This window comes from Streptomyces rhizoryzae (genome assembly GCF_023155275.1).
In the GTDB taxonomy this organism is placed as follows: domain Bacteria; phylum Actinomycetota; class Actinomycetes; order Streptomycetales; family Streptomycetaceae; genus Streptomyces; species Streptomyces rhizoryzae.
Window position 1 is genome coordinate 169168 of sequence record NZ_JALMUV010000003.1, and the last position, 110077, is coordinate 279244.

Consider the following 110077-nt stretch of genomic DNA (forward strand, 5'->3'; position numbering starts at 1 on the left):
AGGCAGGCACCCCGAAGGCCACCGCACCGGCCGGACGCGGCACCCGGCGGCGGACCGCCGCGCCACCGGAGGAGTCCGCCGACCGGCTGACCGGCTTCCTCCGGCAACCGCCCGCCCCGGACCGCCTGGACGAGGCCGAACTCCTGGGCTGGTCGGTGGAGATCGTGCGTGCCGCCCGCCGCAACGGCTACCTCGCGTCCACCGCCGACGCCATCGCGGTGTTCGAGACCTCGATCCTGCTGGCCGGTATGCGCGACCGGGCCCGGCCGACGCCGTACGACTTCCAGGACGCGGCCGTGACCTGCATCGAGAAGGACACCGTGCCGGGCCGGCGCGATGTGCGCCGCCTCGTGGAGATCATGATGGGCGGTGACCGCGTCGGCCGGGTCGGCTACGACGCGCTGCCGCCCCTGGCCCGCGACGTCCACGACCGGCTCGCCCCGCTCCACCTCGACCTCCAGCGGCGCGGGGTGCAGCGGGCCCTGCTCGACATCGCCGGCCGGCCGGAACTGGCGGACTGCTCCGACGTCCTGTGGATCCTGCGCCGGCTGCTGCCCGGCGGCGCCGCCCGCCCCATCATGGGCGAACGGCGGCTCGGCGAACGCGCCATCCAGGAATCCTGGGACCTGGCACTCGGCACCCATCAGCGCGCCCTGATCGAACTGGGCTACGAGGGCGTCAGCATCGAGCAGGTCCTCGAACAGCGCCTGCGCCGCACGGCGTACGACCCGCGGGCCACCGCGGCGACCGTCCTGGAAGCCGTCGAGGACGCCACCCTCCACCTGCGCAGCCGCCGCCTCGCCGACGAACTCGGCGCCCACGCCCTCCAGGTGCTGGCCACCGAACGCAGCGTGGACGGCGCCCCGGAGGTCCTGCGCCGGGTCCGCCGGCTGCTGGCCCACTACCGCACCAGCGAACCGGTCCTGCCCCCGTGGATCGCCTCCTTCGTCAAGACCGGCTACGCCCACTACTGCACCCTGCTGCCGACCGCGTTCACCGAGGAGGACGCCACCGTGCGCCAGGTGGCCGCCATGCTGGGCTTCCTGTTCAGCATGGAGGGCCTGGCACTGTCCCTGGGGTGCGACCGCACCCAGCTGGAGCTGGCGGTCGCCCAGTGCCATCCCGACGACCCGGCCAAGACCGCACTGCTGTGGGCGGCCCGGACCCAGCTCGGCGGCCTGACCCGCACCGAGCTGCGGGCCCGGTGCGCCGCCCTGCTGGACAACCCCCTGGTGGTGCCCGCCTACCCCCGCTACCTCAGCGGCTTCCTGCACGCCCTGGAGCCCGTCCCGGGCCTGACCGACTTCGTCGTCGAAGCGGTCTCGCACGCCTTCGCACGGCTCCCCGACCCGGTGCTGCTGCCCTGGCTGCCCACCCTGATCAGCACCCTCCGCTCGGACGGCGCCGACCTCGCCCCGCTGCTCATCCGCGAGGCCGGCCGCCTCTTCCCGGGCCGCCTCCCCGCACTCGACACCTGGACGCCCCCCTGGCGCACCCCGCCCGCGGACCCGGCCGCACCGGCCCCCGCGCCACCCGGGAACGCCCCGCGCGGCACACCCCTCCTGGCCGCCCATCCGGCCACCTGCGACGCCCTGGCCGGTCTGCTGGGCTACGAGGGCACCTGGCAGGACCCCGCGGACCCGCCCGGCCCGCCGGGCGCCGCCGCCCTGATCGCCCGCCACCCGGCGACGGCCCGGGCCGCAGCCGCCCTGCTGACCGTCTCCTGACGCTCCCCCTGCCCCCCACCACCCCTTGCCCGCACCACCCCACACCACGAGCGCGCCCCGCGCGACACGAGAGGAAAACCATGCCCCTGGGATGGAAAGTCGTCTTCGACGCCGCAGACCCGCACCGCCAGGCACTGTTCTGGGCCGAGGCACTGGAGTACGTGATCGAGGACAACAGCGCGCTGATCCGGCGCCTGCTGTCGGCCGGGGCGATCGAGGCGGACCTGTGCCTGGAGTTCCAGGGGCGGCTGTTCTGGCGGGACGCCGCGGCCGTCCGGCACCCCGACGACCCCGTCGACCCGGTCAGCGGTGCGGGCCTGGGCAGACGCCTGCTCTTCAACCGCGTACCGGAGGCCAAGACCGGCAAGAACCGGCTGCACCTCGACCTCCACACCGCGCCCGGAACCCGCGCGGCGACCGTCGCCCGCTTGCAGGCCCACGGCGCCACACTGCTCCGCCACGTCAAGGAGCAGGGCGGGGAATGGTCGGTCCTCGCCGATCCGGAGGGCAACGAGTTCGACGTCGCCTGAGCCCCCGCCGCGAGCCGTCCGCCCCGGCGTTTGACTCTCACACTCGTGTGAGGCTTTAGCGTCCCTGCGAGCCCGGCCGCCCGGCCGGGCACCCACCCGTACCGAAGGGGCCACCTCCCATGCCCGCACGCCCGCTCGACGGCAAGATCGCACTGGTTACCGGCGGCAGCCGCGGCATCGGCCGCGCCATCGCCGAACGCCTCGGCCGCGACGGCGCCACCGTCGCCCTCACCTACACCCGGGACGAAGCGGCGGCCGGCGAGGTGGTGGCGAGGATCCGCGAGGGCGGCGGCCGGGCGGTGGCGTTCGCCGCCCCGCTCGGCCACCGCGGCGACGCCGCCGCCCTGTGGTCGGCCTTCGACGAACGGATCGCGGACCAGGCACCCGGCACCGCGCCGGCCGTCGACATCCTCGTCAACAACGTCGGCATCGCGATGACCGCGGACCTCACCGCACTGACCGAGGACGACTTCGACCAGGTCTTCGCGGTCAACGTCCGGGCCCCGTTCTTCATCGTCAAGGAAGGGCTGGAGCGTCTGCGCGACGGCGGCCGCATCATCAACATCTCCAGCGGCGCCGGCCGCCTCGCCATGCCCCAGGCCATCGCCTACGGCGCCACCAAGGGCGCCCTCGACAACTTCACCCGCAACCTCGCCCAGGCACTGGGCGCCCGGGGCATCACCGCCAACGCGGTGGCCCCCGGCATCGTCGACACCGACGTCAACGCCGACTGGCTGCGCGGCGATCCCGCGGCCGAGGCCGACGCCGCCGCCCGCGCCGCCCTGGGCCGGGTCGGCCGGCCGGACGACATCGCCGACATCGTCGCCTTCCTCGCCTCGCACGACGCCCGCTGGATCACCGGCAAGGTGATCGACGCGACCGGCGGCGTCCGGCTGTGAGGCGACCGCGCCGCCCCGCCTACGATGAAACGGTGCGCCCACCGGAACCGTACTGGAACACCAACGTCGCCCGGCACAACGGCATCCTGCGTGCCGTCCCCGAGGGGTGCGGCGAGGCCCTGGACGTCGGCTGCGGCGACGGACTGCTGGCCCGCAAGCTCGCCCGGCGCGCCCGGCACGTCACAGGCATCGACAGCTCGCCCGGGATGATCGCCCGCGCCCGCGAGCAGTCCGGCGGCGACCCGGCCCTCACCTTCCTCGAAGGCGACTTCCTCACCGCCGAACTCCCGCACCACGCCTACGACTTCATCTGTTCGGTGACCGCCGTCCACCACATGGACTTCGCCGCGGCGCTCACGCGGATGCGCGAGGTGCTGCGGCCGGGCGGGACCCTGGTGGTGGTCGGACTGGCCCGGGAGGCCGGCCCGGGGGAGTGGGCGGCGCTGATCGCGGCTGCCCCGATCGTGCGCGTCACGAAGATCCTGCGCCGGGCCCGCACCCCCGAAGGGATGCCGGTCGCCGCACCGCGGATGAGCTACCGACAGGTCCGCACCGCGGCGCGCGACCTGCTCCCCGGCGTCCGCTACCGCCGGCACGTGCTCCGCCGCTACGCGCTGACCTGGCACAAGCCCGCCGGCCCAGGCACCGCCCTTGCCCGGTGAGTTGACCTCACCTTACGCTGCGCGGGTGACCCGGCCCCCGCAGCCGCGTGCTGCCGCTTCCCGAGACAGACTGCTGCGCGCCGCCGCCGAGGAACTGGCCGGGAGCGCCACCCTGGAGGTCGCCGCCGTGGCCCGCCGGGCCGGCGTGAGCACCGGGCTTCCCTACCGCTACTTCGGTTCCCGCAGCGGTCTGCTCATCGCGGTCGTCGAGGCGTTCTACCAGCGGCTCTCCGAAGCCTGCGCCCGGCGCGACTACGCAGGGGCGACCTGCGCCGAACGCGAGCGCCAACGCGTGCGCGACTGGGTGGACTTCCTGTACGCCGAACCGCTCGCCCCGATGATCCTCGGCGGCCTGGCCGGGGACGGGGAGGTGGCCGCGTTCCACACCCGGCAGCTGGCCGCCCTGGTCGAGAGCTGCGCCCGCGCCGTGACCCGGGCGCAGCGCGCCGGGGAACTCCCGGCCGACCGCGACCCCGAACTTCTCGCCGCGGCCACCCTCGGCGGTATCACCGCTTCGGTCTCGGCCGCCCTCACCCGCACCCCCCGCCCGCCGGCGTCCGACGTCACCGCCCAGCTGTGGGCGTTCGTCAGCGGCGCGGCGGGCCTGCCCGGCGCCACCGCCTGACGGGAGCGCGCCGCCGCCCCCGGTCCGGTTTCGCGTCAGTCACCGCGCCAGATGTTGTCGAAGGCGGCCTGCTCGATCGCGCGCCGCTGCCGCAGCGCCGCCAACCGCGTCAGCGCGTCGTGGGTGGCGGCGAGCACGGTGTCCACGGCGTCGTCGTCGACGCCCGGGGAATCGGCGGTCCCGGCGCGGTCCGCGCCACCGAGCCCCAGGGCCGCCCCGAGGGACACCAGCACGGGCTCCTCGGCGGCCCAGCGGTCCGCCGCCTGGCGGCGGTCCGGGGAGTCGGCCAGCACGGGGTGGCCGGCCCGGAACGGCCTGCCGCGGTGCCGCGGCCGGCCGATCAGCCCCTCCGCCTCCAGCGCCGCCAGATACGCCGCTGCCAGACCGTCTCCCCTCCGCCACAGCCAGTCGTCGACCGACTCGTACGGCGCGGTGCGGACGAGGGACGCGGCGGCCCGGTCCAGCAGGGGATCGGGGGTGGTGGGGCGGTAGCCGGGCACGATGCGGTCGCCGTCCAGCGCGATGGCCCCGGCCGCGAGGAGGTCGGTCAGCTCGGCCCCGGCGAGGGCGAGCGACAGATTGCCCTGCTCCACGGCGTGGCCGGGGGCCACGTCCATGGCGGTGATCATCAGGTCCCGTGCGGTGGTCATGGCAGTCGGTCGACCTCCCTCCGCTCGGGGCCGGTTTGCCCCACGGCTCCCGTAGTCCAGCAGACCAGCTCCACCCCGATCCCGCGCGCCGAAGCGCCCCGGCGGACGGCCGACCGCGCGCCGGCCCGCTCACCGCCCACCGGGCCAGGCCGGACCGGGAGCTTTGTAGGCGCTCGGCGGGCGGCCCAGCAGCTTCTTGAACGCGGTGGTGAACGCGGCGGGGCTGTCGTATCCCAGCAGCACCGCGACGCGGGTGACCGGCGCACCCGCGGCCAGGTGCTGGAGGGAGTGCAGGATGCAGGCGCGGTGCCGCCACTGCGCGAAGCCCATGCCGGTGCCGCGGTGGAACAGGCGGTTCAGGGTGCGCTCGCTGACGTTGAGCGCCGCACACCAACGGGCGGGCGGGTCATGGACGTCCGGTTCCCGCAGGAACGCCTCGCACAGCGGGCGCAACCGCGGATCGGCGGGCAGCGGCACATCGAGGGGGAGCGGGGCCAGGCTCGCCAGCTCGTGCAGGAGCAGATGGGCGACGGCCGCGTCGCGGCTGTGCTCGCGGTAGCGGGGATCGATGTCCACGGCTTCCAGGATCAGCGCCCGCAGCAGGTCCGAGACCCCGACCACCCGGCAGCGGTCCGGGAACCACGGCACCGCGGCCGGCTCGATGTACAGGCTGCGCGTACTGACCCCCAGCATGGTGACCTGGTGCCTGGTCCCGGGCGGGATCAGCACCGCGCGGGCGGTGGGCACGGTCCAGGTGCCGTCCGCCGTCTCGACCCGCATGATGCCGGTGGCCGCGTAGAGGACCTGGGCCCGCCGGTGTTCGTGCCAGACGAGGAGGTAGGGGTCGGGGTAGTCGGTGCCGATGGCCAGCAGGGCCCGGTCCAGGCCGTCCACCTCCGCGACAGGAGTGTTGCGCACCGGACCAGGCTACGCAGCCGGCCACCGGCTGTCCGCTGCGCGCAAGAAGGTGGCACAGCACCGAATGCCTGCCACCCCCACCGGTACCTAGCGTGAAGGGCGTGCTGACCTCGTTCCTCGTCCTCCTGCTGTTCGGTGTCCTGACCGGCGTCACGACCGTGCTCTTCGGTTTCGGCGGCGGCTTCCTCACCGTCCCGGTCGTCTACGGCTTCCTGTCCGCCACCGCGCCGCCCGGCGTGGACGCCATGCACACCGCGGTGGCGACGTCCACCGCGGTCATGCTGGTGAACGCGGTGGTCGCGGCCTTCGCCCAGTGGCGCCAGGGCCGCCTGCACCGGCCCTACGTCTGGCCGCTGGCCGGGTACATCCTGCTCGGCGCCGTGGCCGGAGCCTGCGCGGCCACCTGGATCGGCGGCACGGCGCTGCGGGTCCTGTTCGCCGGCTACCTCCTGGTGACGATCGCCGACAGCCTGCTGCGGAAGGGCTTCCTGTCGGTCCGGCGGGACGCGGCGCCCGAGCCCCTCGGGCGGGGGACGACGACCTTCGGCGGACTGGGCATCGGCGCGGTCGCCGCGTGCCTGGGGGTGGGCGGCAGCGTCATGACCGTTCCGCTGCTGCGGCGCAGGGGCCTGCCGATGGCCAACGCCACCGCCATGGCCAATCCGCTCAGCGTGCCGGTGGCCGTGGCCGGGACCCTGGTCTACGCGCTCGCGCCCGGTGTCCCGGACGCGGCGGGCCACCTCGGCTATGTCGACCTCACCGCCTGCGCCGCCCTGCTCACCGGCTCGCTGCCCACCATCGCCCTGGCCAGAAGGGTGTCCGGACGCGTCCCCGACCGCCTCTACTCCTCCGCCTACCTCGCCCTGCTGATCCTCGTCCTGGCCGCGATGACCGTGACGGGTGCCTGACGGCTGCGACGAGGGGACGGGCCGCCAAGAGGCCGTTTCGCCAAGGCGGTTCGCGCGGGTGGCCCGACAGGGAGGCATGGCATGCTGCTGCGCCGCCGCGCGGCCGTGACCGGCCGGCCCGCGGCGGTCGCCCGCTGCCCGCTGCGTCGCCGCGTTCGCCGTGTTTCGCGGTGTTCGCTGCGTTCGCTGCGGTCAGAAGATGAAGACCGTGCCCAGCAGAATGATGAGGAAGAGCACGACGGCGAGGATGACGATGTAGCGGAGCTTGCCCTCGGGGCTCTCCTGACGTGCGGCGGGCGGAGGTCCGGGCGGGTACTTGCGGTGGGAACGGGGGTCTGCCACGGTTCCCCCTCGCGGGTCGCGGATCAGCTGCCGGACCCATTTTCCCGCGTCCCGCGGAGCGCGTCACCTTCTCGCCGCGTGCCCGGTCAGCGGCCGGGTCAGCCGGGGAAGCGGCCGGTGCTGCGGAGCTGCCGTCGGCGTTCGGCGTAGGCGAGGTCGTCGCGCCACAGGCGGGCGGCGGCGGCGCGCATCAGGGGGCGCAGGACCGGGGCGGCGCGGCGGGTGACGGCGAAGCCGGGGCGGTCGGAGGTCGCCAGCACGGCCTCGGTGACCAGGGTGCGGGGGCGGCCGGCCGGGTCCGGGGACAGCGGGGTGGCGTGCGTCTCGACCACCGAGCCCCGGCCCTCCCCGTGGGTGATGCGCATGACCACGGTGCGCGGCCCGGGGGCCGTGAAGACCGCCCGCACGGGGACGACGAGGCGACCGGCGACCTTGAAGGAGACGTCCACCGTGAAGCCCCCGCCGTGGGCCGCCGTGCCGCCGCGGCCGGGGGCGCCGACGACGGTCAGGTCCACGAAGGAGTACGGGTGGAACCACGCCCCGTGCCACGGGTCGAGGCGATTGGCCACGATGTCCTCGGGCTCGCACCGGCCGGTGGCCGTGTGGACGGCGCAGAGGGCGCGGGGCAGCGGCGGGCGCGCGGTGAGCGGGGGGCGGTCGGTGGGTTCCTCCCGGCCGAGGCCGTCCAGGCGTACCCAGAGCAGGACGCCGTCGTCGTGGACGGGATACGGCGACCAGCCGGCGCAGGGCGCCCCGTCGAGCGCCAGGCCGTGCCAGCGGCAGATCAGCGCACCGCGGTGGACCGCGCCGTCCTTCAGCGGCGCGCCCAGGTGGGGGCAGACGCCCGGACCGGCGGCCGGCCGGCCGTTCGCGGTGCGCCAGACGACGACCTCCCGGGAGCCGACCGTGCGGCCGAGGGCCCGGCCGGGCGGCAGGTCCCGGGACGGGGCGAGGACGTACCAGTTGCCGGACGGGCGGGCCAGGGCCTGTTGCAGCGCGTCGGCGATCAGCCCCGGCGCGGCGGCGCGCCAGGTCGCCGGCTGTTCCGGCCAGGCCGGCGGCCGGCGCCGCAGGCGCAGCAGGGGACCGGTACGCGGGCGGGAGCGCCGGCGGCTCATCGGGCCTCCTGGGTGACGGGGGTGCCGTTCGGCGCCGGCGGGACCGGGGCGCCGGTCGCGGCCGGGATGCGGGCCGGGGCGGGGCGGCGACGGGCGCGTACCCGTGCGGCGGCGGCCCTGGCGAGCCCGTCCGCGGCGAGCGCGGCGCGCTGCCGGCGGGGCACCGCGGCGCGCCGGTGCAGCGCGGCGTAACCGTCGGCGGCGACCGCGTCCAGGATGCCCGCGTACAGGACCAGGGCGGTGCGGATGCAGGGGCGGGAGACGGGGTCGAGCAGCGCGATGCCCGGGGCGGCCTCCCGGTAGACGCCGCGGATCAGGTCCTCGGCGGTGCGCAGCGCGGCGGTGATCCGCCGGTCCGGGCGGCCGGTGCGGCGGCTCCGGAGCAGCAGCGCGCGGTCGACACCGTGCGCGGCGAGCAGATCCGCGGGCAGGTAGACCCGGCCGCGGTCCAGGTCCTCCCCGACATCCCGCAGGAAGTTGGTGAGCTGGAAGGCGACCCCGAGCGCCGCCGCGTACGGCGCCGCCTGCTCCCGGGGCACGACGGTGCCCAGGACCGGGAGCATCTGCAGCCCGATGACGGCGGCCGAGCCGTGCATGTAGCGGCGCAGGTCGGCATAGGTGGCGTAATCGGTCACGTCGAGGTCGGTGCGCATCGCCGCCATGAAGTCGGTGAAGTGCCGGTGGTCGATGCGGTAGCGGGCGGCGGTGTCGGCCAGGGCATGGACGACCGGCTCGTCGCTGCGCCCGGTGCGCAGGCCGTCCGACAGGCGCCGTTCCAGCCCGGCCAGCCGGCGGCGGCGCTGCTCCCGGCCCGCCGGCGTCCCGAGGTCGTCCACGATGTCGTCCGCCCAGCGGGCGAAGCCGTACAGGGCGTGCACGGCCGGCCGGCGCTCCGCGGGCAGCAGCCGGGTCGCCAGGAAGTACGTCTTGCCGTGCCGGGAGTTGAGCCGCCGGCAGTGGGCGTACGCGGCGCGCAGCGTGGGGTCGGTCAGGCCCGCCGCGTCCAGCTCCCGCGCGGTCATGACCGGGGGAGGGCGGTACGGGAGCCCAGGACCGGGGTGCTCGCCCGGTGCGCCGGGCCCGGCGGGCGGCCCCCGGTGACGCGGGCCGCGGCCAGCTTGCCGGACAGCAGGACGGTGGGGATGCCGACACCGGGAGTCGTCCCGCATCCCGCGAGGACGGCGTTGCGGACCCCGCTGACGAGGTTCCGCGGCCGGAACGGGCCGGTCTGCGCGAGGGTGTGGGCCAGGGAGAACGGGGTGCCCGCGGGGTGCCCCCGTGCCTCCCAGTCAGCCGGTGTCACCAGGCACTCCTCCTCGATGGCCGCGCCGAGTCCGGCCAGCCCCCGGCGCTCCAGCTCCGCCAGCAGCCGGTCCCGGTAGCGCGGTCCCAACGCGGCCCAGTCATGGGCCCCGGGCCCGAGGCGGGTGTGGGGGCAGGGCGCCAGGACGTAGTGGAGGTGGCGGCCGGCGGGGGCCAGCGACGGGTCGGTGGCGGTGGGGCGCGAGATCAGCAGCGAGGGATCGCTCATCAGGGCGCCGGTGACGGTCAGCTCGCGGAAGGTGCGCCGCCAGGAATGCCCGAACGAGAGGGTGTGGTGGGCCAGTTGGGGCCAGGTGCGGTCGGTGCCCGCGTGCAGGACGACGGCCGACGGCGCGTGGCGCAGCGGAACGGGGCGGCGCGGCCGGCGGCCCAGCAGCCGGTGCGCGACCGGGAGGTCGGGGGTCAGCACCACCGCGTCGCAGGGGATCCGGGCGTCCCGGGTGCGGACCGCGGTGATCCGGTCGCCGGTCCGCTCCAGGCCGGCCACCGCCTGGCCGTAGTGGAACTCCGCCCCGGCGGCCGCGGCCGCGTCGGCCATCGCCCGCGGCACCGCGTGCATACCGCCCCGCGGGAAGTACACCCCGGCGACGGTGTCCATGTAGGCGATGACCGCGTAGGCCGCCAGCGCGCGGGCCGGCGGCACGCCGACGTACAGCGACTGGAAGGTGAAGATCCGGCGCAGCCGCTCGTCGCGCAGGAAGCGGCCGATCCGGGCGTCCAGGCGCCCGAACCCGCCGAGCGCCGCCAGCCGCACCAGGTCCGGGTGGAGCAGCTGGCACGGCGAGTCGAAGTTGGTGTCGATGAAGCGCCGCATCTGCACCGCGTGGAGCCGGGTGAGCCAGGCACGCAGCCGGCGGTACCCCTCCGCCTCGCGGGGCCCGGCGAACCGCGTGATCTCCGCCGCCATCGCCGCCCCGTCGGTGTGCACGTCCAGCCGCGAACCGTCGGCGAACAGCGCCCGGTAGGCCGGGGCCAGCGGGACCAGCCGGAGCCGGTCGGCCATCCGCTCCCCGACCGCGGCGAACGCCTCCTCGACCAGGCCGGGCATGGTCAGCACGGTCGGCCCGGTGTCCATGAGGTAGCCGCCGCGGGCCAGCTGCCCGGCCCGGCCGCCCGGCCCCGGATCCCGTTCGACCACGGTGACCCGCCGCCCGGCCCCCAGCAGGTGCAGCGCCGCGGCGAGACCGCTCAGCCCCGCGCCCACCACCACGACATGGTCGGTCGGCCCGTCCACAGTGCGCATCGTCGTGCCCCTTCGCCTGGTGCGGCGGGCGCCGCCGCGGTGGCCGCGGGACCGGCCGGGCGCACCGCACGTCCCGCCCAGGGGACCACTTCGGCGCGGGCCCGGGGCGGCAGCACGGCGGGCAGCCACACGTTCGGCGGTGCGACCGGCCGCCGGACGGCCGTCCCCGGCGCGGCCTGCCACCGCTCCGGCGGCCGCCGGGCCATGCTGGTGCCCGGTCGCGGAGGCGCGGCGCCCCGCACGGTGCCCGCCGCGGCCCGAGGAGGTACGGTGCTCGACGCGCGGATCGCCGTCATCGGGGCCGGGGCCGCCGGCCTCTCCCTCGTCCGGCGCCTGGCCGCGGCCGGTGACGGGCCGTCAGTGGTGCTGCTCGACGCCCCGCCCGGCCCGCTACGCCCGCCCGAACGGACCTGGTGCTTCTGGGAGGAGACCGGCGGCGAGTTCGACTCCGCGCTGACCGCCTCCTGGTCCCGGCTGCGCGTGCGGTCCCGGGACGGCCGGGCCACCGTCGGCCGGCCCGCTCCGCTGCGGTACAAGATGCTCCGCTCCCCGGACTTCTCCGCGCTGGTGGCCGCCGAACTGGACCGGGCACCCAGCGTGCGGCGGCTGTCGGCCACGGTCACCGCGGTCCACGACACCCCCGCGGGGGCGCGGGTCCACGCCCGCGCCGCCGACGGCACCCCGCTCCGCCTGCGGGCCCGCTGGGTCTTCGACTCCCGGCCGCTCCCCACCGCCCCGCCCGCCCGGACCACGCTGCTCCAGCACTTCCGCGGCTGGTTCGTGCACACCGAAGACCCGGTCTTCGACCCGGCGACCGTCGACCTGATGGACTTCCGCGTCCCGCAGCCGCCCCGCGGCCTCGCCTTCGGCTACGTCCTCCCGCTCGGCCCGCGCCAGGCACTCGTCGAGTACACCCAGTTCTCGCCCGCGGTCCTCTCCCCGCAGGCGTATGACGACGCGCTGCACCACTACACGCACCGCATCCTGGAGCTGGGGCCCTTCACCCGCACCGGCGGCGAAACCGGAGTGATCCCCATGACCGACGCGCCCCTGCACCGCCAGGCAGGCCACTCGGTGTTCCGCATCGGAACGGCCGGCGGCGCCACCCGGCCCGCCACCGGCTACACCTTCGCCGCCATCCAGCGGCAGACCCGGGCCATCGCCGCCGCCTGCGCCGCCGGCCGGCGCCCCGCGCCGCCCCCGTGCCACTCCCGGCGGGCCCGGACCATGGACGCCCTCCTGCTGCGAGCCCTCGCCACCCGCCGGATCGACGGCCCGGCCTTCTTCGCCGGCCTCTTCCACCACACGCCCACCGCACGCCTGCTGCGCTTCCTCGACGGCCGCACCCACCCGGCCGAAGACCTCGCCATCGGCCTGCGCACCCCCGTCCTGCCCATGCTGCGCACCGCCGCCGAACTGCCGCTGCTGCGCCGCCGCACACCCCCGGAGCCGCCGCGATGAACCACCGCCGGCACCCCCGGGCCGCACACCGGGGCCGGGACCGCGCCGCGGAGGTCATCGCGCCGCCGCCCGGCACCGCCCGCGTGACCGGCCCCCCGCCCACCGCCGCCGTCATCGGCGGCGGCATCGCCGGCCTGGCCGCGGCCACCGCACTCGCCGAACGCGGCGTGCGGGTCACCCTCTACGAACGCGCACCCCACCTCGGCGGCCGCGCCGGCGCGTTCCCCACTGGCCTCCGCGACGGCGCCACCGCCACCGTCACCCGCGGATTCCACGCCTTCTTCCGCCAGTACTACAACCTCCGCGGACTGCTGCGCCGGGCCGACCCCGCACTCGGCGCGCTCGTCCCCCTGCCCGACTACCCCCTGCGCCACAGCAACGGTCTGCACGACAGCTTCCGCCGCGTCCCCCGCACACCCCCCTGGAGCGCCCTCGGCTTCGCCGCCACCAGCCCCACCTTCCGCCCCCGCGACCTGCTGCGGATGCGCCCCCTGGCGGCCGTGCCCCTCTTCGACGTCCACGTCCCGGGCATCTACGAGGCGTTGGACGACACCACCGCCCACGACTACCTCACCGCACTCCGCTTCCCCGCCGCCGCCCGCCACCTGGCCTTCGAGGTCTTCTCCCGCAGCTTCTTCGCCGACCCCCGCGAACTGTCCGCCGCCGAAATGGCCATGATGTTCCACATCTACTTCCTCGGCTCCAGCGAAGGGCTGCTCTTCGACGTCCCCGGTGAACCCTTCACCCAGGCACTCTGGGAGCCGCTCGCCCGGTACCTCCGGCGGCACGGCGCCACCCTCCGCACGGCCGCCACCGTCACCGGCGTGGCCCGGCGCCCCGAGGGCGGCTTCACGGTCTCCACCACCCTCGGCACGCACCCCCACGACGCCGCCGTGCTCGCCCTCGACACCGCCGGCCTGCGCGACCTCGTCGCCCGCTCCCCGCAGTTGGGCGACGCTGCCTGGCGCGCCGGTATCGCCCGCCTCCGCACCGCCCCGCCGTTCCTCGTCAGCCGCCTGTGGCTGGACCGGCCGGTGGCCGCCGACCGGCCCGGATTCCTCGGCACCAGCGGTTTCGGCGCCCTGGACAACGTCAGCGTCCTGGAACGCTGGGAAGGCCAGTCGGCGCGCTGGGCGGCCCGCACCGGCGGTTCGGTGCTCGAACTGCACGCCTACGCGGTGGACCCGGCCCGCGACCGCGCCGCGACCCAGTCCCACCTCATCGGCCAGCTGCACCGCGTCTACCCGGAGACCGCCGGCGCCGCGATCCTCGACGCCGTCCACCAGTGGCACGACGACTGCCCGCTCTTCGCGGCCGGAACCTACGCCGGCCGCCCCACGGTGCGGACCCCCGACCCCGGCCTGGTCCTGGCCGGCGACCTGGTCCGCACCGAGCTGCCGGTGGCCCTCATGGAACGCGCCGCGACCAGCGGCTTCCTGGCCGCCAACGCCCTGCTGCACCGCTGGGGCGTGCGCGGCCAGACGCTGTGGACCGTCCCCCGCCACGGCCGCTCACCCACCCTGCGCGCCCTCGCCCGCACCACCGCCAAGCTCACCGCCAGGCACCCCTGACGCACCGGCGGAAGCCACCCCGTTCGCGGCCGTGCCGGGGGCCGTGCCCGTCGGCAGCCGGTGCCGGGCGTGGACGGCCCCCGCCGCGGTGAGGAGGGCGACGGTCTCCGCGTACGGGCCGGTGACGGCCCGGTCGAGGGGCGTGCGCCCGGTGCCCCGGTCCTCCCGGAGGTTCGGATCGGCCCCGTGCACCAGCAGTTCCCGCACCGCTTCCGCGTGCCCCCCACACGCGGCCCCGCACAGCGGCGTGCCGTCCGTACCGTGTCCGCTCTCGGTATCCGGCGAGGCCCCGGCGGCGAGGAGCAGGCGGACGATCCCGGCCGCGCCGTGCACGGATGCCGCGTACAGCGGCGTGGTGCCCTCCGCATTCGGCCACTGCGGATCGGCGCCCGCCCGCAGCAGAGCCTGCACCCGGCCGGTGTCCTCCAACAGTGCCGCCAGGACGAGGTGCCCGGCGAGCTTCTTGCGCCGCCTCCGGTTCATGCCTGCGGAGGCCGGCGACCGGCCGCCCGGCCGTGCCGGTCATATCCGCGGGCACCCCGCACCGGGCGGAGGGCGGCCACGGGCTCAGTGGATGATGCGCACGGCGGTGACGACGAGGACGGTCGAGCTGACGTAGTAGACGACGAACGCGCCGCCGACGGTGACCTCGCGGTAGTCGCGACCCGAGCGCTTGACCGAGGTGGAACCGTGGCCGTACGGGTCGTCACCGAGTGTCTTGGCCATGGCCTGCTCGAACGCCGTGCGGACCTGCGGCATCATCGCCTTCCGCGCGGCCTCGGCCGGGTCGGCGTACTGGATCCGGTACCGGCTCACGCCGCCCCCGGGTGCCGCGCGTCGCCGTCCTGCGGAACGCAACCGGTGAAGTCGCCGTCCCGCAGCCGGGCCACGATCGCCTCGTCCTCGTTCGCGGCAGCGGCCGGCAACGCCCAGCGCGCCAGCACCCGATGGAGGTCCTGGGCCGGTGTCCGGCGGACCTCCGCGTCGAAGGCGGCGCGGTCCCGCTCGGGGAGCGCGGCGCGGATGCCGTCCATCGTGGCCGGGACCTCGACCAGTTCCCCGTCGATCACGGTCGTCCACGTCGTCGTCGCGCACTCGAACTCGCCCATGGCGAACCTCCTCCACTACGGCCCTCACGCTACACCGCCCGCACCCCGCCCGGCCGGGTCCCCGCGAGCCCGTCAGCGCGGTGGCCGACGCCGCCGATTCCCCGGTGCTCAGCCGGCCCCGCCCGCCTCCGCCGCCGTGCCCTGCCCGGCGCCCTCCGCCGCCCGCACCTTCTCCACGACCGTGTCCTCCGGTTCCACCGGCCGTCCGTCCGCCGCATGGAGCTGCACCCGGCGCAACGGGCGGCCGGTGCGGCGGTCCAGCAGGCGGGAGTGGTCCTCCCCGGGGGTGAAGCACTGCTCCTCGCCCCACTGCCGCAGGGCGACGATCACCGGGAACAGTGCCCGGCCCTTGTCCGTGAGGAGGTACTCGCGGCGGGAGCCGCCGTCCGGTGCGGGCGCGCTGCGCAGCACCCCGGCCTCCTCCAGCGCCCGCAACCGCGCCGCCAGGATGTTCTTGGCGATGCCGAGGCTGCGCTGGAACTCGCCGAAGCGGCGGCTGCCGTCGAAGGCGTCCCGCACGATCAGCAGCGACCACCAGTCGCCGATGGCGTTCACCGACCGGGCGACGGGACAGGGGTCGGCATCGAAACGCGTGCGGGCGACCATCCGCGGCTCCTCTTCTCCAACTCCCCGGCTCTTCCGGGCTGGTTGCAACATGCTACCGCGCACCGCTACCGTCCCGTTCGGTAGCAAGGTGCAACCGAATGAAGGGGAGGTGTGCCGTATGGCGATCCAGTGCTCCGGCGAGGTCGGTGGACGGGAGGGAGCCGGCGGGAGCGGAGGGCGCGCGGGGACCGGCGGGCACGAGGGGCGGGCATCGGCATCGGCATCGGTGTCGGGGCCGGGGCCGGACGCCGCTGCGTCGCCACCCGCCCGGCTCATCCCCCTGCTCGCCCTCGCCTGCGGCAGCTCCGTCGCCACCGTCTACTTCGCCCAGCCGCTGCTGGTCACCCTCGGCGAGCGGTTCGCGCTCGGCCCGGGACTGCTCGGCGCGATCGTCACCGTCACCCAACTCGGCTACGCAGCAGGTCTGTTGCTGCTCGTACCGCTCGGCGACCTGCTCAACCACCGGCGGCTGATCACCGCTCAGCTCGGCCTCCTCGCCCTCGCACTGCTGGCCGCGGGGCTGGCGCCGGGCGTGGTGGCGCTGTGCGGCGCGCTCGCCGTGGTCGGCCTGCTCGCCGTCGTCGCCCAGACCATGGTCGCGGCCGCCGCCGCCCTGACCCCGCCCGCCCGCCGCGGTCGCGCCGTCGGAACCGTCACCGGCGGCATCATCACCGGAATCCTGCTGGCCCGCGCCGCCGCCGGCGTCCTCGCCGACCTCGCCGGCTGGCGGGCGGTCTACCTGACCGCCGCGGGCGTCCTCGCCGTCCTCGCCGTGCTGCTGCGCCGCGTCCTGCCCTCGGGCGCGCCGTCCACCGGCGCGGGCACGGCATCGTACGGGCGGTCCTACGGACGCCTGGTGGCCTCGACCGTCACCCTGTTCGCCCGCCATCCGCTGCTGCGGATCCGCGGCGCGCTCGCCCTGCTGGTGTTCGCGGCCTTCAGCACGCTGTGGAGCGGTATGGCGCAGCCCCTGAGCAGCCCGCCGTGGTCGCTGTCGCACACCGCGATCGGCGCGTTCGGGCTCGCGGGGGCGGCCGGCGCCGTCGCCGCCGGTGTGGCCGGACGGTGGAACGACCGGGGGTTCGCCCAGCGCACGACCGGCACCGGCCTCGCCCTGCTGGCACTCTCCTGGCTCCCGCTCGCCCTGACCGGGCAGTCGCTGGGGGCACTGGCCGCCGGTGCCGTCCTGCTGGACTTCGCCGTCCAGGCCGTCCACGTCACCAACCAGACCCTGATCCACGCCGTCCGCCCCGACGCGGGCAGCCGGATCATCGGCGGCTACATGGTCTTCTACTCGGCCGGCAGCAGCCTCGGCGCCTTCGGTTCCTCCCTCGCCTACGCCGCGGCGGGCTGGCCCGCCGTCACGGCCCTCGGCGCGGCCTTCAGCCTCGCCGCCCTGCTCCTGTGGGCCGCCACCCGACGCGTGGGGCTCCCCGCCGCCGGCCCGGAGCGCAGGAACTGAGCGGAGCCGGCGGGGCCGCGCCCGCCGGCCCGCGCGCCGCACCGCCGCCGGAGTGCGATGCCCCCGTGCGGCCCGTGCGGTGGCTCCGCACGGGCCGCCTCCCGGGCCTGTTGCCTGTGGTGGCGTCGCTCCCTTCGCCGGTGTGTCCGGACGGAGTCCCGTCAGGCGTCGTGCCTCATGACCGACCCCCAGCAGCAGCTCCGGAAGGCCCTGGCCGCCTTGGACGCCGCGTTCGCCCCTCGCCGAGTCGCCGATCACCGTGGGTGGTTGCACCTTCTGCTACGGCGAGTCCGACCTCGAAGCGCTGGCCGGCCCGGTCCGCGAGGTGCCGGAGGACCTCACCCGTCGCCCACGAGGTTCCCGGTCACTGGGAGGACTCGCGGCCACCGCCGGCACCCTGGCTCCCTGGTTGGCGATCTGGGCGGAAACCCGCACCGAGGCGGCGGACCGGCACCTGTGCGATGCGGTCGACGACTGGCTGATCGAGCACGAACTCGCCGTTCTCCACTTCGGCTTCTGCGACGAGGTGCACGCCGCCCCCGAACTGCTGCCCTGGCTCCTGGCGTTGGACCAGGGCCGGCTGACCGCCGATCAGCTGACCAAGATCGAGTACCTCGCACACGGGTGAGGCCGGAGACCGTACCGCAGGGGGGGCGGCGGTGCCGCCCTGTCGCGTGGTCACGCCGTGGCCGGCCGGCGCGCGGGCTCGCGGGTGGCCGTGGGGTGCGCCGTTGCCCGGGGGCTCGGCGGGCCGAACCACCGGTGGGCCGCGGTGCGCAGCGCGGCCAGTTCGTCCGGGCCCGGATGCGGCGAGTCCGAGGCCCACGCCACGTAGCAGTCGGGACGGAGGAGCAGGACGGCGGGCGTGGGCGCGGCGGACGGCGCGGGGGTGGAGGACCGGGCGGGCGTGAGCGACCGGGGGTGCGCGGTGACGATGTCGAGGCGGTCGTGCCGGTCTGCCAGGGCCCGGGCGGCCGCGGCGCCGTCGGTCAGGTCGAGGAGCAGCGGGCGCGCCGTCCTGGTGAGTTCGGCCAGGCGCACCGTGCCGGTGGCCGTGCGCAGCGTCAGGTCCGGGGCGAAGCGGCCGGTCAGCGGGTGGGCATCGGAAACGCCCATGTCGTAGCGGACGTCGCTGCCTGCGACGAGGTCGGCCAGGTGCTGGACGGTGTCCCGCCGGCCGAGGAGTTCGGTGAAGAGCCGGCGCAGCGCGGTGACGTCGCTGCCCGGGGCCAGCAGAGCCGATTGCGCCTGGGCGTTCATGACCATGCGGGTGGCGGCCTGCCGGCGTTCGGTGTCGTAGCTGTCGAGCAGGCCGGCCGGGGCGGTGCCGCGTATCTCGGCAGCGAGCTTCCAGCCGAGGTTGACGGCGTCCTGGAGACCGAGGTTGAGCCCCGGGCCGCCGCCGGAGGCGTAGACGTGCGCGGCATCGCCGACGAGGAACACCCGGCCGTCCCGGAACCGTTCGGCCACCCGGGTGTTGCCGCCGATCAGCCGGCGCAGCACGTGCGGGCCGTCGCCGGTGGGCGGGCCGACCGGCAGTTCGGCGTCGAGTACGCGGCGGATGCTGGCCCGCAGCTCGTCCAGGCTCATCGGCCCGTCGGGCTGCGGTTGGTCCCACTCCAGGGTGTTGATCAGGGGAGGGTGGCCGGGCAGCGGTGCGTAGGTGAACCCTCCCCGGTCGGTGCGGTGCGGCGCGAACGGCAGGACGGTGCCGTAGCCGGGGACGTCCAGGGCACCGGTGGCGGGATCCACCCAGCCCTCGGGGAGGGTGACGTGGGCCGTGCGGGTGGTCGTCCGGTCGTAGCTGATGCCCGGGAAGCCGATCCCGGACAGCTTGCGGGTGGCGCTGTGCCCGCCGTCCGCGCCGACGACGTACCGTGCCTGCATCCGGTACGTACCGTTCGCGTGGTGCGAGACGTCGAGGGTGACGGTGTCCTCGTCCTGGGACAGACCCACGAGTTCGTGGCCGCGTCTGAGGTCCACGCCGAGTTCGGTGGCGCGCTCGGTCAGGACCTCCACGATGCGGTGCTGGGGCACGGGCAGGGCGTACACCGGACTGTCCGCCAGCAGGCCGAGATCCAGGCTCATCGCGGCGAACATGAAGTACGCGGAGTTCGGGACGGGCGGCTCGGAACTGCCGCTGAGCCGCTCGTGGAGTCCGCGGTGGTCGGCCATCCGCACCACCTGCCCGAGCAGGCCGTTGGCTTTGGGTTCCGCGGACGGCTCCGGCAGGCGCTCCAGGACGGTCGGCCGGAGCCCGGCCAGGCTCAGTTCGCAGGCGAGCATCAGTCCGTTCGGACCGCCTCCGGCGATGACGACATCGGTGATCACAGGCATGTTCTCCTCCGTGCGTGGTGGGTGAAGTCCCGTGCGGAACAGGGGAGTTCGGGGCATGCGGACGGCAGGCGCCGCGCGGCCCGGGGGAAGCTCGTGCGGCGGCCTGCGCGGGCCCGGTCGGGCACGGGCCTCCGGCCTGCCGGGCTACGGGGTGGGCAGGCCCTGGGTGAGCTGCGCGAACACCTCGGTCAGGACCGGTCCGAGGGGCGCGGGTGAGTCCGCGCGCAGGCAGTGCTCGACGGCGACCGCGCTGCCGGCGCTGACGACCGCGGCGACCAGCTGGGGGTAGAGGTCGTGCGCCTCGTCGGTGCCGGTGCGGGCGGCGACGGCCTTGGCCAGTTCGTCCTGGGCGGCCGCGTTGGCCTTGACGACCTCGCCCTGGAGCGCCGGTTCGGCCAGCATCAGCCTAAGCCCGTCCCGCCAGCGCTGATCGTGCGCGGGCCCCCCGTCCGCCGCGTCCGCCGGTGCGAACTGGGTGTGCACGGCGCGGGCGAGGGAGTCCCACAGCGGCTCGTCGGCGGGGCGGGCGCGCAGCTCGTCCGCGATCCGCAGCATCCGTTCCAGGTGGCCGGCGGCGATGGCCTCCGCCTTGCCGGAGAAGTAGTTGCGGAAGGTGCGGACGGACACGTTCGCCGCCGCCGCGATGTCTTCGACCGTCACGTTGTCCCAGCCGTGCTGGACGCACAGGCGGATCGTGGCCTGGCTGAGCGCGACCCGCGTCGCCCTCTTCTTGCGTTCGCGCAGCCCGGTACGGGCGTCGTCTTCCTGCGGCATGCGACCACCTTAGAAAAACTTGCCGCTCCGGCAACTTTTCCTTTTCGGCAAGATTTTCTGCGGCGGAGTTCCCGGGTCGTTTCCCGTGGTGGGGTGCGTCGTTGAACGAGCTGGATCGTCCGGAGCAGACGGGCTTCGGGCAGCAAGAGAACGAGAAGGAGCGCGACTGTGCGCCGAGTGAGTGCCTTGGTGGTGGCGGCCGCCGCCATCGGGGGTGTGCTGACGGGGGCGGCTGCCGCCCACGCCGCGGACAAGCCCCCGTTCCCGTACGCCGACTGCATCCACGCCGCCGTGAAGCAGCGGGGAGAGACCCCGAAGCACGCCCGGTGGCACTGCAACCTGCTGGTGCAGAAGGGCTGGGTGAAGAAGCCGGGGACCTGACGTCCCCGGTCTTTTGTCAGGCGTGTCCGAGGCCCCTCGTCCCGCTCGGCAGGTGCACGACTCCCCAGGCGCTGTCGTGGCGTCAGGGGTGTGCGCCCGGGGGGCGGGTTGCCTCGGGCACGCCTTGGGCGTGGGGGGACGGCGACCGGACCGGAGGGGGTGGCCCGCAGGGCTGCCGGGCTGCCGGGCCGCCGGGCCGCCGGACGGAATACTTCCGGGGCCGGCGTGGCTCGGCTGACCATGAGTGAGATCCTTGTGACCGGAGCGACCGGCAACGTCGGCCGGGCAGTGGTGGGGGAACTGGTCGCGGCAGGCGCCGATGTGCGGGCCCTGGTGCGGCGTCCCGAAGCGGCCGGACTGCCGGGCGAGGTCCAGGTCTTCGGCGGTGACCTGTCCCGGCCGGAGTCGTTGGAGCGGGCCCTTGCGGGCAGCGATACGGTCTTCCTGGTGTGGCCCTTTCTGGCGACGGAGGGGGCGCCCGCCGTGGTGGAGGCGATAGCGCGCCAGGCCCGCCGGGTCGTCTACCTCTCGTCCTCGGGAGTGGACGAGCGCGCCGAGCGGCAGACCGACCCCATCAACCAACTCCATGCCGAGATGGAGCGCCTGCTCGCCGGGTCCGGGGTGGCATGGACGGTGCTGCGGGCGAACACCCTCGCCTCCAACGCGCGCGGCTGGGCGGAGCAGATCCGCACCACGGACGCCGTCCGCGGGCCCGACATCGCCGCCACGGCGGTGGTCCACGAGCGCGATGTCGCCGCCGTGGCGCGCCGCGTGCTGACCGAGGACGGGCACGCGGGCGCCACGTACGTGCTGACGGGCCCTGAGGTGCTGAGCCGGGCGGACCAGGTGCGGGCGATCGGCGAGGCGATCGGGCGGCCGGTCCGCTTCGAGAGCGTCCCGGTGCAGGTCGCCCGGCAGCGGATGCTGGCCGACGGGCGGCCGCCCGCCCTGGTCGAAGCCCTGTTGGCCAGTGCCGAAAGCCGGCCTGCCTCGCATGTGATCACGTCCACCGTGGCGGCGCTCACGGGGGCGCCGGCCCGCACGTTCCACGCCTGGGCCGAGGAGCACGCCGGGATATTCCGCTGAGCGGCGGGCGGTCCGGGTGGCGGGTGCGGCTGCTCGGGGGCGCCGCCTCCCCGCCGCCGACGGCCGACCCGTCCTGGCAGGCCCGTCCGGCCCCGCTCGCGGGGCCCGGCCGCCCGCGCCCACGGAGCGGCCCGGGGCGCCGGCGCTACGCGTGGAAGGTGGTGGTCGCCTCCAGCGCGGCGCGTTCGGTGGTGACCCGGTTCACCGGCGCGGCGGCGTCCGCGTAGCCGAACGAGACGCCGACCAGCAACTGCCCGTCCGGCACGCCCAGTTCCTCGCGCACCGTGTCGGCATAGAAGCTGAGCAGGCCCTGCGGGCAGCTGTCCACGCCGTACGCGGTCATGGCCAGGAGGAGGGTCTGTAGATAGGCGCCGGCGTCGGCGGCCAGCCGGGCATCGGCGGGGCCGGCGACGAAGAGGAACGCGACATGGGGTGCGCCGTAGAACCGCAGGCTCTCGGCGTCGTAGGCCGTGCGGGCCGCATGGTCGTCGCGGCCGATGCCCAGCGCGCCGTAGAGCTGGCTGCCGAAGGCGGCGCGCCGCTCCCGCTGCACCGCGGAGTACATGCCGTCGTCGTACGGGAAGTCGACGGAGGTGCGCTGCGCGGCGTGCGCTGCCTGGAGGGCGGCTGCCAGGCGGTCGCGGGCCGCGCCGCCGGCGACCTCCACCCGCCACGGCTGGGTGTTGGAGTTGGACGGTGCGGCGCCGGCCAGCGAGAAGATCGCCCGCAGGGTGTCCGGCGGCACGGCATCGGGCCGGAAGGCCCGCACGGCGCGCCGGCCGCGGATCAGTTTCTCGGCACATCCACTCAGTTCGGTCCGGTCGGACCCGGTCATGACGCACTCCTCACGGGCGAGGGAAGTAAACGGGAGAAGTAAACGGGATCGTTTACTTCCCTCGACTGTAGCCGACCGCCCCGCCGGAAGTAAACGCGGGCGTATACTCGCCTCATGGATGCGGTATCTCGGACGACGCCGGAGCGAGCGCGGGGCCGCGGGCAGGGGGCGGCGCGGGAACGCATCCTGGCCGCGGCTGCCCGGCTGTTCGCGCACCAGGGGATCAACGCGACCGGTATGGAGCAGATCGCCGAGGCGGCGCCGGTCTCCAAGCGCACGCTCTACGCCCACTTCCGGACGAAGGGCGACCTGGTGCTGGCGCACCTTCAGGCGCTCGCGTCGTCCGGTGACACGCTGGAGGGCGTGCTGACCCGCGAGGACCTCGGCCCGCGGGAGCGGATCCTCGGGCTGTTCGACCCGCCCGCCGCCGGCGCGCCGGGCACCGCGTCGGTGCGCGGGTGTCCGTTCATCGACGCGGCGGCGGAGTTCCCGGATCCGGAGAGCCCGATCCACCGCTACGCGCGCGAGCAGAAGCTGCGGATGGTCCGGCTGGTCACCGAACTGCTGGAGGAGCTGGGGTGCCCCCGGCCCGCCGCCCTCGCCGAGCAGGTGGTGACCCTCGCGGACGGGGTGGCCAGCCGCGCCATGGTCCTGAACCAGGCGGACTACGGCCGGCATGCCCGGGCCGCGGCGGAGGTCCTGCTCGGCCAGGCGCTGGACGGGGCGGGCTGACGGATCGGCCACCGGCGCGGAACGCGGCGCATGCCGTCCGTGCCGCGCCGGCCGGGGCGGATGTCCGGGGCGCTCAGCCTGCCGCGTCGTCGGTGCGGAGGAACGCCGGTGGCGTGTCCCTCCACTCCGGTACGTTCAGCGCGTTGAGCGCCGCGACGATCCGCTTCTCTGCCGGCTCCTCGCGGAGCCAGAGGTGTACTTCGATCAGTTGGCTGCCGAACGCCGCCAGGCGTTCGTGAGAGGTGGCCAAGGAAGGGTCCCGTGGGCCCGGCGCCTCCATGCCCTCGGCGGCCTCCTTGCCGGGTGCACTGCGACGCCGGGCACGATCCCGTCAAGGGGACGGATGCCTGTCAACCGGGTGTGTGGGGCATCAAGGCGGGGACGTGGAGGGGCAGTTCGCGTGCGGGGGCCGGGCGAGCCGGTGCGGGCCGGCGCTCCAGCCGAGGAGGCTGCGCAGGCCGGGCGATCACTCGGCCCTGTGCCGCGGGGATGAGCCTGGCGTGGCAGGCTGCCGCCCCTGCGCCCTCCGGGAAGCAAGCCCGGTGCTCTGCCGCTGAGCTGCACGCCGATGGGACGCGAGCGCAGAGGTCCGCCCGCGCCCGGACGGCCGGCTTTCACCGGGCGGCGCCCACCCCGCCTCGATGACCGTGCCCGGGACACGCCGGGGCTCCCGGCGGGCGCCTCTGCCTTTCGGCAGAGGGCCGGATCCCCCGTGGGGCGCACGGCCCGGCGGCGCCCGGGCGCCGATACTGGGCCCTGTGTCGCGCGTCAGCTTCTTCCCTCGTCCCCTCCGTGGCCGCCGCTCGGGCCGGTACCGTCCGCCCGCGGATACGTGGTGGGGGAGGGCCGGGCGCACGGCGGTGGAGACGGCCGCGGCGGGCCTGGCGGCCGTGGGGGTGTTCCTGGCGGTCATGCGCCTGGGGCGCCTGCCGCACCCGGCGTTCCAGCTCCTGGCACTGCTCGTCGGCGCGGCGCTGTTCCCCCTGCGCCGCCGGCTCCCCGAGGCGGTGCTCCTGGCGCTGGCGGTGCTGACGGGCCTCGCGCCGGGCGTCGGGCCGATCACGGCCGTGACCGCGTACACGGTGGCCCGCCGCACGGTGCGGACCCGCCGCCTGATGCGGCTGCTCCTTGCGGCCGGTGCGCTCGTCCTGGCGTCCGCGGCGGCGGCCGCGCCCTGGCTCGGGCCCGGTTCCGTGCCCTACGGGCTGGCGCTGGGCCTGGCCCTCGCGCCGACCGCCGTGATCGTCCCCGGCCTGGTCGGCACCGCGAACGGACAGCAGGGCCGCCTGGTGCGGGCGCTGCGCGAGCGCGGTGCCGCCGCGGAACGGGCCCGCCGGTTCGCCGACAGCGAGGCGCGCATCCACGAGCGGTCCCGCATCGCCGCGGAGATGCACGACCTGGTGGGCCACCGGCTCAGCCTCATCTCCCTGCACTCGGGCGGACTGGAACTGGCGCTGGAGCGAGCCGCCCCCGAACTGCGCGAGGAGGCGGTCCTGGTCCGGCGGGCCACCCGCGACGCGATGCGCGAACTGCGGCAGGCGCTCGGGGTGCTCGGACCGCTCGGCCGCGACACCGGCCCGGACGCGCTCACGGACGCCACCGGCACCCGCGCCGACATCGAGGCGCTGGTCGCGCAGTCCCGCGACGGAGGGATCGCGGTCCGACTGGAATGGACCGGCCCGGACCTCGACACCCGCCCGGCGGGCGTCCGCCGCGCCGTGCACCGGGTGGTCCGGGAGGCCCTGACCAATGTGCACCGGTACGCGGCAGCGGCGCACGTCACGGTCCGCATCGGGCACGACGAGGACCGGGTGCGGGTCACCGTGCGGAACGGCGCACCGCCGGGGGCGGGGACGGCTCCGGCGGGGGCCGGGGGTCGGCAACGCCCGTTCCAGGGGCCCGGGTCCGGGCCGGGGCCCGGGCAGGGACACGGTCCGGGGGCTGCGGAGGCTGCGGAACGGGCTCCCGCGGGCGAACCGTCGGCCGCCGGCGGCCCGGCGGCCTCCCGCGGTCCTTCCGGTCCCGCTGCGGCGTGGGACTCCGCGGCGGGACCGGGCAGCGGCCGCGGTCTGACCGGCCTGCGGGAGCGGGTGGAGCTGCTCGGCGGGACGTTCGAGGCGGGCGGGCTGCCGACCGGTGGCTTCCAGGTGGTCGCGGAGGTGCCGGCCGAGCCCGGTGAGGCCCGCGCACCGAAGCCGCCCGCCGGCCCGCCGGCCGCGTTCGGCACCGCGGGCGGCGACGTGCCGGCCGCCTGGGAGACCCCGCCCGGCGGGGCGGAGCCGGCTCTGCGCGGGCGCCGGGCCGTCGAGGCCCTGCCGCTCGCCTTCGGACTGGTGGCGCTGTGCGTCCTGATGGTCCTGGGGACCGCCTTCGTCTACGCGACCCGGCCGCACCAGGAAGCCGGACCGCCACCGCTCCCGCACCTCGGCATGACCTACCAGGAGGTGGCGGCGACCGGCGTCCTGGACAACGCGGCGGTACGGGCCGCGGCCACCGGCCACGAACCGCCGCGGCCCGCCGGTGCGGCCGGGTGCCTGTACCCGTTCAACGGCGGCACCGAGAGCCGCCCCGGCAGCCTCACCATCACCCGCTACTGCTTCGACGCCGCGCAGCGCCTGATCACCATCGACCGCTTCACCGTCCCGTCGGTCCGGGACGCCGCACCCTGGGAGACACCGTGACCGCACCCGCCCCGCCGATCCGGGTCCTGCTCGCCGACGACGAAGCGATGATCCGGCACGGTGTCCGCCTGATCCTCCGGCACGCCGACGGCATCGAGGTGGTGGCCGAGGCCGCGGACGGCCGCCAGGCCGTCGAACTGGCCGCCGCCCACCGCCCCGACGTCGCCCTGGTGGACATCCGGATGCCGGTGTGCGACGGCCTGGCCGCGATCGCCCCGCTGCTCGCCCTCGATCCCGCCCCGCGCGTGGTGATGCTGACGACGTTCGGCGACGAGGCCAACGTCATCCGGGCGCTGCGGGAAGGCGCCGCGGGCTTCCTCCTGAAGGACGAGGGGCCGCAGGAGCTGATCAGCGCGGTGCGCGCGGCCGCCGCCGGCGACGCCGTGCTCTCACCGGGCGTCACCGGGACGGTGATCGGCCGCATGCTGAGCGGCGGCGAGCCGGCCGCCGGCGGCCCCGCGCGCACGGACGAGCGGATCGCCCGGCTCACCACCCGGGAACGGGAGGTCCTGGCGATGCTCGGCGAGGGACTGTCCAACCAGCGGATCGCCGAACGGCTCGGCATCGGGATCGGCACGGTGAAGACCCATGTGCGCGCGGTCCTGGACAAGACCGGTTCGGCGAGCCGCGTCCAGGCGGCGCTCCTCGCCCACCGGACCGGCCTGGCCTCCTGAGTCTGCCGCCGGTGAGCCGGCCTTCCCGCGGGGTCCGGTCGTGCCGCCGGCCGCTTCCTGCCGGCCGGGGCCCGGCCGGCCGGGCTCTGCCTTCGGAGAGAGGCGGACGGTGGCGGCACTGCCTTTGGGAAGAGCTCAACTCAGGCCCTCAGGCTGACATGTACGCAGGTCAGGGCGGTGACGATGGAGGGGTCCTCCCGGCCCCCGGCTCCTCGCCGGGGCCGGCCGCCTGACCTGGAGTACCCATGCCGCCCACCCCGCCCGCGCCGCAGCCGTCCCCGTCCCTCCGCTCCTCCCGCTCCTCCCGCCTGCCCGGTGCCACCGGCGTCGCTGGTGCCTCCGGTGCCGAACCGGCCGCCCGGGCGGCCGGCCTGACCAAGGTGTACGGAACGGGGGACCACCAGGTCACCGCCCTCGACGAGGTGACCGTCGAGTTCGCCCGCGGCCGGTTCACCGCCGTGATGGGCCCCTCCGGGTCCGGCAAGTCCACCCTGATGCACTGCATGGCCGGGCTGGACCCGGTGACCTCGGGTTCGGTGCGGATCGGCGGCGTCGAGCTGGCGTCCCTGAACGAGCGTGCCCTGACCCGGCTGCGGCGCGACAAGGTCGGGTTCGTGTTCCAGGGCTTCAACCTGCTGCCGACCCTCACCGCCGCGGAGAACATCGTGCTGCCGCTGCGGCTCGCCGGGCGGAAGCCGGAGGCGGCCTGGCTGGCGGCGGTGACCGGCACCGTCGGCCTGGCCGACCGGCTCGGCCACCGGCCCGCGGAGCTGTCCGGCGGGCAGCAGCAGCGGGTCGCGGTGGCCCGTGCCCTGCTCTCCCGCCCGGAGATCGTCTTCGCCGACGAGCCGACCGGCAACCTCGACTCACGGACCGGCGCCGAGGTCCTCGGCTTCCTGCGCGACTCGGTACGCGAGCTGGGCCAGACGGTGGTGATGGTCACCCACGACCCGGTGGCCGCCGCCCACGCCGACCGGGTGGTGTTCCTCGCCGACGGCCGCGTCGTGGACGAACTGCACGAGCCGGCCGCCGACGCGGTCCTGGCCCGGATGCTCCGCTTCGAGTCCCGCGGCGGCGGACACCGCTGAACCGCAGCCGGTCCGGCCGCCCGCCCCTCCCCACCGCTCCCCGAACACCCCGCCCACCCCGGCCACCGCGTCCTCCCGCCCCTTCCCGAACCCGAAAGGTCCCCATGCTCAGAACTGCCCTGCGCAACGTCCTGGCGCACAAGGCCCGCCTGCTGCTGACCGTTCTCGCGGTCTGCCTGGGGGTCGCGTTCGTCAGCGGCACCCTGGTCTTCACCGACTCCTCCGCCGCGGCCTACCGCGCCGCCGCCTCCAAGAACTACGCGGACACCGCGGTCACCGTCCTCCCCGAGGACCCCCCGCCGGGGGCCGCCGCCGACCGGTCCGCACCCGCCCTCGACGACGCGCTCGCCCGGAGACTGGCCGCGGTGCCCGGCGTCACCGCCGTCCGCCCGTCGGCCGACGGCTCGGCCACCCTGAACGCGGCGGACGGCACCCCGCTACGGGCCGGCCAGGCGTGGGCGAACCTGGCCGCCGCCTACGTACCCGGCAAGGACGCCAAGGACCCCCGCTACCCGCTGGCCGAGGGCCGCGCCCCGCGGAACGGCACCGAACTCGCCGTGGACAGCGGCACCGCCACCGCCGGCGGCTTCCGCATCGGCGACCTCGTCACGCTGGCCACCGACGGCCCGGTCATGACCAAACGGCTCGTCGGCATCGTCACCACCCAGGACCCCCGGGTGACCGCCGGCGGCACCCTGGCGCTGTTCGACAGGGCGACCGCCCAGAAGCTGTTCGCGTCCCCGGGCCACTACACCGGCATCGACCTGGCCGCCGCGCCCGGCACCGACCCCTCGGCGCTCGCCGACCGGGTCGCCACCGTCCTCCCGGCCGGCCGGGCCGAGGCCGTCACCGGCGCCGCGCAGGCCGCCCAGCAGACCGTGCTGGTGGACACCCTGACCCGCGGCTACGCGAAACTGCCGCTGATCTTCGCCGGGGTCTCACTGTTCATCGGCTCGTTCCTCATCGTCAACACCTTCACCATGCTGGTGACCCGGCGGACCCGGGAGATCGCGCTGCTGCGGGCGATCGGCGCGGGACGCCGCCAGGTCGTCAACTCCGTCCTGCTGGAGGCGCTGCTGGTCGGCCTCGCCGCCTCGGCGGCCGGCTTCGTGCTCGGCCTCGGCATCGCCGCCGTCCTGCCCGACGTCCTGAGCACCGCCGCGGACCCGCTGCCGCGCGGCCCCCTGGTCATCGGCCCGCGCCCGGTCCTGGCGGCGCTCGGCGTGGGGGTGGGCGTCACCGTGCTCGCGGCGTGGCTGCCGTCCCGCCGGGCGGCGAAGGTCGCGCCCCTGGAGGCCCTGCGCGCGGCCGAGCAGCCGCCGTCCGCCACCCGGACCCGGATCCGCGGCGCGGCGGGGCTGGTCCTGCTCGTCCTCGGCGCCGGCCTGCTGGTCTCGCTCACCGGCGTCAAGGACGCGTCGGTCGCCAACCTCCAGCGTGCGATGGCCGGTTGCGGCATCCTCGTCCTCGCCCTGCTCGTGCTGGCGCCGCTGCTCGCCGCCCCGGTGATCCGGCTGACCGGGCGCCTGACCGACCGCTTCGGGATCACCGGCCGGCTCGCCGGCCAGAACGCGCTGCGCGACCCGCGGCGCACCGCGGCCACCGCCTCGGCCCTGATGATCAGCACGGCCCTGGTCGCCGGGCTCGCGGTCCTCGGCAACTCCACCGGGCAGGCCCTCGACCGCCAGGCGGCGGCCGGTCTCGGCGCCGACTACGTGATCAGCACCCGCACCCCCACGACCGGTGTCGACCCGGCCGCCGTCCGCGCGGTGGCCGGCACCCCGGGCGTCCGCACCGCGACCGCCGTCGCGGACTCCACCCTCGTCGCCGGCGGCCACGTCCGGCAGATCTCCGGCGTCGATGCCGCCACGGTGAACGACGTCATCACGCTCGACTTCGTCAGCGGCTCCGCGACCGGCCTCGGACCGGGCCGGATCGCCGTCTCCCGCACCCTCGCCCGCGAACAGGGCCTGCGCACCGGCAGCCGCCTCGCCGCCCGGATGGGCAGCGACCAGGCCCTCCGGCAGTACACCGTCGTGGGCGTCTACCAGGACAACCCCGTCGCCCACGACGCGCTGGGCGCCCGTACGGAGGTCCAGCGCCACGCCTACGCACCCGGCTCCGTCCAGCGCGTCCTCGTCCGCACCGTCAGCGGCACGGCCTCGCCCGTCACCGAGGCCCGACTCCGCACCGCCGTGGGCCGCAACCCGCTGCTGACGGTGCAGGACCGCCAGGCACTCGTCCACGAGGCCGCCGGCACCCTGGGCAACCTGCTGACGCTGATGTACGGGCTGTTCGCCCTCGGCGCCGTGATCGCCGCGCTCGGCATCGCCAACACCCTGGCCATGTCGGTCTCCGAACGCACACGGGAGATCGGCGTACTGCGCGCCCTCGGCATGGACCGGTCCGGCGTCCGGCGCATGGTCCGCCTGGAGGCGGTGACGGTGGCCGCGTTCGGCACGCTGCTCGGCCTGGCCGGCGGGCTGTTCGGTGCCTGGGAGGTCGGGGCGCTGGCCAACGGCGCGATCGCCCAGTACACCATGGTGCCGCCCTGGGGCACGCTGCTGCTCCTCTGCCTGGTCTCACCGGCCATCGGCGCCCTGGCGGCCGCCCTCCCGGCCCACCGCGCCGCCGCCCTGAGCCCCCTGAAGGCCGTCGCGGAGTCGTGAGGGGGTGGGGGCGTGGGTGGTCGGGGCCCCCGGGATACCGGCCCCTGCCACCGCGCCCCCACCTCCTCCGGCCGCCGTCCCGGCCCGTGTCAGCCGAGGAGGAGCGGGAGCCGCCCGGCGAGAGCGCCCCGTGCGCCCTGCTCCGACCGCCGTGCGCAACGCCGTCCAGGAGCGGGGGAAATGGTCCACCGCGGCACGGTAGTGCCGGACCGGAACGGCGAACAAGTCGACGAGGGCGGCGAGTTGCGGCGCAAGGCCGGTCGGCCGGGCGGGGGCTTCCGGCATCGGGCCGGCTGCTGGCCGCGCGGGCCGGGAAGACGTCCGCCAACCGGTATGCCAGGGCCACTAGAGTCCCGCTCATGTCACTGTCGAAGCGAGAACGAGAGCTGTTCCTGGCCGAACCCCACGTCGGTGCCCTGTCGGTGGTCGAACGACCGGACCGCGCACCGCTGACGGTCCCCATCTGGTACCACTACACCCCGGGCGGCGAGCTGTGGGTGCGGACGGGGCCCGATTCCCGGAAGGCGCGGGCGATCCGCTCCGCCGGACGGTTCACCATGATGGTGCAGCGCACCGATCCGACGGTGCGCTACGTATCGGTCGAGGGCCCGGTGACCAGGACGGAGCCGGACAGCCCGGAGCGTTCCCGGGAGATCGCCGCCCGGTACCTCCCGGAGGACAAGGTCGCCGGCTTCGTCGAGTACGACCGGACCCACCTGGGTGAGCACGTCCTGTTCCACATGCGGCCGGAGAACTGGCTCTCCCTCGACATGGGCGCCTTCTGACCGCGCAGACGGCCGATCGCCCCCGCTGACGCGTCATCGTCGGGGCGTCTTCCCCGCCCGGGTGCCGTCCGCCTCCTCCGGCTCCTCCGTCTCCTCCGGCTCCTCCGGCTCCTGCGCCTCCTCTGACTCCTGCGTCTCCTCGTCCAGGCGTACGTGCTGGCCGCTGCCCGCTGCCCGCTGCCCGCTGCCCGCTGCCCGCCGTCCGCGTTCCGGTGGAGCGGGGGCAGCCGCGGCTCGTACGTCTGGGCGAAGGGTCGCTCGACGGTGAGTTCGCTCTGCTTCCTGCTTGGTGGGGCGGGATCCTGGGAGGGGGGAGCCGGTGACCGGTGTCTGGCCGGCCGGTGCCGTGGGAGTGGGCGTGGGGGGCGACGGGAATGACCCGAGATGCGGGGCGCCGTGGCGGCGTGGACGAGCAGGCCGTGCTGCTGGTGGCCGGGTTGGCCGATCTGGCGGTGAGCACGCTGGGTTCGGCGGTGGGGACGGTGCGCCAGCTGCTGCGCCGGGCCGATGCCGCGGAACTGGCCGCGGAGGCCGAACAGGACCTGCGGGCCCGCGGCCGCCTGGCACTGGACCGGTACACCGCGGTACCCCCTGCCCACCTGGAGGTTCTCGCCAGGCACGCGCGCTCCCGGCAGGCCGCCGATGACGTCTGAGCGCTGGGACCCGGCCGCGTTCAAGACCCGCGTCGACGCGGTGCTGTCCGCGTTCGTCACACGGGAGGCCGAGGAGTTCGCGGCGATCGACCCGGCACTGGGCCCGGTCGCCGAACAGCTGGAAGCGGCGGTCGCGGACGGCAAGCGGCTGCGGGCGGCGTTCTGCTACTGGGGCTGGCGCGCGGCCCGGCAGCCGGACAGCGACGCGCTGCTCCGGGCGGCGGCCGCGCTCGAACTGGTCCACGCCGCCGCGGTCGTGCACGACGACCTCATCGACGACAGCCCCCTGCGGCACGGCCGGCCCACCGCCCAGCTCGCCCTGCGCGGAGCCGTGCGCCGCCGCCCGCGCGCCGCGGCCTCCGCCAGGTCGCTGGCGATGCTGGTGGGGGACCTGCTGATGGCACTGGCCGGGCAGCTGTTCGTCACCAGCGGTCTGCCCGGCGGGTATCTGGGCCGGGCGCGCCCGCTGTGGTCGGTGATGGCACGGGAGCTGATCGCGGGGGAGTGCCTGGAGATCCTCCGTACCGGAGGCGCTCCGGACACCGCGGAGTCGCTGAAGGTGATCCGGTACAAGACCGCCAAGTACACTGTGGAACAGCCCCTGTTGATCGGCGGCGCCCTGGCGGGCGCCGGTGAGCGGCTGCGCGCGGGCTACTCGGCGTACGGGCTGCCGCTGGGCGAGGCGTTCCAGCTGCGGGACGACCTGCTCGGCCTGTTCGGCGATCCGGCCCGCACCGGCAAGGACACCGCCGACGACGTACGCGGCCGCCGGCCCACGGCCCTGTGGGCGGAGACGTGGCGGATGGCGGGCGAGGAGGACCGGGAGCGCCTTCGAGAGCTGCTGGGCCGGCGCACACCGGACGGGCTGGACGCGGTCCGCGAGGTGATGCGGCGGCTGCGGGCCCCCGACCGTATCGAGGCCATGATCGCGGCCCGGGTGGAGGAAGCCCTGACCGCCCTGCACGCACTGGACGTGCCCGCGCACGCCGCCGCGGCCCTGACCGCGTTGGCGCAGGCGGCGGCCCTCCGCCAGGCATGACGGGCCGTGCACCGGCCACCCGACCCGCGACGCCCGCCCCCGCGAGCCCGCAACCTCCCCACCACGGAGCCTCCATGACGCACACCGACCCCTCGACGGACGCCCACCCGCACGCCACCTCCGCGGGGCGGCACGAGCCCCTGCGCCAGGCCGGGGACGAACTGGCCGATGCCACCGTCGCCGCGCTCTTCGACCGCGGGGAGGTGGGCACGTTCAACACCCTGATGCGCTACGTCTCCACCGCAGGCGCGCCGCTTCCGGACGGACTGCCCGACGTGGCCCGCGACTACCTGGAGGCCACCGCCGCCCCGCCCGCCTGGGTGGACTGGGCGGAGATGGAGAAGGCCCGCCTGTTCTTCCTCGACAACAACGTGCACATCTCCACGGCCCTGTCGTTCGCCGCCATGCCCGCCTGCTACGTCGTGCCCCATGTCGCGAAGCTGCTGTCGACCACGCACGGACTGAACTACCCGTCCAAACGGATGGCGGAGACCGGCCAGTTCACGGTCTACCTGATGCAGCCGGACGCCTTCGAGGCCGGCGGCCGCTTCGTCCCCGCCGCCCAGAAGGTCCGGCTCCTGCACGCCGCCGTCCGGCACCACCTCACCCGCGAGGACCGGTGGGACACCGCGGCCTTCGGCACGCCGATCTGCCAGGAGGACATGATCGGCGGGCAGATGTTCTTCTCCCTGCTGGTCCTGGACAGCCTGCACCGCCTCGGCATCCACATGTCGGCGGAGGGCGCGGAAGCGTACTACTACGCCTGGCGCGTGGTCGGCGCCATGCTCGGCGTCAACCAGGACGCGGTGCCCCGGTCCCTGGAGGAGGCCCGCCGCTTCCTGGACGGGTACCTGATCCGGTACATGGGCCCCTCGGCGGAAGGCGCGCACCTGACGCGGCAGCTCATCGACCTCTACGAGGAGGTCGTACCGGGCACCTTCTTCGACCCGATCGTCTCCGCACTCATCCGTTACCTCGTCGGCGACACCTGCGCCGACTGGCTCCAGGTGCCCCGGACCTCCTGGGACAGCGTCGTCAAGGCCGTACCGCACCTGCTCGGCGTGCTGGAAACCGTCGAGGACCGCTCACCGCTGGGTGCCTGGGCGCTGGACCGCCTCGGCCACCTCACCACCCTCTTCGAAATCTCCTCCCTCACCCGCGGACGCGTGATGCACTACGCGATCCCCGAAGAGCTGAAGAAGGACTTCGGGGTCTCCGCGGCGCGCCGCACCCAGCGATGGAACCCGCCGGCCCCGACCGTTCCGTAGCCTTCAACTCCGGTGCATGGCAGCCACGTTGTCCGGGATCCGGACAGCAAGCACCCCTCATGTGTCCCTCCTGCACCCCTCGGGCACGCCCGGCCAGGCGCTGTGGCAGGGTGGCGCCCATGAAGGGAAGACGGGGGATGTCCAAGAAGGCCGGGGCGGGCGTACTCCTGCTGGGGGTGGCGGCCGCGGTGGTGGCCGGGGTGCACGACGAGCGCCGGGCGCAGGCCAGGGAAGAGGGGCGGGCATGGGCCGCGTCGTACTACCCGAAGGCGCGTGCCGAGATCGCCGCCGAGGAGCGGCGGCGCCGCGTGCAGGAGCAGACGGCCTGGCGGGAGCGGCACAGGCAGGCCGGTTGCGGCGCGCAGCCGCAGAGCCGGTGGTGCCTGCCGGCCGACCACGTACCCCGTCTGGTCGTCCGCGCCTACGCCCTGACCGCGTGCGACGGGATGGCCGAGCGGAAGCACCCGGGGTGGTACGCGGCGGACTGGCGGCGGGGGTGCGAGGAGCGCAGGGGCAACGCGCGCCGGTAGGGGGCGGGTTGGGGTTGCCGAGGGGCCGGCGGCCGGGCGCCCGGCGGAGCGTGCCGCAGGGGGCGTGGGTCCCCCCCCCCCCCCGCGGCACGGGCTCCGCCGTCGGCACAGGCTGCGCCGTCGGCGCCGGGTGCTAGCTCAGCGTCCTCAGCGCCGCCGCGTCGTACGGCTTGAGCTCGTCGAAGCGGCCCCCCAGGACCTTCGCCGCCCACTCCGGGTCCTGGAGCAGGGCCCGGCCGACGGCGACCAGGTCGAACTCGTCGCGCTCCAGGCGGTCGAGGAGGTTGTCGATGCTCCGGACCGGGGACCCCTCGCCCTTGAACGCGCTGAGGAAGTCCCCGTCGAGGCCGACCGAGCCGACGGTGATGGCGGGCTTGCCGGTGAGCTTCTTCGTCCAGCCCGCGAGGTTGAGGTCCGAGTCGTCGAACTCCGGGAGCCAGTAGCGCCGGGTGGAGGCGTGGAAGGCGTCGACGCCGGCCTCGGCGAGCGGGGTCAGGATCGCCGCCAGTTCGTCCGGGGTCTCGGCGAGCCTGGCGTCGTAGACCTCCTGCTTCCACTGCGAGTAGCGGAAGATCACCGGGAAGCCGGGGGAGACGGCAGCGCGGACCGCGGCCACGATCTCGGCCGCGAACGTGGTGCGGGCCACGGGATCGCCCCCGTAGGCGTCGGTGCGCCGGTTCGTCCCCGCCCACAGGAACTGGTCGATGAGGTAGCCGTGCGCGCCGTGCAGTTCGACGCCGTCGAAGCCGATGCGTTCGGCGTCCGCGGCGGCAGTGGCGAAGGCGGCGATGACGTCGTCCAGGTCGCGCCGGGTCATCGCCTTGCCGGTGCCCTCGGTGCCGTCCACGCGGATGCCGGACGGGCCGACGGCCGGGGCGTCGGGGAAGGGCGGTTCGCCCTGCTTGCGGACCATGCCGATGTGCCACAGCTGCGGCACGATCGTGCCGCCCGCCGCGTGCACGGCCTCGGCGACCTTCGCCCACCCCGCCAGCTGCTCCGCGCCGTGGAACCGCGGCACCCGGTCGTGCTGCCCGGCCGAGTCGTGGCCGACGTAGGTCCCCTCGGTGACGATCAGGCCCACGCCCGCGCCGGCGCGCCGGGCGTAGTACGACCGCACGTCGTCCCCGGGCACGCCGCCCGGGGAGAACATCCGGGTCATGGGCGCCATCACGATGCGGTTCGGGACGGTCAGGCCGTTCAGCTCGACGGGCCGGGAAAGGATCTCGGCCGCGCGGGAGGCGGCGGACGCGGCGACGGACACGGGGGGCTCCTCGTGGGTACCAGGGGGCGGTGCGTGCGCACCGGATGTGTGTACGCGCCAACCGTTCCGCCCGCCGCGGCATTCCTCCCGCCCGGCGCCCCGCGTTGTGATCCCGGACACGTACGGGGAGGGCGTGGCGCGGCCCGTCAGGTGACCCGCCCGGGGGAGACCGCGCGGGCCACGTCGGCGCGTGCGGCTGCCCGCTGGGCCGCGGCCGCCCGCTCGGTGGCCTCGCGCACGTGTCGCCGCCGGCACCGGCCGGTCAAGTGCGCCCGCCGAGCCGCGGGCGCACGGCACCCGCGGACCCACCGCACCGGGTGGGAACGTTTCGGCACAGCCGCGCCGTGCGGTGCCGTAACGTCCTCCTGTCAGGGCGACGTTACGGCACCAGCGGAGCGGATCATCACTACCGACAAGGTCACCCAGGACCAGCCCGAGGAAGCGGCAACGACAGCGGCGCCGGCCGACGGACGGCGCACGCCGAAGCAGCGCCGCCTGGTGGCACTGCTCGCGGCGGCGGTCCTCGCCTACGGGCTGGACCTCGGCAGCAAACTTCTGGTCGTCTCCCGGTTGGAAGGCCGGGAGCCCGTCGGCATCCTGGGCCGGACGCTGACGTTCCAGGTGATCCGCAACTCGGGTGCCGCCTTCAGCATGGGCGAGGCGTTCACCGCCGTCTTCACGGCCATCGCGGTCGCGGTCGTCGTGGTCATCGTGCGGGTGGCGCGCAAGCTCCGCAGCCTCCCGTGGGCCCTCGCGCTCGGCCTGCTGCTGGGCGGCGCGCTCGGCAACCTCACCGACCGGCTCTTCCGGTCGCCCGGCGTCTTCCGCGGCCACGTCGTCGACTTCATCTCCGTCGAGCACTTCGCGGTGTTCAACCTCGCCGACTCCGCCATCGTCTGCGGCGGCATCCTGGCGGTGCTGCTGTCCTTCCTGGGCCGCGCCCTGGACGGCACGTCCCCGAAGGACCCGGGCTAGAGCAGGCTGAGTGCCTGCATCGCCTCGTGTTCGATGCGCGAGAGCTCCTGGAGGAGGGAGCCGGCCCGTGCGAGGTTCTCCGCGTCGCCGGATTCCCCTGCCGCCGCGATGAGGGCGGCCACCTGCGTCCAGAGGGTGGCGGCCTCGGTGTACAGGCGGTGGCCGGTGCGCAGGTGGCTGCCGCCGATCAGCTCGGCGCACTCGGCGAGGAAGTCCCGGTAGAGATTGCGGAACAGGGCGCCGCCGGTGCCGGCCCGCTCCATGAGGGCGGCGGCCCGTGGCAGGTCCTCCCGCGGATTGCCGCTGCGCCGCAGCCACTTCGGCACCTGCGTGGCGGTCTTCTCGATACCCCGGTGGCCCAGGTTCGCGATGGGCGGGCGCAAGAAGGCGTCGGCGCAGGACGTGATCGCGGGGACGATCCGCTCCTGCGGCGGCCTCATGCCACGGGGCACGGTGACGGTGAACGAGCGGTGCCTGGCGGTCATGGGGCCGCGCTCGGCCCTGGCCCTGGCCAGGCTGGCCCGACTGGTGGTGACGGCGCCGCCCTGCTGGTCGGTGTCCACCAGGTAGGCGTCCTGTTCGTCGTAGCCGTACATGGCCACGACGTGGCCGCCGAAGTGCACCTTGGTGCTGAAGTACTCCAGGTGGTAGCTGTCGAGTTGGAGGGCGACCGGCCGGCCGGCGTCGAGGGGTGCTGCGACGTTCTGCCACGCCTTGCGTGGGGAAGCGGTCTCCTGGACCGAGAGATCGAGCCCGAGCGTGGCGGCCAGGTTCCTGGTGAGCTCGAACGGCTTGACCCGGCCTCCCAGGAAGGGAAAGTCCATGCTTTTGCTGTCCCAGTACAGGAAGGACAGCCCGGACCCCAGCCCGAACAGCATGGGCTCGGACACGTCGAGTCCCTCGTGCCGCAGCAGCACGCCCAGCGCCGTCGTCTCGCAGTGCTGCATACCGCGGGCCTCGACGTCTTTCACCACGGGCATCCCGCGCATTCTCCTTCTCTCACCTGACGGTGACGCCGCAGCCGGGTGTACCGGATTACCGAGTCGCTCGGCGCTGGGCGAGGCGGCGCACGAGCAGGGGGACGACGGTTCCTGCCAGGAGGGCGGCGAGCGGTACGGCGACGTTCGTCCACGGGGCCCGGAGGGGTTTGTAGGTGGCGGTGCCGTCCTTGATCTCGATGTAGCCGCGGGGCCGGGCGCCGCCGCCCCCTGCTCCGCCGGTGGGGGCGGCTCCGGTTCCGGGGTCCACGCCCCCGGCGAACCCGAAGCCGATCTCGGCGACCGGAATGACCGTGATGCCGTCGCCGGTGACGGGTTCACCGAAGACGGCCGACACCGAGGCCCGGGCACCGAGCCGTTGGGCCAGCCCTTCCCTCAAGGGTGCGGCCGCGTCAGTCTGCGGGACGGGCTGGTCAGGCGTGTTCGAGCCGGTCATCGAATGCCTCCGGGGTGGCGGGTGCGGCGGTACCGAGGATAGAGGGTGCCTGGCAGGGGACGCATCCGGATCGGTTGCGTAGGGCAGGGAGTCGGACAGGCCGCGGCTGCCCGCGAAACCCCTGACGACGAAGACTGGTTGACGCGCCGCCGGGCGGCGGCAAGCGCGGCTGGGTGAACCAGCGCTGCCGGTCTCGACCAGGTGCGAACGGGCCGCCAGGCACCCGTGCCAGGCACCCTGCCGCAGCGACAGGCCGCCGAAGCGGCCCCCGACGGACACCACCGTCCAGCCGCCCCGGCCATGGGGGAACATGCCGCGCCTCGACACCCCACCCCCGGCATCGGTTACCGTTGTCGGCATGTCTACGCCCCGAGTTTCCTAGCTGAGGACCCGCTTCCACGCCAGAAGTGTGTCCTTTTGCTTTCTCGGAGCGTTACTTCATGATTACCGTTCGTGGTGCCGAGCTGCGTGCGGGCGCCCGCCTGCTGCTCTCCGGCATCTCCTTCACCGTGTCCCCCGGCGACCGCATCGGCCTGGTCGGCCGCAACGGCGCGGGCAAGACCACCCTCCTCACGGCCCTGGCCGGACAGGCGCGGCCCGCCGCCGGCGCGATCACCCGGAGCGGCCCGGTCGGATTCCTGGCCCAGGACTCCCGGGCCGCCGACCCCTCCGCGACCGCCCTGGACCGGATCCTGTCCGCCCGCGGCCTGGACAGCGCCCTGCGCACCCTGCGCCGGGCCGAGGCGGCGATGGCCGCCGCGGCCGGGCCGGCGGCGCTCCAGCGGGCGATGGACGCCTACGCCCGCGCGGAGACCGCGTTCCAGGCAGGTGGCGGCTACGCGGCCGAGGCCGAGGCGGCCCGCGTCGCCGACGGACTGGGCCTGCCCCGGCGGGTGCTGGGCGAGCCCGTCGGCGCCCTGTCCGGCGGACAGAAGCGCCGGGTGGAACTCGCCCGCATCCTGTTCTCCGGGCACGACGGCACCCTGCTGCTCGACGAGCCGACCAACCACCTGGACGTCGACTCGCTCGCCTGGCTGCGCACGTTCCTCCTCAACCACCAGGGCGGCCTGATGGTGATCAGCCACGACACGTCCCTGCTCGCGGCCGTCGCCAACCGGGTCTTCCACCTGGACCCCACCCGGGCGACGATCGACATCCACAACACCGGCTGGGCCACGTACCTGGCCCAGCGGGAGGCGGACCGGCGGCGCCGCGAGCGGGAGCGGGCCAACGCCGAACGCAAGGCCGCCGCCCTGCACGCCCAGGCGGACAAGATGAAGGCCCGCTCCGCCACCGCGGTCATGGCCAAGAGCATGGCCCGGCGGGCCGACCGGATGCTGGCCGAACTCGAACCGGCCCGGCGCACCGAGAAGACCGCGAAGATCCGGCTGCCCGAACCGGCACCGTGCGGCCGCATGCCGCTCGGAGCGGTCAGCCTGGCCAAGTCCTACGGTGACCACCGGGTCCTGAACGGCGTGGACCTGGCCGTCGAGCGCGGCAGCCGCCTGGTGATCCTCGGACTCAACGGTACGGGCAAGACCACCCTGCTGCGACTCCTCGCCGGTGCCGAACGGCCCGACGCCGGGCGGGTGGTGCACGGTCAGGGGCTGCGCCTGGGCTACTTCGCCCAGGAACACGACACCCTCGCGCCCGGCCGCACGGTCCGGCAGAACCTGGCCGATGCCGCGCCGCACCTGACCGACGGCGAAGTGCGGCGGGTGCTGGGCGCGTTCCTGTTCTCCGGCGACGACGCGGACAAACGGGCGGAGGTCCTGTCCGGTGGCGAGAAGACCCGCCTGGCCCTGGCCGGCCTGGTCCACTCCGGCGCCAACGTCCTGCTGCTGGACGAGCCGACCAACAACCTCGACCCGGCGTCCCGCGACGAGGTACTGGCCGCGGTCGGCGCGTACCCCGGCGCGATGGTGATGGTCACCCACGACGAGGGCGCCCTCGATGCCCTGCGCCCCGACCGCGTCCTGCTCCTGCCGGACGCCGACGAGGACCTGTGGAGCGAGGACTACCGCGACCTGGTCGCCCTCGCCTGAGGGGTGTCCCCCTGCCCGCCCCGGCCGGGACGGCGGCCTTCCCGCCGTCCCGGCCGGGCGCGCGGCCGGCCGCCGGTCAATCGTTCGTCGGGTGTCCCTTGATGGCTTGGCCGATGGTCGCTTCGCTGAGGTGGAGGGTGCGGGCGAGGGTGGTCTTGTGGATGCCGTGGTCGTGGGCGGCGGAGATGGCGCGGTTGCGACGGGCGACGTGGCCCTTGCGCCGGTGCTCGCCGGCGATGGTGTGCTGGAGGAGTCGTGCCCAGGTGAGATAGGCGAGAGCTTTGCAGCGGCGGAGCGATGGGGTCAGGTCCCCGGGGCGGGGTGCGGATGAGGTGGTGCCGGCCAACGGTCCCCCTGCGGTGTGCTGTCCGGTGTGGAGCCCCATACCGTGACGGGTCTGTGGAAAGCGCCGCAAGAGCGCGAAATCGCCGCCCGCTTCCGCCGCCCGCGGCCGCCGGTGCCGGCCGTACCGGTCGCGGCGGTGTCGGCGGCCGCTGACCGGCGCCCCGAGGTCGTCGGTCCGCCCGGGGCGACCCCGCCGGCTTCGCGCCGCGGGCGCGGCGAGCCCCCGCCTCCCCGTTCGAACGGCGCGCACGGAAGCGACCGATCCTCGGCTCCGCCGCTCCGGGACCGGGCGTCGCCGGGCCCGCGGGTGGCCCCGGCAGCGCCCGGCCTTCCGCTCGGTGGGTTGCCGGTCAGCCCGACCGCACGGAATCCAGCAGTGTGATGCACCGGTCGAGCAGGCCGACCAGGGTTGCCCGTTCCTCGTCGGTGAACTCGGCGGCCAGTGCGCGTTCCACCCGTACGGCCCGGGCGTCGGCGTTCTCCATCACGGCGCGGCCCTCGTCGGTCAGGCGGATCTCCAGGACGTTCCGGTGCCATTCGTGCGGGGTGCGCTGGATGAGGCCGCGCTCCTGGAGGTTCTTGAGCACCGTGTTCATGGTGGGGGGCGTCACCCCGCACGCCCGGGCCAGCGCCGCGGCCGAGATACCGGGGCGCTCGGCGCTGTGCAGCAGGGCCGCGTACTGCGGAACCGTCAGGCCGGCCGGCTTCAGCGCCGCGTTCTTGGCGCCGTTGAGGGCCTGCTCGGCGCGCTTGAGGGAGGATCCGAGGCGCTCGGACACGGGCATGGACGTCATCCCCGCATCGTATCGGCCGTATAGCAGAGAAGACCTCGACCAGCAATGTGGATCCATATGAGGGTTAGTTTATTGACGAAGGTTAGATGTCTAATCTATGTTCGTGTGCATCCAAGCGCCTGGCGGGTCGTCCGCGGGCGCTCGCAACGGGGGAGGACCCGCCCATGTCCCAAGCACTCACGCGTCGCACGCTGGCTTCGGCCGCCCTGGCCCTGGTGGCCGCCGTCGTACCGCCGACCGCCACCGCCGGCGCCCGGCCCCTGGACGCCTCCTCGGCCGGACAGCCCGCCCGGCACGACCTCCGGGCTCCGGTGCGGACCGCCTACGACCTGCCCGGCGAGGGCGTCTACCCGGAGGGCATCGCCGCCGACCCGCGCACCGGCGACCTCTACATCGGTTCGTACGCGACCGGTGCCGTCTACAAGGCGACGCCCGGGCAGCGCGCCGCGCGGATCTTCCTGCCGTCCGGCGCCGACGGGCGCACCACCGCCAACGGCCTGAAGGTCGACCGCGCCGGACGGTTGTGGGTCATCGACTCGACGGCCGGCGTCGCCGTCTACGACCTGCGCGACCGCAGGCTGATCGCCCGTTTCGACGTGCCGAAGGGCGCCTCCTCGTTCGTGAACGACCTGGCGATCACCCCCGACGGCAGCGCGTACCTGACCGACAGCTACCGCGGCGTCCTCTACCGCGTCACACCGGCCCGACTGGCCCGGGCGGCCGCGCACGGCGGACGGGGCGAGCTGACCACGGCCTACGACCTGACCCGCGTCCTGCCGCCGGTCCCGGCCGGCGGCGTCACGCTCAACGGCATCGCGGCCGACCCCGCCGGCCGCTACCTGCTCACCGTCGACATGACGGCAGGCACCCTCTACCGCGTCGACCTGGCATCCGGCGCGCTGCGGCAAGTCGCCCTGCACGGCGGGGACATGGAGCACGGGGACGGCCTGGAGATGCGGGGCGGCACCCTCTGGGTGGTCCACAACGTCACCAACACCCTCAGTCGGTGGGCGGTCGGCGACGACGGCCGGTCCGCCCGCAAGGAGCGCGCCCTTACCGACCCGGCCCTCCAGATCCCGACCACGATGGTGCACAGCGGCGGGCGGCTGCTCGTGGTCCGCTCCCAGTTCGACAAGGGGGGTCCGATGGGGTCCGGGACGCCGCAGCCGTTCACGGTGGCGGAGGTGGACGGGATCTGAGCGGGGCGCCGGGGCGTCCGGGGGCGGGGCCGGGGGCGGCTGTCCGGCCCGCCCTCCCGGCTCGCCGTCCGGCCGCGGTCCGTATCGGGATACCGTGGTGGGAGGAGTGTCGTACGGCGAGGAAGGTGGCTCATGGTGACGGCGGCGGAGTCCGGGGCGGACGATCTGGTCGAGGTGTTCAAGGCCCTTGGCAATCCGGCCCGTTTGCAGATCATGCAGTGGCTGAGGGAGCCCGACCGGCACTTCGGCGACTACGAGCCGATCGCGGACCGCCGGTCGGTCGGGGTGTGCGTCACCCACATCCAGGCCAAGTCGGGGCTCGCGCAGTCCACCGTCTCCAGCTACATGAGCACGCTCGAACGGGCGGGCCTGGTGCGTTCCACCCGGGTCGGCAAGTGGACCCACTACCGCCGCGACGCGGAGCGGCTGGCTCAGGTGGCGCGGGCGATCGGCACCACCATCTGATTGACACATCGCAATACGTCGATACGATTGGGCCATGTCGACCTTCGATGCTGTTCCCACCGCCCTGATCGTTCACGCCCACCCCGAGCCCCAGTCGTTCAGCACCGCACAGATGACCACCGCGGCCCAGGCGCTGCGCGACGCCGGCTACCGGGTCGACGTCATCGACCTCTACTCCGAGGGCTGGGCCCCGGTCCTCGACCGTGCCGAATTCGGTCCGGTGGAAGGCCACTTCAAGCCGCAGGCCGAACAGCGGCGCGCGGTCGGGGACGGGACGCTCGACGCGGTCGTCCAGGACCACCTCGCCCGGCTGCTCGCCGCCGACCTGCTCGTCCTGTCGTTCCCGCTGTGGTGGTTCTCGGTGCCCGCCATCCTCAAGGGGTGGGTGGACCGGGTCTTCGTGATGGGCGGCGTCTTCGGCGGGGACTACGGCCTCTTCGGGGACGCGGCGCTCGCCGGGAAGCGGGCGATGCTGCTGTTCACCACCGGCGGGCCCGGTGAGTCGTTCCGGCCCGGCGGGGCCCTCGGCTCGATGGACGACTTCCTGTTCCCCATCCACCGCGGCATGCTGGAATTCGTCGGCTACGACGTCCTCGCCCCCGTGATCACCTACGGCCCGGCCCACCTGGCCGACGCGGAGCGGGCAGCGGCGCTGGAGGCGGTCAGGGAAGCCGTCGCACGCGCCGCGGCGGAGGCGCTGCCGACGGACGCCCGGCCGACGGACGCCCGGCCGGCGGAGGCGCTGCCGGTGGCGCGCTGACGCCGGAGGGGCGCACCGGTCAACTTCTCCGCGGATCCGGCCCGTTGCCCGCCGGCGCGCCGGGTGCGTCGCCGGTGGACGCGCTGGTCGGCGCTGCCGAGCGGCCCCCGCCTCCGACGGTGTCCCGGCCGCCCGGCCGACCGGGACACCTCAGGCATCCGGGGAACCTCGGTCCGGGCGTTTCGCGTCCAACTCGGCAGGTGTCACCGATGCGGAGGAACCCCCACATGAAGAACGCGAACGTCCTGATCTCCGGTGCCAGTATCGCCGGCCCGTCCCTGGCCTACTGGCTGAGCCGCTACGGGTTCCAGGTCACCGTGGTGGAGCGGGCTCCCGGGCTGCGCCCCGGTGGCCAGGCGATCGATGTGCGGGGGCCGGCGCTGGACGTCGCCGAGCGCATGGGCATCCTGTCCGCGCTCCGCGAACTGGCCACCGGCATCCGCGGGGTGTCGGTGGTCGACGCATCCGGGCAGGAGCTGTACCGCAGCACCGAGCACACGTTCACCGGCGGACAGATCGACAACCCCGACGTCGAGGTCATGCGCGACGACCTGTGCCACCTCCTCCACCAGGCCATCGACGGCACGGTGGACTACCTGTTCAACGAGTCCATCACCGCCCTCACCCAGGACGACCAGGGGGTGCACGTCACCTTCGAACGCAGCGCCCCCCGCACGTTCGATCTCGTCGTGGGCGCCGACGGACTCCACTCCACCGTGCGCAAGCTCGCCTTCGGCCCGGAATCCGAATACCTCCACCACCTCGGCAGCTACATCGGACTGTTCACCGCCCCCAACTTCCTCAACCTCGACTACTGGCAGACCTACCACCAGAGCGGCGACCTGGGCGGCATCATCATGAGCGCCCGGGACAACCGCGAGTGCCGGGTCTACCTGGGCTTCCAGCAGGAAGAGCCGCTGGAGTACGACTACCGCGACACCGACGCGCAGAAGCGCCTGCTGGCCGAGCGCTACGCCGGCGCGGGCTGGGAATTCCCCCGCGTGCTGAAGTACATGTGGGACGCCTCCGACTTCCACTTCGACTCCATGAGCCAGATCCGGATGGACGGGTGGTCGCGCGGGCGCGTGGTGCTGCTCGGCGATGCGGGCTACTGCGGTTCGCCCATGACGGGCCAGGGCACGAGCCTGGCGCTGATCGGCGCCTACGTCCTGGCCGGCGAGCTGAAGGCGGCGCACGGCGACCACCGCGCGGCGTTCGCCGCCTACGAGGAGGAACTGCGGGAGCACGTCCGGGGTACCCAGCAGTTCGCCCTGGACAACAAGGCCCGCCGGGAGGAGGCCATGGCCGCTGCCGCCGGCCAGGACGAGACGGAGGCGGCCCAGGCCCTCGGCGAAAGGGACATGCAGGACTTCTACGCATTCATCAACTCCCTCACGCTGAAGGACTACTGAGCGACCCCTGAGCGCCGTGCGGCCCGCGGCCCTCTCCTGCGGGGACGCCGGGGCGGCCCCACCATTCGGCCACGCCCGAACGGCGTACCCGCGCCCGCGGACTCCCGCGGTGCCGCGGCGGACGGGACGCGGCCGGGGAGGCAGAGATCGGCGCTCCCGGGGCAGGCTTCCGGAGAGGGGCGGCGTCAGCGGGACGCCGCGCCCAACGGCCCTGAAGGAGGCTTCCCTTGATGCGCATCCGTCCCGGACGCCGCCACGCGCCGACCGCCCGGGCCGCCGGACCCGTGGGCCTGCGGACGGTGCCGGTGCTGGTCGCCGCCGGCGCCGCGGCGGCCGCGGTGCTGAGCGGCTGCTCCGTGCGCGACGCCGTCTGCGGCAACGACGCGTACCCGGTCCAGGCGGTGGGCAGCAGCGGCAGCGCGTGCGTCCCCAAGGACCAGGACCCGCCGGCCGGCTACGTCCGCTACCCCGCGGGCAAGGAGCCCCGGCACGTCGACGACAAGTGGTACACGTTCTGGAACAGCCACACGATCGACAAGCACGGCAACATCGTGAAGACCTCGGGTGCCGGATAGCGCCCGCGCGCCCGGGCCGCGATCCGGTGCGGGCCCGTGCGTGACGCGGCGGCAGCGGGCCTGCGGCAAAGGTGAGTTGTCCGCGTCATCGGCGGCGGGGAACCGCCGTCCATGACGTTAGATGTATAGGGCAATGTCCTTACGGACGTCCTCACGCACACGGAGCGTTTCTCCTTGACTGCCTCAACACTGACCAGGCGCGCCGCCGTCGCCGTCGCCGGCGGCGCGCTGCTCGCGCTCTCCCCGCTGACCGCGCAGGCCGTGCAGGCCGCGACCCCCGCCCAGCCGGCGCCGGTGGTCGCCGCCAAGGGCGCCGCCCTGGTGGACGACGCGAGCGGCCGGACCCTCTTCGGCAAGGACGCCGACGCCGTCCGCCCGATCGCCAGCACGGCGAAGATCATGGCCGCGTCCGTGGTGCTGGACACCGCGGACGTCGACCTGGAGCGCCAGGTCCCCGTCCAGCAGGCGTACCGGGACTACGTCACCGCCCACGGGTCCAGCACCGCCGACCTCCAGACCGGCGACAAGGTCACCGTCCGCCAGCTGCTGTACGCGACCCTGCTGCCCTCCGGCGCGGACGCCGCGTACGCCCTGGCCGACACCTTCGGCACCGGCGCCACCCCCACCGAACGCACCACGTCGTTCATCGCGAAGATGAACACGAAGGCCGACGAACTCCACCTGCCGCACACGGAGTTCACCTCCTTCGACGGCGGGGGCTCCGACTCCAGCACGCCCACCGAACTGGCGGAGCTGGCCCGCTACGCCATGAAGAACGACACCTTCCGCACCATCGTCAAGACCAAGCAGTACAAGGGGGAGGCGCCCGCCGCCAACGGCCGCACCCGCTACTACACCTGGAACAACACCAACCAGCTGCTCGGCTCGTACGACGGCGTGATCGGCATCAAGACCGGGACGACCACCCCGGCGGGCGACTGCCTGGTCTTCGCGGCCACCCGTGGCGACAAGACCCTCGTCGGCACCGTGCTGAACAGCGCCGACCGGTACGCCGACGCGGCGAAGCTCCTGGACTACGGGTTCGGCGCGGACACCGCGAAGAGCATGAAGCTGCGCGCGCTTCCCCACGGCGCCCAGCGCGACTGACCGGGCAGGCGGCGGGCGTGGAGCACGGCCCTCGCGCGGCCGTGCTCCGCGTCCCCGGCCCGCGCCGCTACCGCGCCGTCGGCTCGGACGCGTCGTCCTCCGCGAGGGTGATGCGGACGGTCTCCGGGATGGTGCGGAGGTCGAGCGGGTGCGGTGGTTTGGGCAGGACGAGGGTGCGGAGGTGGGGGAAGCGGGCGAGCCAGTTCATCCCGCGGAAGACCGAGGTGTAGCCCTCGCGCAGCCACAGGTGGGTGAGTCGTTGCGGTGGGATGTGCGTGGCGAGGTCGGTCGGGTGGTGGGAGCCGAGGATCTGGATGCGGGCCCGGCCGCCCATCGCGGCCAGTGCGGTGAGGTGGTCCAGGCTCGCGGCGGTGAAGTAGAGCCCGCCGTCCTCCGGGAGGTGGGAGATGACCTCCTCGGCGTAGGCGGCGGAGTCGAACCGGTGCCAGGACCAGGCGAGTTGACGGCGCACGGCCAGTGAAGGGTGCGTCCGGAAGGACGCCAGGTAGGCGATGGCGGCGTGGGAGGCCAGCCGGGTCGCGGTGATCACGCACGCCTCCGCCTGCGCCTCGTCGAGCCCCTCCGGACCCGGCAGCACCGACACCACGTTCGGGCCGCCGTACTCGGCCAGGCGGCGGGCGGCGGCGGGATTGCCGGGCGGCAGCAGGTCGTGGGCGAGCGCCAGGATGGACCGCTGGAGGGCGGAGTCCACCTCGGGGGCGTGGTCCAGGCACGAACGCGCCAGGAGGACGCGGCGCAGGGGGAGTCTGCGCCGGCCCTTCGGGTCCGCGGGGGGCGTCACCCGGGCGCGGTGGAAGGTGAGCTGGGGCCGGCCGGGAGCCGTCTCCTCGTCGGGCAGCTCGTCGCCGAGCACGGGGACCAGCCCGCGCAGGATGCGGGCCCGTTCGTCGGGCCGGCCGTGCGCCACGGCCATGCGGATGACGTCCTCCCACTGGGAGTTGTCGGCGTTGTCCTGGAGCCAGGGGAAGTCGCGGGCCTCGACGATGGCCTTGGCCGCCAGGTAGTCCTGGAAGGTGCGGTGGACGAAGTCGACCGTGTCGGCCGTGGGCTGCCGCAGCACCCCGCCGCGGTCCAGCAGATAGCGCAGTACGGTCTCCGCGTCCGCGTCGATGTGGGTCATCGACGGCAGGTGCTGGGCGAGCACGGCGAGTGCGTCCTCCCGGTCCATCTCCGACCGGTCGTTGCGGACCATCCAGTGGGCGATGCGCTGTAGCAGCGCGATCTGCGGTTCCCGGCCGATCCGCAGGTCGCCCCGCTGGTGCATACCGCGTTCGATGTCGCGGCGTTCCAGCAGCATGGCCAGGGCGGCGTCGTACAGCTCCTTGCGGTCCTCGGGCAGGAAGCCGCGGCGTTCGCGGTGCAGGGCGCACAACAGGCCGCACATCAGCGGGTTGACGGCGAGGTGCCCGAGGTCCGGCTTGGTGCGGATGACCGTCAGGAGGGCCTCCGCGGACTCGCTCCCGGCCTGCGCCGCGGTGTGCCACCGGCGGACGAACGCGGCGATGTCCCGCTCCGACATGGGCATCAGGGACAGCTCGGCGAAGGTGTCGGACCGGAGCCAGTCGTCCTGTACCGCGGAGGGCCGCGTCGTGACCAGCCAGAGGTTCTTCGGGAAGGCGGCGAGGAGCCGGTGCAGCCACTGCCGCGCCGACTCCCGCATGTCGTGCGGGACTTCGTCCACCCCGTCGACCAGCACCAGCCCGCGGCCGGCCGTGAGGACCCGTTCCGCCCAGCCGTCGGGCCCGGTGAGCGGGAAGGCGACCGAGGACAGGAACTCCGCCGGGCGGGGGAGTGCCTGGCGGGCGATGGTCCGCAGGGGCAGGACGAACGGCACCCGGCCGCGCAGCGCGCCCAGTTCGTCCGGCAACTCCTCGCGGGCGGTGGCCACCGCCAGCCACTGGAGCAGCGTGGTCTTGCCGGACCCCGCCAGACCGCGCAGCAGCACCCGGTCCCGCCCGACCAGGATGCGCTCGGTGGGGACGGGCACCGCCGGACCCTGCCTGGTCTCGGCCTCCAGGGAGATGTACGCGGTGTTGAGCTGCCACTCGCGGGCGTGGTGCAGGTCCAGTCCGTAGATCGTCAACTCGCTGTGCCGCCGGACGAGGTGCTTCGCGTACTCCTTCTCGAACGCGGCGTCCTGGGCGTCGAGGCTGGGTACGCGGTGCAGCAGCGTCGACATGTCGGACTGGAGGCGCCCCTGCCGCCGGGTCTGCTCCACCAGCGTGCGGGCCACGAACGTGGAGCGCTGGGTGAAGAAGTGGAGGATGTGCCGGCACGCCGCGTGCAGCACGGCGTCGTGCAGGACCGCGGCGCTCTCCGACAGGAACAGGAACGTGCCGGGCGGCACCGCCTGCTTCAGGCGCTGCGCGAGGTGTTCCTCGCCCAGTTCGACCGCCTGGACGTCGTCCATGTCGAGATCGCCCAGTGCGTGCAGGGTCAGGGCCAGGGCGTGCGCGGTGGCGGCCTCCTCGTGCGCGGGGAGCCGGTCGGTCTCCGGCAGCGGCTCGACCACGCGCCGCACCAGCTCGGCCGCCAGCTTGTGCAGCGCCCGCTCGTCGAGGCTCTTCTTCTCGCCGCGGAAGGACAGCCACCCCGCTATCCGCACCGGACGCTCGACGAGCCCCGCGCCGGGGCCTTCGGCGACGAGCAGCTTGCGCACCAGCGGTGTGAGCGCGGCCGACCCCAGCCGCGTCCCGATGGCCGACAGATCCATCCTGGCCGTCCCTCCCCTGTGCGCGGCGCCGGGCGACCGACCCGGCGCGCCGACCGTGCGCTTCGAGTATGTCGGATCCCGGTGGTGGCGGGGCCCGATCGGAGGCGGGGGCCGGCAGCCCGCGGAGGTTCCTCTCCCGGACCCGATCCGGCCGCCCGCCGGCCGGATCGGACCGGCCGCGGTCAGCCTCCGTGGACGGTGAGCCGGTAGCCCTCGGGGCCGAGGAAGCTGAACGTCGGCCCGAAGGGGCTCTCCCGGAGCGGGCTGAGGACCGGCACCCCCGCCTCGGTGAGCTGCTGGTGGAGCTGGGCGGCGTCGTCGGTGCGCAGCCACAGCGCCACGCCCAGGCCCGGGGTGGCGTCGCCGTCCAGGTCGGTGCCGGGCAGCGGCTCGCGCACCGCGAACGGGATCGGGCCGGTGGCGAACACCACGGCGCCGGGCGGGGAGGCGGGGGCGCGGCGCAGGCCGAGGTGCTCCTCGAAGAAGGCCGCGGCGGCCGGCACGTCCTTGACCTGGAGCGCGAGGAAATCGGGGCCGGCGACGGTTGCGGGCATGGTGGTCCTCCTGGATGTGATGTCAGAGTTTTGACATGGAGGACGGTAGGAGCGATCCCCGCCCTATGTCAAAATGCTGACATGGAAGACCGGATCCCCGTACCCCCGCCGCACCCCGCCCACGACGTCACCGAGCACGTCGGATACCGCCTCAAGCGCGCCTCCGCGGCCCTGCGCGGCGCCATGGACAAGGCGCTGCGCGAGCACGGCCTGACCGTCCCGCAGTACTCCTGCCTGGAACTCCTCGACGCGCAGCCCGGCCTGTCCAACGCCGACCTGGCCCGCGGCACCTTCGTCACCCGCCAGTCCGCCAACGTCGTGCTGCGCGGCCTCAAGGAGGCCGGCCTGATCACCCGCCCGGCGTCCGCCGACCACGGCCGCGTGCTGCCGGTGCACCTCACGCCCGCCGGCCAGGAGCGCCTGCACGCCGCGCGCACCGCGGTCTACGCCCTCGAGAAGCGCATGGTCGAGGCCGTCCCGGAACGGCGCCTGACCGCGCTGCTCACCGACCTCGACGCCATGACCGAGGCCCTCGGCGGATGACCGCCGCGCCGCGCGTCACGGGGCGGGAGTGCGCGGAACGGTGAGGACGGGGCGGTAGGAGGCGGTGCCGGGCGGCCCGCCGACCTGCCGGCCCTCGGCCTCGACCCAGGCATGCGCACTGAACGGCGGCGTCCGCACGCCGGTGCACCAGGTCGGCCAGACACCCCGCAACCGGCACAACAGGGCCGTGGCCAGGGACCGTTGGAGGCAGTACCGGCCCGCGCACACGGTGCTGACGGCGGTCACGCGCGTTCAGCTGCCAGTAGCGGCCGCGGCGGCCGTCGAGCAGGACCATACCGTCCGCGGTGTCGCAGGCGGTCACGTCACGGCACAGGGCCACAGTCGCGGGGGTGCTCCTTGAGGTGGTCCGGCAGGGGATGGGCCTCGACGTCGCGCAGCCAGGCTTCGGCGGCCAGGAGCGCCTCCACGGCGGGACCGCAGGCGGCCGGCACCGTCCCCGGACTCAGCCAGGCACGGCGCAGCGCACCGCGGTCGGCCAGTCCGGCGGCGGCCAGGCGCGAGGAGTCGGCCCAGGCGGCCAGCACCGGCTGCTGCGCCTTCATCCCGGCATGCCACTCGGCGCTCGCGTCGCCCTTCGTCGTCCGGTCCAGCAGCGGGTCCGGCACGATGCCGCGCATCGCCGCGGCCAGCAGCGGTTTGTAGCTCCACGGGCTCAGCGCCTCCTGCGGCCGCACGCGCAGGCACGCCTCGAAGACGGCGTCGTCGCAGAACGGCATCTCCAGCCCCATCCCGCACTGCTCGTAGGTGACGGCGACCCGCCCGGCCTGCTGCATCTGGTAGATCCACCGGTGCGTCCCGCGGGTGTCCGCCAGCGGCGGCACGTCCGCGGCCGCCGCGCGCAGGAGCTCCGCCGTCGCCTGCCGGGCCTGCTCGGTGGCCCACGGAGTGGGCGTCATCGCCGGGCCCCAGCCCAGGTCGGGCGCGCCGGCCGCCACCCGTCCCCGGGCCAGGAGCGCCGCCCGGCCCGCGAGCCAGGCACCGTGCCCCCGGCGGTCGGCCAGGCAGCGGGCCGTGGCGCCGCGGGGCCAGCGCTCCAGGGCGGCGAACGCGGCGACCCGGCGGAGGGCGGTCGCGGGCCGGTGGCGTACCAGGTCGTGCAGATGGCACTCCGGCGGCAGGACGGCATGGTCCCCGCCCTGCCCGCACAGCCGCCGCCCCGCCCCGTGCTCGGCCAGCACCGCACGGATCCGCCGCTGCTGGGCGAAGTCCCGCCGCTTCGGCGTGGGCTCGTCGTCCGGCTCGCCGCCGTCGGCCAGCCCCGTCAGACAGGGGTCCAGGTCCGCGATGCGGAAGGGCAGCCGTGTGGTGCCCCGGGGCAGCAGGGCCGCGGCCGACCGGGCGTAACCGGCGTCCTCATCGGCCGGATCGCTCGACTCCAGCGTCGCGGTGACCAGGTGGGCGCCGGTCTCGGCGGCGAGGAAGCACAGGGAGGTCGAATCCATCCCACCGGACAGATCCGCGCCCCACACCTGCCCGGGACGCGCCCGCACGGCGACCGCCTCCCGGAGGGCCTGCCGCAACCCGGCCGCTCCCTCGGCCAACGGCAGCTCCTGCGGCGGCGCCTGCCACCACGGGCGTTCCTCCGCACGGCCGGAGCGGTCGAGCCGGACGGCATGCTGCGGCGGTACCGCACGCACCCGCCGGAACACCGCCGCCCCGTCCAGGGGAAAGGGGGTCGATTCCCGGCAGGTGATGCGGGCGGCCACCTGTGCCGGGTCGACGTCGCCGCCGGTCAGCCAGGCCAGGGTCCGGGCGCGGTCGGCGACGACGTCCGCCCCGCCCACCGCGGCGCGGTAGAGCCGCCGGGCCCCCGAAGCGGCGCCGCGCGCGTAGACCGCCCCCCGGACGGACGCCAGCAGGTGGAAGCACCCCGCCACACCCCGCGCGAGGTCCTCCGCCCCCGCCGCCGTGCGCACCCTGTCGGCCCGCAGGCGCAGTTCCGCACGGCTCGCCCGGCAGGTGCCGAGCAGGGCCAGGCGGACCGGTCCGGCCTGGGCGATCCGTGCCCGGTCCGCGTCCCAGCAGCCGATCAGCCAGGGGCGGCCGGACTCGTGCGGGACGACGTGGCAGGCCGCGCCGCGCAACCGGCGGAGTGCGGCGAGCGCCGCGTCGCAGTCCGGCAGGACCACGAACCAGCGCTCGCCGCACCGGGGGATCACCCCCACCTGTGGAAGCCGGACCAGCCGTCCCAGCGGTGGCCGCGGAACCCCTCGGTCTTCTCGGTGAACCCGCCGGCCTCCTCCAGCACCGGCGGTTCGTAGACCTCGGCCTGCTCGATCTCGCTCTCCTCGCGCACAGTTCCTCCCCCCTCTTTCGCCGACTCCATGAGTCTGTGCGAAATCGGGATGCCCGCGCGACAACCTGACACACGGTACTTAGCTCGTGTGAGTTAATAAATGGGACGATATTATGGGGAATTCCCGCCAGGTCCGTCCCGTGGATTCCTTTCAGGGCTTTGCCGTGCGGAAGCGGTCGGGGGTCGGGCGCAGTACCAACGAGACGAACCCCCAGGTGTCGCGGTAGACGCGGAGCCATTCGGTACGGCGGGTGGTGGCCGTCTCCAGCGCCTCCCGGCTGTCCGGGTCGGCGGGATTGTCCAGGGCCCAGGAGGCCAGCGAACCCCAGCAGGCCCATTCATAGGCGTCCAGTTCACGGCGGGTGCTCACATGGCCGTCGACGGGGGTCCAACCATCGGCGACGACGCGGTCGAGGGTGGTCGCGAGGTCGGTGAAGTCGCCGAGCATCTCGATGGCTTCCGGGGACGGCGGGCGTTCCCAGAAGCCGTCACCGATCAGGACGCGCCCGCCGGGGGCCAGGTGCCGGCGGGCGGCGGCGAGGGTGGGGAGCAGACCGCCGAAGGCGTGCGCGGCCCCGAAACTGAGGACCACGTCGAACGGTTCGGCGGAGACGAAGTCCGCGGCCGGCAGCCGGTGCAGGACGAGGCGGTCCGCGACGCCGAGGCCGGCCGCCGCATGACGGGCCTGGGCCAGGGCGGCCGCGGAGACGTCCACGCCCTCGGCGTGCACGTGCGGCCGGGTGGCCAGGGCGCGCAGCAGCCACTCCGCCGTACCGCAGCCGAGGTCGAGGACGCGCTCGTCGCCGCGGGGGAGACCACGGTCCAGCAGGCGGCGGACGGACGCGTCGTCCAGCGGGGACTTGATGGGGTGCCCGGCGTGCGCGATCTCGGATGTCTTCTCACGATGCATCCGGGCAGCTTGGCACCGGCACGGGATGTGCGCACCCGCTTTTCACCGGCCTGGCGGAGCCGGCGGCGCGGCCCGGTCCCGACGGCCGCACTGTCGCGTTGCGGGTCGGGGCGGGGTGCGGTGCCGGTCGGGCGCCGGGTGCCGGGGCCGCCGCGGCGGCCAGGTCGAGCGCGACGTCGGTGATCATGTCCTGCTGGCCGCCGACCAGCGCGCGCCGGCCGACCTCGACCAGGACCGAGCGGGTGTCCAGCCCGTGGCCGAAGTCGTCCTCGGTGAACCGGAAGCCGGCGTGCGGGCCGCGCAGCGCCGCCGCGAGCACCGGCCGGTCCTTCAACTGCCCGGCGTCGTCCGCGAGCCCGCCGCCGACCGCGGTCAGCGCCGCGCCCAGCGCGTAGGACTCCACCAGCAGCACCGCCCGGGTGGCGCGCTGCATCTCCCAGCCGCCGTCCACCAGCACGCGCAGCACCGCGTCCAGGCCGGTGAGCGAGGTCGCGGCGCGCACCGGACGCCGCATCACCGGGCCACCCTCGCCGGCACCCGTAGCACCCTCGCGGCACGGGGGGCCGTCGAGGCCGCCCGAACCCGGCCGCGCGCCCCGGTGCCGCGGATCCGCCTACCGGAGCCAGGGGTTGGTGCGCGCGGCCGCCGCGGCCGTGCGGGGGGCGGGGGAGAGGTGGGCGGCGGCCACCGCGCTGGTGAGCCGGGCGGCCCGGGCCGCGTGGAACGGCGCCGCCTCTTCCTCCTCGCTCCCCGCCGAACCGCCCACCGCGATGTCCTCCGGCGTGGTGCCGTGTTCTGCCATGCTCCTCGAACCCTTTCCGACAAGCGTTTTCGCCGGCCCATATCGTGCAGCGCCCGGCGGTACGGTGAGCTGGAAATCGGTTAAGTTCCCCCCGACGGGTTGCCGGGCGGCGGATTGCCGGACGGGTGCCGGGTCGCCCGCCGGCCCGGTCACCGGCCGGGGCCGGTCCGGGTCAGGGCCAGGACCGCCATGTCGTCGTCCCGCGGCCCGCCGGTCCAGCGTTCGACATCGCGCACGAGGGCGTCGATGACCTGGTCCGGCCCCCGGAAGGGGCCCCGGCCGGCGAGCCGGCCGGCCGGTTCGTAGAAGGCCCCGGTGCGGTCCCGGGCCTCGGTCACGCCATCGGTCACCAGCAGGAGCGTGCTGCCCGGCGGCAGGGCCCGGCTCTCGGGCTCCGCCTGCGGTGCGCCGAGGCCGCTCATACCGAGCGGGAGCCCGGGCTCGTCCGGATCCAGTACCGACACCGCGGTGCCGTGGAGGAGGTAGGGGGAGGGGTGCCCGCAGTTCATCAGCCGCACCCGCTCGCCGTCCGGCGGGATCTCGCCGAGCAGCGCCGTGACGAAGCCCTCCATCCGGGCCTCCTCCTCGCGCAGCGCGGCCTCCTTGAGCAGCGCCCGCTCCAGCTTCCCGGCCAGCGCGGCGAGGTCGGGAGCCTGGTCCGCCTCCACCCGGAATGTGCCGAGCAGCACCGCCACCACCCCGACCGCGCCCATCCCCTTGCCCCGCACGTCCGCGATCAGCAGCCGCGTCCCGTACGGCGTGTCCTGGACCGCGTAGGCGTCGCCACCGATCAACGCCTCGATCTGCGCGGCCTTGTAGACCGCGGCGACGGCCAGCGGGCCGACCCGCGCCGGCGGCTGCGGCACCACCGCCCGCTGGGCCGCCTCGGCGACGGACCGCACCCGCTCCAGACGGCGTCCGTGGCGGGCCACCACCCGGTTCACGCCGATGGCGATGAGCGTGGTGAACGCCAGGTTGGCCAGTTCGATGGCCGTGGCGGAGACATTGCCGAGGTAACCGCCCGCGTACAGCAGCCCCGTCTCGACCAGGATGATGGCCACCCCGATCGCGATCGTGTGCCACAGCGGCAGCAGCGCCCCGGCCGCCGTGACGGCGGCGACCAGCAGGTAGTCGCCCCAGTACTCACGCGGCGAGACCAGGTTCCACAGCGTCCCGCCCGCGAGCATGGCGGCCGGCAGGAACGAGACGTACCGGGGCCACGGCGTGGCGGACGAGCCCATCAGCATCCCCGATCCCGCATCCGGCCCACCAGCGACGGACACGCACGAAAACCGTCGAAAACCGCCGAGAACTGACGAACAGTGATCGTAGGGGGTGGTCCCGGAGCAGGGCGCGCGCACCGCCGGGCCCCCGCGCGATCAGCCACCGGTGGGCGCGCGGCGGTGCCCGGGCCTGCCGCCCCCGCGTTCGCCGTCAGCCAACCCCGCCGCGGCGCCCGTGCCGCGCCCTCAGGATGCCGGTATGAAACCCACATTCGTCCTCGTCCACAGCCCCTCGGTGGGCCCGCTGACCTGGCAGCCGGTCGCCGAACGCCTCGGCGCCGCCGGGTACCGGGTGCGGGTGCCGTCCCTGCTGCACGTGGGCCGGGGTGCGCCGCCCTTCTGGCCCCGGGTCGTGAGCGCGGTCCGCGACGACCTCGCGCCGGTACCGGCGGACAGCCCCCTCGTGCTCGTCGTGCACAGCAACGCGGGCCTGTTCCTGCCCACCCTGCGCACAGGCATCGACCACCCGGTGGCCGCCTCGGTCTTCGTGGACGCAGCCCTGCCCGCCCGGCGCGGACCGACCCCCGTCGCACCGCCCGAACTCCTGGAATTCCTCCGCCCGATGGCCGTGCACGGCCGACTGCCCCGCTGGACCGACTGGTGGGACGAGGCGGACGTGGCGCCCATGTTCTCCGACCCCGCGCTGCGGCAGCGGGTCGTCGCCGAGCAGCCCAGGCTGCCGTTGTCCTACTACGAGCAGCGCATCCCCGTCCCCGACGCCTGGGAGGACCACCCCTGCTCCTACCTGCTGTTCGGCCCGCCGTACGAGGAGGCCGCCGCCGAGGCGCGCGACCGCGGCTGGCGCGTCGGGCACCTGCCCGGCGCCCACCTGCACCAGATCGTCGATCCGGACGGCACGGCCCGGCATCTGGTCGAACTCGCCGGGGAGTCCTGAGGGAAAGCGAGTTGCAAAGAGCCCTTGCAAGGGCTCTTTGCAACCTCTAGTCTGCCGCCATGGCCGAACGACCGCCCGTGCAGGAGATCACCGACGTCGAAGCGCTGCGCGTCCTCGCGCACCCGATGCGGCAGCGGATCGAGAAGTGCCTGCGCGAGGGCCCCGCCAACTCGGCCGCGCTCGCCCGGCAGCTGGGGGAGAGCACCGGTCTCGTCAGCTACCACCTGCGGCAACTGGCCAAGCACGGCTTCGTGGAAGAGGTCCCCGAGCTGGCCAAGGGGCGGGAGCGGTGGTGGCGGCCGGTGCCCGCCGACCGGCGGTACCCGCCGTACAGCCGCCAGACGCCCGAGATGCGGGAAGCCCTGACGGAGCTGCACCGGCTGAACTTCGCCGAACTCATCGACCAGGCACGCCGCTTCGAGGAAGCCCGCGACGCGCTCGGCCCCTGGGCCGACGCGGCGCTCTTCTCCCGGGCCACGCTGCGGCTCAACCCCGCGCAGCTCCAGGAGTTCTTCGAGGAGTACCTCGCGCTCGTCTACCGCTTCACCCTGCCGGAGGACGAGGCCGCACCCGGTGCGCGCCGCGTGTTCGTCCGCCTGCTGGGCCTGCCCGAGACCGACTGACCGGGCCGGTCCGGTCCGCCAGCGAAAGGAGCCGCACGCCGTGCCGCTCGCCCTCACCCCGCCCGTCCCCCTCATATCCCTGCCCCGCGTGCGCCGGGCCGCCCTCCGCGCCCTGGCCGTCGCCTGGGCGGCCCTCCTCGTCCTGTGCTGCGCCCCCGGAGCACGTGCGGACGCGAAGGACGGCGGCCCGGTCCGGGCGGACGTCTCCTTCCGCGGCGCCGGCGGCCTGCTGCTGCACGGCACGGTCTACTCCGCGCCGGGCGCCCGGGCACCCCAGCCGGGCCTCGTGCTCGTCGGCGGCTCGGGCGCGGGCCCCCGGCAGGAGTACCAGCAGGAGGCCGAGGCGTTCGCCCGCGCCGGGATCGCCACGCTCGTCTACGACAAGCGGACCGTCGGCTACTCCCGTACGCACCGCGACTTCGGCCTGCTGGCCGACGACGCGCTGGCCGCGGTGCGCCTGCTGCGCGAGCGGCAGGGCGTCGATCCGCACCACGTCGGCCTGTGGGGATTCAGCGAGGGCGGCTGGGTGGCACCGCTGGCCGCGTCCCGCTCCTCCGAGGTCGCCTTCCTGGTCACCGTCGCCGCGTCCGGCCACCCCCCGCTGCGTACCCAGGCGTGGAACCTCACCACCCAGCTGCGGCACCGCGGAGTGGCCGGCTCCCTCAACGGTGCGGTCGCCGGCCCGGCGGCCCAACTCCTGGACGCCGCCGGCCTGTTCCCGGCGGCGGACCACGACCCGCTGCCGGTCCTCCACCGGCTGCACCGCACCCCGGTCCTCGCGCTGTGGGGCGCGTACGACATGCAGGTGCCGCCCCGGGAGAGCGCGGAAATCTTCCACGACGCGCTGGCCCGGGCCGGCAACCGGCACGCCGTCATCCGCTTCCTGCCCGGGGCGGCGCACAACGGCCACCGGACCTCGGACGGCTTCGACCGCATCGGCGGCCCCCTCTACCACGGCCACCCGCTGGGCGAACTGGCCCCCGGCTACGCCCGGACCGTGACCTCCTGGGTCCGGGCCGTCTCCGCCGGCCACGCCCCCGCGTCCAGCACGGCCCCCGCTCCCGCCCAGTCCGCCCTCAGCACCCCCGTTCCCCGCAACCACGCCTGGGCGGTGTGGCTCGTCCCCGCCCTGCTCCTCCTCGGCTTCGCCGCCTACCCCCTGACCGCCGTCCTGCGCCGGGGCCCGGCGGTGCGCCCCGCCCGCTGGACGGCCTGCCTGGGCCTGCTCACCGTGCTGGGCACGGTCCTGTACCCGCTGGCGGTCTTCATCGCCGGGGACGGCGCCGCGGCCCCCCTCGTGGGGTCGCGCCCGGTGGTGTGGCTGGCGGTGCAGGCACTGGCGCTCGGCCTGCTCGCCGCCGCCGGTGTCACCGCGGCCACCGCCTGGCGGCGGCGCGGGACCTGGGGCAGGGCCACCTGGCTCCGACTGGCGCCCCTGGCCCTCGCCTCCGCGGCGTTCGTCCCGTGGGGGATCTGGTGGGGCGTCCTGCGCCCGTAACCCCCTCAACCGCGGTGTCGGTCGAGGGACGTGACCCTCCGGGCTCCCTTCCGGCACGAGGCCCGTGTCAGTAGCGGCTGTGCATGGCGGCCCGTACCTCGGCGAGGGTGGCCTCGGCCACGGCGCCGGCCCGTTCGCTCCCCTCGCGCAGGATCTGCCGGAGGTGACCGCGGTCCCGGGCGTACGCGCTGCGGCGGGCCCTGACCGGGGCCAGGTACTCGTTGACCGCCTCGGTCACCGTCCGCTTCAGCGCGGCGGCGCCGCCGGAGCCGATGTCGGCGGCCACCTGCTGGGGCGTGCGCTGCTGGCAGAGGGCCGCCAGCAGCAGGAGGGAGGACACCTCGGGGCGGTTGGCCGGGTCGTAGAAGATGTGCCGCTCGGAGTCGGTCCTGGCTCCCTTGATCAGACGGGCGGTCTCGTCCGCGCCGGCCGCCAGGGCGATGGCGTTGCCCCGGCTCTTGCTCATCTTGGTGCCGTCCGTACCGAGCAGGAGCGGTGCGCGCGACAGCAGCGCGTCGGGCTGCGGGAAGACGGCGCTGCCGCCGCCGTAGCGGTCGTTGAAGCGGCGGGCGATGGTGCGGGTGACCTCCAGGTGGGGCAGCTGGTCCTGGCCGACCGGGACGAGGTCGGCCTTGCAGAAGAGGATGTCGGCGGCCTGGTGCACCGGGTACGTGAACATCAGGCCGCTGACGGCGGACTGGCGGGAGTGCACGTTCTCGTCCTTGACCGTGGGGTTGCGGCGCAGCTCGGCCACGGAGACCAGGCTGAGGAACGGCAGCATCAGCTGGTTGAGGGCGGGGACCGCGCTGTGCGCGAAGATCGTGCTGCGGGCCGGGTCCACGCCGATCGCCAGGTAGTCCAGGACCAACTCCTCGACGTGGCCGGTCAGGTCGTCCGCCACCTCGCGGTCGGTCAGGACCTGGTAGTCCGCGATGAGTACGAACATCTCCACGCCGAGGTCCTGGAGGCGTACGCGGTTGTGCAGGGTGCCGAAGTAGTGGCCCAGGTGCAGGCGGCCGGTGGGACGGTCGCCGGTCAGGACCCGGAACCGCCGCGGGTCCTGGTGGATCAGCTCTTCCAGTACCGCGTTGCGGTCCCTCGCCGCGGACACCCCGAGGGGGTCGGGGGAGGGGGTGGAGGCGGTGGCGCCGGGGGCCGGGGTCCGAGCGGTGAAGGTGTCCATGAGGTCTCCTGGTGGGTCGGTCGCGCCGTACGGACGACACGAGCCCCGGTCCAGGGAATGCGAAAGGGCCGTCCGTCCGAACGGCCCGGTCATGCGCGAGAGGTGGCCGCTCCTACGAGGAGCGCCACCAGCTCGGACACGACGACATCTGCATGGGCGCATCATAACGCCGGCCGGCGCCGGCGCGGCCCGTCCCGCTCACACAGGGACGGGCGGGCGGACCGCTCCGCGACGGGCCGGGGAGGCCCCGGTCGCACTCTCCCCGCCCCGCGGCCCTACCGGGCGAGGGACCCCCCGACCAGCAGGAACACCGCGCCGGCGGCCACCGCGTACCCCGGCAGGAACCACCGGAGGAAGACCCGGGTGGACCGGGCCGGCCGGGCGGCCGGGGGCCGCAGGCGCAGGGCGGCCCAGGCACGGCGGGTCGCGCGCCGCTCATGGCCGCGGCGGACCCGGGCGAGCCCCGCCAGGACCAGCGCGGCGGCCGCGCCGGAGAGGACGGCGGCGCCGAGCGCGGGCCGGGGGACCGCGGCCAGCAGCAGCGGCGCGCACAGTGCGACGGTCGCCCAGGCGGCCAGGCAGGCGGCGGCCGCCAGGCGCCGGGACGCCGGCCGGTCGGCGCCCGCCCGCAGGTCGGCCACGGCCGGGAGGTACCAGACACAGCCCGAGGCGCACAGCGCGGTGGCGCCCAGGGCGAGGACGGCGGGAGACAGCACGGCCGCTCCCTCCGTCAGGACCCGGCCGCGGGACGGGCCGGGTCCGGGGCCGCCGCGGTGGGGTGGTGGAGGTCGAAGGCGGGCGATTCACTGCGGATCCGCGGCAGCCGGGTGAAGTTGTGGCGCGGCGGCGGGCAGGAGGTGGCCCACTCCAGCGAACGGCCGTAGCCCCAGGGGTCGTCGCAGCCGACCGGGGTGCCGTACCTGGCGGTCTTCCAGATGTTGTAGAGGAACGGCAGGAAGGACATGCCCAGGAGGAACGAGCCGATGGTGGACAGGGTGTTGAGGGTGGTGAAGCCGTCGGCGGCGAGGTAGTCGGCGTACCGGCGGGGCATGCCCGCCGCGCCGAGCCAGTGCTGGACGAGGAAGGTGAGGTTGAAGCCCACCGTGAGCGTCCAGAAGGTGATCTTGCCGAGCCGTTCGTCGAGGAGCTTGCCGGTGAACTTGGGCCACCAGAAGTGGAAGCCGGCGAACATCGCGTAGACCACGGTGCCGAACAGCGTGTAGTGGAAGTGCGCGACGACGAAGTAGCTGTCGGAGACGTGGAAGTCCAGCGGCGGGGACGCCAGGATGACACCGGTCAGCCCGCCGAAGACGAAGGTGACCAGGAAGCCGGTGGCCCACAGCATCGGGGTCTCGAAGGACAGCGAGCCCTTCCACATCGTGCCGATCCAGTTGAAGAACTTCACCCCGGTGGGCACCGCGATCAGGAACGTCATGAAGGAGAAGAACGGCAGCAGCACGCCGCCGGTGACGTACATGTGGTGCGCCCAGACGGTCACGGACAGGCCGGCGATGGAGATGGTCGCGGCGATCAGACCGATGTAGCCGAACATGGGCTTGCGGGAGAAGACCGGGATGACCTCCGAGACGATGCCGAAGAACGGCAGGGCCAGGATGTAGACCTCGGGGTGGCCGAAGAACCAGAAGAGGTGCTGCCACAGCAGGGCGCCGCCGTTGGCCGAGTCGAAGATGTGGGAGCCGAACTTGCGGTCCATCTCCAGGGCGAACAGCGCGGCGGCCAGGACCGGGAAGACCATCAGGACCAGCAGCGCGGTGAGCAGCACGTTCCAGGTGAAGATGGGCATCCGGAACATCGTCAGCCCCGGGGCGCGCATGCAGATGATGGTGGTGATGAAGTTGACCGAGCCCAGGATGGAGCCGAAGCCGGACAGCGCCACACCCATGATCCACATGTCGGCGCCCACGCCGGGGGAGTGGACCGCGTCCGACAGCGGCGCGTACGCGAACCAGCCGAAGTCCGCGGCGCCCTGCGGGGTGAGGAAACCGGCCGCGGCGATCAGCGAGCCGAAGAGGAACAGCCAGAACGCCAGCATGTTCAGGCGCGGGAACGCCACGTCGGGGGCGCCGATCTGGAGCGGTACGAGCCAGTTCGCGAAGCCGGTGAACAGCGGCATCGCGAACAGCAGCAGCATCACCGAGCCGTGCATGGTGAATGCCTGGTTGAACTGCTCGTTGGAGAGGATCTGGGTGCCCGGGCGGGCCAGTTCGGCGCGCATCAGCAGCGCCATCAGCCCGCCGATGAGGAAGAAGACGAACGCCGAGACGAGGTACAGGGTGCCGATCTGCTTGTGGTCGGTGGTCGTGAGCCACTCCACCGCCTTGTTCCGGCGCCGCGGCCGGGCCGGGTCGGCCCGGCCGGGCACCGGTTCCCTGACCGCCGTCTGCTGAACTTCCCAACCATCCACGGTGCTGTCGTCCTCCACCTTGAAACGTGAACCGGTCCGGGAAGGGAGCAGGGCCGGGAAGAGCCATCGGCACGGGGGAGACCCTGCCCTTCCCGGCCGCACCATCGTCGGCCGCCGCCCACCGGGCACCGCAGGGCCGAACAGCCCTGCGCGGGCCCGCGATCGACCCGTTCGCCCGGGGACCGTCGGTCCTCCCGCGCGGCCCCGCGGCCAGCCGGCCGGCCCGGGGACGACGGCCGCGCGCCCCGCAACGGCGGTCCCGCACCGCGCTCACGGCGGACCTCGGGCGGCGCGGCCGCCCCGCGGCACCGCTACAGCTTCAGGCCGTGCCGGGTGAGGTACCAGTTGTGCCAGGTGAGGAGTGCGCCGAGCAGCACCAGCCACAGCACGGTGCTCAGGAGCGGGAAGGCATCCACCGGGAGCGTGTACGCCAGCACCACCCGCAGCACCGCGTCGAGCAGGAACACCGCACCCCACACCGCACTGACCAGCCGGAGGTGGTGGCGGAAGGCCGGCTCGGCGTCCCACTTCGCCTCCCAGGCGACCAGTCCGGCCTCGCCGACCTTGGCGATGACGATGCCGCGGGAGGCGGTCATGATGAACGGGCGCCGGGTGAGCAGCGTGCCGAGGATCCACAGGCCGATCGCGGCGGTCAGCCAGCTGTCCCGGATCATCAGGACCCGCGGACTGCCCGTCACCAGCGTCAGCAGCGTGCCGACCACCACCAGGCTCAGCGTGAAGACCGCCATCGCCTCCACGCGCCGCTGCCGCACGATGCCGTAGCCGATCCACGGCAGCAGCAGCACACCGCCGACGGCCATCGCCGGCCACTCGCCGGTGCCCGCCGCGCGCAGTCCGTAGTACGAGCCGAGCGGCAGGGCCAGTTCGAAGACCAGTTGCGCGGCCAGCCGCCGGCGCAGCCGTGCGGTGCGCTGCCTGGCGGCCGCCGTACCGGCTCCGTCCGTACCGGTCCCGTCCGTACCGGTCCCGGCTGCCTGGTGTGTTGCCATGGTGGGTCCCCCCGTGTCCGCTGTGGTCGTGGTGTGCCTGGGACGGCTCACGCGCTTCTGGTGGCGCGGTCGAAGAGGTCGGCCAGCTCCCGCCCGGCGGCCCGTACGTCGAGCCCGGGATCGTGGGCGGCGCGGCGCACCACGTCGTCGATGGCGGCGCGGATGGCGCGCATCATCACCCACGGGTCGAAGTCGCGGAACTCGCCGGCGCGTTGGGCCTTGCGGAGCTGCTCCACCTGGACGGCGAGGTTCGCCTCCGTGGTGTCGAGGAAGGCGACCATGCCCGGCTCGCCCCCGCGGAGGTTGACCAGGATCTCGGTGATCGCCGCGAGGTGCCTGGGGTACTCGGCGCACAGGTCGAGGTTGCCCTCGATCGAGGCGCGCAGGCGGGCCGCGTAGCTCCGGTGGGCCTCGATGCGGGGGCGGAGGTAGCCCTCCGCGAGCCGCAGCACCTCGGTGACGACCTCGCGCATCAGGTCGTCCCGCCCGTCGAAGTGGTACGAGATCATCCCCGTGCTGCTCAGTCCGGCACGCTCCGCGATCTTCGCGAACGACGCCCGGTGGTAACCGACGTCGGCGATGACCTCGATGGCCGCCGCGACGATCTGCGCCCGCCGGCCGGTCTCCGTGAAGGAGGCGCCGGCCCGGCGCACCCCCTTTTGCTTGGCCGAGCTGTTTTTTGCTTGCATGAGCAAGACGGTAAGGGGATTTGCTCGCCTGAGCAAGAGCCGGGTGAGAGCGGGAGCACGAGCGGGGGCGAGAGGAAGAGCGAGAGCGAGAGGGCGAGAGGGGCGGCGGCGCGAGGGGGGCGGGCCGCCGCCGGGCAGTCGTCATCCGCCGTGCCGCACCGGGGGCCTGAGTGCCGCTCAGGGGTGCGGGCGCGCGGGGGATCCGTCCTGCGGCGAGGGCGAGGGCGTGGGCGAGGGCGAGGGCGTGGGCGTGGGCGGGTGCAGCTGCGTTTGCGCCCGGGCGACGGCCTCGGCAGCGGTCGGGAAGGCGATCCCCGGTGGCGAGAGCTTGGCCGGGACGCCGAGGGCCCCGAGGTGGACGCGGTGGGCCTCGCAGGCACCGGACAGGTGGACCACCGCGCCGCGCCGCCGGTGGTGGTCGATGACGTCGGCCAGCATCAGGATCGCGGTGCTGTCCAGGCCGGTGACCCGGCTGAGGTCGAGCACCACCGCCCGGGCCGGCGACGGCAGCATGACCGGGCCCAGCACGCGGTCGGCGGTGGTGAACAGCAGCGGGCCGGCGAGGTGGTGCACGGCGATCTGCGCCTCGGCGGCCGCCGGCGGGGGAGACCCGTCGGGCAGCGGACTCCGCTGGGCGGGGACCACGACGTGCTCCACGTGCGAGGTCGCCGTCAGGGTGCGCAGCGCCAGCAGCATCGCCAGGACCATGCCGGTGAACACCGCGGTCACCAGATTGACGGCCAGCGTGAGCGTCGCGGTCAGGGCGGCGATCGCCGCCTGCCCGCGCCCGGCGCGGCTCAGCGCGCGCAGCGACCCGAGGTCGATCATGCGCAGGGCGGTGGCGATGAGGACCCCGGCCAGGGCCGCCAGTGGGACGGCGGACACCAGGGGAGCCGCGGCGAGGAGGACGACGGCCAGGGCCGCCGCGTTGGTCAGCGCGGCCAGTTGGGACACCGCTCCGGACCGTACGTTGATGGCGGTGCGGCACATGGTGCCGGTGGCGGCCACACCCCCGAAGAACGGCACCGCCAGGTTGGCCAGGCCCTGCCCGAACAACACCCGCCGGCTGTCGTGCCGTTCGGTACCGCTCATCGTGTCGGCCGCCGCCGCGGTCATCAACGACTCCAGGGCGACCAGCGCCGCCAGGGTCAGCGCGCCGGGCATCAGCCCGAACACCTCGGACGGCACCAGGAAGTCGGGGGAGGGGGCGGGCAGGCCCGTCCGCAGGTGCCCGATCCGGATGAGGGGGAGCCGCGCGCACTCCGCGACGGCGGTGGCCGCCACCACCGCCAGGAGCGGAAAGGGGATCGCCGGGCGCAGCCGGGCGCCGAGCAGACTGAGGGCCAGGGTCGCGAGCGTGACGGCCGGCGCGGGCCAGTCAGGGTTGCGGAGGAAGCCGCCGACCGCCTTGGCCGCCGCGGCGGCGACGGCCTCCCCGTGCGGCACCGTCCGGCCCAGCGCGGCCGGGATCTGCTGGGCGATGATCACCGCGGCGGCGCCGAGGACGAAGCCCTTGACGACCGGCGCGGGCACGCACCGCAGGTACCGGTCGGCCCCCGCCAGCGTGAGGCCGAGGAGCACGGCCCCGGCCAGCAGCCCGGTCAGCAGCACCGCCGGCGTCCCGTGCGCCACCGCGATCGGTGCGAGGACGACGGCGATGACCCCGCTCGGCCCGGTGATCTGCAACCGCGCCCCGCCCAGTACGGCTGCCAGGCCGCCGGCCAGTACGGCGGTGATCAGCCCGGCCCGGGCGCCCAGCCCGGACGCCACGCCGAATCCGAGGGAGAGCGGCAGGGCGGCGATCGCCACCGTCAAGCCGGCGAAGACGTCCTGCCGGGGTGCGCGGCGCAGCGCCGCGAGGTCGGTCCGGCCCGGCAGCAGCCGGGAGTGCTTGTCGAACGCCGTTCGCCCAGGGGGTGCGGAACGGTCCGCGGGCCCCTTCCGCTGCCGTCTCTCCCGGATGTCCATGCGCACTGCCACCCTTCTGCCGAACGGCACACGGGAAGGTCCCACGGGGAACACGCGGAGCGGTCGCCGCGCGGGTCGCCGCGCGGTCGCCCCGGTTGTCGCGGGCGACGCCGAAGAGCGCCGCGCCCGCCTGCGAAGTGAGGAGAAAGCCTGCCGGGAGCGGCGGGAACCCTTCGGTGCCCGCCGGCACGCCACCGTCAATTCCCTGTGGCCGAATGTCCCTTACGCTGGCGTATGGGACACGTTGCGGCAATCCAGAAACAGGGTTCGGAGCGTCATCCCGAAGAAGTGAACCCGACCCCCTGGTGCACATTCCCCTCCCGGCGCACGCGGTCCCGGCAACGCCCGTCCCGCGCCCCCGCCCGGCGCCGCGAGCCGCCGCGCACACCGCCGCGCAGCGCCACCGGCCGGGTCAGCGCGCGTGGCCCCGCGCCTCGGCCGCGTAGGAGGGCACGAGCGCGGAGTGGCAGGTGAGGCAGACCAGTACCCGGGCCGGCCGGGCCAGGGTGGACTGGCCGACGCCGGACAGCCGGTGGCCGGGCTCCAGGCCGACATGGCAGTGCCGCAGGCACACGCCGACCCCGCAGTGATGGCAGATCCCCACCGCGTCCACGGCCTCATCCGCCCGCGCACAGTCGAAGCACTTCATGCCACTCACCCGCTTCCTGCGGAGTCCCCCCGCAGCCATTGTCCCGCCGTCCCGCCGCCCCGCCGTCCCGCCGTCCCGCCGCCCCGCTCCCGCCGTCGCGCCCCGGCCGGTCACCGCCGGCGCCTGACCGGCGCGCGGCCCGCCGCCGGCGAACGAGAGCCGTACCGCACCGGCCGCCGCGAGCAGCCACACCGCCGGGGACACCCACACCAGGACGTGCATCGCCGTGTGGACGGCGGACGGCAGCGGAAGCGTCAGCCCCGACAGGGTGAGCATCGCCAGCGGGAACGCGGTCGCCCACCGCCGCACGCCGTAGCGCGGCCGCGGACGGACGGCCTCGGAGGCCGCCAGCACCCCATAGACGGCGGCCGCCGCCCACCACAACCCCTCACCCACCGCGGGCAGTCCCTCCCGGACCGCGCCCGGAGCCCCGTGGGCCCGGGCCGCGTCGGAGAGCGCCGACGCCGCCGGCGCCGTGAGGGCCGGTGTGCCCCCGACCACCGGGTCCGGAGAGCGCGCGAGCGGCGCCCGGACGCGCACGGGGTCCGGAAGGAACCGGGACCCGGAGGAGACCGGGCCCCGAACGTACCGGGGAAGAGGCGGTGCGCCCGATGAGGCAGCACAGCGAGCGATCCCGCGCCGACCCTGCCGCAGCTCCGCACCCTGGTCATCCTGCACGGTCAGGGCCCGGTCAAGCTGGCCGCACTGGCCGCGGCGCTCCAGGTCAGCCCCTCCACGGCGCTGCGCATGATCGACAAACTCCGGGCCACCGGCCTCGTGGACCGCAGGGTCAACCCCCGCAACCGCCGCGAGGTCGTCCTCCGCCTCACCGCGGCCGGCCGCCACCCGGTCGAGAAGGTGCTGGCCCGCCGGTACGAGGAGAGCGGCGCGATCGTCGCCCGGCTCCCCGCCGAGGAACGCACCGGCCTGGTCCGGGCCCTGCGGGCGCTGTCCCGGGCCGCGGACGACACCCCGGCGGACCCCGACGGCTGAACCGCCCGCCCCGGCCGCGGCCCCACCGCACACGGCGCCGCCTCGGCGGTGGGGGAGCGGGAACGGTACGCACCAGGCGCCCGGACTCGGGCATGCCTGGGAACCGGGCGAACCGGCCGCCCGGACGTCAGGCCGGCCCGGTTCTCACGAGGACAGCGCGGCGGGCACGTCGAGTCCCCGGGCGGCGACGACCCGGGCGGTGCCGTCGGCCAGGCGGTAGCACAGACCCACCACGGCGGCCTTCCCGGCCTCGACCCGCTCGGCCAGGATCCGCGAGCGGTCCAGCAGCAGGTCGACGGTGTTCCTTATGTGCTCGGCGAGGATCTGGTCCGGCTCGTGGTGGCCGGCGGCCCGGGCGGCCAGGACGCTGGGGGTGACCCGCTCGACGACGTCCCGGATGTAACCGGCCGGCGACGCGCCGTCCTCCAGCGCGGCGCAGGCCGCACCGACCGCACCGCACGAGTCGTGGCCGAGTACCACGACCAGCGGGCAGTCCAGGATGGCGGCGCCGTACTCGATGCTGCCCAGGACCTCGTTGCCCATGACGTGGCCGGCGGTGCGGACCACGAAGAGGTCTCCCAGGCCCCGGTCGAAGATGATCTCGGCGGCCAGGCGCGAGTCGGAGCAGCCGAACAGTACGGCGAACGGGCGCTGCGCCGGCGCGATCTCGGTGCGCCGGGTCGCGTCCTGGTTGGGGTGCTCGGGGTCGCCGGTGACGAAGCGCTGGTTGCCCGCCAGCAGCAGCTCAAAGGCTTCCTGGGGCGTTGCGGTCTGAACGTCGCTCATGGCCGCACCTTACGTCGCCGCCCCGGCCGTCGTCTGCTCGGCCTGCCCGGGGTGGCCGCCCCGCCGCCCGGGAAATGGCGTTATGCCACATGCGTCGGCCTGGCGGCGGGGTGCCGGGCCGGCGCCCCGGCCGGGCGGCCCGCGATGGTCCGGCGGAGGGACACCGGCCCTGCCGCGCCCTTCGGTCACGACAACGCCGGCCCCCGAGACCGCACCGGGTCTCGGAGGCCGGCGTCACACAGGCACCCGGGGCGCCACCCCCGGCCTTGGCCGGGTGGCCGAGCGCCGTGCCGCAGCGGTGGTTCAGCCGCCGATCGGACCCAGCGGGATGTCCGAGACGGTGATGCCGAGGGACTTGATGGAGCCGCCGGTCAGGACCGGGATGCCGTTCGGGCCCGGGGCGAACGTGGCGGTCAGGCCCTCCAGGGAGCCGCTGACGGAGAGACCCCCCGCGACGTTGTCGAGGTCGTCGTCGGCTATCTCGCGGGTCTCGATGCCCGAAGTGTTGCTCATGCTGAGGAGCGTCCTTCTTCTCGTGGTGGATCGCAGCGCATGACGCACTGGAGCGGGAATCCCTTGAACGACTCCCGCCACGCGCCACACTGCCCGCTCGGAGGGGGCCCGGTGCGGCGAACGCCCCACCCTTCACGCGCCGTCCACAGCAGGTCTTTAAACGGAAGGACGGCGTCCCGCGGACACCCCCGCCCGGGACCGCGCACCGGACCGGCGCGCGGTCCCGGAGGCACCAACTCCGCTGCTCCGGAGCGGAGTTGGTGCCACAGGGGAGTGCGGGGAGCCTGGGATCAGCCGCCGGTGGGGGCGTTCCAGTCGACGAGCTGGACGATGACGCCGTTGGGGTCGCGGACCTGGAAGGCGCGCTCGCCCCACTCCTCCTCGGTCAGCGGCATCGTGATCTCGACGCCTTCGGAGCGCAGGCGGGCGAGTTCCCCTTCGAGGTCATCGACGACGAAGGCGAGGATCAGGCCGGCGGCGTGCGCATCGCGCTGGTCCGCCGGGAGGCTCTCCAGTCCGCGCCGCAGAAAGACGACGTTCATGCCCGCGTCCTCGCGCGTCAGGGACGCGAAGCCGTCGGCGGCCATCTCCTCCCGGAAGCCGAAGTGCCGGACGAGGAAGCTGCTGGACGCCGGGACATCGTCCACGTTGAGCGACACGGCACTTGAGGTGATCTTCACGAGGGTTTCTCCAGGGGTGCGGTCGGCAGGGCGCACCGGGCGCCTGCGCATTAACTCTGTACGCAGTACGTTGTACCACGTACGGAGATTGAATGCGAGAGGATGACCCGGTGCCAACGGAACGAACCAGCTCGGGCGACCCGGCCCGTACCCTGCAACTGCTCTGGCGCGACGCACCCGCCGCCCCGGACCGGCGCCGGGGACCGCGGCGCGGGCTGAGCATCGACGCAGTGATCGACGCCGCCACCGCCATCGCCGACACCGAGGGCCTGGACGCGCTGACCATGCGCCGGGTGGCCAAGGACCTGGGCGTCGTGCCGATGACGCTCTACACCTACGTCCCGGGCAAGGCCGAACTCCTCGACCTGATGCTCGACGCCGCCTACGCCCGCATGCCCCGCACCGACACCACCGGCCGGCCCTGGCGGCAACGCGTCACCGCCCTCGCCGAGGAGAACAAGGCCCTCTTCGCACGCCACCCGTGGGCCGCCACCGTCTCCACCGCCCGCCCACCGCTCGGCCCGGGGCAGATGGCCAAGTACGAGCACGAACTGTCCGCGCTCGACGGCCTGGGCCTGACCGACGTGGAGATGGACGACTGCCTGGCCCACCTCCTGGCCTTCGTCCAGGCATCGGCCCGCGCCGCCGCCGACGCCCGCGCGGCCCGGCACGACAGCCCCATGAACGACCAGGAGTGGTGGGAGGCGAACGCCCCGCTCCTCGCCCGCGTCCTGGACGAGAAGACCTACCCCACCGCCGTCCGCGTCGGCGCGGCGGCCGGCGCCGCCCACGGCAGCGCCTACGACCCCGACCACGCCTACGCCTTCGGCCTGGAACGGGTCCTCGACGCGTTCGCCGCGCTGATCGACCGCGGCACCGGCGGGTAACGGCCGGCGCCGGGCGCGGCGCCCCGCCCCACCGGCACCCGCTGGCGGCCCTCACCGGCCGAGGGCCATGCGGACCGCCTCCCGGGTGCGGTCGGCGATCGCGGCGAACGGGCCGAGCAGCAGATTCCCGGCGGCCGAACCGGTGCCCGGGTGGGGCCGGGTGGGCGCCACCGTCTCCGCCGCGCGCAGGGCCTTGGACATGTACTGGAGCCGGGCCGCGTCGGCCACCGACCGGAGCAGCGGGAATTCCTCGGCCTCCTCCGCCTCCGCATGGGCGAGGACGTCATCGCGCAGGGCGCGGAATTTCCGCGGGAAATCCTCGCTGTCGCAGCCCTCGTCCTCCAGCTCGCGCAGCGTGCGCTTGGCCGCCTCTTCCTCGTCCAGCCGGGCGGCGACCGTGGGGCCGCCCTTTTCGGCGGCCTTCCGCACATAGGGGTGAAGGATCTCCTCCTCGGCGGTTTCGTGCACCGCGAGGAGATGCACGAAGCGCCGGAATGCCTTCTCCCGCGCTTTTCCCGTCGCCGTCAGCACCGCGTCCATGCGCCGCCGGATCTCGCGGTGCTGCATCTCCAGCAGGATCACCACATCGTTGCTGTCCGGGTCCTGTCCGACCGTGGTGTGCACCGTCACGGGATCCTCCGATCGCCGTTCCGCGGCAAGCCGCGAGCCGATTCCCAGTGTCCCGCGCCCCGGCCCGAGGTGCCTTTCGCGCCGACCGGATTTCGCGTATTCCGGTGCCGTAATCCGCGTAGCCGGTAATCGACGGTCGGTGACCGGGCCGGGCGGGCAACACCGCACCGGTGCGGTGTTGCCCGCCCGAAAAAACCGCACCACAGTGTGAAGAGGAAGAATCAGAGGCAGAGGCACCGGATATTGCAGCGGACCGGTTGGAGGCCACCGTGACCAGAATTCTGGACGACGCCGAGGTGGACGAGCGGATGTCGGGCGCGGAGATGACGGGATGGCGGCGCGAGGGCACGGTGCTGCGCCGGACCGTCGAGGCGCATGACTTCCCCACGGCCATCCGGATCCTCGAAAAGATCGTCGCCGAGACCCAGAAGCTGAACCGCCGCCCCGACATCGACGTGCGCGGCGGGGTCCTGCACTTCGCACTCAGCAGCGACGACGGCCTCACCGACGACGACGTCGAACTGGCGCACCGGATCGAGATCGCCGCCGGATCGTTCGTCCGCGGCTACGCCTGACCGGCGCCCGCCCCCTGACCGGCGCCCGCCCCTCGTACCGCCGGGAACGCACCCCCGAAGCACCCGCTCGGGCACCGGCTCGCCGCCCGCGCCGCTCCCGGCGTCCGGTCGGCGTCCGGCGGCCTTCCCACCCGACCGGCGGTACCGGCTGGGCCGCAAGAGGCGCCCTGGTGTGAGTGATGTGAGCCTGGTGGAAGGGATGTGCGGCGTCGGGGCCCACCGGCCAGTCATGTCGGACGCCGCTCCGCCCCCGATGGGCCGGCCGCGCCCCTGGTGAGCCGGCCGCGACGCGCCCGGCCCCGGTGGCCGGCGCGGACCGGACACAGCAGTGCGTGGCAGTTCGTGCGTGGATGACGCGTCAGCGGTCGGTGCAGGAGGCGAGGCGAGGCGATGGACGGCGGTCGGAGCGGGGTTGCGCAGGCGGTGCCCGGCGCGGATGTGTGCCGGCGGCTGCGTGCCGTCGCCGACGCGATCCTCTACGAGGGGTACCTCCTCTACCCCTACCGCCGGTCCTCGCCCAAGAACCGCGTGCGCTGGCAGTTCGGCGTCCTCGCCCCGCGCGAGTGGGCCGAACGCGACGGCCCGGTGCCCGAGGGGATCTCCGGCTCCGCGGACTCCTGGTACCAGCAGACCGAGTGCCTGTTCCGCGCCGCTCCCACGGCCCGACTGCGGCTGACGGTGCGTTACCTGCACCAGCAGCACAAGCAGGTCGAGCGGCGGGCGCCGGACGGCCGCCACCTGCCGGTGGAGTCGCTGGAGGCGGCCGGCGCCGTCCACCTGACCTTCGACGAGGCCGTGCCCCGGGAGACGGACGTCTCCCTCCCGCTGGCCCAACTCCTGCGCGGCCCCCACCGCGTGGACGTCGGCGCACCCGCCGGCCGGGACACCGAGGTGCTGGCCGGGGGAGCCGGCCGGGTGGTGCGCCGCCGGGACCGCGTCCACGCCGTCACGACCGTGCAGGCGGAGCCGGTCGGCGGCGATGCGGGACAGGCAGCCCCCGCCGGACCGCGGCTCTACCGGCTGCGCATCCGCACCGAGAACACCGGGCGGGCGCCCGGGGGTGCCGCCGCACCGCGCGCCGACGTGCTGCGCCACGCGCTGATCGCCACCCACACCCTGGTCGCCGGGGACGGTATCGAGTTCCTGTCCCTGACCGACCCGCCGCCCGGCTGCGAGGAGCCCGCCGGTGCCTGCCGGAACGTCCGCACGTTCCCCGTCCTGGGCGGTGAGCCGGGGCGCGGCGAGGCGCTGCTGTCGTCCCCGATCATCCTCCCCGACCACCCCCAGGTGGCGCCCGAGAGCCCCGGTGACCTGCACGACGCCGCCGAGATCGACGAGATCCTCAGCCTGCGCACGCTGCTCCTGACGGACGACGAGAAGCGCGAGGCCCGGGCCACCGACCAGCGGGCCGCCGACATCCTGGACCGGGTCGAGACCATGCCGCCCGAGATGTTCGCCCGGCTGCACGGCGCGATCCGCTCGCTGACCCCCGTCCACGCGTCCACGGCACCCTCCGGCGACCCGGCGGCCGGGCCCGGCGGCGCCGCGCCCCGCGCCACCGTCCCCTGGTGGCAGGAGGGCGGCGACGAGGGACTGTCGCCCACGACCGACAGCGTGCCGGTCGACGGCGTACCGGTGGCGGCCGGCAGCCGCGTGCGGCTTCGGCCGGCCGGGCGGGGCGCCGACGCCCAGGACATGTTCCTGGCCGGCCGCACCGCGCGGGTGGCGGCGGTCTTCCACGACGTGGACGGCAGCGTGCACCTCGCCGTCACCCTCGACGACGACCCGGCCGCCGAACTCGACGCCTGGTACGGCCGCTTCCGCTACTTCCGCCCCCACGAACTGAAACCCCTGACCCCCGCCACGGACGAGGACGGACGCCATGGACGCCCTTGAGGTACTGATGCACGACCACCGCATGGTCGAGCAGCTGTTCCGCGACTACCACGCGGCGGCTTCCGACACCCAGCGGCGGGCCGTCGTGGAACTGCTCGTCCGCGAGCTGTCCAAGCACGCCGCCCTGGAAGAGCTGCTGGTCTACCCGCTGGCGAGGAAGGTCCTCCCGGACGGTGCCGAGGAGATCGACGAGCACCTCGGCGAGCACATGGCCGTCAAGCAGACGCTGCTGGCCCTGGACAAGCTGCCGGAGGGCGACGCCCGCACCGACGGACTCGTCGCGGAACTGCGCCGCGACGTCACCGAGCACGTGCGGGAGGAAGAGGAGGACTTCATGCCGCGGGTGCGCGCGGCCGTCTCCCAGGAGGACCTGGACGACCTCGGCCAGGTCCTGACGAAGGCCAAGCAGAGCGCCCCGACCCGACCCCACCCGCACGCCCCCGACCAGCCCCCGGCCCTCACCCTCGCCGGACCGGTGGCCGCGGCCTACGACCGCTTGCGAGACCGACTGGACAGGAGGCCGAGGACATGACCACAGGAAGCGGCACCACCGACGTCAGCCAGGAACCCGCCAAGGGGGAGCAGCGCGACGGCTTCGACGAGATCCACATCCTCTGGATCTCCGAGGGGATGAGCTGCGACGGCGACACCGTCTCGCTCACCGCCGCCGGCCAGCCCTCGATCGAGGACCTCGTCCAGGGCCTGGTGCCCGGGCTGCCGAAGGTGAACCTCCACAACAAGGTGCTCTCGCCCAGCATGGGCGGGGAGGACTTCCTCGCCCCCTTCCGGGCGGCGGCACGCGGTGACCTCACCCCGTTCATCCTGGTGATCGAGGGCTCGATCCCCAACCAGAACATCATCGCGGGCGAGGGCTTCTGGACCTCCTTCGGCAACGACCCGGACACCGGCGCACCGCTCACCCTCAACTGGTGGATCGACCAACTGGCCCCCAAGGCATGGGCGATCGTCACCGCCGGCACCTGTGCGGCGTACGGCGGCATCCACGCGATGGCGGGCAACCCCACCGGCTCCATGGGCCTGTCCGACTACCTGGGCTGGGACTTCAAGACCCAGGGCGCCCTGCCCGTCGTCAACGTGCCCGGCTGCCCGATCCAGCCGGAGAACTTCATGGAGACACTGGTCTGGGTGCTGTACCACGCGGCCGGTGCGGCACCGCCGCCCCCGCTGGACCACATGCTGCGCCCGCAGTGGCTGTTCGGGAAGACCGTGCACGAGGGGTGCGACCGGGCGGCGTACTACGAGCAGGCGGACTTCGCCAAGGACTACAACGCCCCCAAGTGCCAGGTGAAGGTGGGGTGTTGGGGTCCGGTCGTGAACTGCAACGTACCCAAGCGCGGCTGGATGGCCGGTATCGGCGGCTGCCCGAACGTCGGCGGTATCTGCATCGGCTGCACCATGCCCGGCTTCCCCGACGCCTTCATGCCGTTCATGGACGAGCCCACCGGCGGCGCCCTGTCGTCGCTGCTGATCAAGCCGTACGGCGCGTTCATCCGCCGGCTGCGCGGCATCACCAGCATGGCGGTCAACCGCGAACCCAAGTGGCACCACAACGAGCCGGCGCTGACCAGCGGATACGACCCGCACTGGCGCCCCTGAGCGCCGCCTACCCGGCGTCACCGACCCCATCGACAGCAACCCCCAGCACACCCCCCACGCACGCGAGCCGGCGAGGAGCCGCGGACAAGGACAGGAACGGACATGACACAGACCGAGGACCGGGCCGGGGCCACCGAGCGCAACCCTGCGCAGATCGTGGAGATGTCCTGGGACCCGATCACCCGGATCATCGGCAACCTGGGCATCTACACCAAGATCGACTTCGCCAACCGTGAAGTGGTCGAGTGCCACAGCACCTCGTCGCTGTTCCGCGGCTACTCGGTGTTCATGAAGGGCAAGGACCCCCGGGACGCCGGCTTCATCACCTCGCGCATCTGCGGGATCTGCGGCGACAACCACACCACCTGCTCCAACTACGCCCAGCAGATGGCCTACGGCATCAAGCCCCCCATGCTCGCCGACCACATCGTCAACCTCGGCGAAGCGGCCGAGTACATGTTCGACCACACCATCTTCCAGGACAACATGGTGTTCGTCGACTTCTGCGAGGCGATGGTCAAGGCCACCAACCCGGGCGTGCTGGCCCGGGCCGAGCGCACCCCGGCCCCCCGCGGCGACATCCACGGCTACCGGACGATCGCCGACATCATGCGGTCGTTCAACCCGTTCGAGGGCGCCATGTACAAGGAAGCGCTCAAGGCCAGCCGCATCACCCGCGAGATGTTCTGCAAGATGGAGGGGCGCCACGTCCACCCGTCGACGATGTACCCCGGCGGCGTCGGCACGGTCGCGACGCCCTCCACCTTCACCGACTACCTCTCCCGGCTGATGAACGTCCTGGACTTCATCAAGAAGTCCGTCGCCATGAACGACGACGTCTTCGACTTCTTCTACGAGGCGCTGCCCGGCTACGAGCAGGTGGGACGCCGCCGCATCCTGCTCGGCTGCTGGGGCGCGTTCCAGGACCCCGAGGTCTGCGACTACCGCTACGCGACGATGAACGAATGGGGCAAGGCGATGTTCGTCACCCCGGGCATCATCGTCGACGGCAAGCTCGTCACCAACAACCTCGTGGACATCAACCTCGGCATGCGGATCCTGCTGGGCAGCTCCTACTACGAGGACTGGGTCAACGAGGATCCGTTCGTCACCCACGACCCGCTCGGCAACCCCGTCGACATGCGCCACCCGTGGAACCAGACCACCGTCCCGGTCCCGCAGAAGCGCGAGTTCGACGGCAAGTACAGCTGGGTGATGAGCCCCCGCTGGTACCACAAGGAGACCGACCAGCACCTGGCCCTGGACACCGGCGGCGGCCCGCTGGCCCGCCTGTGGTCCACGGCCCTCAACGGCCTGGTCGACACGCCGTACGTCAAGGCCACCGGGCACAGCGTCCGCATCACGCTGCCCAGGAGCGAGCAGCTGCCCGAGACCACGCTGGAGTGGAAGATCCCGCAGTGGAGCAACACCATCGAACGCGACCGCGCCCGCCCCTACTTCGTCGCCTACGCCGCCGCGATGGCCCTGGAGTTCGTGGAGAAGGCGATGGCCCTGGTCCGGGCCGGTGAACTCAAGGTCTTCGAGAACTTCGAGGTACCCGACGAGGCGATCGGCTGCGGCTTCCACGAAGCCGTCCGCGGCGTCCTCTCGCACCACCTGGTGATCAAGGACAAGAAGATCGCCAACTACCACCCCTACCCGCCCACCCCCTGGAACGCCAGCCCCCGCGACAGCTACGGCAACCCCGGCCCCTACGAGGACGCCGTACAGGGCCAGCCGATCTTCGAGGAGAACGGCCCCGACGACTTCAAGGGCGTCGACATCATGCGGACCGTCCGCAGCTTCGACCCGTGCCTGCCCTGCGGCGTCCACATGTACCTCGGCAAGGGCACCACCCGGACCACCGTCCACTCGCCGATCTACGGGGCCGGCCATGGCTGACCCGGCCCGGCTCGACGACACCGCGGTGGGCGGCCGGCTCACCCGGATCAACGAGCTGCTGGAGCGCCTGGAGGCGGTGCCCGGACCGACCGCCCAGGACGCGCTGGCGGCGGTGCGGGCGCTGACCGAGGTCTACGGCGAAGCGCTGGCCCGCGTCCTGGACCACGCCGACCCCGCCGCGGCGGGCGCGTTCGCGGACGACGATCTCCTCGGCCACCTGATGGTGCTGCACGGCCTGCACCCGGAGCCGGTGGCGGCCCGCGTGGACCGCGCCGTACGGCGGCTGGCCGCGCAGCTGCGCGAACGCGGTGCCGACCTGGAGCTGGCCGGTATCGACGGGACCGTGGCCCGGGTCCGGCTGACGGCCAAGGGGTGCGGCTCGGGGACCGACGGCGTCCTGGACGCGGTCCGCGAGACGGTCCTCGCGGTGGCCCCGGAACTCGACGCCGTGGAGCCGGAGCCCGCCACCGGCCGGCCCGCCGCCGCCTTCGTCCCCCTGGACACCGTGACCCGCCGGCCCACCCAGCCCCAGGGGGCACCATGACCGCCGGCAGCCCGCTGGCCCGGCTCATCCGCGCGGCCGCCGGTGACCGCGCGGCGGCCGGGGAGCGGTGCGACCTGTGCGCGGCCGACGTCCCCGACGACCACCGCCACCTGTACGACGGCGAGCGGGACGAGGTGCTGTGCGCCTGCCGCCCCTGCTCACTGCTGTTCGTCCGCGGTGCGGCGAGCGAGGGCCACTACCGGCTGATCCCGCAGCGCCGGATCCGGCTCCCCCCGCTCGACACCGAACCGCTGGGCGTCCCCGTCGGCCTGGCCTTCTTCGTCCCCCGTACCGACGGCACGGTCGTCGCCCACTACCCGAGCCCGGCCGGCCCGGCACAATGGGAAGTGGACGCCGCCGCGTGGCAGCGGGTCGCCACTGCGTGCCCCCGGCTGACGACGGTGGCACCCGACGTCGAGGCACTGCTGGTCAACACCGCCCGGGCGCTGCGCCACCACTGGATCGTGCCGATCGACGACTGCTTGCGCCTGGTCGCCCTGGTGAGACAGGAGTGGCGGGGACTGTCCGGCGGGGCACGGGTATGGCCCGCCATCGAGGGGTTCTTCGCCGACCTCACGACCGCAAGGAGCACACCATGAGCACCATCCGAACCGGCAAACCGGACGTGAAACCGGATACGCCCACCCACGTCCGCGGCCTCCACCAAGGCAACAAGGGCCCCCACGGGCACCAGGCCGGACACCACAAGGACGGCACCGCCGACGCGCGCCGTTCGACGGGCATCCACTGGAAGAAGCACAACGCGATCATGAAGATCATGCCGAACATTCCGCCGGGATGAGGAGCGACACATGGCACAGCTGACGGCCCGACGCGTAGTGACCGCGCAGGTGGTGCTCATCGCCGGCGCGGCGCTCGCCCTGCTGATCCGGGAGATTCCCGGGCTGGTACGCGAAATCCGCATCTGGCGGATGGCTGCCGTCCCCTCCGGGGCCCGCCACCCCCGGTGAGGGCGGGCACGGAGCGAAGACGGCGGCGGTGCGCCGGCGGTCCGGTGCGGCGACGGCCGCTCCCGCACCGCCGGCGCTCAGACGCGCACCACCGCCTTGCCGGTGTTCCGGCCCGCCAGGAGGCCCAGGAAGGCGTCCACCGCCTGATCGATACCGTCCTGGACGGTCTCCCGGAACACGATGCTCCCGTCCGCCAGCCAGGAGGCCATGGCGCGGGCGAAGGCCGGGTAGCGGTCGGTGTGGTCGCCGACCTCGAAGCCGCGGAGGGTGAGCCGCTTCTTGATCACCTCGATCATGTTGCGCGGCCCGGGCGGCGGTTCGCCGTGGTGGTAGCCGGAGATCGCCCCGCACAGCGCCGCCCGGCCACCCGGCCTGAGCGCCGCGATGGCGGCCTCCAGATGGTCGCCGCCCACGTTGTCGAAATGCACGTCGATACCGTCCGGCGCGGCCCGTCCCAGCAGCTCGTGCACCCTGCCGCTCCGGTAGTCGAACGCGGCGGTGTACCCGAGGTCCCCGGTGAGGTGGCGCACCTTGTCCGGGGACCCGGCGCTGCCGATCACCGCCCCCGCGCCGAGCAGCCGGGCGAGCTGACCGGCCAGACTCCCCACCGCACCGGCCGCGCCGGACACGAACACGGTGTCGCCCTCGCGCACCGCGGCGATCTCCGTCAGCCCCACGTAGGCGCTGAGGCCCGTCATCCCCAGCACCCCGAGGAACGCCGAGTCCGGCACCCCCGCCACCCGCTCCGGCCGGGTGAAGCAGCGGGCCGGAGCGACCGCGGCCGTGCGCCAGCCGAGGTCGCTGAGCACCAGATCGCCGCGGACCAGCCCGTCGGCCCGCGACCGCACCACCTCACCGACCGCCCCGCCCGTCATGGGCCGGTGCAACGGGTAGACGGGCACGTCGGGCAGGGGGGTGCCCATGAGCACCCGCATGTACGGATCGACCGAGACGAAGCGGTTGCGCACCAGCACCTCGCCCTCGGCGGGCTCGCCCAACTCCCGTTCCACCAGCCGGAAATTCGCCGGGGAGGGCATCCCCGCGGGCCGGGCCACCAGGTGCCATTCCCGAGCGGTGAGCGTCATGACCGCCGGCCTCCCCGGTCGCCTGCCCGGTCGCCTGACCGGCCGTCGATCGGGCCCTCCGCCCGGCTGCTCGCCTGCTCGGCCTCCGTCCGGGAGCCGATCTCCACCGCCCAGCGGTCGGCCCAGCGGACGAGCGGGTGCAGTGCCTGGCACGCCTCCTGTCCCAGCGGGGTGAGGGTGTACCGGGCGTCCGGGAGCTGCCGGACCACCCGGGCGGCCAGCAGCTCGGTCAGGCGCTGGCGCAGCACGCTGGAGGACATCCCGTCGCACCGCTTCTGCAACGGACGGAACCCCAGCGGGTCCGCCCGCAGCTCCCACAGGAGCCGCAGACTCCACCGCCGGCCGAACAGATCGAGCGCGGCCCTCACCGGACGGCCGGTGGTGCAACCGCCAACCGGCTGCCCCGGCACAGCAGTTGTCATCGCGAAGCGCCCCCCTCCCGCTCTCGGTGCTTCGGATTGCGACACGCTACCACCGCCGCGCGCTCCGGAAATCGAAAGGAAGGGGTTGCCGTGGACACCGCCCTGACCACGCCGCTGTGCCAGGCATGGGGGCTCTCCGCCCCGATCGTCCAGGCACCCATCGGATCGGCCACGACTCCGGAACTGGCGGCGGCGGTGAGCGAGTCCGGGGGCCTCGGCACGCTCGCGCTGACCTGGGTCACGCCGGCCGAGGCCAGACACCGCATCCGCGGCACCCGGCGGCTCACCCGCCGGCCCTTCGGGGTCAACCTCGTCCTGGACTTCCCGGTCCAGGACCTCCTGGCGGTGTGCCTGGACGAAGGCGTGCCGATCGTCTCCACGTTCTGGGGCGACCCGGCCGCCGTCACCGCGCGGGTGCACGCCGCGGGGGCCCGGCACGTGCACACCGTCGGCAGCGTCGAGGAGGCCCGCCGGGCGGCCGGCGCGGGCGTGGACGCGGTGGTCGCGCAGGGCTGGGAGGCCGGCGGCCACGTGCGGGGACGGACCACCACGATGGCGCTGGTGCCCGCGGTGGCCGACGCGGTGCACCCGGTGCCCGTGCTCGCGGCCGGCGGCATCGCGGACGGGCGCGGCCTGGCCGCCGCACTGGCCCTGGGCGCCCAGGCCGGCTGGCTCGGTACCCGCTTCCTGACCGCGCGGGAGGCCAACACCCACCAGGCGTACCGCACGGCCGTCCGGCGCGCGACGGCGGACGGGACGACCTGCACCGGCTGCTTCGACGGCGGCTGGCCCGACGCTCCGCACCGCGCCCTGCGCAACTCCACCGTCACCGCCTGGGAACGCGCGGGCCGGCCGCCGCATCCGCACCGCCCCGGAGAGGGCGACGTGGTGGCCACCACCGCCGACGGCCGGAAGCACCTCCGCTACGACGACATGATCCCGACCCGGGACGCGGTCGGCGACCTGGAGGCGATGGCCCTCTACGCGGGCCAGGCAGCGGGTCTGGTGACACATACGACGGCCCCGGCCGCCGAGATCGTGCGCACCGTCGCGGAACACGCCGCCGGGATCCTGAACGGAACCGGCCACCGGCACCCCCGCCACCACGGCCCCGCCGTGTCCGCCCCCTGACCGGGCCTGGGGCACGCCCCGCGGCAGGCGGTCGACGAGAGCGGCGAGGGCCACCGCGCGCCGGACCCGGCTCACCGAGGGACAGCCGCGACGTCGGGCAGGTTCAACCCCCCACCTGCGCAAGGCACGTGACCGGCCCCGCGCACCGCTGGGCGAGCGGCCCCGGCCCGCCTGACGCGGGCGGGGCGCGTCCGCCGCTCCTTGGCTGTCAGCGGGTGCCGCTACGGTGCCCGCCATGACCGAGATCTCCTTCTGGAACTGTCCGCCCGACCGGCCCGTCCGCGGTTCGGACTCCGACGAGTACCAGATCACCCTCATCGACCCGCCGTCGCGCGGCAGCATCACCCCGCTGCCGCCCCACGACCCCGCGCGGGCACGGGAGTTCGCCGAAGCGTTCTCCACCCTCGACGCGGTGCTGGAGGAGCTGCCGCTCCGGCCGGCGTCCGAGACGCTCACCGTGGACGTACGGGCCGACCTGGACCTGATCGCGGTCGGCTGCTGGGGCCCGGTGACCTGGATATCCGATCCTGCCCTGGCGGCCTACGACGCCGGGATGACGCCGGTGCTCGACGAGGTCACGGCGCTCCACGCGCGCCATCCGCGCGCCCTGATCGTGGGCTCCGCCGCGCCGGACTTCGGTGAGACGCACACCGAAGACGTGATCTGCCTGCCCGAGGGGCAGACGCTGTTCGCCTCCGGCTTCCCCGCGTACGAGAGTCCCTGGCACGTCGAAGGCGACCCGGAAGCGATCCTGGGAGCGCTCGGCATCGAGCCGGCCGATCTGACGGAAGACGACCGGGCATATCTCGGCCTGGGCGGCGAACCCCACCTCACGAACTGGGGCATGCTGGGCGGCCTGGTCCTCGAACGCTGCGGCCGCACCCTCCGCAGCGGGCTTCAGATGTCCGTCTTCCGCGTCCGCCACACCGAGGACTGCACCGCGGCGATGGAGGAGATGTGGACGATGGCACCGTAGTCCCGATGTCGGCACCGGGGCCGGGCGGGGGTGGCACCGGGCAGGGTTGGAATAACTAGACCGGTCGTCATAGTGGGGTTGGCGTGACGGGCATGGCTCGTCGAACCGACAGCCGGCGGCGGATGCTGGAGTCCGCCGCCGAGCTCTTCCATGCGCAGGGTTATCACGCCACCGGCCTCAACCAGGTGGTCACCGCCAGCGGGGCCCTCAAGGGCTCGCTGTACTTCCACTTCCCGGGGGCAAGGAGCAACTCGCCGCCGAAGCACCGAAATTGACGGGCAGTCGTCTGTGCGAGACGTTGGGGCAGGCCCTCGCCGAGGCGCCGGACGCGGCGAGTGCGATCGGTGCGGTCGTCGATCTGCTGAGCGGGGTGCTGACCGAGTCCGGGTTCCAGCGCGGCTGCCGCTCGCGTCCGTCACCCTGGACGCCGCGGCGGACAGCGAACCGATCCGGCAAGCCTGTGCCGAAGGCTTCCTGGGCCTCACCCACCCCGTCCTCGACGCCGAGCAGTCGGCCGTCCGGAGGAGTGAACCGCCCCGCGGGCCCGCACCCGTCTCCCCTCTCAAGGCACTTCTGGAGACCGGTGAGGCGCTCCCTGGCCTCGTGGCTACCGGTGCGGACGGTGCGGATGCCTGACTTCGGACCGCTTCCCCTGGGGCGGCGGTGCGGGGGCGGGGTAGTCCGGCAGGTCCACGGTGCTGCTGACCCGCTCGCCCAGTCTGAGCATCCCGTTCAGGAACAGGGGGCGGGAGAGCAGGGCGTTGCGGAAGCGGATGCCGGCGGCGGTGCGGGGGGCGAGGAACCTGCCGGTGCGGCCGCCGCCTGACTGGCAGCCCTGGGCGTACCCGCGGAGCCGGTTCTCGTAGCGGGTGAAGGCCGCCCGGTGGTCGCCCTGGGCGCGGGCCAGTTCGCCGGCCAGGACGTACGCGGCGACCATCGCCGTTCCGGTGCCCATGCCGCCGAGGGTGGCCCCGCAGGCGGCGTCGCCGACGAGGCAGACCCGGCCCCTGGACCAGGTGGCCACGTCGGCCCGGCTGATCGAGTCGAAGTACAGCTCGGGTGCCTGGCGCAGGGTGGCGAGCAGGTGCGGCACCTGCCAGCCGAGGTCGGAGAACGCGTCGGTGATCAGGCGTTTCTGCTGGTCCGGGTCGTGCCGGTCGTAGCGGAGCCGGGGCGCGGCGAAGACGAAGAACGCCTGTGCCCGGTCCGGGTTCCCGGGCCCGGCGCCGACCGCGGCCAGCCGGCCCGGCGTGTTGTAGCCGACCGAGCCGTTCGCCACCCCCAGGTCGTTGGGCAGCTGCCAGGTGGCGGCGTAGTGGCCCAGGTGGCTGACGTAGTCCTCCTCCGGGCCGAAGACGAGGCGGCGGACGTGGGAGTGCAGGCCGTCCGCGCCGATGACCAGGTCGAAGTCGCGGGTGAGGCCGCTGTGGAAGTCGGCCCGGACGCCGGTGGATGTCTCGGTGAGGCGGCTGACCGAGTCGCCGAAGAGGTACTCGGTGCGGGGGAGGCTGTGCTCGTGGAGCACGCGGGCCAGGTCGCCGCGGAGAACTTCGAGCTCGCCGCCGGCGAACTCGGCGGGCAGGTGCAGCAGGGTCCGGCCGTGTTCGTCGACGAAGCGTATCGGGCTGCCGCCGGTCTGGATCCGGCGCAGCTCGGGGAGCAGGCCCATCCGTTCCAGCACGGTGCGGTGCGTGGCGCCGCGGAAGTCGACTGCCTGGCCGCCCTCGCGCAGGGCTGGGGCCCGTTCGACGACGGTGGGCCGGAAGCCGTACCGGCCGAGCCAGTAGGCCAGCGCCGGGCCCGCGATGCTCGCCCCGGAGATCAGGACGGTTCCGTTCATGGGGTGCGTGCCTTTCGTGGAGTTCGTGGCGTTCGTTCCGGAGGTCGGGTCCGAGGAAAGCCGGGTCCGAGGGGGAGCCGGGTCCGAGGAGGAGTCGTGCCCTGAGCGCAGTCGTGTCGCGAAACTGTGTCCGGCGGACGCTGATGTTAAGTGTGTACCGTAGATACAGTTGGTTGGGCAAGGGGTGCCGAGAAGCGCCGGGGCGGCGCGCGATGCGGTAGCGGGCAGGACGACGGCAGGGCGGGAGGCGCGGTGCGCGGCGGCGAACGGACGGGCGTGGTACGGCTGTTGTGGGGGCCGCCGGCCAAACCGGCGCGGGGGCCCAAGCCGACACTCGACCTGGAGCGCATCGCGCGGGCCGGGATCGCGCTCGCCGACGCGGAAGGACTGGCCGAGGTGTCCATGCAGCGGGTCGCCGCGCACCTGGGCGTGACCAAGATGGCGCTGTACCGCTACGTGCCGGGCAAGGCCGAGCTGGTCGCGCTGATGGTGGACGCCGCGATCGGCCCGTACCCGGCGGAGCGGGGGTGGCGCGGCGGCTGGCGCGAGCAGCTGGCGGAGTGGGCCCGCGGGCTGGCCGAGGTCTTCGGCCGGCATCCCTGGGTGCTGGAGGTGACCGTCGGGCCGCGGGTGATGGGTCCGGCGGAACTCTCCTGGCTGGAGCGCGCCGTGTCCGCCCTGGACGGTACGGGGCTCAGCGGTGCCGAACGGATGGACGCGGCGGTGCTGCTGGTCAGTCATGTGCGCGGCATCACCCAGCAGGCCCGTGCCGCAGGCGGAAAGGGCCCTGCCGAGGAGCAACTGGGCGCGATCCTGGGGGAGTTGCTGCGGGAGCACGGGGAGCGCTTCCCCGCGCTGAGCGGGGCCCTGGCGTCGGCGGCCGCCTCCGGGGGGCAGGACCAGGCATGGGAGTTCGGCCTGCACCGCATCCTGGACGGACTGGCCGCACTCATCGAGGTGCGCGCCACGTGACGGGGCCGCGCCTGCCGGGCCGGCGAATCCGCTTGCGGCGGGGCGGGGGAATGCGCTGACGATATGGGCATGGACAGTGCATCGGATGAGGTGGACGAGGCGGACGAGGTGAAGCAGGCGATCGAGGCCGAGTTGCAGCTCATGGACCCACGGGTCCGCTCCTCCCGGGAGCGCGCGGGGCGGCTGCTCGACCCGGAATTCGTGGAGGTCGGCGGTTCGGGGCGGCGGTGGACGTACGCAGCGGTGCTCGCGGAGCTGCCCGGCCAGGCGGGGAGTTCGGCCGACGGGCCCCGCTACGAGCCCTCCCGGATGGCGGGCGTGCGGCTCGCGCCGGGGCTGGTGCACCTGACGTTCGAGACGCGGCTCGGCGACCGCCGGACGCGGCACAGTTCGCTGTGGCGCCGGGCGGACGGGGTCGGGGCCTGGCGGATGTACTACCACCAGGCCACGCGGGTACCGCCGGGCGTGGCCTGAGCGCCGTCCTGGGCCCCGGCGTCAGCTTCCCAGGAAGCGCAGCACCGCCAGGACCCGGCGGTTGGTGCCGCTGTCCCGGGGGAGCCGGAGCTTGTCGAACACCGCGTTGGCGTACTTCTCCACCGCGCTCCGGGAGACGAAGAGCTGCTGTGCGATGGCGGTGTTGGTGTGCCCCTGCGCCATGAGGGCCAGGACGGCGCGTTCGCGGTCGGTCAGCAGGGCGAGTTCGTCGGTGTGGCGCGAGCGGGTGAGCATACGGCGCACGACCTCCGGGTCGAACACCGTGTCACCGCCGCCCACCCGTTCCAGCGCGGTGAGGAACTCCTCCACCCTGGCGACCCGGTCCTTGAGCAGGCACCCCAGGCCGCGGGTGTCCGCGGTGAGCAGCTCGGTGGCGTACCGGGGCTCGACGTACTGGGAGAGGACCAGCACGCCGACCCGGGGATGCGCGGCCCGCAGCCGCAGGGCGGCCCGCAGCCCTTCGTCGGTGTGGGTCGGCGGCATGCGGACGTCGATGACGGCGACGTCCGGCGGGCCGGCGGCGACCGCGGCCAGGAGCGCGTCCGCGTCACCGACCGCGGCGGCCACCTCGTGCCCCTCGTCGGCCAGCAGGTGCACCAGTCACTCGCGCAGCAGTGCCGAGTCCTCGGCGAGCATCACGCGCACGGCAGCTCCGCAACCACCCGGGTGGGCCCGCCCGGTGGGCTCTCCACGCTCAACCGCCCGTCGGGTACGCGGCGTCCCCGCCGAGCAGGAGGGCCACCCGCCGTTGTTCCAGCGCGGCCACCGCGACCACCGGCCGGCTCCAGCGCGCCACGCCCCAGGCGGCCAGGGCGGCGAGCGCGGCGTACACCGACAGGGTGCCGAGCACCAGGCCCGCCGCCGTACGCACCGGCCTCATGCGCGGTGCCTGGCGCCCGGGCGGCGGCGCAGCCGCACCACGAACCAGCGGACGACGGCCAGGACCGCCACCGCGACCACCGCCTTGGACACCATCCCCCCGTACTCCTCCACCAGCTGCCAGTTGTCGCCCAGCCAGTATCCCAGCAGGACGAACGCGGTGTTCCACACCAGGCTGCCGGTGGCGGTCAGCGCGGTGAAGGCCGCCGGCGGCATGCGCTGGATACCGGCCGGGACGGAGATCAGGCTGCGCACCACCGGAACCATGCGGGCCAGCAACACGGCGGCGCGGCCCCGCCGTTCGAACCACGCCTCGGCCCGGTCGATCTCGTGCGGGCGGACGAGCGGGATGCGGGCGGCGAGCGCACGGGTGCGGTCGCGGCCCAGGAGGGCGCCCGCGGCATACACGATCCAGGAGCCGACGACCGAGCCGACGGTGGTCCAGACGATGACGGCCACCAGGCTCAGGCGGCCCTGCCCGGCCGCGAATCCGGCGACCGGGAGGACGACCTCACTGGGGATGAACGGCAGGACCGTGTCGACGAGGTTGGTCAGCCCGGCACCGGCGGCACCCAGGGCATCCATGACGTCGACGGTCCACCCGGCGATGCCGCCGGCGGGCTCGGCGGCGGCGGTGGTGAGAAGCGGCGCGGCGGCCGGCACAGTGATCATACGCGGCACGCCAGGCGGGGAGGCGGGGGCGGGAGTATGCGGTTCGCCGCCCGGTTGCGGTGTGGTTTTCCGCAAGGGCGGTCCCGGCGTCGGTGTGCCGGGCCGGGCGCGGGGGAGCCCGGGGGAGGGCCGGGCGCGGGTCACGGCCCTTGGCGACGGCGGGCGCGGACCGTGGCGGGCCGCAGCCGCGCGCCGGTCAGCACCGCACAGGCCGCGGCCGACAGCAGTCCGCCGGCGAGGAAGGCGGCCCGTACACCGGCGAGCGGCAGGACCAGTCCGCCGAGCGCGGCGCCCGCCGCGATACCGGCGTTGTAGGCACCGGAGTTGGCCGCCAGCGCGAGGTCCGCGCGGCCCGGTGCGCACCGCAGCATCGCGTGCTGGGCGGCCATGAACACCGGCCCGAGCGCACCCCCCACCAGCACCAGGAACCCCACCGCGGCGACCGGGCGGTCACCGGCCCCGTACAGGCCGAGCAGGCCCACCGCCTGGGTGGCGACGGCCGTGGTCAGCGCGGCGTGCGGGAAGCGGTCCAGGAGCGCGCCGGTGAGGCCCACCCCCGCCAGGCACGCGACCCCGAACACCACGAACAGCGGCCCGACGGCTGCCCGGGAGAACCCGCCCACCTCCACCAGGAACGCCACCAGGTAGGTGTACGCCGCGAACGCCCCGGTGGCCGAGAGGACCCCGGCCGCCAGGACCGTCACGAACCGGCGGACGTCCGGGGCGGTTCCGTAGGCGGCGTGGCCTTCCTCCGGGCGCGAGGTCGGCAGCAGGGCGCCGATCGTCGCCAGGCAGACCAGCCCGAGCGCTGCCGGCAGGGCGACCGGCACCTGCCAGTCGCACCGGCGGCCCAGCCAGGTCCCGGCGGGTACCCCCAGCACGAGGGCGAGGGAACCGGCGACCGACAGCGCCCCGATCACCCGGCCGCGGACCTCGGGCCGGAACAGCCCCACCGCCACCGGCCCCACCACCGCCCAGAACAGTGCCTGGGCGAGCGCGGTCAGCAGCCGCGCGGCGAGCAGCGGCCCGTAGGACGTGGACAGGGCCGCGACCAGACTGGAGGCGACCAGCGCGGCCAGCAGCCCCGACAGGACGTGGCGCCGCGGCACGGCCCGCGTGGCGTGCGCCAACGGCAGCGACGCCACGGCGACCGCCACACCGTAGCCGGTGACCAGGAGCCCCACCGCGGACAGCGAGACGCCCAACCCCCTGGCGATGAGATCCAGCAGGCCGACCGGGAGGTTCTCCGCGGTGTTGAAGGTGAAGGCGGCCAGCATCAGCGCCGCGAGCACCGCCGCCCGGCGCCAGGCGGCCAACGGCGACCCCACCATTCGGCCCCCGGGCTCAGCAGGCAGGTCCGCCGGGCGCGCCCGGGCGGGCCAGCAGCCGCCGGAGCCAGCGGGTTCGGGCCTCGCGGGCGTCCCGGCTGAGCGCTGCCCGGGGCGCGAGGGTGTCGAATCCGTGGAAGCCCCCCGGCCACACGTGCAGTTCGGCCTGGCCGCCGGCCTGCCAGAGCGCGTTGGCGTAGGCCACGGTCTCGTCCCGGAACGTCTCGGCCGACCCGACGTCGAGGTAGGCCGGGGGGAGGCGGGACAGATCGGTGGCGCGGGCGGGGGCCGCGTAGGGCGGCAGGTCCGGCGCACCGCGGCGCTCACCGAGCAGCGCCTGCCAGGCCGTGGCGTTGGAATCCCGGTCCCAGGTGTCCAGGCCGGCCATCTGGCGACCCGAGGAGGTGGCGTTGCGGTCGTCGAGCATCGGGCACACGAGCAGCTGCCCGATCGGCACGGGCCCGCCCCGGTCGCGGGTGAGCAGCGCGAGCGCGGCGGCGAGCCCGCCGCCGGCGCTCTTCCCGCCGATCAGGACGCGGTCCGGGTCCAGGCCCAGTCCGCTCGCCTGCTCGGCCAGCCAGACCAGCCCGGCGTAGCAGTCCTCCAGCGGAACGGGGTACCGCGCCCGCGGCGCCAGAGGGTAGTCGACCGAGACGACGGCCAGGCCCAGCGGGAGCGCCCACTCGCGCAGTACGCGCGGCAGCACCGACCAGGCATTGCCCATGACCATGCCGCCGCCGTGGAGGTAGTACAGCACCGGCAGCGGCCCGGCCGCGCCGGCGGGCCGGGCGCTCACGAGCGTCACCTCGCGCCCGCCCGGCGCCACCGCGACGCGCAACTCCGCCACCTCGAAGAGGCCGTCGGACCGCAGCTCCCCGAGTGTCGGCCGGGGCCGGGCGGTGCGGTCCCGCCGCTGCCGGTCCGCGAGGTTCGCCGGGGTGAGCGGCTCCCGCGCCGCGGGCCCCAACGCCGCCAGTACCGCGGCCAGTTCGGGGTCGAACGGGGGTGCCGCGGCGGCCGCCGGGGCCGGGGGAGGGTCCGCGGGCCGGACGCGCGGTCCGCCACCGGCCCCCTGACCGGTACCGCATGTGCCCCCGTCCGCGCGGGCCGGGAACGCCCGCGCCGGGCCCGGGCCCACGGCCGGCTCCGCGCCCGCGTCCCGGTCCGTTCCCCTCTCGGTGTCCATGAGGCGTAGTCAACCATCTGCCGGGCCGCGGACCGCAGTTGTCCGGCGAAGATCACAGGCCGGCCGTTCCCCGGCTGCCCGGGCGCCGGGCGGGGGCACGCCCGCAGGCAGGGCAGCCCGTCCCGCAGCAGCACGCTGTCCTGGCCGGCACTACGCGGCAAAAGCGATCGGCTCGCACGGGAACTCCACAGCCACCAGGGCCGGTCCGCCCGGCGGGCCGAACAGGCACAGTCTGCCATCCGGCACCGCCACCCGGTCGGCCGGTCCGCTGCCGGCCACCGGGTCCGCGCCGCCCCGGCCGTCGTCGCGCACCCGCCGCCGCAACGCCGCCACCCTCGCCGGCACCCGCGAGGAGCCGGGTGGCCGGGAACAGCCGGGGCGGGAGGCGGTCCGGCACGATGAGCTGACAAGGCAACGATGGCATCGGACGAGGGCATCGGCGGGGGAGAGCGTCATCCTGCTCCCGGCCGTACCCCGGCCGCCTGGGGAAGCAAGGATGGCATGTCACTGCAATTCACCCAATGCACCTACCGATACGGACGGCAGGCGCCCGTTCTCGACCGGCTGGACCTCACCGTCGACCACCGGGCCACCGTGCTGCTCGGACCGAACGGCGCCGGAAAATCCACCCTCCTGGGTATCGCCGCCTCATGGATCCTCCCGGCTCAGGGATCGGTCACCTGGCGCGGTATCGACCCCGCCCGGGCGAAGACCCGGGCGGCGTACCGGAAGGCGGTGGGATGGCTCCCGCAACACGCCAAGCCGATGCCCGGCCTCACCGTGCGCGAAAACGTCGCCTACACAGGCTGGTTGAAGGGAATGAACCGCACCGATGCCTGGGCCGCGGCCAAGGACGCCCTCGCGCGCGTCGAGCTGGGCGGCCTCGCCGAGCGCAAGAGCCACCAGCTCTCCGGCGGGCAGCTGCGGCGGATGGGAATCGCCGGAACGCTCGTCCACCGCAGCGAGATCGTCCTGCTCGACGAACCCACCGCAGGACTCGACCCCTCGCAGCGCCACGTCTTCCGCGACCTGGCCGCCCAACTGGTGACCGACGTCCGGCTCGTCATCTCCACCCACCAGACCGAAGACCTCGACACGGCCTACGACCACGTGGTCCTCCTCGACCAGGGACGGGTCCGCTTCCACGGGGCCACCGAGGACTTCCTGCGCCTGGCCGGCCCGGACGCGCCCGCAGGCCGGCGTGCGGAAGCCGCCTATACCCGACTCATCGGCAAGGAGGCATGAGCCGATGCCGTGGCGCACCGTGCTGCGTACGTCCGCCGCGACCTGGCTCGCCCCCTTCCTGGTCGCCTTCGTCGTCCTGCTGCTCTCCGACGAGATCACCGCCCAGACCGTGCCGGGCTACTGGCCCAGCGCCATGGGATCAGCCAGTTCCGCCCTGCACTTCACCGCTCCCGCCTGCGCCACCGCCGGTGCCTGGGAAGGCGCCCGCTGCACCCGCGGTGGGGTGGCGCACCGGGCCCCCGCCCGCTCCGGCCTCGGCGTCGCGCTCCCCCTCCTGGTGCCGGTCCTCGCCCTGGGCGCGCTCGGCATGGCGGTTGCGTTGGCCGTGGCCCTCTCCGCAGGTCTCCCCGGTGCCGGGACGCCTCCGCTGGGCATGGTCCCGGTCTGGCTGGGCGTGCTGGCGGCCCACTCCCTGGCCGGGTTCCTGCTCGGCCGGCGGCTGCCGCGGGTGCTCAGCGCTCCGCTGGCCCTGGTCATCAGCTTCGTGGTGGCCGCGTACCCGGCGGCGATGGAGCCGTTGTGGATGCGCCACATGGTGGACGGCGGGATGAGCTCCTGCTGCTCGCTGAGCCAGACACCGGGCTGGCGCGCGGCCGCCAGCGCCTTCGTCCTGACACTCGGAGTGATCACGGCCGCCGCGGTGGCCCTGACCGCCCTGACCCGCCGCGTCCGCACCTGCCTGGTCTGCACGGCGGTGGCAGCCGGCCTGGCCGGCAGCGGCGGGCTCGCCTACGGACTGCCTGCCGACCCGGTCACCGCCCGGCCCACCGACGCGTTGGTGTGCGCGGGCGAGGCGCCGAGGGTGTGCCTGTGGCCGGAGGCCGAACGGCCCGCGATGGTCCGGGAGCACGCCGCCGACGCACAGCACCGCCTCCACCAGGCCGGCCTCCCCGTCCCGGCCGAACTGACCATGGCCGAGCGCCCCGGCCGCGGATCCGCGGTCCTCGGCTCCGGCAAGCACCTCACCCCCTACGGGGTGCGCGCCGCGGTCGGCGCCGCGCTGCTGCCGACCGGACCGCCGGCCTGCGCCGACAACCGGCAGCCCCCCGCCACGGCCCCCTACGCAGCGATGGCGGTCTGGCTCGCCCTGACCGCGGGCGCCGACCCCCAGGAGGCCGAGAGCCACTACGGGCCCGAGGCGGCCGCGGTCGCCGACCGGGTCCGGCGGGCCGCGCGCAGCGACCAGCTGGCCTGGTTCACCCAGAACCGGCGAGCCTTGACCGACTGCACCACCCGTCCCGCGCCGCCCCCCGCGCCCCGCGGACAGGAGGCCGCACGGTGATCTGGTGGCTCAAGGCCAGAAACGTTCCCACGGTGGCCGTGGTGACCCTCGCGGTGTACGGCATGGCCCTGGTGGCAGGGCAGGAAACCCTCCCGGTCCCGGCGCTCGTCGGCGGGTCCGGCGGGCTCCTGATCACCCACCTCCTCGCAGTCCTCCCCGTCGCACTGCTCCTCCACGGCATCGACCGCGGCGATGCCTTCGCCGAGGGCGTCGCCCTGCGCCATGCCGGACGCCGCACCGCGGCACTGTGCCTGGGGTTCGCCGCCCTTGCCGCCGTGCCGGCGGCCGCCCTCCACCTCTTCGGGGAGCGGCCCGAGGCGGTGGTGCTGGCCCGCAACTGCGTGGGGTCCCTCGGCTGCGCCCTCCTCGTCCGCACACTGCTCGGCCCCGGCATCGCCATGATCTGCGTCGCCGGCCTCCCGCTGGTCTGCGCCGCCGCGGGCCGCCGGCCGGGCGGTTCCGCCCAGCCCTGGGCCTGGCCGATCCACCGGGCCGCCTCCCTCCTCGGCCTCTCCGAAGCCGCCTTCCTGTTCGCCGCCGGCTGCGTACTGGCCCTGTGCCGCAGCCGCCCGCTCCGCAACCCCCTGGCCCGCGACCCCGAGTGAACTCCGGGGAGGCGCCCGGCGCGGCGAACGCGGTGGCGCACTCCCGTACGGAGCGGACGTACGCGCCGACCGGGTCGGTACCCAGGGCGTCGCGGTCCCGCAGGGCGACGTAGCTCAGGTTGCCGCGGGTCATGTGGTTGACCAGGTCCCGCACGTTCCACTCCGTGCAGGGCGTGGGCCGGGTCCACTGCTCGGGCCGTACCGCCCGCAGCCGGCGCTCGAACGCGGCCCCGGCGCGTACGTAATGGTCCAGGAGCACTTCGGGAGAGTCGGCCATGCCGCCAGGCTGGCCCGCTGCGGGTGGCGTATCCAGCGGCTGTCGGACGTCGCGTTCGCCGGCGGGCGGCCCACGGCGGCGCGGGCCGCCCGGCTGCACGGCCGCATCGCGGTGGGGGAGGGGAGCGGCCGGGGAGCCCCCTGGGGTGTCGGTGAGCGGCCGGACTTAGGGTGGGCGACAGGCGAACGGACGCGGGGAGGTGCGGGCGGATGCTGCCTGCGTACGAGATGGACGTCGGAACGGAGCCGCTGGCGGGGCCCGCGCGGAACTCGGTGGGCGGCTGGCCCTTCCTCGACGAGGGGCAGCCCTGGCCGGAGTGCTTCTGCGGTGAGCGCCTGGCGCTGTTCTTCCAACTCGACCTGCCGCCGGACCTGGGCCCGTTCGGCGGCGCCCACCTGCTGGTCTTCCACTGCCGTGCGCACAACGACGCCACCGACGCGCAGATGACGGCCGACGGCCGCCTGGTGCCCCGGTACTGGGACGCGCCGCAGCCGCCCTACCCGGCCCCGTTCTGGCGCGTGCTGCTCCAGCGCCGCGCGACCCTGCCGACGGCGGAGCCCGAACCCTCGGTGCGCGCCCTGCCGCTGACCTTGAGGCCCTTCGCGGACACCCCCGGCGAGAACGGGCTGGGGGCCCAGCGGTTCAAGGTGGGCGGTGCGCCGTCCTGGGCGCAGGAGCCCGAGTACTACCAGTGCGCGTGCGGTACGGACCTGGTGTACCTCTGCCAGGTGCCGGAAGGCATGGAATTCGCCGTCCACCCCGGCCAGCCGGAGCAGCCGTACAGCATCGGCGCGGACACCTACGGGCTGTTCCTCAGCAACGAGGTGTACCTGCTGGCGTGCCCCGCGCACTGCGACCCGGCCGCGGTGTGGCCGGTCAACCAGAACTGACCGGGCGGGCGATCCGGCCCCGGGAGCGCGGCGCGGGACCGCTCCCCGGGCCGTTGCCGGAAAACCCCGATGCGTGCCGGAGCCGCTCTTGCTAGTGTCACCGGCATGTTCTTCTGCACTGGCCAGAGCTGGTTCCGCAAGCCCCGCAACGCCGCCTAGCGGCAGGCTGCGACCAGCATTCCGACAGCTTCGCCGCACTCCGGTTCCCGCCGGTGCGGTACTCAACGCTGCCCGGCTCCGACGATGATGACGCCACACACCTCGGAGCACCTTCATGAACGACCAGAACCACCACCACACCCACCACCACACCGCTGATGCACCGCGCGCACCGCGGCAGGTGAGCGATCTGCGCGAGTTGCTTCCCTCGGCCGAACCGGCCCTGCCGGCCGCCCCCGCCGCCCTCACCCAGTGGGTCACCCGCCATGCCTCCCGGCTGGCCGGGCTCGGCACCGGAGCGGACCCCCAGGCACCGCTCACCGACCTGGAGCCGCTGCGCGACCTCGTCGGCGGCGCCCGCGTCGTCGCCCTCGGCGAAAGCTCCCACCAGATCCGCGAGTTCGGCCTGCTGCGCCACCGTATCCTGCGCTTCCTCGTCCAGGAACTGGGTTTCACCGTCTACGCCATGGAGTACGGGGCCGCCGAAGGCCGCGCGGTGGACGCCTGGGTCCAGGGCGGCCCCGGTGACATCGACGACCTGCTCGCCCCGCGGCACGGCGGGAGCGGGACCGGGGCCGACGGTACCGGCGGCGCGGACGAGGGCGCGGGCCCGGGGACGAGGGCCGGAGGACTGGGGCAGCCCGCCGAGTGCCGGGACACCCTGCGGTGGCTGCGGCGCCACAACGGCGCCGCCGCCCGGCCGGTGCGGTTCGTGGGGTGCGACATCCCCATGGCGGGCGGCTCGCTCGCGCCCGTACTGGAGCCGGTCGCCGCCTACTTGGCCACGGTGGACCCCGCGGCGTTGCGGTTCGTGGACACCGCCCGGGAGGTCGCCGGGCCGATCGCCGGCGGCACGGTCATGGTGCCCGCCTACGCCCGGCTCGGCCTGGACCCGGCCGTTCAGGACCGGCTCACCACGGCGCTCGCCCGGCTGCTGGCCCGGTTCACGGACCTGCGCGAGGTCTACACCGAGCGCAGCGGCCGGGCGGCCTACGAGACCGCGCTGTCGGACGTGCGCGCGGCAGCCACCACCGACCGGGCCCAGCGCGCCATGGCCGAGGCGCTCGCGGGCGCCCCCGACAGCCTCCAGTTCGCCGGGCGGGAACGCTATCTGGCGGACACCCTGCTGGAGTTCCTCCAGCGGTCCGGCTCCGGTACCCGCGTCGTCCTGGTCGGCCACAACGCCCACATCCAGCGCTCGGCCAACCAGGCCGACGGCCCCCTGGCGGTCACGACGATGGGCAACCTGCTCGCCAGGGCCCTGGGCACGGACTACGTACCGATCGCCCTGACCGGCAACGGCGGCGAGACGGTGGAGAACGTACCGGACCCGGACCACCCGCTCGGGATGCGCTGGGGCCGCGCCGCCACCCCGGAGGCCGCGCCGGACAGCGTCGAGGGGCTGTTCGCGGGCGTACCGGACGCGCCGGCCCTGGTGGGCGCACGGGCGTTGCGCGCCCACGCCCGCCGGCACGGCCTGCCGGAACCGGCCCGCACCCGGCTGGACACCGCGTTCATCGAGGTCCCCGCCCTGGAGGCGTTCGACGGGATCATCTGCGTCCCGGACACCACCGTCAGCGCCGACCTCGACCGGTGACGCGTCCGCGGCCCCTGCCCGGGCAGGGGCCGCGGAGGGCCGGGCTTGCGGAGCCGGTGATCAGTGGGCGGCGGAGGGCGCCGCGCGGAACTGGTCGGGCAGGGTCCGGCCGGAGTCCTGGAATTCCTTGGAGGCTTCCATGACGTCCTTGACGGTGTCGATGCCCCGCCAGTAGCCGGACAGCCGGTATCCGATCAGGCCGCCCTCGCGGGCGAGTTGGGGGAAAGTGCTGTCCTCGTGGTCGCCCTTGTCCGGCAGCAGGGGCACGACGTCCGGACGGAAGACATAGACGCCCGCGTTGATCCAGTAAGGGAGTTCCGGGGACTGGGTGAAGCCCCGAATGCAGTCGCCGTCGTCCAGGTCGGCGACGCCCCAATTCGAGCGGTACGGGGAGAGCGCCACCGTGACCGCTCCGTTTCGCCGCTCGTGGTATTCGGCGAGGTCGGCGAGGGAGAAATTGGTGATGACATCGCCGTTGAGGACGAAGAAGGCTTCGCCGGGATCGGCGAGAAGGCGGGCGGCGTATTTCAGGCCGCCACCGCGGCCGAGCGGTTCGTCCTCGACGGCATAGCGGATCTCCATGCCGAAACGCGATCCGTCACCGAGATATTCGGCGATCATCTCATGCCGGTAGCCGACGCTGACGGTCACGGAGGTGACCCCATGTCCGGAAAGCCATGCGATCTGGTGGCCGATGATCGGGGTTCCTGCCACCGGGACCATCGCTTTGGGCGCGCCGTCCGTATAGGGGCGCATACGGGTCGCCTGACCGCCTGCGAGGATCAGTGCCTGCGTTACCGGCAGTGTGGTCATGTACCTCGTCGCCTCCAGATTCCGGGGGTGCCCCGGCGGCACCCGTTCCGCGCATCCTCTCATCGCGCCGAGGCCGCGGGGACCGCACCTACGCGTGCGGGGCATTCCCGGTGGATTGCGGACCGCGCGGCCGCCGGAAGCAGCGGAAGGAGAAGTCGGCGGCCATCCGCTGTTTCCCCGGCATTCGGCCGGTGGACAACTGCCCGTCGTGGAGCGGGAGGAGAACGGGGGTGGGCGGGAAGGCGGGGTTGGCCGGCCGGTTGGGTAGGGTCATGGCCGATTCCCGCGGTCCGGGGCCGATTCCCTCGGTCAGGGGCGGGACGCCCAGCTCAGGCTGTGAGACCTGCCACTCCCGTCGGATGCGCCGCCGGGTGGAAAGGGTGCCCGGCCCGGCCGCACGGTGATGAGATTTTTCACCTTTCCGGTGCCCATGGTGACGATCAGGAGGGCGGATAGCCACGGGACTTCACCCGGCCGTGGGTGCCCCTGCACCGGTCGGCGGGCGGAAGGGTGTACGGGCCGCGAAGGCGAAGTGGTGCGCTTTCGACCCGACAATGTGGCCTTTTGGTGCGGGCGAAGCGGTAGCGGACGGCGACGGCTTCGTGGCCTTTGAGGGGTGCGCGCAGAGAGGGGCGTCGGTTCGGTAAGGGCGGCGGCGAAGGGCGGGTGGTGGACATCGCAAGGACGGGAATGCTGGTGCGTGCCGGAATGGCGACGGTTATACCGGGTTGGCTCGTTGTCGGTGGTATCGGTCGTATCGGTATCGGTTATCGGTGCCGGCATCGGCGTCTTGTCCGGGAGGCCGGGAGGCCGGGAGGCCGGGGCGCCGGGGCGCTCTCGTGGGCAGCCCTGCCCGTGCGCCGTCCCCGACGGGCCCGGCCCCCGCCCCCCGGCCTCCGCCTACCCGACCCGATGGAGTGCGGCGACCTGGTCCGCGGTCAGCGCCCGGTCGTACACCCGGACGTTCTTGATGCGGCCGGTGAAGTAGTCGACGGGGCGGCTGTCGAGGGTGGCGCGGCCGATGAGGAGGGGGCCCGGGGCGGTGGTGGGGTGGGTGTCGGCGGCGGTGGCCTGGAGGGCGCCGTCGATGTAGAGGCGGAGCCGGCCGGTCGCGGCGTCACAGACACCCACCAGATGCGTCCAGGTGTTCAGGACGGGCGGCTGGGTCGCCAGGGCGCGCACGCCCAGGCGGGAGAACGCCCACCGGCGGTCCGCACCCGAGTACTGGAGGTAGAAGGCGCTGCCACCGGTGGTGCCTTGACTGACGGCGGTGGCGAAGCCGTTGGCGCTGGTGAGGTACACCCACGCGGAGACCGTGAAGCTGTGCCCCGGGGTGGTGTCGAGCACCGCGTCGCGGGTGCTGATCTGGCTGCTGAGGCCGTTGAAGAGGGCTCCGCCGGCGGCTGCGGTGCCCCAGCGGACGTCGGACGCGGCACCGTCGTGGCTGCCGGCCGAATCCCGCGCGAGGGTGCCGGAGCGTTCGTCAAGTGGCCAGGAGGCGATGGGAGTCGGGTCGGCGGGGTGGGGTGGTGCGGAGCCCTGGGCGGTGTCGTCGGTGAAGGCCAGGGTCACGGGCACGGCCACCGCCGCGGCGGCCGCCGTCGCCGCCGCGGAGATCAGCAGCGTACGGCGGGCGGGGCGGCGCCGGGCCGCCGGGCCGGTCGGCTGCGAGGCCGCCGTCGCCGCCCCGGGCGGGGGAGTGGCGGCCAGGTGGGAATGGGCGGCGGGCGTCGGCCCCGCCCAGGAGCCGCCCGGTGCCTGAACCCCGGGCGCCGACCCCGGTACCGGCGCCACTGCCCCGCCGGCCGCCTGGTGGGCCGCTCCGCCGTACGGAACGGAGCCGGAGCTCTGGCCGGAGGTGAGGGCGTCCGGGCCGGAGGCGCCGTACGGATGGGAGGCACTGTGCGGATGGGAGGCGGCTTCCGGGCCGGAGGTGGCGTCCGGGCCGGAGGTGGCGTCCGGACCGGAGGTGGCGTCCGGACCAGGCGCCGGGCCGGATGCCGCACCGGAGCGTGGCGGCGGGGGCGGCGGCGTCCCGGGGGACGGCGCGGCAGCCGCCGGCGGGGCGCCGGACGGGGTCCGTACGGCCGTGGCCGCGGCCGCGCCGCACCGGGTGAGGAGTTCGCGCGGGGTGGGGCGCCGGGCCGGGTCCTTGGCCAGGCAGTCCGCGATCAGCGCGCGCAGCGCGGGGTCGGCGATCGTGTCGAGGTCGGGGGAGTCGTGCACGACCCGGTAGAGGAGGGACGCCACATGGCCGTTGCCGAACGGGTGGCCGCCGATCGCCGCGTACGCCAGCACCGTGCCGAGCGAGAAGACGTCGCTGGCCGGACCGATCTTCTCGCCGTTCACCTGCTCCGGCGACATGAACCCCGGTGAGCCGAGCGCATAGCCGGTCGCGGTGAACGACGTGCCCTCGGTCAGCCGGGCGATACCGAAGTCGATGACCCGCGGACCGTCCGCGGCGAGCAGCACGTTGGAGGGCTTGAGGTCGCGGTGGACGAGGTGGGCGCCGTGGATCGACAGCAGCGCCTCGGCGAGCCCGGCGGCCAGCGAGAACACCTGCTCCGTCGGCATCGGACCGCGTTCGGCGACGGCCTTCTCCAGGGACGGGCCGGGGATGTAGCTGGTGACCAGCCAGGGTTCGGCCGCGTCCGGGTCGGCGTCGATCACCGGCGCGGTGAACGCCCCGCTGACCGCGCGGGCGGCCCGCACCTCCCGGCGGAACCGGTCCCGGAAGCCCGGCTGGTCCACCAGCGCCGCGTGCACCACCTTCACCGCGACCTGCCGGCCACCCGGCGAGCGCCCGAGGAAGACCCGCCCCATCCCGCCGGCGCCCAGCCGCCCCAGCAGCTGGTACGCGCCGATGGAACGCGGGTCGTCCGGATCCAGCGCTGCCACAAACCCCTCCCGCGTCGTCGGCCCGGCCGGAACCGGCCGGGCGGTCTCCAGCATAGGGGGCGCGCCGCGTACCGCCCGGGGCGGTCCCGGCGGCGCCCCACCCCACCTGACGTGCCGTCATGAACAAAGCGGCGGATTGCCGACACGGGGGCATCCGGCTCGTCCGCATTGCGGCCGGCGTGCGGAGTTCGCGCCCGCGGCGAGGCGCTTCCGGACCGTGCCGAGGCGTTGCGGGACCGTGCCGCGGGGCGGCGGCAGGCCCGGAGCCGCCGCGCCCGGCGCCGGCCACCCGGCCGTGCCTACCGGGCGGCGGTGGACGTGAGGAAGTGCCCGATCTCGCGGGCCACGGCCTCCGGCTCGTCCAGCATCGAGAGCACATAGAATCACGGTGATGTGAGGGAACCCACCTGGTCGATCGGGGAGTTGGCCGCCCGCACGGGGCTGCCGGTGAAGACCGTCGCTACTACTCCGACCTCGGCCTGCTGCCCACCACCCGCAGCGCGGGCGGCCACCGCCGCTATCCGCACCGGGCACGGGAACGGCTGCTGCTGGTACGGCAGCTGCGCGCGCTGGGCCTCCCCCTCGCGGCCATCACCGACGTCGCGGCCGGCCACCGCGACCTCGCCGACGCGGTGGCCGAGCACCTCGCGGCCACCCGGACCCGGATCGCCGAACTGCGCTGGCGCGAGGCCGCGCTGCGGGCCCTGGACGGCGGCTCGGATCCCGAACGGCTGCGGCGCCTGCGCCTGCCGGCCCGGATCCAGCACCTGCCGACGGCCACCGCCGACTTCGCCCGCGCCTGGGAGCGGGTGCTGCCCGCCTCGGTGCCCCGCCGCCTGGCCGCCGCCATCCTCGACCAGGCCGTGCCCGAGCCGCCGGGCGCCCCCACTCCCGCAACCGTGCTGGCCTACGCCGAACTGCACGCCCTCGTGGCGGAACCGCAGTTCCTGGCCTACTGGGCCGCCCCGCACGTACGGGACAAGGCATCGCTCTACGCCGCCCTGCTCGACGCCTCGGAAGGCGCCGCGCCCGCGGTGGCCGCCGGGCGGGCGCCGCACGACTGCGCGGCACTGCGTGCGTTCACCGCTGCCTGCGCCCGGGCGCGCGGCACGGACGACACCCCCGGCTTCCGCGCCCGCATGGCCGCGGAGTTCCGCGGCACCGTCCCGCTGTTCCGCCGCTACCGGCAGCACGTGCGGACCGTCACCGCCGCGACCGGGCCCAGCCCGGGGACCCCCCACTGCTGGCTGGTGGAAGCCCTCATCGCGGAGCACGGCCCCAGGCCCTGACGCGCCCGGCCGGTCCCGGACCCCAGGACCGGCCGGGGCCCGCTCAGCCGATCTGCTCGGGCGTCACGGTCAGCCAGCGCTTGTCCGCCGTGACCGGCTGCCCCAGTTCCTTCTGGCGCCGGGCGTTGGCGCGCTTCATCGCGTCCAACTCCTTCATGGCGCTGTCCTTGCGGTTCACCCAGACCCGCACGCCGCCGTGCCGCACGTCGGTGGAGCGGAAGAGCATCGGCCCGTCGCTCTTGGGGGTGTCGCCCGCCACGAGGACCGGCCGCCGCCACGGGTCGATGTACGTGCTGATCGCCGCCGGTTTGCCCTCGTACCAGGTCAGCGGCGCCCACAGGGTCGGGGTCAGTTCCCGGTCGGCGAGTTCCGCCGGGTCGAAGCGGCCGGCCGCGATCTCCTTGCGGGCACTGGTGACGTCGCCCGTCGCGCGGTCCTTGAGCAGCATGGCGACGCCGATGACGTTCGCCGGCTTCACGTCGTACCCGTACTCGGGATCGCTCAGCACCATGCGCACCAGGTCCTCGGAGGCCGCGCTCACCACGTACACCTCGATGCCGTGCCGGCGCAGGGCCCGGTAGAGCTCCTGCATGCCCGGGGAGGGGCGGGGTGCCTGGACCTCGGTCCGGGTCGGCTTCCCGTTCGCGTAGTACTCCGCGGGGATCGGCTTGCGGTACGCCATCAGCTCGTCGACGTAGCCCTTGAGCTGCTTGAGGGTGAAGCCCGAGAAGATCTGCGCGGCCCAGGGGTAGCAGACCTGGTCGTCCACCTCGCACAGGCGGTTGTAGTAGCTGTAGAGGCTCTCCTTGTGGTCCGGGGTGTCCTTGAAGGGGATGACCTTCAGGGAGGAGTCCATGGTCGCGCGGGTCAGGACACCCTTGTTCTCCAGGAAGGGGAGCAGGGCCTCCTCCAGGTCGTTGCGGTACGTGGTGTTGTCCGCGTCGAAGACCGCGTAGCCGCCCTGGTGGTCGTGGTCCGCGAGGACCGTGCCGAGTTGCTCGGCCACGGGCGCGGGCCAGTGCTTCAGCTCCGCCGCGGCGGCGGCGGCCCGCGGCGCCGTCCCGGCCGCCCGGGCCTCGCCGGTCCCCGGCCACAGCGCGCTGCCCGCCAGGACCGCGGCGGCCAGCACGCCCGCCATCCCGAAGACCGCCGGCTTGCCTGTTACCCGTACTGCCATGGTTGTCCGTTCCGTGAGAGCCGTGCGCTGCCCGGTCCGCAGCGGCGCGCCATGGTACGAGGACGGGGGCGGCCTGCCCATGATCGATCTCACCGCCGCGGAGGGGTGTGAGGACCGGGAACCCGGGTAGCCCGGGCAGCCGAAGCCGACCGGGCGCCCGACGGCGACCGGTAGGACCGGCCGGTCCGGCCACCCGGGCGCCACGCCCCCCAACTCCCCTTCTGCGCCCCCCACCTGCTCCTCGGATACAACCCTTTGCGCGTGTGGTCGGTCCGGTAGTGCGGGTAGGGCCTGTTGCGCCAGTGGCCGGGAGTACGGGCGGTACCGGTTGCGCCGGAGGGCCCCGGAACTGCCGGAAGGCACCAGATGTGCCGGTGGTTCGACCGAACGGATCCGCTGCGGCGAACAGGCTCGACAGACTGATGCCACGGCAAGCCCGAACGGCCCGGCACACCGGCCAAGCCCGGTGAGGGCTCCGGGTCCGGCCCCGCCACCACGGGCGGCGCCACGCACCGGACCGGCGTCACACCGAACGGCGCCACCGGGGAAACCGCCGGCAAGGGCAGCCTGGCCGCAACCGGCTCGCCCTCCGCACTGCCCACGCTCGCCGTGGCGGCGGGCGTCGCCACGGCCGTGGGCGCGCTGCTCATCACCCGCCGCCGCACCTCCACTGCCGGTACCGGCAGCAACCGGGGCGACGCCACGCTGTAAGCACCTGCCCGCCCGGGAGCCGGGGGCCGGGGCAGGGCCCTGTTCGAGCAGCTTGGGCTACGGGGCCACGGCCTGCGCACGGGTCTGCACGCCGCCAACCACGGGACCCGCCGCTGGCTTCGGCACCAGGCGAGCCCTCGCAACGGCAATGCCCATGGCAGGGGGCGGGGGGTGAAGACCACCCTCCGCCCTCACTCTGCCCCTTCCCCTTCCGCTTCCCCTCGGGCCGTTGGATCCCACAGGCCGGCGGCCTCGCCGCGGGCCAGGTGCTCGGCGTAGACGCCAACCTTCCAGGCAATGACCGACCGGCACTCCTCCAGCGCCTGGATCTGCGCCTCGACGCGCCGTTGGTGCGTGTCGAGGAGGTGCAGGCGTTCGGCTTCGTTGCCCGCCCCCTGCCGCACCAACTCCGCGAACCGTTTGAGGTCGGTGAGCGGCATACCGGATTCCCGTAGCTTGACGCAGATCAGCAGCCAGTCGACATCGGCGGGGGCGTAGCGCCGCCGGCCGCCCGCGGTGCGCTGGACCGGGCCGATCAGCAGGCCCTCGCGCTCGTAGAAGCGCAACGCGTGCACGCTCAGGCCGGTCCGTTCGGCCACCTCGCCGATGCTCAGGGGCTCGGCACGGATCTCGGTAGTCGCCATGCCGCCCAGCCTAGGACTTGATCTAGACCTCGCTCTAGATCCTAGCGTGAGCGGCATGAACAGCCACGACGTGACCAGCAGTCACGTGACCAGCTCGCACCAGACCACCTCCCGCCTGACCAGCACTCATCCGGGCACTACTCCTGCTGGTCAGCGGCCGCTCGGCTCGCCCTTCTCCGCCACCAGCACCGCCGGGGACGTGCTGGGCGACCGCGACCTCACCGGCGTCACCGCCCTGGTGACCGGGGGCTCTTCCGGACTCGGCCTGGAAACCACCCGATGCCTGGCGGCGGCCGGGGCCCGGGTCATCGTTCCGGCCCGTCGGCCCGCGGTCGCCCAGGCCGCCCTCGACGGGCTGGAAGGCTGCCACATCATCCCCATGGACCTGGCAGACCTCGACTCCGTACGCCGCGCCGCCACCCGGATCCGCGACTCCCTCGGCACGCTCGACCTCCTCATGGCCCTCGCCGGCGTCATGGCCACCCCCGAACGACGCGTCGGACCCGGCTGGGAAAGCCAGTTCGCCGCCAATCACCTCGGCCACTTCGCCCTCGCCTGCGAGGTGTACCCGCTGCTGGCCGCCGCCGGCGGCGCACGCGTCGTCGTCAACAGCTCCGCCGGCCACACGCTGACCGACATCCGCTGGCACGACCCGCACTTCCGCACCGGCTACGACAAGTGGCTGGCGTACGGCCAGTCCAAGACCGCCAACGCGCTCTTCGCCGTGCACCTCGACGCCTTGGGACGCGAGGACGGCGTCCGTGCGTTCGCGCTCCACCCAGGCAAGATCATGACCGGGCTACAGAGGGAGATGACGCTCCAGGAGCAGATCGAACGTGGTTGGGTGGACGAGCACGGCAACGTCGTAGGCGCCGATTTCAAGACGCCCGCCCAAGGCGCCGCCACCGGTCTCTGGGCAGCCACCTCCCCCCTCCTCGACGGTCGCGGTGGGCTCTACCTGGAGGACTGCGACATCGCCCGCGTCTCGGCGCCGGAGGAACCCATGGACGAGGGCGGCGTCCGCGGGTACGCCATCGACCCGGACGCGGCCGCGCGCCTCTGGGACCTGTCCACAGCGGCAACCGGAGCGCCCCCCGTCGCTGGGTGAATTCCCGTTCGCGAAGGCCACGTTACGCGCCGTATGCACAGCCGAGAGGCACGGCGCACCAGGTAACCGCCCGCACCGCTCATCAGTGGCCCTGCCTGGGCCCGCCCGCCCGGAAAGCCGACGCACCGCACCCCGCAGCCGAGCACAGCCGGCGGACGGGGCACCCAGGGCCCAGGCAGCGCCGCACCCGGCATGCCCCCTGCACGCCTCCGGCAGGCCCGGGGAAATGACGTGCCCGCATCCGCGTGCAGACCGAGGTACTGCTCGCCCCGCTGCGCGACACCGCGCTGCTGGCCAAGCAGGCCGCCACGTTGGACCGGATGACCGGTGGCCGCCTCGTCCTCGGCCTCGGCATCGGAGGGCGGGACGATGACCACCGGGTCACCGGATTCGACAAGCGGACCCGCGGCCGCCGCCTGGACCGACAGATGGCGGTCATGCGCCGCCTGTGGTCCGGCGAGCCGTACGGCGACGCGGCGGGACCGATCGGCCCGGCACCCGCCCGGCCCGGCGGCCCCGAGGTGCTGTTCGGCGGCTTCCGGCCCGCCGCGCTCGAACGTGTCGCGCGCTGGGGCGACGGCTTCCTCGCCGCGGCTGCGCCTGACTGGGCCGGCGGCATGTCGAGACCGTCCGCACGTTCTGGCAGGAGTACGGCCGCGACGGCGAACCGCGCATGGTCGCGCAGGTCAACGTCGCACTCGGCCCGCAAGACGTGATCGACGACGCCCGGTCCGCCATGCACGCCTACTACGCCTTCACCGGCATGCCTGACCGGATGGTTGCCGGACTGCTCACCACACCCACCGGGATCCGCGACGCGATCGCCGGTTTCACCGACCTCGGCGCCGACGAGGTCATGCTCTACTGCTACGGCCTCGACCCCCACCAGGTGGACCGCCTCGCCGACCTCCTGTGACGCGAGGAACTCCTGTGCGCCACCACCCTCGTGGGCCCGCCGCCCGGCCGTTCCTCGTGGACGTGGCTGAACCGGGCCTCCTAGTGTCCGCCGCTCGGGGGCTTGCAGCCGGTGCCGTCCGGGTAGCCGCCGAAGGCATTCGCTTCGATGAAGTGGGCGTTCACTTTGCCTTCGATGCACAGTGGGGAGGCGTTGACGAGGAAGCCGACGCCGGGGTCGAGCGTGGACACCTCCACCCCGGCGGCCGGGTAGCCGAGGGCGGTGAGCGCGCGGCGCGTGCGGTCGGGATCGACGGGGTTCTGCGCCCGCAGGGGGTCGAGCGCGTGCTTGACGCGCTTGACGGCCGCGAGTCCGTCGCAGCGGCGTTGGCCGTGGAGCGGGAGGGGGTTCCGGAAGCCGTGGTTCTCGGCGTAGTGGTCGAGGGGCGGCCCGGCCGGTCCCGAGGTCTGGGCGGACGGTGACGGAGACGGGGCCGGCGTTTCTCCGGGGCAGGGGAAGTCCGCCGGCGTGCCCGGCCTGCTCGGTTGCACCGCTGCGGCGCGGGACGGGGTGCCGGCTGCGGAGTCCGCGCCCGGCCGTTGGGTACCACAGCCCGCGGCGAGCAGGGCCAGCGCGGCGACCGGCAGCACGCCGAGACGGACTCCGGTTCTCTTCCTCATGGACATGCCCCGATGATTCCTGCATTGCGGATACGCGGCATGAGTACTGCTACTCATGCGCCTGCCCGCCCGCCCGCCTTCGCCCGAGCCGGTCGATCGGCGGGGCGGCCCGGCCCGCCCCCAGGCAGCGGACCGGCGGGGGAGGGACGACCGGTCACCGGCAGTGGGGACCGGCCGTCTCTGCGGCGCCGGCCTCAACTGCCGTACCGGTCTCGTGCGCGGTGGCCTGCCGGGTGGGTTCACGCGGCGCTTGCGGGGCTGCGGCGACGTGCTCCGGCCCTCGCCGCCCCCGGCCCGTATGACGCACGGGTGAGGGGGTACCCGGATGTCAAGCACACTTTGCTGTCAAGCGAAAGGGAGGCTGACACCATGGGTGTCGGTGGGTGCATAGTCTTGCTGGCGGTGGGAGCCATTCTCACCTTCGCCGTGGACTGGCACATGTCCGGAATCAATCTCCACCTGGTGGGTGTCATCCTGATGATCGTCGGCTTCATCGGCATCGCCACCTACGTGAGCATCCTGAAGCGCCGGCGCACCCAGCCGCCCCCGCCGGCCGCCCCGGTGGTGGACGTGGAGGAAACCCGCCGCTACCAGTAGCGGGCCGGCGCCGATCGCGCCGTTTGCGGCTCTGCACGCCGCGGCTCATGTCGCGGAGCCCGCAGACCTTCTGAGGGGAGGGGCAGACCATCCGGGGGGAGAGGCAGACGTTTTGAGGGAAGAGGCCGTCACCCGACTCGTGAGCCGGCCGGCCGCCCGCGCGCTGCGGCACGCATCCCTGCCGCAGCCACCCACTGACCCGGCGGCCTCACCCTCTGCCGCGGAAGTCCCTGAACAAGAAGACCCCCTCCTCGCGTTGAGGAGGGGGTCTTGGCTGGAGCGCCCGGCCGGCCTTGCACCTGCATCTCCCACCGGTTGGTGGACGTCTTTCCTTGGACCACGGACGCATGACTTCCACCCGCTGTTCGCGGGCCGAAGCTGCACCATGATCATACCGGATCTCCGGGGTGCCCCGATCACTTCGCCGTTGCCGGTCCGGCCTGACGGCCCCTTCCCCGGGGCACGGCGCGGCTCCCCTGGGAAGGGGAGCGGAAAGGGGCGGTAGCGACTCCAGTCTCCTTGGTACGGTGCAGCCATGCCGGGGATCAAGGAGTTCCAAGTCACCTTTGACTGTGCGGAACCCGAGCGTCTCGCTCGTTTCTGGTGCGAGGTGTTGGGGTACGTCGTACCGCCGCCACCGCAGGGGTGCGACACGTGGGAGGACTTCAGGCGTGCGCAGCCGCCGGAGCAGCGGGACGCGTGGTTCGCCTGTGTCGATCCCTCAGGTGTGGGCCCGCGACTGTTCTTTCAGCGCGTCCCCGAAGGGAAGGCAGCCAAGAACCGGGTGCATCTCGATGTACGGGTCGGCACCGGACTCGTGGGTGCAGAGCGCCTCGCCGCACTCGAAGCCGAAATGGCACGACTGCTCTCGCTCGGCGCCATCCATGTGCACACGCTGTACGACGGCAACGACGCGTGCATCCCGATGCTGGACATCGAGGGCAACGAGTTCTGCATCGACTGAGTACGCAGGGCGGGAGTCGCCCGGGTGCGGGCGGGGCGGCGCAGTCATGGCCGCCCCGCCCGTTTCGCCGGTGGGCGATGGCTCAATGCCTGGCAGGCCCTGCCTGGCCGTTGAGAGGCGATGCGGTGGTGGTGGCCGTGGTGGCGTCGTACGTGGCGCGGGCGGTGACGATGTCGGCCCGGTGGCGTTCGGCCCAGCCGACGAGCCCGGCGAGGGTTGCGTGGAGCGCGCGGGCCATCGGGGTGAGGCGGTATTCCACCTGGGGCGGCACCGTGGGGTAAACGGTCGGCGCCGCGTTCGGCCTCGCGGTCCTCAGCACGCTCGCCACCGCGCGCACCCAGGCCCTGCTGGACGACGGGGCGCCCACCGCCTCGGCACTCACCGGCGGTTACCGGCTCGCCTTCCGCGTCGGCGCCTGCCTCGTGGCCGTCGCGCTCCTCCTCGCCGCATCGGTGCTGCGATCCCCCGCCCCGGTACGACGTCCAGCGGAAGAGGAGGTACCCGTCGCCGAGCCCGCCGCCCACTGACCGGTCTGCGAAGCCGAGGCGGGCCGAGGGGCTGGCCCTCGACACGCCCGTGCCGAGGAAGCGGTCCCCGACAAGCCCATCGAGGTCTTGGCTTCGGGGAGGCGGCACGGCTCCCCCCGGACCACGACCGCGCCCGGCCTCCCCACCGCAGCGTTGCCGGACGCGTCCGGCCCCTGCCTGGCGCTCCCGGGTGGAGAAACCTCCACCTCGCACTGACCGGAGAATGCCAATGTGCCGCCGCTGCCGCGTTCGTAGTCTCCTGCGCAGACACCGCGTTCGCGGCGCGTCCATCTCACAGGGGAGCCGGCAGTGCACACTTCACAGGACCTCCGTACGGCGGAGGCGGTACGGCTGGACGCCGTGTCGAAGACCTACGGTCGAGGGGACGGCCAGGTGGCCGCGCTCCGCGGGCTCAGCGTGGGCTTCGGCGTCGGCACGTTCACCGCCGTGATGGGTCCGTCCGGATCCGGTAAGAGCACCTTCCTGCACTGCGCGGCGGGACTGGTCCCACCCACCTCGGGCAAGGTCACCGTCGGTGGCACCGACCTGTCCGGTCTGGACGACACCCAGCTGACCGCACTGCGCCGCGACCGCATCGGCTTCATCTTCCAGGCATTCAACCTGCTGCCGGCGCTGACCGTCCTGGAGAACCTCACGCTGCCGCTCCAACTGGCCCGACGGCGCCCCGACCGCGCCCTGATCCGCGAGGTCGTCCAGCGCGTGGGCCTGGCCGAGCGGCTCGGCCACCTGCCGGCGCAGCTCTCCGGCGGCCAGCAGCAGCGCGTCGCCCTCGCCCGCGCCCTGGTGACCCGCCCCGCCGTCGTCTTCGCCGACGAACCGACCGGCGCCCTCGACACCCGCACCGCCGCCTCCGTGCTCGCCCTGCTGCGCGAATCCGTCGACACCGCACACCAGACGCTCGTCATGGTCACCCACGACCCGGTCGCCGCCTCCTACGCCGACCGCGTCGTCTTCCTCGCCGACGGACGCATGGCCGGTGAACTGCACCGGCCGACCGCCGACGCCGTCGCCGCCCGCATGACCAGGCTCGGTGCCCGGGAGGACGACACCCCGCACACGCGGATGCCGCAGGTCTCCGGGGGGCGTTCGTGATGTGGCGCCTGGCACTGCGCACCCTGAAGCTCCGCAGGACGGGTTTCCTCGCGACGTTCCTCGCCATGTTCCTCGGCGCCGCCCTCGTCATCGGCTGCGGCGGCCTGATGGAGACGGGCGTCCGCATGGCGGCCGACCCGCAGCGGCTGACCGGCGCCCCGGTCGTCGTCACCGGTGGCCAGAGCTACGGCTCCGCCGCCCTGACCGAACGGCACCGCATCGACCCCGCCCTGGTCGACACCGTGGCCAGGGCCGACGGCGTCGGCACGGCCGTCGGCGACGTCTCCGTCCCGGCCACCGTCCTCAAGGACGGCAAGCCGCTGACCGGCAGCTCCCAGGCGTACGGACACGGCTGGGCCGCCGCCCGCCTCACCCCCTACCCCCTCGCCGCCGGTGCGTCCCCCGCCGCCGACCGCGACGTCGTCCTCGACCAGGCACTGGCGCGCCGCGCCGGCGCCGCTCCCGGGACCACGGTCGACATCGTC

At 74.3% G+C, this 110077-nt stretch carries 113 protein-coding genes, 1 tRNA gene and 5 pseudogenes (2 of these 119 running past the window's edge); 63 read left to right on the top strand and 56 right to left on the bottom strand.

The genetic code is table 11. The features are described 5' to 3' along the window. The 5 genes from MUU72_RS04145 to MUU72_RS04165 all read left to right on the top strand — a co-directional run. Positions 1-1727, top strand: the 3' portion of a protein-coding gene (locus tag MUU72_RS04145) for a DUF5682 family protein (protein ID WP_248011719.1). It extends 1093 nt beyond the left edge of the window; the window shows 1727 of its 2820 coding nt (coding positions 1094-2820); the start codon falls outside the window, past its left edge; its stop codon occupies positions 1725-1727. A gap of 80 nt (positions 1728-1807) precedes the next feature. Beyond that, positions 1808-2257, top strand: coding sequence for a VOC family protein (locus MUU72_RS04150; protein WP_248011720.1), 450 nt, complete (start codon positions 1808-1810; stop codon positions 2255-2257). A 119-nt stretch (positions 2258-2376) separates the two neighbouring features. Then, complete coding sequence (locus MUU72_RS04155; protein ID WP_248011721.1) at positions 2377-3156, top strand: SDR family oxidoreductase; 780 nt, start codon at positions 2377-2379, stop codon at positions 3154-3156. Positions 3157-3188: 32 nt separating this feature from the next. After that, on the top strand, positions 3189-3818 hold the full coding sequence (locus MUU72_RS04160) for a class I SAM-dependent methyltransferase (RefSeq protein ID WP_248011722.1): 630 nt from the start codon (positions 3189-3191) through the stop codon (positions 3816-3818). Between the two features lie 25 nt (positions 3819-3843). Then, positions 3844-4443, top strand: a complete 600-nt coding sequence (locus MUU72_RS04165; RefSeq protein ID WP_248011723.1) for a TetR/AcrR family transcriptional regulator — start codon at positions 3844-3846, stop codon at positions 4441-4443. 35 nt (positions 4444-4478) lie between these two features. On the opposite strand, the gene MUU72_RS04170 is transcribed toward MUU72_RS04165, so the two are convergent. Together MUU72_RS04170 and MUU72_RS04175 are read right to left on the bottom strand one after the other, a co-directional pair. Continuing rightward, positions 4479-5093 (bottom strand): GPP34 family phosphoprotein, encoded by a 615-nt coding sequence (locus MUU72_RS04170; RefSeq protein WP_248011724.1) that lies wholly within the window; start codon positions 5091-5093, stop codon positions 4479-4481. A gap of 129 nt (positions 5094-5222) precedes the next feature. Then, entirely contained in the window at positions 5223-6011 is a 789-nt protein-coding gene (locus tag MUU72_RS04175) for an AraC family transcriptional regulator (protein WP_248011725.1), read from the bottom strand. Between the two features lie 101 nt (positions 6012-6112). On the opposite strand from MUU72_RS04175, the gene MUU72_RS04180 reads away from it, so the two are divergent. Continuing rightward, positions 6113-6919, top strand: a complete 807-nt coding sequence (locus MUU72_RS04180; RefSeq protein WP_248011726.1) for a sulfite exporter TauE/SafE family protein — start codon at positions 6113-6115, stop codon at positions 6917-6919. A gap of 192 nt (positions 6920-7111) precedes the next feature. Here MUU72_RS04180 and MUU72_RS04185 read toward each other — a convergent pair whose 3' ends face one another. The 4 genes from MUU72_RS04185 to crtI all read right to left on the bottom strand — a co-directional run bounded on the left by MUU72_RS04185 (position 7112) and on the right by crtI (position 10945). Continuing rightward, positions 7112-7261 (bottom strand): hypothetical protein, encoded by a 150-nt coding sequence (locus tag MUU72_RS04185; protein WP_248011727.1) that lies wholly within the window; start codon positions 7259-7261, stop codon positions 7112-7114. Positions 7262-7359: 98 nt separating this feature from the next. After that, positions 7360-8379 carry a DUF5914 domain-containing protein gene (locus MUU72_RS04190; protein WP_248011728.1) on the bottom strand — a complete coding sequence of 340 codons (1020 nt, stop codon included), beginning with the start codon at positions 8377-8379 and terminating at the stop codon, positions 7360-7362. Beyond that, positions 8376-9401, bottom strand: coding sequence for a phytoene/squalene synthase family protein (locus MUU72_RS04195; protein WP_248011729.1), 1026 nt, complete (start codon positions 9399-9401; stop codon positions 8376-8378). The genes MUU72_RS04190 and MUU72_RS04195 overlap by 4 nt, the downstream gene beginning before the upstream one ends. After that, on the bottom strand, positions 9398-10945 hold the full coding sequence (gene crtI, locus MUU72_RS04200; RefSeq protein ID WP_248011730.1) for a phytoene desaturase family protein: 1548 nt from the start codon (positions 10943-10945) through the stop codon (positions 9398-9400). The genes MUU72_RS04195 and crtI overlap by 4 nt, the downstream gene beginning before the upstream one ends. A 270-nt stretch (positions 10946-11215) precedes the next feature. Between crtI and MUU72_RS04205 the strand changes: the two genes are divergently transcribed. Both MUU72_RS04205 and MUU72_RS04210 read left to right on the top strand, forming a co-directional pair. Continuing rightward, entirely contained in the window at positions 11216-12406 is a 1191-nt protein-coding gene (locus tag MUU72_RS04205) for a lycopene cyclase family protein (protein WP_248011731.1), read from the top strand. Then, complete coding sequence (locus tag MUU72_RS04210; RefSeq protein ID WP_248011732.1) at positions 12403-13977, top strand: FAD-dependent oxidoreductase; 1575 nt, start codon at positions 12403-12405, stop codon at positions 13975-13977. Before MUU72_RS04205 ends, MUU72_RS04210 begins: the two co-directional genes overlap by 4 nt. Before the next feature lie 75 nt (positions 13978-14052). On the opposite strand, the pseudogene MUU72_RS04215 reads toward MUU72_RS04210, so the two are convergent. From MUU72_RS04215 to MUU72_RS04230, 4 genes and pseudogenes are all read right to left on the bottom strand, one after another. After that, positions 14053-14460 (bottom strand): annotated as a pseudogene (locus MUU72_RS04215) (ankyrin repeat domain-containing protein); the annotation flags it as partial. A gap of 84 nt (positions 14461-14544) precedes the next feature. Next, the gene (locus tag MUU72_RS04220) at positions 14545-14793 is read right to left on the bottom strand and encodes a type II toxin-antitoxin system RelE family toxin (RefSeq protein WP_372502977.1); all 249 of its coding nucleotides are present in this window, start codon (positions 14791-14793) and stop codon (positions 14545-14547) included. Beyond that, positions 14790-15086 carry a hypothetical protein gene (locus MUU72_RS04225; RefSeq protein WP_248011733.1) on the bottom strand — a complete coding sequence of 99 codons (297 nt, stop codon included), beginning with the start codon at positions 15084-15086 and terminating at the stop codon, positions 14790-14792. Before MUU72_RS04225 ends, MUU72_RS04220 begins: the two co-directional genes overlap by 4 nt. Before the next feature lie 108 nt (positions 15087-15194). Next, positions 15195-15692 carry a winged helix-turn-helix transcriptional regulator gene (locus MUU72_RS04230; protein ID WP_248011734.1) on the bottom strand — a complete coding sequence of 166 codons (498 nt, stop codon included), beginning with the start codon at positions 15690-15692 and terminating at the stop codon, positions 15195-15197. A gap of 118 nt (positions 15693-15810) precedes the next feature. On the opposite strand from MUU72_RS04230, the gene MUU72_RS04235 reads away from it, so the two are divergent. Both MUU72_RS04235 and MUU72_RS04240 read left to right on the top strand, forming a co-directional pair. Continuing rightward, positions 15811-17154: an MFS transporter gene (locus MUU72_RS04235; protein ID WP_372502978.1), complete on the top strand. Its 1344-nt coding sequence runs from the start codon at positions 15811-15813 to the stop codon at positions 17152-17154. Between the two features lie 259 nt (positions 17155-17413). After that, positions 17414-17782: a hypothetical protein gene (locus tag MUU72_RS04240; protein ID WP_248011736.1), complete on the top strand. Its 369-nt coding sequence runs from the start codon at positions 17414-17416 to the stop codon at positions 17780-17782. 50 nt (positions 17783-17832) lie between these two features. Here MUU72_RS04240 and MUU72_RS04245 read toward each other — a convergent pair whose 3' ends face one another. After that, positions 17833-19491, bottom strand: a complete 1659-nt coding sequence (locus tag MUU72_RS04245; RefSeq protein WP_248011737.1) for an FAD-dependent monooxygenase — start codon at positions 19489-19491, stop codon at positions 17833-17835. A 144-nt stretch (positions 19492-19635) separates the two neighbouring features. Further along, the gene (locus tag MUU72_RS04250; protein WP_248011738.1) at positions 19636-20265 is read right to left on the bottom strand and encodes an acyl-CoA-like ligand-binding transcription factor; all 630 of its coding nucleotides are present in this window, start codon (positions 20263-20265) and stop codon (positions 19636-19638) included. Positions 20266-20433: 168 nt separating this feature from the next. Here MUU72_RS04250 and MUU72_RS04255 point away from each other — a divergent pair, with 168 nt between their 5' ends. Both MUU72_RS04255 and MUU72_RS04260 read left to right on the top strand, forming a co-directional pair. Then, on the top strand, positions 20434-20646 hold the full coding sequence (locus MUU72_RS04255) for a hypothetical protein (RefSeq protein WP_248011739.1): 213 nt from the start codon (positions 20434-20436) through the stop codon (positions 20644-20646). A 240-nt stretch (positions 20647-20886) separates the two neighbouring features. Next, on the top strand, positions 20887-21732 hold the full coding sequence (locus tag MUU72_RS04260; protein ID WP_248011740.1) for an NAD(P)H-binding protein: 846 nt from the start codon (positions 20887-20889) through the stop codon (positions 21730-21732). Between the two features lie 145 nt (positions 21733-21877). Here MUU72_RS04260 and MUU72_RS04265 read toward each other — a convergent pair whose 3' ends face one another. After that, positions 21878-22567, bottom strand: coding sequence for a nitroreductase (locus MUU72_RS04265; RefSeq protein WP_248011741.1), 690 nt, complete (start codon positions 22565-22567; stop codon positions 21878-21880). Between the two features lie 114 nt (positions 22568-22681). Here MUU72_RS04265 and MUU72_RS04270 point away from each other — a divergent pair, with 114 nt between their 5' ends. Next, positions 22682-23299: a TetR/AcrR family transcriptional regulator gene (locus tag MUU72_RS04270; protein ID WP_248011742.1), complete on the top strand. Its 618-nt coding sequence runs from the start codon at positions 22682-22684 to the stop codon at positions 23297-23299. Positions 23300-23372: 73 nt separating this feature from the next. Here the strand turns inward: MUU72_RS04270 and MUU72_RS04275 are convergent, their stop codons facing one another. Together MUU72_RS04275 and MUU72_RS04280 are read right to left on the bottom strand one after the other, a co-directional pair. Further along, on the bottom strand, positions 23373-23549 hold the full coding sequence (locus tag MUU72_RS04275) for a hypothetical protein (protein ID WP_248011743.1): 177 nt from the start codon (positions 23547-23549) through the stop codon (positions 23373-23375). Positions 23550-23794: 245 nt separating this feature from the next. Next, positions 23795-23867 (bottom strand) — tRNA-Ala (locus tag MUU72_RS04280). 343 nt (positions 23868-24210) lie between these two features. On the opposite strand from MUU72_RS04280, the gene MUU72_RS04285 reads away from it, so the two are divergent. From MUU72_RS04285 to MUU72_RS04325, 9 genes are all read left to right on the top strand, one after another. Beyond that, complete coding sequence (locus MUU72_RS04285) at positions 24211-25980, top strand: sensor histidine kinase (protein ID WP_248011861.1); 1770 nt, start codon at positions 24211-24213, stop codon at positions 25978-25980. After that, a complete protein-coding gene (locus tag MUU72_RS04290; protein WP_308403773.1) occupies positions 25977-26654 on the top strand; it encodes a response regulator in 678 nt (225 codons plus the stop codon). Before MUU72_RS04285 ends, MUU72_RS04290 begins: the two co-directional genes overlap by 4 nt. Positions 26655-26899: 245 nt before the next feature. Next, positions 26900-27742 (top strand): ABC transporter ATP-binding protein, encoded by an 843-nt coding sequence (locus MUU72_RS04295; protein ID WP_248011744.1) that lies wholly within the window; start codon positions 26900-26902, stop codon positions 27740-27742. A 104-nt stretch (positions 27743-27846) separates the two neighbouring features. Beyond that, positions 27847-30411 (top strand): ABC transporter permease, encoded by a 2565-nt coding sequence (locus tag MUU72_RS04300; RefSeq protein WP_248011745.1) that lies wholly within the window; start codon positions 27847-27849, stop codon positions 30409-30411. 359 nt (positions 30412-30770) lie between these two features. Next, positions 30771-31196: a pyridoxamine 5'-phosphate oxidase family protein gene (locus tag MUU72_RS04305; RefSeq protein ID WP_248011746.1), complete on the top strand. Its 426-nt coding sequence runs from the start codon at positions 30771-30773 to the stop codon at positions 31194-31196. A gap of 374 nt (positions 31197-31570) precedes the next feature. Then, positions 31571-31849 carry a polyprenyl synthetase gene (locus MUU72_RS04310; protein WP_248011747.1) on the top strand — a complete coding sequence of 93 codons (279 nt, stop codon included), beginning with the start codon at positions 31571-31573 and terminating at the stop codon, positions 31847-31849. Next, a complete protein-coding gene (locus MUU72_RS04315; protein WP_248011748.1) occupies positions 31839-32888 on the top strand; it encodes a polyprenyl synthetase family protein in 1050 nt (349 codons plus the stop codon). The genes MUU72_RS04310 and MUU72_RS04315 overlap by 11 nt, the downstream gene beginning before the upstream one ends. 74 nt (positions 32889-32962) lie before the next feature. Continuing rightward, positions 32963-34156, top strand: a complete 1194-nt coding sequence (locus tag MUU72_RS04320; protein ID WP_248011749.1) for an oxygenase MpaB family protein — start codon at positions 32963-32965, stop codon at positions 34154-34156. 119 nt (positions 34157-34275) lie between these two features. Further along, complete coding sequence (locus MUU72_RS04325) at positions 34276-34686, top strand: hypothetical protein (protein ID WP_248011750.1); 411 nt, start codon at positions 34276-34278, stop codon at positions 34684-34686. A gap of 133 nt (positions 34687-34819) precedes the next feature. On the opposite strand, the gene MUU72_RS04330 is transcribed toward MUU72_RS04325, so the two are convergent. Continuing rightward, positions 34820-35947 carry an NADH:flavin oxidoreductase gene (locus tag MUU72_RS04330; protein ID WP_248011751.1) on the bottom strand — a complete coding sequence of 376 codons (1128 nt, stop codon included), beginning with the start codon at positions 35945-35947 and terminating at the stop codon, positions 34820-34822. Between the two features lie 399 nt (positions 35948-36346). Here MUU72_RS04330 and lspA point away from each other — a divergent pair, with 399 nt between their 5' ends. Further along, positions 36347-36922: a signal peptidase II gene (gene lspA, locus MUU72_RS04335; protein ID WP_372502985.1), complete on the top strand. Its 576-nt coding sequence runs from the start codon at positions 36347-36349 to the stop codon at positions 36920-36922. Here the strand turns inward: lspA and MUU72_RS04340 are convergent. Both MUU72_RS04340 and MUU72_RS04345 read right to left on the bottom strand, forming a co-directional pair. After that, the gene (locus MUU72_RS04340; RefSeq protein ID WP_248011752.1) at positions 36919-37902 is read right to left on the bottom strand and encodes a BtrH N-terminal domain-containing protein; all 984 of its coding nucleotides are present in this window, start codon (positions 37900-37902) and stop codon (positions 36919-36921) included. The two genes, lspA and MUU72_RS04340, sit on opposite strands and share 4 nt — an antisense overlap. Positions 37903-37957: 55 nt before the next feature. Next, positions 37958-38356 carry a spore germination protein GerW family protein gene (locus MUU72_RS04345; RefSeq protein ID WP_248011753.1) on the bottom strand — a complete coding sequence of 133 codons (399 nt, stop codon included), beginning with the start codon at positions 38354-38356 and terminating at the stop codon, positions 37958-37960. Between the two features lie 440 nt (positions 38357-38796). Here MUU72_RS04345 and MUU72_RS04350 point away from each other — a divergent pair, with 440 nt between their 5' ends. After that, entirely contained in the window at positions 38797-40401 is a 1605-nt protein-coding gene (locus tag MUU72_RS04350) for an ABC-F family ATP-binding cassette domain-containing protein (protein WP_248011754.1), read from the top strand. Between the two features lie 76 nt (positions 40402-40477). On the opposite strand, the gene MUU72_RS04355 is transcribed toward MUU72_RS04350, so the two are convergent. Both MUU72_RS04355 and MUU72_RS04360 read right to left on the bottom strand, forming a co-directional pair. Continuing rightward, entirely contained in the window at positions 40478-40747 is a 270-nt protein-coding gene (locus MUU72_RS04355) for a hypothetical protein (RefSeq protein WP_248011755.1), read from the bottom strand. A gap of 349 nt (positions 40748-41096) precedes the next feature. Next, complete coding sequence (locus tag MUU72_RS04360) at positions 41097-41540, bottom strand: MarR family winged helix-turn-helix transcriptional regulator (RefSeq protein WP_248011756.1); 444 nt, start codon at positions 41538-41540, stop codon at positions 41097-41099. A 164-nt stretch (positions 41541-41704) separates the two neighbouring features. Between MUU72_RS04360 and MUU72_RS04365 the strand changes: the two genes are divergently transcribed. The 6 genes from MUU72_RS04365 to MUU72_RS04390 all read left to right on the top strand — a co-directional run bounded on the left by MUU72_RS04365 (position 41705) and on the right by MUU72_RS04390 (position 47058). After that, positions 41705-42739: an SMP-30/gluconolactonase/LRE family protein gene (locus MUU72_RS04365; protein ID WP_248011757.1), complete on the top strand. Its 1035-nt coding sequence runs from the start codon at positions 41705-41707 to the stop codon at positions 42737-42739. Between the two features lie 132 nt (positions 42740-42871). Then, positions 42872-43204: an ArsR/SmtB family transcription factor gene (locus MUU72_RS04370; protein WP_248011758.1), complete on the top strand. Its 333-nt coding sequence runs from the start codon at positions 42872-42874 to the stop codon at positions 43202-43204. Between the two features lie 34 nt (positions 43205-43238). Further along, on the top strand, positions 43239-43964 hold the full coding sequence (locus MUU72_RS04375) for an NAD(P)H-dependent oxidoreductase (protein ID WP_248011759.1): 726 nt from the start codon (positions 43239-43241) through the stop codon (positions 43962-43964). 227 nt (positions 43965-44191) lie between these two features. Further along, positions 44192-45376: an FAD-dependent monooxygenase gene (locus MUU72_RS04380; protein ID WP_248011760.1), complete on the top strand. Its 1185-nt coding sequence runs from the start codon at positions 44192-44194 to the stop codon at positions 45374-45376. A gap of 230 nt (positions 45377-45606) precedes the next feature. After that, positions 45607-45951 carry an SCO0607 family lipoprotein gene (locus tag MUU72_RS04385; RefSeq protein WP_248011761.1) on the top strand — a complete coding sequence of 115 codons (345 nt, stop codon included), beginning with the start codon at positions 45607-45609 and terminating at the stop codon, positions 45949-45951. Between the two features lie 174 nt (positions 45952-46125). Beyond that, complete coding sequence (locus MUU72_RS04390; protein ID WP_248011762.1) at positions 46126-47058, top strand: D-alanyl-D-alanine carboxypeptidase family protein; 933 nt, start codon at positions 46126-46128, stop codon at positions 47056-47058. Between the two features lie 67 nt (positions 47059-47125). Here MUU72_RS04390 and MUU72_RS04395 read toward each other — a convergent pair whose 3' ends face one another. Both MUU72_RS04395 and MUU72_RS04400 read right to left on the bottom strand, forming a co-directional pair. After that, the gene (locus MUU72_RS04395) at positions 47126-49792 is read right to left on the bottom strand and encodes an NACHT domain-containing protein (RefSeq protein ID WP_248011763.1); all 2667 of its coding nucleotides are present in this window, start codon (positions 49790-49792) and stop codon (positions 47126-47128) included. Between the two features lie 182 nt (positions 49793-49974). After that, a complete protein-coding gene (locus MUU72_RS04400; protein ID WP_248011764.1) occupies positions 49975-50346 on the bottom strand; it encodes a VOC family protein in 372 nt (123 codons plus the stop codon). A gap of 81 nt (positions 50347-50427) precedes the next feature. Here MUU72_RS04400 and MUU72_RS04405 point away from each other — a divergent pair, with 81 nt between their 5' ends. Further along, on the top strand, positions 50428-50889 hold the full coding sequence (locus MUU72_RS04405; RefSeq protein ID WP_248011765.1) for a MarR family winged helix-turn-helix transcriptional regulator: 462 nt from the start codon (positions 50428-50430) through the stop codon (positions 50887-50889). Positions 50890-50904: 15 nt separating this feature from the next. Here MUU72_RS04405 and MUU72_RS04410 read toward each other — a convergent pair whose 3' ends face one another. The 7 genes and pseudogenes from MUU72_RS04410 to MUU72_RS04445 form a co-directional block, all read right to left on the bottom strand. Then, positions 50905-51135 carry a lasso peptide biosynthesis B2 protein gene (locus tag MUU72_RS04410; RefSeq protein ID WP_372502979.1) on the bottom strand — a complete coding sequence of 77 codons (231 nt, stop codon included), beginning with the start codon at positions 51133-51135 and terminating at the stop codon, positions 50905-50907. Between the two features lie 77 nt (positions 51136-51212). Then, positions 51213-53075, bottom strand: coding sequence for an asparagine synthase-related protein (locus MUU72_RS04415; RefSeq protein WP_248011766.1), 1863 nt, complete (start codon positions 53073-53075; stop codon positions 51213-51215). Next, entirely contained in the window at positions 53066-53206 is a 141-nt protein-coding gene (locus MUU72_RS04420; RefSeq protein ID WP_248011767.1) for a lasso RiPP family leader peptide-containing protein, read from the bottom strand. The genes MUU72_RS04415 and MUU72_RS04420 overlap by 10 nt, the downstream gene beginning before the upstream one ends. Positions 53207-53357: 151 nt before the next feature. Next, the gene (locus tag MUU72_RS04425) at positions 53358-54116 is read right to left on the bottom strand and encodes an SAM-dependent methyltransferase (RefSeq protein ID WP_248011768.1); all 759 of its coding nucleotides are present in this window, start codon (positions 54114-54116) and stop codon (positions 53358-53360) included. 148 nt (positions 54117-54264) lie between these two features. Then, positions 54265-54372 (bottom strand): annotated as a pseudogene (locus MUU72_RS04430) (4-hydroxy-2-oxovalerate aldolase family protein); the annotation flags it as partial. A 357-nt stretch (positions 54373-54729) separates the two neighbouring features. After that, entirely contained in the window at positions 54730-54918 is a 189-nt protein-coding gene (locus MUU72_RS04440; protein WP_248011769.1) for a hypothetical protein, read from the bottom strand. 149 nt (positions 54919-55067) lie between these two features. Beyond that, the gene (locus tag MUU72_RS04445; RefSeq protein ID WP_248011770.1) at positions 55068-56165 is read right to left on the bottom strand and encodes a PP2C family protein-serine/threonine phosphatase; all 1098 of its coding nucleotides are present in this window, start codon (positions 56163-56165) and stop codon (positions 55068-55070) included. A gap of 235 nt (positions 56166-56400) precedes the next feature. Between MUU72_RS04445 and MUU72_RS04450 the strand changes: the two genes are divergently transcribed. The 3 genes from MUU72_RS04450 to MUU72_RS35175 are packed head-to-tail and all read left to right on the top strand — an operon-like array spanning position 56401 to position 59217. Further along, positions 56401-57096: an alpha/beta fold hydrolase gene (locus MUU72_RS04450; RefSeq protein ID WP_248011771.1), complete on the top strand. Its 696-nt coding sequence runs from the start codon at positions 56401-56403 to the stop codon at positions 57094-57096. Positions 57097-57155: 59 nt separating this feature from the next. Continuing rightward, positions 57156-57719 (top strand): ArsR/SmtB family transcription factor, encoded by a 564-nt coding sequence (locus MUU72_RS04455; RefSeq protein WP_248011772.1) that lies wholly within the window; start codon positions 57156-57158, stop codon positions 57717-57719. A 40-nt stretch (positions 57720-57759) separates the two neighbouring features. Then, positions 57760-59217 (top strand): alpha/beta hydrolase family protein, encoded by a 1458-nt coding sequence (locus MUU72_RS35175; RefSeq protein WP_308403774.1) that lies wholly within the window; start codon positions 57760-57762, stop codon positions 59215-59217. A gap of 67 nt (positions 59218-59284) precedes the next feature. Here the strand turns inward: MUU72_RS35175 and trpS are convergent, their stop codons facing one another. The 7 genes from trpS to MUU72_RS35560 form a co-directional block, all read right to left on the bottom strand. Continuing rightward, on the bottom strand, positions 59285-60400 hold the full coding sequence (gene trpS / locus MUU72_RS04465) for a tryptophan--tRNA ligase (RefSeq protein WP_248011773.1): 1116 nt from the start codon (positions 60398-60400) through the stop codon (positions 59285-59287). 275 nt (positions 60401-60675) lie between these two features. Further along, complete coding sequence (locus MUU72_RS04470) at positions 60676-61116, bottom strand: hypothetical protein (protein ID WP_248011774.1); 441 nt, start codon at positions 61114-61116, stop codon at positions 60676-60678. 14 nt (positions 61117-61130) lie between these two features. Then, on the bottom strand, positions 61131-62783 hold the full coding sequence (gene ctaD / locus MUU72_RS04475; RefSeq protein WP_248011864.1) for an aa3-type cytochrome oxidase subunit I: 1653 nt from the start codon (positions 62781-62783) through the stop codon (positions 61131-61133). A gap of 353 nt (positions 62784-63136) precedes the next feature. Next, on the bottom strand, positions 63137-63835 hold the full coding sequence (locus tag MUU72_RS04480; RefSeq protein ID WP_248011775.1) for a VC0807 family protein: 699 nt from the start codon (positions 63833-63835) through the stop codon (positions 63137-63139). A 47-nt stretch (positions 63836-63882) separates the two neighbouring features. Continuing rightward, on the bottom strand, positions 63883-64524 hold the full coding sequence (locus MUU72_RS04485) for a TetR/AcrR family transcriptional regulator (protein WP_248011776.1): 642 nt from the start codon (positions 64522-64524) through the stop codon (positions 63883-63885). Between the two features lie 177 nt (positions 64525-64701). Continuing rightward, positions 64702-66492, bottom strand: coding sequence for a SulP family inorganic anion transporter (locus MUU72_RS04490; RefSeq protein WP_248011777.1), 1791 nt, complete (start codon positions 66490-66492; stop codon positions 64702-64704). A gap of 412 nt (positions 66493-66904) precedes the next feature. Continuing rightward, entirely contained in the window at positions 66905-67537 is a 633-nt protein-coding gene (locus MUU72_RS35560; protein ID WP_248011778.1) for a DUF2180 family protein, read from the bottom strand. 300 nt (positions 67538-67837) lie between these two features. On the opposite strand from MUU72_RS35560, the gene MUU72_RS04500 reads away from it, so the two are divergent. Continuing rightward, positions 67838-68134: a MarR family winged helix-turn-helix transcriptional regulator gene (locus tag MUU72_RS04500; RefSeq protein WP_372502986.1), complete on the top strand. Its 297-nt coding sequence runs from the start codon at positions 67838-67840 to the stop codon at positions 68132-68134. 144 nt (positions 68135-68278) lie between these two features. Here MUU72_RS04500 and MUU72_RS04505 read toward each other — a convergent pair whose 3' ends face one another. The 3 genes from MUU72_RS04505 to MUU72_RS04515 form a co-directional block, all read right to left on the bottom strand. Next, positions 68279-68920 carry a carbonic anhydrase gene (locus MUU72_RS04505; RefSeq protein ID WP_248011779.1) on the bottom strand — a complete coding sequence of 214 codons (642 nt, stop codon included), beginning with the start codon at positions 68918-68920 and terminating at the stop codon, positions 68279-68281. A 303-nt stretch (positions 68921-69223) separates the two neighbouring features. Further along, the gene (locus MUU72_RS04510; RefSeq protein ID WP_248011780.1) at positions 69224-69433 is read right to left on the bottom strand and encodes a hypothetical protein; all 210 of its coding nucleotides are present in this window, start codon (positions 69431-69433) and stop codon (positions 69224-69226) included. A 290-nt stretch (positions 69434-69723) separates the two neighbouring features. Beyond that, the gene (locus tag MUU72_RS04515) at positions 69724-70113 is read right to left on the bottom strand and encodes a VOC family protein (protein ID WP_248011781.1); all 390 of its coding nucleotides are present in this window, start codon (positions 70111-70113) and stop codon (positions 69724-69726) included. A 110-nt stretch (positions 70114-70223) separates the two neighbouring features. On the opposite strand from MUU72_RS04515, the gene MUU72_RS04520 reads away from it, so the two are divergent. After that, positions 70224-71000, top strand: a complete 777-nt coding sequence (locus tag MUU72_RS04520; protein WP_248011782.1) for a TetR/AcrR family transcriptional regulator — start codon at positions 70224-70226, stop codon at positions 70998-71000. A gap of 51 nt (positions 71001-71051) precedes the next feature. On the opposite strand, the gene MUU72_RS04525 is transcribed toward MUU72_RS04520, so the two are convergent. Next, a complete protein-coding gene (locus MUU72_RS04525; protein WP_248011783.1) occupies positions 71052-71630 on the bottom strand; it encodes a hemerythrin domain-containing protein in 579 nt (192 codons plus the stop codon). Positions 71631-71899: 269 nt separating this feature from the next. Here MUU72_RS04525 and MUU72_RS04530 point away from each other — a divergent pair, with 269 nt between their 5' ends. From MUU72_RS04530 to MUU72_RS04570, 9 genes are all read left to right on the top strand, one after another. Beyond that, a complete protein-coding gene (locus MUU72_RS04530; protein WP_248011784.1) occupies positions 71900-72205 on the top strand; it encodes a 4a-hydroxytetrahydrobiopterin dehydratase in 306 nt (101 codons plus the stop codon). A 390-nt stretch (positions 72206-72595) separates the two neighbouring features. Next, positions 72596-74101 (top strand): hypothetical protein, encoded by a 1506-nt coding sequence (locus tag MUU72_RS04535; RefSeq protein WP_248011785.1) that lies wholly within the window; start codon positions 72596-72598, stop codon positions 74099-74101. Continuing rightward, positions 74088-74633 carry a hemerythrin domain-containing protein gene (locus MUU72_RS04540; RefSeq protein WP_248011786.1) on the top strand — a complete coding sequence of 182 codons (546 nt, stop codon included), beginning with the start codon at positions 74088-74090 and terminating at the stop codon, positions 74631-74633. The genes MUU72_RS04535 and MUU72_RS04540 overlap by 14 nt, the downstream gene beginning before the upstream one ends. Beyond that, on the top strand, positions 74630-75718 hold the full coding sequence (locus tag MUU72_RS04545; protein WP_248011787.1) for an NADH-quinone oxidoreductase subunit B family protein: 1089 nt from the start codon (positions 74630-74632) through the stop codon (positions 75716-75718). Before MUU72_RS04540 ends, MUU72_RS04545 begins: the two co-directional genes overlap by 4 nt. Positions 75719-75820: 102 nt before the next feature. Continuing rightward, entirely contained in the window at positions 75821-77620 is a 1800-nt protein-coding gene (locus MUU72_RS04550; RefSeq protein WP_248011788.1) for a nickel-dependent hydrogenase large subunit, read from the top strand. Continuing rightward, positions 77613-78164, top strand: a complete 552-nt coding sequence (locus MUU72_RS04555) for a NifU-related iron-sulfur-binding protein (protein WP_248011789.1) — start codon at positions 77613-77615, stop codon at positions 78162-78164. The genes MUU72_RS04550 and MUU72_RS04555 overlap by 8 nt, the downstream gene beginning before the upstream one ends. Next, the gene (locus MUU72_RS04560) at positions 78161-78763 is read left to right on the top strand and encodes a DUF5947 family protein (protein WP_248011790.1); all 603 of its coding nucleotides are present in this window, start codon (positions 78161-78163) and stop codon (positions 78761-78763) included. Before MUU72_RS04555 ends, MUU72_RS04560 begins: the two co-directional genes overlap by 4 nt. Then, a complete protein-coding gene (locus MUU72_RS04565) occupies positions 78760-78966 on the top strand; it encodes a hypothetical protein (RefSeq protein WP_248011791.1) in 207 nt (68 codons plus the stop codon). Before MUU72_RS04560 ends, MUU72_RS04565 begins: the two co-directional genes overlap by 4 nt. A 10-nt stretch (positions 78967-78976) precedes the next feature. Beyond that, complete coding sequence (locus MUU72_RS04570) at positions 78977-79135, top strand: hypothetical protein (protein ID WP_248011792.1); 159 nt, start codon at positions 78977-78979, stop codon at positions 79133-79135. A 77-nt stretch (positions 79136-79212) separates the two neighbouring features. Here the strand turns inward: MUU72_RS04570 and MUU72_RS04575 are convergent, their stop codons facing one another. Beyond that, complete coding sequence (locus tag MUU72_RS04575; RefSeq protein ID WP_248011793.1) at positions 79213-80220, bottom strand: NADP-dependent oxidoreductase; 1008 nt, start codon at positions 80218-80220, stop codon at positions 79213-79215. Then, positions 80217-80588 (bottom strand): winged helix-turn-helix transcriptional regulator, encoded by a 372-nt coding sequence (locus MUU72_RS04580; protein ID WP_372502980.1) that lies wholly within the window; start codon positions 80586-80588, stop codon positions 80217-80219. Before MUU72_RS04580 ends, MUU72_RS04575 begins: the two co-directional genes overlap by 4 nt. A gap of 144 nt (positions 80589-80732) precedes the next feature. On the opposite strand from MUU72_RS04580, the gene MUU72_RS04585 reads away from it, so the two are divergent. The 3 genes from MUU72_RS04585 to MUU72_RS04595 all read left to right on the top strand — a co-directional run bounded on the left by MUU72_RS04585 (position 80733) and on the right by MUU72_RS04595 (position 83024). After that, the gene (locus tag MUU72_RS04585; protein WP_248011795.1) at positions 80733-81773 is read left to right on the top strand and encodes an NAD(P)H-dependent flavin oxidoreductase; all 1041 of its coding nucleotides are present in this window, start codon (positions 80733-80735) and stop codon (positions 81771-81773) included. Positions 81774-82008: 235 nt separating this feature from the next. After that, complete coding sequence (locus tag MUU72_RS04590; RefSeq protein WP_248011796.1) at positions 82009-82749, top strand: DUF6333 family protein; 741 nt, start codon at positions 82009-82011, stop codon at positions 82747-82749. Between the two features lie 92 nt (positions 82750-82841). Beyond that, the gene (locus tag MUU72_RS04595; protein WP_282503622.1) at positions 82842-83024 is read left to right on the top strand and encodes a TetR family transcriptional regulator; all 183 of its coding nucleotides are present in this window, start codon (positions 82842-82844) and stop codon (positions 83022-83024) included. Positions 83025-83356: 332 nt separating this feature from the next. Here MUU72_RS04595 and MUU72_RS04600 read toward each other — a convergent pair whose 3' ends face one another. Beyond that, complete coding sequence (locus MUU72_RS04600) at positions 83357-84589, bottom strand: FAD-dependent monooxygenase (RefSeq protein ID WP_248011797.1); 1233 nt, start codon at positions 84587-84589, stop codon at positions 83357-83359. Between the two features lie 252 nt (positions 84590-84841). Here MUU72_RS04600 and MUU72_RS04605 point away from each other — a divergent pair, with 252 nt between their 5' ends. Continuing rightward, positions 84842-85561, top strand: coding sequence for a TetR/AcrR family transcriptional regulator (locus MUU72_RS04605; protein WP_248011798.1), 720 nt, complete (start codon positions 84842-84844; stop codon positions 85559-85561). A 69-nt stretch (positions 85562-85630) separates the two neighbouring features. Then, the gene (locus MUU72_RS04610; protein ID WP_248011799.1) at positions 85631-86035 is read left to right on the top strand and encodes a nuclear transport factor 2 family protein; all 405 of its coding nucleotides are present in this window, start codon (positions 85631-85633) and stop codon (positions 86033-86035) included. Between the two features lie 21 nt (positions 86036-86056). Here the strand turns inward: MUU72_RS04610 and MUU72_RS04615 are convergent, their stop codons facing one another. The 5 genes from MUU72_RS04615 to MUU72_RS04635 form a co-directional block, all read right to left on the bottom strand. Beyond that, complete coding sequence (locus MUU72_RS04615; protein WP_248011865.1) at positions 86057-86656, bottom strand: response regulator transcription factor; 600 nt, start codon at positions 86654-86656, stop codon at positions 86057-86059. 94 nt (positions 86657-86750) lie between these two features. Beyond that, positions 86751-86936: a hypothetical protein gene (locus tag MUU72_RS04620; RefSeq protein WP_248011800.1), complete on the bottom strand. Its 186-nt coding sequence runs from the start codon at positions 86934-86936 to the stop codon at positions 86751-86753. Next, positions 86933-87607 carry a DedA family protein gene (locus MUU72_RS04625; RefSeq protein ID WP_248011801.1) on the bottom strand — a complete coding sequence of 225 codons (675 nt, stop codon included), beginning with the start codon at positions 87605-87607 and terminating at the stop codon, positions 86933-86935. The genes MUU72_RS04620 and MUU72_RS04625 overlap by 4 nt, the downstream gene beginning before the upstream one ends. Before the next feature lie 140 nt (positions 87608-87747). Then, a complete protein-coding gene (locus MUU72_RS04630) occupies positions 87748-88884 on the bottom strand; it encodes an MFS transporter (RefSeq protein WP_248011866.1) in 1137 nt (378 codons plus the stop codon). A gap of 67 nt (positions 88885-88951) precedes the next feature. Further along, entirely contained in the window at positions 88952-90121 is a 1170-nt protein-coding gene (locus MUU72_RS04635) for an alpha/beta hydrolase (RefSeq protein WP_248011802.1), read from the bottom strand. Positions 90122-90622: 501 nt separating this feature from the next. Between MUU72_RS04635 and MUU72_RS04645 the strand changes: the two genes are divergently transcribed. From MUU72_RS04645 to MUU72_RS35565, 3 genes are read left to right on the top strand one after another with little or no spacing between them, the layout of a single operon-like run. Further along, positions 90623-91366 (top strand): ABC transporter ATP-binding protein, encoded by a 744-nt coding sequence (locus tag MUU72_RS04645; RefSeq protein ID WP_248011803.1) that lies wholly within the window; start codon positions 90623-90625, stop codon positions 91364-91366. Between the two features lie 4 nt (positions 91367-91370). After that, on the top strand, positions 91371-92648 hold the full coding sequence (locus MUU72_RS04650) for a DUF7224 domain-containing protein (RefSeq protein ID WP_248011804.1): 1278 nt from the start codon (positions 91371-91373) through the stop codon (positions 92646-92648). Further along, on the top strand, positions 92645-93253 hold the full coding sequence (locus MUU72_RS35565; protein WP_248011805.1) for a hypothetical protein: 609 nt from the start codon (positions 92645-92647) through the stop codon (positions 93251-93253). Before MUU72_RS04650 ends, MUU72_RS35565 begins: the two co-directional genes overlap by 4 nt. 28 nt (positions 93254-93281) lie before the next feature. Here MUU72_RS35565 and MUU72_RS35570 read toward each other — a convergent pair. Further along, a pseudogene (locus tag MUU72_RS35570) lies at positions 93282-93530 on the bottom strand (maleylpyruvate isomerase family mycothiol-dependent enzyme); the annotation flags it as partial. Between the two features lie 209 nt (positions 93531-93739). Here MUU72_RS35570 and MUU72_RS04665 point away from each other — a divergent pair. After that, positions 93740-94420 (top strand): YwqG family protein, encoded by a 681-nt coding sequence (locus MUU72_RS04665; RefSeq protein WP_248011806.1) that lies wholly within the window; start codon positions 93740-93742, stop codon positions 94418-94420. Between the two features lie 274 nt (positions 94421-94694). Next, positions 94695-96176, top strand: a complete 1482-nt coding sequence (locus MUU72_RS04670; RefSeq protein WP_248011807.1) for an erythromycin esterase family protein — start codon at positions 94695-94697, stop codon at positions 96174-96176. A gap of 60 nt (positions 96177-96236) precedes the next feature. Here MUU72_RS04670 and MUU72_RS04675 read toward each other — a convergent pair whose 3' ends face one another. The 3 genes from MUU72_RS04675 to MUU72_RS04685 all read right to left on the bottom strand — a co-directional run bounded on the left by MUU72_RS04675 (position 96237) and on the right by MUU72_RS04685 (position 99887). Next, positions 96237-96989 (bottom strand): nucleotidyltransferase family protein, encoded by a 753-nt coding sequence (locus MUU72_RS04675; protein WP_248011808.1) that lies wholly within the window; start codon positions 96987-96989, stop codon positions 96237-96239. 88 nt (positions 96990-97077) lie between these two features. Beyond that, the gene (locus MUU72_RS04680; protein ID WP_248011809.1) at positions 97078-97263 is read right to left on the bottom strand and encodes a hypothetical protein; all 186 of its coding nucleotides are present in this window, start codon (positions 97261-97263) and stop codon (positions 97078-97080) included. Between the two features lie 626 nt (positions 97264-97889). Then, entirely contained in the window at positions 97890-99887 is a 1998-nt protein-coding gene (locus MUU72_RS04685; RefSeq protein ID WP_248011810.1) for a protein kinase domain-containing protein, read from the bottom strand. A 482-nt stretch (positions 99888-100369) separates the two neighbouring features. Here MUU72_RS04685 and MUU72_RS35840 point away from each other — a divergent pair. Together MUU72_RS35840 and MUU72_RS04695 are read left to right on the top strand one after the other, a co-directional pair. Next, a pseudogene (locus tag MUU72_RS35840) lies at positions 100370-100432 on the top strand (hypothetical protein); the annotation flags it as partial. A gap of 87 nt (positions 100433-100519) precedes the next feature. Then, the gene (locus MUU72_RS04695; protein WP_248011812.1) at positions 100520-101176 is read left to right on the top strand and encodes a hypothetical protein; all 657 of its coding nucleotides are present in this window, start codon (positions 100520-100522) and stop codon (positions 101174-101176) included. Positions 101177-101219: 43 nt separating this feature from the next. Here MUU72_RS04695 and MUU72_RS04700 read toward each other — a convergent pair whose 3' ends face one another. Both MUU72_RS04700 and MUU72_RS04705 read right to left on the bottom strand, forming a co-directional pair. After that, entirely contained in the window at positions 101220-102353 is a 1134-nt protein-coding gene (locus MUU72_RS04700) for an HAD family hydrolase (RefSeq protein WP_248011813.1), read from the bottom strand. A gap of 902 nt (positions 102354-103255) precedes the next feature. Further along, positions 103256-103708: a MerR family transcriptional regulator gene (locus MUU72_RS04705; protein WP_248011814.1), complete on the bottom strand. Its 453-nt coding sequence runs from the start codon at positions 103706-103708 to the stop codon at positions 103256-103258. A 55-nt stretch (positions 103709-103763) separates the two neighbouring features. Between MUU72_RS04705 and MUU72_RS04710 the strand changes: the two genes are divergently transcribed. Then, on the top strand, positions 103764-104816 hold the full coding sequence (locus tag MUU72_RS04710) for an SDR family NAD(P)-dependent oxidoreductase (protein ID WP_248011815.1): 1053 nt from the start codon (positions 103764-103766) through the stop codon (positions 104814-104816). Between the two features lie 233 nt (positions 104817-105049). Next, positions 105050-105732: pseudogene (locus MUU72_RS04715) on the top strand (LLM class flavin-dependent oxidoreductase); the annotation flags it as partial. Positions 105733-105812: 80 nt separating this feature from the next. Here MUU72_RS04715 and MUU72_RS04720 read toward each other — a convergent pair. Then, a complete protein-coding gene (locus MUU72_RS04720; protein ID WP_248011816.1) occupies positions 105813-106397 on the bottom strand; it encodes a hypothetical protein in 585 nt (194 codons plus the stop codon). A 363-nt stretch (positions 106398-106760) separates the two neighbouring features. On the opposite strand from MUU72_RS04720, the gene MUU72_RS04725 reads away from it, so the two are divergent. Together MUU72_RS04725 and MUU72_RS04730 are read left to right on the top strand one after the other, a co-directional pair. Further along, positions 106761-106988: a DUF6458 family protein gene (locus MUU72_RS04725; RefSeq protein ID WP_248011817.1), complete on the top strand. Its 228-nt coding sequence runs from the start codon at positions 106761-106763 to the stop codon at positions 106986-106988. 535 nt (positions 106989-107523) lie between these two features. Continuing rightward, the gene (locus MUU72_RS04730) at positions 107524-107952 is read left to right on the top strand and encodes a VOC family protein (protein ID WP_248011818.1); all 429 of its coding nucleotides are present in this window, start codon (positions 107524-107526) and stop codon (positions 107950-107952) included. Positions 107953-108034: 82 nt separating this feature from the next. On the opposite strand, the gene MUU72_RS04735 is transcribed toward MUU72_RS04730, so the two are convergent. After that, complete coding sequence (locus tag MUU72_RS04735; protein ID WP_372502981.1) at positions 108035-108211, bottom strand: hypothetical protein; 177 nt, start codon at positions 108209-108211, stop codon at positions 108035-108037. Between the two features lie 577 nt (positions 108212-108788). Here MUU72_RS04735 and MUU72_RS04740 point away from each other — a divergent pair. Next, the gene (locus tag MUU72_RS04740) at positions 108789-109592 is read left to right on the top strand and encodes an ABC transporter ATP-binding protein (RefSeq protein ID WP_248011819.1); all 804 of its coding nucleotides are present in this window, start codon (positions 108789-108791) and stop codon (positions 109590-109592) included. Then, on the top strand, positions 109592-110077 hold the 5' end (the start) of the coding sequence (locus MUU72_RS04745; protein ID WP_248011820.1) for an FtsX-like permease family protein. 2025 nt of this gene lie beyond the right edge of the window; the window shows 486 of its 2511 coding nt (coding positions 1-486); it begins with the start codon at positions 109592-109594; the stop codon falls past the right edge of the window. Before MUU72_RS04740 ends, MUU72_RS04745 begins: the two co-directional genes overlap by 1 nt.

What these genes read in the sequence shown, in the direction of transcription:
- MUU72_RS04150 (WP_248011720.1), top strand. Translation starts at nt 1,808, where the DNA reads ATGCCCCTGGGATGGAAAGTCGTCTTCGACGCCGCAGACCCGCACCGC.
- MUU72_RS04155 (WP_248011721.1), top strand. Translation starts at nt 2,377, where the DNA reads ATGCCCGCACGCCCGCTCGACGGCAAGATCGCACTGGTTACCGGCGGC.
- MUU72_RS04170 (WP_248011724.1), bottom strand. Translation starts at nt 5,093, where the DNA reads ATGACCACCGCACGGGACCTGATGATCACCGCCATGGACGTGGCCCCC.
- MUU72_RS04190 (WP_248011728.1), bottom strand. Translation starts at nt 8,379, where the DNA reads ATGAGCCGCCGGCGCTCCCGCCCGCGTACCGGTCCCCTGCTGCGCCTG.
- MUU72_RS04195 (WP_248011729.1), bottom strand. Translation starts at nt 9,401, where the DNA reads ATGACCGCGCGGGAGCTGGACGCGGCGGGCCTGACCGACCCCACGCTG.
- crtI (WP_248011730.1), bottom strand. Translation starts at nt 10,945, where the DNA reads ATGCGCACTGTGGACGGGCCGACCGACCATGTCGTGGTGGTGGGCGCG.
- MUU72_RS04210 (WP_248011732.1), top strand. Translation starts at nt 12,403, where the DNA reads ATGAACCACCGCCGGCACCCCCGGGCCGCACACCGGGGCCGGGACCGC.
- MUU72_RS04225 (WP_248011733.1), bottom strand. Translation starts at nt 15,086, where the DNA reads ATGGGCGAGTTCGAGTGCGCGACGACGACGTGGACGACCGTGATCGAC.
- MUU72_RS04230 (WP_248011734.1), bottom strand. Translation starts at nt 15,692, where the DNA reads ATGGTCGCCCGCACGCGTTTCGATGCCGACCCCTGTCCCGTCGCCCGG.
- MUU72_RS04235 (WP_372502978.1), top strand. Translation starts at nt 15,811, where the DNA reads ATGGCGATCCAGTGCTCCGGCGAGGTCGGTGGACGGGAGGGAGCCGGC.
- MUU72_RS04245 (WP_248011737.1), bottom strand. Translation starts at nt 19,491, where the DNA reads ATGCCTGTGATCACCGATGTCGTCATCGCCGGAGGCGGTCCGAACGGA.
- MUU72_RS04250 (WP_248011738.1), bottom strand. Translation starts at nt 20,265, where the DNA reads ATGCCGCAGGAAGACGACGCCCGTACCGGGCTGCGCGAACGCAAGAAG.
- MUU72_RS04260 (WP_248011740.1), top strand. Translation starts at nt 20,887, where the DNA reads ATGAGTGAGATCCTTGTGACCGGAGCGACCGGCAACGTCGGCCGGGCA.
- MUU72_RS04265 (WP_248011741.1), bottom strand. Translation starts at nt 22,567, where the DNA reads ATGACCGGGTCCGACCGGACCGAACTGAGTGGATGTGCCGAGAAACTG.
- MUU72_RS04270 (WP_248011742.1), top strand. Translation starts at nt 22,682, where the DNA reads ATGGATGCGGTATCTCGGACGACGCCGGAGCGAGCGCGGGGCCGCGGG.
- MUU72_RS04285 (WP_248011861.1), top strand. Translation starts at nt 24,211, where the DNA reads ATGCGCCTGGGGCGCCTGCCGCACCCGGCGTTCCAGCTCCTGGCACTG.
- MUU72_RS04295 (WP_248011744.1), top strand. Translation starts at nt 26,900, where the DNA reads ATGCCGCCCACCCCGCCCGCGCCGCAGCCGTCCCCGTCCCTCCGCTCC.
- MUU72_RS04300 (WP_248011745.1), top strand. Translation starts at nt 27,847, where the DNA reads ATGCTCAGAACTGCCCTGCGCAACGTCCTGGCGCACAAGGCCCGCCTG.
- MUU72_RS04305 (WP_248011746.1), top strand. Translation starts at nt 30,771, where the DNA reads ATGTCACTGTCGAAGCGAGAACGAGAGCTGTTCCTGGCCGAACCCCAC.
- MUU72_RS04310 (WP_248011747.1), top strand. Translation starts at nt 31,571, where the DNA reads ATGACCCGAGATGCGGGGCGCCGTGGCGGCGTGGACGAGCAGGCCGTG.
- MUU72_RS04315 (WP_248011748.1), top strand. Translation starts at nt 31,839, where the DNA reads ATGACGTCTGAGCGCTGGGACCCGGCCGCGTTCAAGACCCGCGTCGAC.
- MUU72_RS04320 (WP_248011749.1), top strand. Translation starts at nt 32,963, where the DNA reads ATGACGCACACCGACCCCTCGACGGACGCCCACCCGCACGCCACCTCC.
- MUU72_RS04325 (WP_248011750.1), top strand. Translation starts at nt 34,276, where the DNA reads ATGAAGGGAAGACGGGGGATGTCCAAGAAGGCCGGGGCGGGCGTACTC.
- MUU72_RS04340 (WP_248011752.1), bottom strand. Translation starts at nt 37,902, where the DNA reads ATGCCCGTGGTGAAAGACGTCGAGGCCCGCGGTATGCAGCACTGCGAG.
- MUU72_RS04345 (WP_248011753.1), bottom strand. Translation starts at nt 38,356, where the DNA reads ATGACCGGCTCGAACACGCCTGACCAGCCCGTCCCGCAGACTGACGCG.
- MUU72_RS04350 (WP_248011754.1), top strand. Translation starts at nt 38,797, where the DNA reads ATGATTACCGTTCGTGGTGCCGAGCTGCGTGCGGGCGCCCGCCTGCTG.
- MUU72_RS04360 (WP_248011756.1), bottom strand. Translation starts at nt 41,540, where the DNA reads ATGACGTCCATGCCCGTGTCCGAGCGCCTCGGATCCTCCCTCAAGCGC.
- MUU72_RS04365 (WP_248011757.1), top strand. Translation starts at nt 41,705, where the DNA reads ATGTCCCAAGCACTCACGCGTCGCACGCTGGCTTCGGCCGCCCTGGCC.
- MUU72_RS04370 (WP_248011758.1), top strand. Translation starts at nt 42,872, where the DNA reads ATGGTGACGGCGGCGGAGTCCGGGGCGGACGATCTGGTCGAGGTGTTC.
- MUU72_RS04375 (WP_248011759.1), top strand. Translation starts at nt 43,239, where the DNA reads ATGTCGACCTTCGATGCTGTTCCCACCGCCCTGATCGTTCACGCCCAC.
- MUU72_RS04380 (WP_248011760.1), top strand. Translation starts at nt 44,192, where the DNA reads ATGAAGAACGCGAACGTCCTGATCTCCGGTGCCAGTATCGCCGGCCCG.
- MUU72_RS04385 (WP_248011761.1), top strand. Translation starts at nt 45,607, where the DNA reads ATGCGCATCCGTCCCGGACGCCGCCACGCGCCGACCGCCCGGGCCGCC.
- MUU72_RS04395 (WP_248011763.1), bottom strand. Translation starts at nt 49,792, where the DNA reads ATGGATCTGTCGGCCATCGGGACGCGGCTGGGGTCGGCCGCGCTCACA.
- MUU72_RS04400 (WP_248011764.1), bottom strand. Translation starts at nt 50,346, where the DNA reads ATGCCCGCAACCGTCGCCGGCCCCGATTTCCTCGCGCTCCAGGTCAAG.
- MUU72_RS04405 (WP_248011765.1), top strand. Translation starts at nt 50,428, where the DNA reads ATGGAAGACCGGATCCCCGTACCCCCGCCGCACCCCGCCCACGACGTC.
- MUU72_RS04425 (WP_248011768.1), bottom strand. Translation starts at nt 54,116, where the DNA reads ATGCATCGTGAGAAGACATCCGAGATCGCGCACGCCGGGCACCCCATC.
- MUU72_RS04440 (WP_248011769.1), bottom strand. Translation starts at nt 54,918, where the DNA reads ATGGCAGAACACGGCACCACGCCGGAGGACATCGCGGTGGGCGGTTCG.
- MUU72_RS04445 (WP_248011770.1), bottom strand. Translation starts at nt 56,165, where the DNA reads ATGCTGATGGGCTCGTCCGCCACGCCGTGGCCCCGGTACGTCTCGTTC.
- MUU72_RS04450 (WP_248011771.1), top strand. Translation starts at nt 56,401, where the DNA reads ATGAAACCCACATTCGTCCTCGTCCACAGCCCCTCGGTGGGCCCGCTG.
- MUU72_RS04455 (WP_248011772.1), top strand. Translation starts at nt 57,156, where the DNA reads ATGGCCGAACGACCGCCCGTGCAGGAGATCACCGACGTCGAAGCGCTG.
- trpS (WP_248011773.1), bottom strand. Translation starts at nt 60,400, where the DNA reads ATGGACACCTTCACCGCTCGGACCCCGGCCCCCGGCGCCACCGCCTCC.
- MUU72_RS04480 (WP_248011775.1), bottom strand. Translation starts at nt 63,835, where the DNA reads ATGGCAACACACCAGGCAGCCGGGACCGGTACGGACGGGACCGGTACG.
- MUU72_RS04485 (WP_248011776.1), bottom strand. Translation starts at nt 64,524, where the DNA reads ATGCAAGCAAAAAACAGCTCGGCCAAGCAAAAGGGGGTGCGCCGGGCC.
- MUU72_RS04490 (WP_248011777.1), bottom strand. Translation starts at nt 66,492, where the DNA reads ATGGACATCCGGGAGAGACGGCAGCGGAAGGGGCCCGCGGACCGTTCC.
- MUU72_RS04505 (WP_248011779.1), bottom strand. Translation starts at nt 68,920, where the DNA reads ATGAGCGACGTTCAGACCGCAACGCCCCAGGAAGCCTTTGAGCTGCTG.
- MUU72_RS04510 (WP_248011780.1), bottom strand. Translation starts at nt 69,433, where the DNA reads ATGAGCAACACTTCGGGCATCGAGACCCGCGAGATAGCCGACGACGAC.
- MUU72_RS04535 (WP_248011785.1), top strand. Translation starts at nt 72,596, where the DNA reads ATGGACGGCGGTCGGAGCGGGGTTGCGCAGGCGGTGCCCGGCGCGGAT.
- MUU72_RS04540 (WP_248011786.1), top strand. Translation starts at nt 74,088, where the DNA reads ATGGACGCCCTTGAGGTACTGATGCACGACCACCGCATGGTCGAGCAG.
- MUU72_RS04545 (WP_248011787.1), top strand. Translation starts at nt 74,630, where the DNA reads ATGACCACAGGAAGCGGCACCACCGACGTCAGCCAGGAACCCGCCAAG.
- MUU72_RS04550 (WP_248011788.1), top strand. Translation starts at nt 75,821, where the DNA reads ATGACACAGACCGAGGACCGGGCCGGGGCCACCGAGCGCAACCCTGCG.
- MUU72_RS04555 (WP_248011789.1), top strand. Translation starts at nt 77,613, where the DNA reads ATGGCTGACCCGGCCCGGCTCGACGACACCGCGGTGGGCGGCCGGCTC.
- MUU72_RS04560 (WP_248011790.1), top strand. Translation starts at nt 78,161, where the DNA reads ATGACCGCCGGCAGCCCGCTGGCCCGGCTCATCCGCGCGGCCGCCGGT.
- MUU72_RS04565 (WP_248011791.1), top strand. Translation starts at nt 78,760, where the DNA reads ATGAGCACCATCCGAACCGGCAAACCGGACGTGAAACCGGATACGCCC.
- MUU72_RS04570 (WP_248011792.1), top strand. Translation starts at nt 78,977, where the DNA reads ATGGCACAGCTGACGGCCCGACGCGTAGTGACCGCGCAGGTGGTGCTC.
- MUU72_RS04575 (WP_248011793.1), bottom strand. Translation starts at nt 80,220, where the DNA reads ATGACGCTCACCGCTCGGGAATGGCACCTGGTGGCCCGGCCCGCGGGG.
- MUU72_RS04590 (WP_248011796.1), top strand. Translation starts at nt 82,009, where the DNA reads ATGACCGAGATCTCCTTCTGGAACTGTCCGCCCGACCGGCCCGTCCGC.
- MUU72_RS04595 (WP_282503622.1), top strand. Translation starts at nt 82,842, where the DNA reads ATGGCTCGTCGAACCGACAGCCGGCGGCGGATGCTGGAGTCCGCCGCC.
- MUU72_RS04600 (WP_248011797.1), bottom strand. Translation starts at nt 84,589, where the DNA reads ATGAACGGAACCGTCCTGATCTCCGGGGCGAGCATCGCGGGCCCGGCG.
- MUU72_RS04610 (WP_248011799.1), top strand. Translation starts at nt 85,631, where the DNA reads ATGGACAGTGCATCGGATGAGGTGGACGAGGCGGACGAGGTGAAGCAG.
- MUU72_RS04620 (WP_248011800.1), bottom strand. Translation starts at nt 86,936, where the DNA reads ATGAGGCCGGTGCGTACGGCGGCGGGCCTGGTGCTCGGCACCCTGTCG.
- MUU72_RS04625 (WP_248011801.1), bottom strand. Translation starts at nt 87,607, where the DNA reads ATGATCACTGTGCCGGCCGCCGCGCCGCTTCTCACCACCGCCGCCGCC.
- MUU72_RS04630 (WP_248011866.1), bottom strand. Translation starts at nt 88,884, where the DNA reads ATGCTGGCCGCCTTCACCTTCAACACCGCGGAGAACCTCCCGGTCGGC.
- MUU72_RS04635 (WP_248011802.1), bottom strand. Translation starts at nt 90,121, where the DNA reads ATGGACACCGAGAGGGGAACGGACCGGGACGCGGGCGCGGAGCCGGCC.
- MUU72_RS04645 (WP_248011803.1), top strand. Translation starts at nt 90,623, where the DNA reads ATGTCACTGCAATTCACCCAATGCACCTACCGATACGGACGGCAGGCG.
- MUU72_RS04650 (WP_248011804.1), top strand. Translation starts at nt 91,371, where the DNA reads ATGCCGTGGCGCACCGTGCTGCGTACGTCCGCCGCGACCTGGCTCGCC.
- MUU72_RS04665 (WP_248011806.1), top strand. Translation starts at nt 93,740, where the DNA reads ATGCTGCCTGCGTACGAGATGGACGTCGGAACGGAGCCGCTGGCGGGG.
- MUU72_RS04670 (WP_248011807.1), top strand. Translation starts at nt 94,695, where the DNA reads ATGAACGACCAGAACCACCACCACACCCACCACCACACCGCTGATGCA.
- MUU72_RS04675 (WP_248011808.1), bottom strand. Translation starts at nt 96,989, where the DNA reads ATGACCACACTGCCGGTAACGCAGGCACTGATCCTCGCAGGCGGTCAG.
- MUU72_RS04680 (WP_248011809.1), bottom strand. Translation starts at nt 97,263, where the DNA reads ATGACCCTACCCAACCGGCCGGCCAACCCCGCCTTCCCGCCCACCCCC.
- MUU72_RS04700 (WP_248011813.1), bottom strand. Translation starts at nt 102,353, where the DNA reads ATGGCAGTACGGGTAACAGGCAAGCCGGCGGTCTTCGGGATGGCGGGC.
- MUU72_RS04705 (WP_248011814.1), bottom strand. Translation starts at nt 103,708, where the DNA reads ATGGCGACTACCGAGATCCGTGCCGAGCCCCTGAGCATCGGCGAGGTG.
- MUU72_RS04710 (WP_248011815.1), top strand. Translation starts at nt 103,764, where the DNA reads ATGAACAGCCACGACGTGACCAGCAGTCACGTGACCAGCTCGCACCAG.
- MUU72_RS04720 (WP_248011816.1), bottom strand. Translation starts at nt 106,397, where the DNA reads ATGTCCATGAGGAAGAGAACCGGAGTCCGTCTCGGCGTGCTGCCGGTC.
- MUU72_RS04725 (WP_248011817.1), top strand. Translation starts at nt 106,761, where the DNA reads ATGGGTGTCGGTGGGTGCATAGTCTTGCTGGCGGTGGGAGCCATTCTC.
- MUU72_RS04730 (WP_248011818.1), top strand. Translation starts at nt 107,524, where the DNA reads ATGCCGGGGATCAAGGAGTTCCAAGTCACCTTTGACTGTGCGGAACCC.